The 115343-nt window shown below is 44.2% G+C and carries 110 protein-coding genes, 1 tRNA gene, 1 other RNA gene and 1 pseudogene (1 of these 113 running past the window's edge); 33 read left to right on the top strand and 80 right to left on the bottom strand.

Annotation, left to right across the window (positions count from 1 at the left end; translation table 11 throughout):
* Positions 1 to 172 precede the first annotated feature (172 nt).
* From QT979_RS05835 to QT979_RS05855, 5 genes are all read left to right on the top strand, one after another.
* Positions 173 to 766, top strand: coding sequence for a GIY-YIG nuclease family protein (locus QT979_RS05835; protein WP_333308615.1), 594 nt, complete (start codon positions 173 to 175; stop codon positions 764 to 766).
* Positions 767 to 1065: 299 nt separating this feature from the next.
* Entirely contained in the window at positions 1066 to 2760 is a 1695-nt protein-coding gene (locus tag QT979_RS05840; protein ID WP_333308617.1) for a hypothetical protein, read from the top strand.
* Between the two features lie 23 nt (positions 2761 to 2783).
* A complete protein-coding gene (locus tag QT979_RS05845; RefSeq protein WP_333308618.1) occupies positions 2784 to 4106 on the top strand; it encodes a hypothetical protein in 1323 nt (440 codons plus the stop codon).
* Positions 4099 to 9822: a DEAD/DEAH box helicase gene (locus QT979_RS05850; protein ID WP_333308620.1), complete on the top strand. Its 5724-nt coding sequence runs from the start codon at positions 4099 to 4101 to the stop codon at positions 9820 to 9822. Before QT979_RS05845 ends, QT979_RS05850 begins: the two co-directional genes overlap by 8 nt.
* A 72-nt stretch (positions 9823 to 9894) precedes the next feature.
* Positions 9895 to 10263: a hypothetical protein gene (locus QT979_RS05855; protein WP_333308622.1), complete on the top strand. Its 369-nt coding sequence runs from the start codon at positions 9895 to 9897 to the stop codon at positions 10261 to 10263.
* Here the strand turns inward: QT979_RS05855 and QT979_RS05860 are convergent.
* From QT979_RS05860 to QT979_RS06025, 34 genes are all read right to left on the bottom strand, one after another.
* On the bottom strand, positions 10260 to 13175 hold the full coding sequence (locus QT979_RS05860; protein WP_333308624.1) for a CHAT domain-containing tetratricopeptide repeat protein: 2916 nt from the start codon (positions 13173 to 13175) through the stop codon (positions 10260 to 10262). The two genes, QT979_RS05855 and QT979_RS05860, sit on opposite strands and share 4 nt — an antisense overlap.
* 285 nt (positions 13176 to 13460) lie before the next feature.
* A complete protein-coding gene (locus tag QT979_RS05865; RefSeq protein ID WP_333308625.1) occupies positions 13461 to 17366 on the bottom strand; it encodes a hypothetical protein in 3906 nt (1301 codons plus the stop codon).
* Positions 17367 to 17410: 44 nt separating this feature from the next.
* Positions 17411 to 18244, bottom strand: coding sequence for a hypothetical protein (locus QT979_RS05870; RefSeq protein ID WP_333308626.1), 834 nt, complete (start codon positions 18242 to 18244; stop codon positions 17411 to 17413).
* Entirely contained in the window at positions 18241 to 19593 is a 1353-nt protein-coding gene (locus QT979_RS05875; RefSeq protein ID WP_333308628.1) for a GNAT family N-acetyltransferase, read from the bottom strand. The genes QT979_RS05870 and QT979_RS05875 overlap by 4 nt, the downstream gene beginning before the upstream one ends.
* A 776-nt stretch (positions 19594 to 20369) precedes the next feature.
* Positions 20370 to 20606, bottom strand: a complete 237-nt coding sequence (locus tag QT979_RS05880; RefSeq protein WP_333308630.1) for a hypothetical protein — start codon at positions 20604 to 20606, stop codon at positions 20370 to 20372.
* 577 nt (positions 20607 to 21183) lie between these two features.
* Positions 21184 to 21552 carry a DUF7694 domain-containing protein gene (locus QT979_RS05885; RefSeq protein WP_333308632.1) on the bottom strand — a complete coding sequence of 123 codons (369 nt, stop codon included), beginning with the start codon at positions 21550 to 21552 and terminating at the stop codon, positions 21184 to 21186.
* 37 nt (positions 21553 to 21589) lie between these two features.
* Complete coding sequence (locus QT979_RS05890) at positions 21590 to 21838, bottom strand: hypothetical protein (protein WP_333308634.1); 249 nt, start codon at positions 21836 to 21838, stop codon at positions 21590 to 21592.
* A 44-nt stretch (positions 21839 to 21882) separates the two neighbouring features.
* On the bottom strand, positions 21883 to 22125 hold the full coding sequence (locus QT979_RS05895) for a hypothetical protein (RefSeq protein ID WP_333308636.1): 243 nt from the start codon (positions 22123 to 22125) through the stop codon (positions 21883 to 21885).
* 32 nt (positions 22126 to 22157) lie between these two features.
* Positions 22158 to 22547, bottom strand: coding sequence for a hypothetical protein (locus tag QT979_RS05900; RefSeq protein WP_333308637.1), 390 nt, complete (start codon positions 22545 to 22547; stop codon positions 22158 to 22160).
* A gap of 17 nt (positions 22548 to 22564) precedes the next feature.
* Positions 22565 to 22789, bottom strand: a complete 225-nt coding sequence (locus QT979_RS05905) for a hypothetical protein (RefSeq protein ID WP_333041309.1) — start codon at positions 22787 to 22789, stop codon at positions 22565 to 22567.
* Between the two features lie 48 nt (positions 22790 to 22837).
* Positions 22838 to 23047, bottom strand: a complete 210-nt coding sequence (locus QT979_RS05910; RefSeq protein ID WP_333308639.1) for a hypothetical protein — start codon at positions 23045 to 23047, stop codon at positions 22838 to 22840.
* 89 nt (positions 23048 to 23136) lie between these two features.
* Positions 23137 to 23322 carry an HNH endonuclease gene (locus tag QT979_RS28970; protein ID WP_445304754.1) on the bottom strand — a complete coding sequence of 62 codons (186 nt, stop codon included), beginning with the start codon at positions 23320 to 23322 and terminating at the stop codon, positions 23137 to 23139.
* Positions 23319 to 23666, bottom strand: coding sequence for a helix-turn-helix transcriptional regulator (locus QT979_RS05920; protein ID WP_333308643.1), 348 nt, complete (start codon positions 23664 to 23666; stop codon positions 23319 to 23321). The genes QT979_RS28970 and QT979_RS05920 overlap by 4 nt, the downstream gene beginning before the upstream one ends.
* Positions 23667 to 23705: 39 nt before the next feature.
* Positions 23706 to 24035 (bottom strand): hypothetical protein, encoded by a 330-nt coding sequence (locus QT979_RS05925; RefSeq protein WP_333102158.1) that lies wholly within the window; start codon positions 24033 to 24035, stop codon positions 23706 to 23708.
* 154 nt (positions 24036 to 24189) lie between these two features.
* Positions 24190 to 24567: a hypothetical protein gene (locus tag QT979_RS05930; protein WP_333308645.1), complete on the bottom strand. Its 378-nt coding sequence runs from the start codon at positions 24565 to 24567 to the stop codon at positions 24190 to 24192.
* 247 nt (positions 24568 to 24814) lie between these two features.
* Entirely contained in the window at positions 24815 to 25024 is a 210-nt protein-coding gene (locus QT979_RS05935) for a hypothetical protein (RefSeq protein ID WP_333308647.1), read from the bottom strand.
* Between the two features lie 47 nt (positions 25025 to 25071).
* Positions 25072 to 25842, bottom strand: coding sequence for a hypothetical protein (locus tag QT979_RS05940; RefSeq protein WP_333308649.1), 771 nt, complete (start codon positions 25840 to 25842; stop codon positions 25072 to 25074).
* Between the two features lie 115 nt (positions 25843 to 25957).
* Positions 25958 to 26299: a hypothetical protein gene (locus QT979_RS05945; RefSeq protein ID WP_333308651.1), complete on the bottom strand. Its 342-nt coding sequence runs from the start codon at positions 26297 to 26299 to the stop codon at positions 25958 to 25960.
* Positions 26300 to 26338: 39 nt separating this feature from the next.
* On the bottom strand, positions 26339 to 26719 hold the full coding sequence (locus tag QT979_RS05950; protein WP_333308653.1) for a hypothetical protein: 381 nt from the start codon (positions 26717 to 26719) through the stop codon (positions 26339 to 26341).
* 14 nt (positions 26720 to 26733) lie between these two features.
* Complete coding sequence (locus QT979_RS05955) at positions 26734 to 26934, bottom strand: hypothetical protein (protein WP_333308655.1); 201 nt, start codon at positions 26932 to 26934, stop codon at positions 26734 to 26736.
* A 57-nt stretch (positions 26935 to 26991) separates the two neighbouring features.
* Positions 26992 to 27555 (bottom strand): hypothetical protein, encoded by a 564-nt coding sequence (locus tag QT979_RS05960; RefSeq protein ID WP_333308657.1) that lies wholly within the window; start codon positions 27553 to 27555, stop codon positions 26992 to 26994.
* A 37-nt stretch (positions 27556 to 27592) separates the two neighbouring features.
* Positions 27593 to 27853: a hypothetical protein gene (locus QT979_RS05965; RefSeq protein ID WP_333308659.1), complete on the bottom strand. Its 261-nt coding sequence runs from the start codon at positions 27851 to 27853 to the stop codon at positions 27593 to 27595.
* Between the two features lie 351 nt (positions 27854 to 28204).
* Positions 28205 to 28543 carry a hypothetical protein gene (locus QT979_RS05970; RefSeq protein ID WP_333308661.1) on the bottom strand — a complete coding sequence of 113 codons (339 nt, stop codon included), beginning with the start codon at positions 28541 to 28543 and terminating at the stop codon, positions 28205 to 28207.
* Between the two features lie 105 nt (positions 28544 to 28648).
* Positions 28649 to 29323 carry an MT-A70 family methyltransferase gene (locus tag QT979_RS05975; protein WP_333308663.1) on the bottom strand — a complete coding sequence of 225 codons (675 nt, stop codon included), beginning with the start codon at positions 29321 to 29323 and terminating at the stop codon, positions 28649 to 28651.
* A gap of 1 nt (position 29324) precedes the next feature.
* Positions 29325 to 29717: a hypothetical protein gene (locus tag QT979_RS05980; RefSeq protein ID WP_333308665.1), complete on the bottom strand. Its 393-nt coding sequence runs from the start codon at positions 29715 to 29717 to the stop codon at positions 29325 to 29327.
* Positions 29718 to 29721: 4 nt separating this feature from the next.
* Positions 29722 to 29952, bottom strand: a complete 231-nt coding sequence (locus QT979_RS05985; RefSeq protein WP_333308667.1) for a hypothetical protein — start codon at positions 29950 to 29952, stop codon at positions 29722 to 29724.
* A gap of 115 nt (positions 29953 to 30067) precedes the next feature.
* Entirely contained in the window at positions 30068 to 30334 is a 267-nt protein-coding gene (locus QT979_RS05990) for a hypothetical protein (RefSeq protein WP_333308669.1), read from the bottom strand.
* Between the two features lie 10 nt (positions 30335 to 30344).
* Positions 30345 to 30692 carry a DUF1257 domain-containing protein gene (locus tag QT979_RS05995; RefSeq protein ID WP_333308671.1) on the bottom strand — a complete coding sequence of 116 codons (348 nt, stop codon included), beginning with the start codon at positions 30690 to 30692 and terminating at the stop codon, positions 30345 to 30347.
* Between the two features lie 55 nt (positions 30693 to 30747).
* On the bottom strand, positions 30748 to 30900 hold the full coding sequence (locus QT979_RS06000) for a hypothetical protein (RefSeq protein ID WP_333308673.1): 153 nt from the start codon (positions 30898 to 30900) through the stop codon (positions 30748 to 30750).
* 8 nt (positions 30901 to 30908) lie between these two features.
* Positions 30909 to 31250, bottom strand: coding sequence for a DUF6283 family protein (locus tag QT979_RS06005; protein WP_333308675.1), 342 nt, complete (start codon positions 31248 to 31250; stop codon positions 30909 to 30911).
* Between the two features lie 144 nt (positions 31251 to 31394).
* Positions 31395 to 31769, bottom strand: coding sequence for a hypothetical protein (locus QT979_RS06010; RefSeq protein ID WP_333308677.1), 375 nt, complete (start codon positions 31767 to 31769; stop codon positions 31395 to 31397).
* An 87-nt stretch (positions 31770 to 31856) separates the two neighbouring features.
* Entirely contained in the window at positions 31857 to 32270 is a 414-nt protein-coding gene (locus tag QT979_RS06015) for a DUF6876 family protein (protein WP_333308679.1), read from the bottom strand.
* Between the two features lie 52 nt (positions 32271 to 32322).
* Positions 32323 to 32622, bottom strand: coding sequence for a hypothetical protein (locus QT979_RS06020; RefSeq protein WP_333308681.1), 300 nt, complete (start codon positions 32620 to 32622; stop codon positions 32323 to 32325).
* Positions 32623 to 32625: 3 nt separating this feature from the next.
* Positions 32626 to 32934, bottom strand: coding sequence for a hypothetical protein (locus QT979_RS06025; RefSeq protein ID WP_333308682.1), 309 nt, complete (start codon positions 32932 to 32934; stop codon positions 32626 to 32628).
* Positions 32935 to 33011: 77 nt separating this feature from the next.
* Here QT979_RS06025 and QT979_RS06030 point away from each other — a divergent pair, with 77 nt between their 5' ends.
* Positions 33012 to 33251: a hypothetical protein gene (locus QT979_RS06030; protein WP_333308684.1), complete on the top strand. Its 240-nt coding sequence runs from the start codon at positions 33012 to 33014 to the stop codon at positions 33249 to 33251.
* 84 nt (positions 33252 to 33335) lie between these two features.
* Here QT979_RS06030 and QT979_RS06035 read toward each other — a convergent pair whose 3' ends face one another.
* The 4 genes from QT979_RS06035 to QT979_RS06050 all read right to left on the bottom strand — a co-directional run bounded on the left by QT979_RS06035 (position 33336) and on the right by QT979_RS06050 (position 37288).
* Complete coding sequence (locus QT979_RS06035; protein ID WP_333308686.1) at positions 33336 to 33659, bottom strand: hypothetical protein; 324 nt, start codon at positions 33657 to 33659, stop codon at positions 33336 to 33338.
* A gap of 48 nt (positions 33660 to 33707) precedes the next feature.
* A complete protein-coding gene (locus QT979_RS06040; protein WP_333308688.1) occupies positions 33708 to 35276 on the bottom strand; it encodes an AAA family ATPase in 1569 nt (522 codons plus the stop codon).
* 343 nt (positions 35277 to 35619) lie between these two features.
* Complete coding sequence (locus tag QT979_RS06045; protein ID WP_333308690.1) at positions 35620 to 36816, bottom strand: hypothetical protein; 1197 nt, start codon at positions 36814 to 36816, stop codon at positions 35620 to 35622.
* 187 nt (positions 36817 to 37003) lie between these two features.
* On the bottom strand, positions 37004 to 37288 hold the full coding sequence (locus QT979_RS06050) for a transcriptional regulator (protein WP_333308692.1): 285 nt from the start codon (positions 37286 to 37288) through the stop codon (positions 37004 to 37006).
* 257 nt (positions 37289 to 37545) lie between these two features.
* Here QT979_RS06050 and QT979_RS06055 point away from each other — a divergent pair, with 257 nt between their 5' ends.
* Genes QT979_RS06055 through QT979_RS06065 form a run of 3 tightly spaced genes read left to right on the top strand, consistent with a single transcriptional unit; the run spans position 37546 to position 41439 of the window.
* Complete coding sequence (locus QT979_RS06055; protein ID WP_333308694.1) at positions 37546 to 37848, top strand: hypothetical protein; 303 nt, start codon at positions 37546 to 37548, stop codon at positions 37846 to 37848.
* On the top strand, positions 37832 to 41263 hold the full coding sequence (locus QT979_RS06060; RefSeq protein WP_333308696.1) for a VapE domain-containing protein: 3432 nt from the start codon (positions 37832 to 37834) through the stop codon (positions 41261 to 41263). The genes QT979_RS06055 and QT979_RS06060 overlap by 17 nt, the downstream gene beginning before the upstream one ends.
* Positions 41260 to 41439, top strand: coding sequence for an NblA/ycf18 family protein (locus QT979_RS06065; RefSeq protein ID WP_333041339.1), 180 nt, complete (start codon positions 41260 to 41262; stop codon positions 41437 to 41439). Before QT979_RS06060 ends, QT979_RS06065 begins: the two co-directional genes overlap by 4 nt.
* Positions 41440 to 41636: 197 nt before the next feature.
* On the opposite strand, the gene QT979_RS06070 is transcribed toward QT979_RS06065, so the two are convergent.
* The 8 genes from QT979_RS06070 to QT979_RS06105 all read right to left on the bottom strand — a co-directional run bounded on the left by QT979_RS06070 (position 41637) and on the right by QT979_RS06105 (position 49831).
* A complete protein-coding gene (locus QT979_RS06070) occupies positions 41637 to 42788 on the bottom strand; it encodes a tyrosine-type recombinase/integrase (RefSeq protein WP_333308699.1) in 1152 nt (383 codons plus the stop codon).
* A gap of 123 nt (positions 42789 to 42911) precedes the next feature.
* A tRNA-Val gene (locus tag QT979_RS06075) sits at positions 42912 to 42985 on the bottom strand.
* 86 nt (positions 42986 to 43071) lie between these two features.
* On the bottom strand, positions 43072 to 45177 hold the full coding sequence (locus tag QT979_RS06080) for a serine/threonine-protein kinase (RefSeq protein WP_333308701.1): 2106 nt from the start codon (positions 45175 to 45177) through the stop codon (positions 43072 to 43074).
* 106 nt (positions 45178 to 45283) lie between these two features.
* Complete coding sequence (locus tag QT979_RS06085) at positions 45284 to 45730, bottom strand: SRPBCC family protein (protein ID WP_015175311.1); 447 nt, start codon at positions 45728 to 45730, stop codon at positions 45284 to 45286.
* Between the two features lie 197 nt (positions 45731 to 45927).
* On the bottom strand, positions 45928 to 47364 hold the full coding sequence (gene zds / locus QT979_RS06090; RefSeq protein WP_333230587.1) for a 9,9'-di-cis-zeta-carotene desaturase: 1437 nt from the start codon (positions 47362 to 47364) through the stop codon (positions 45928 to 45930).
* 62 nt (positions 47365 to 47426) lie between these two features.
* Positions 47427 to 47783 (bottom strand): type II toxin-antitoxin system PemK/MazF family toxin, encoded by a 357-nt coding sequence (locus QT979_RS06095; RefSeq protein WP_333212550.1) that lies wholly within the window; start codon positions 47781 to 47783, stop codon positions 47427 to 47429.
* 4 nt (positions 47784 to 47787) lie between these two features.
* Positions 47788 to 48042: a hypothetical protein gene (locus QT979_RS06100; RefSeq protein ID WP_333212548.1), complete on the bottom strand. Its 255-nt coding sequence runs from the start codon at positions 48040 to 48042 to the stop codon at positions 47788 to 47790.
* 136 nt (positions 48043 to 48178) lie between these two features.
* Complete coding sequence (locus QT979_RS06105) at positions 48179 to 49831, bottom strand: DUF6930 domain-containing protein (RefSeq protein ID WP_333212546.1); 1653 nt, start codon at positions 49829 to 49831, stop codon at positions 48179 to 48181.
* Between the two features lie 245 nt (positions 49832 to 50076).
* Here QT979_RS06105 and QT979_RS06110 point away from each other — a divergent pair, with 245 nt between their 5' ends.
* The 3 genes from QT979_RS06110 (at position 50077) to QT979_RS06120 (ending at position 51366) form a co-directional block, all read left to right on the top strand.
* Complete coding sequence (locus tag QT979_RS06110; RefSeq protein WP_006632680.1) at positions 50077 to 50430, top strand: HesB/IscA family protein; 354 nt, start codon at positions 50077 to 50079, stop codon at positions 50428 to 50430.
* A gap of 125 nt (positions 50431 to 50555) precedes the next feature.
* Complete coding sequence (locus QT979_RS06115) at positions 50556 to 50972, top strand: tetratricopeptide repeat protein (protein ID WP_333212545.1); 417 nt, start codon at positions 50556 to 50558, stop codon at positions 50970 to 50972.
* A 196-nt stretch (positions 50973 to 51168) separates the two neighbouring features.
* Positions 51169 to 51366, top strand: coding sequence for a hypothetical protein (locus tag QT979_RS06120; RefSeq protein WP_006632682.1), 198 nt, complete (start codon positions 51169 to 51171; stop codon positions 51364 to 51366).
* A 277-nt stretch (positions 51367 to 51643) separates the two neighbouring features.
* Here QT979_RS06120 and QT979_RS06125 read toward each other — a convergent pair whose 3' ends face one another.
* A complete protein-coding gene (locus tag QT979_RS06125; protein ID WP_333308705.1) occupies positions 51644 to 53275 on the bottom strand; it encodes a DUF3352 domain-containing protein in 1632 nt (543 codons plus the stop codon).
* Positions 53276 to 53423: 148 nt separating this feature from the next.
* On the opposite strand from QT979_RS06125, the gene thyD reads away from it, so the two are divergent.
* Complete coding sequence (gene thyD / locus QT979_RS06130) at positions 53424 to 54350, top strand: thylakoid membrane protein ThyD (RefSeq protein WP_333230583.1); 927 nt, start codon at positions 53424 to 53426, stop codon at positions 54348 to 54350.
* A 244-nt stretch (positions 54351 to 54594) separates the two neighbouring features.
* Positions 54595 to 55239, top strand: coding sequence for a Uma2 family endonuclease (locus QT979_RS06135; protein ID WP_333308707.1), 645 nt, complete (start codon positions 54595 to 54597; stop codon positions 55237 to 55239).
* 28 nt (positions 55240 to 55267) lie between these two features.
* On the opposite strand, the gene QT979_RS06140 is transcribed toward QT979_RS06135, so the two are convergent.
* Both QT979_RS06140 and QT979_RS06145 read right to left on the bottom strand, forming a co-directional pair.
* Positions 55268 to 56212, bottom strand: a complete 945-nt coding sequence (locus tag QT979_RS06140; RefSeq protein WP_333308792.1) for a glutathione S-transferase family protein — start codon at positions 56210 to 56212, stop codon at positions 55268 to 55270.
* Between the two features lie 207 nt (positions 56213 to 56419).
* Complete coding sequence (locus QT979_RS06145) at positions 56420 to 57322, bottom strand: hypothetical protein (RefSeq protein ID WP_333308709.1); 903 nt, start codon at positions 57320 to 57322, stop codon at positions 56420 to 56422.
* Between the two features lie 331 nt (positions 57323 to 57653).
* Between QT979_RS06145 and QT979_RS06150 the strand changes: the two genes are divergently transcribed.
* The 4 genes from QT979_RS06150 to QT979_RS06165 all read left to right on the top strand — a co-directional run bounded on the left by QT979_RS06150 (position 57654) and on the right by QT979_RS06165 (position 61057).
* The gene (locus QT979_RS06150; protein ID WP_333230580.1) at positions 57654 to 58589 is read left to right on the top strand and encodes a class I SAM-dependent methyltransferase; all 936 of its coding nucleotides are present in this window, start codon (positions 57654 to 57656) and stop codon (positions 58587 to 58589) included.
* A gap of 303 nt (positions 58590 to 58892) precedes the next feature.
* On the top strand, positions 58893 to 59216 hold the full coding sequence (locus QT979_RS06155; RefSeq protein WP_333230579.1) for a hypothetical protein: 324 nt from the start codon (positions 58893 to 58895) through the stop codon (positions 59214 to 59216).
* A 478-nt stretch (positions 59217 to 59694) separates the two neighbouring features.
* Positions 59695 to 60078 carry an Mth938-like domain-containing protein gene (locus QT979_RS06160; protein WP_333230578.1) on the top strand — a complete coding sequence of 128 codons (384 nt, stop codon included), beginning with the start codon at positions 59695 to 59697 and terminating at the stop codon, positions 60076 to 60078.
* A 76-nt stretch (positions 60079 to 60154) separates the two neighbouring features.
* A complete protein-coding gene (locus QT979_RS06165) occupies positions 60155 to 61057 on the top strand; it encodes an alpha/beta fold hydrolase (RefSeq protein WP_333308712.1) in 903 nt (300 codons plus the stop codon).
* Between the two features lie 85 nt (positions 61058 to 61142).
* Here the strand turns inward: QT979_RS06165 and QT979_RS06170 are convergent, their stop codons facing one another.
* The 3 genes from QT979_RS06170 to psb28 form a co-directional block, all read right to left on the bottom strand.
* Positions 61143 to 62003: a methylated-DNA--[protein]-cysteine S-methyltransferase gene (locus QT979_RS06170; protein WP_333308714.1), complete on the bottom strand. Its 861-nt coding sequence runs from the start codon at positions 62001 to 62003 to the stop codon at positions 61143 to 61145.
* 284 nt (positions 62004 to 62287) lie between these two features.
* Complete coding sequence (locus QT979_RS06175; protein ID WP_006632696.1) at positions 62288 to 62794, bottom strand: MogA/MoaB family molybdenum cofactor biosynthesis protein; 507 nt, start codon at positions 62792 to 62794, stop codon at positions 62288 to 62290.
* A 186-nt stretch (positions 62795 to 62980) separates the two neighbouring features.
* A complete protein-coding gene (gene psb28 / locus QT979_RS06180; protein ID WP_333057059.1) occupies positions 62981 to 63316 on the bottom strand; it encodes a photosystem II reaction center protein Psb28 in 336 nt (111 codons plus the stop codon).
* Positions 63317 to 63890: 574 nt separating this feature from the next.
* Between psb28 and QT979_RS06190 the strand changes: the two genes are divergently transcribed.
* The 3 genes and pseudogenes from QT979_RS06190 to QT979_RS06200 all read left to right on the top strand — a co-directional run.
* Positions 63891 to 64352, top strand: coding sequence for a MarR family transcriptional regulator (locus tag QT979_RS06190; protein ID WP_333308717.1), 462 nt, complete (start codon positions 63891 to 63893; stop codon positions 64350 to 64352).
* Positions 64353 to 64358: 6 nt separating this feature from the next.
* A complete protein-coding gene (locus tag QT979_RS06195) occupies positions 64359 to 65123 on the top strand; it encodes an NAD(P)-binding domain-containing protein (protein WP_333308719.1) in 765 nt (254 codons plus the stop codon).
* Between the two features lie 139 nt (positions 65124 to 65262).
* Positions 65263 to 65521, top strand: a pseudogene (locus QT979_RS06200) (transposase); the annotation flags it as partial.
* Positions 65522 to 65640: 119 nt separating this feature from the next.
* Here the strand turns inward: QT979_RS06200 and QT979_RS06205 are convergent.
* The 4 genes from QT979_RS06205 to QT979_RS06220 all read right to left on the bottom strand — a co-directional run bounded on the left by QT979_RS06205 (position 65641) and on the right by QT979_RS06220 (position 72385).
* A complete protein-coding gene (locus tag QT979_RS06205) occupies positions 65641 to 67104 on the bottom strand; it encodes a DUF1565 domain-containing protein (protein WP_333308721.1) in 1464 nt (487 codons plus the stop codon).
* A 326-nt stretch (positions 67105 to 67430) separates the two neighbouring features.
* Positions 67431 to 69158 carry a hypothetical protein gene (locus QT979_RS06210; RefSeq protein WP_333308723.1) on the bottom strand — a complete coding sequence of 576 codons (1728 nt, stop codon included), beginning with the start codon at positions 69156 to 69158 and terminating at the stop codon, positions 67431 to 67433.
* 124 nt (positions 69159 to 69282) lie between these two features.
* Positions 69283 to 70263 (bottom strand): SMP-30/gluconolactonase/LRE family protein, encoded by a 981-nt coding sequence (locus QT979_RS06215; protein WP_333308725.1) that lies wholly within the window; start codon positions 70261 to 70263, stop codon positions 69283 to 69285.
* Between the two features lie 397 nt (positions 70264 to 70660).
* Entirely contained in the window at positions 70661 to 72385 is a 1725-nt protein-coding gene (locus QT979_RS06220; RefSeq protein WP_333308727.1) for a zinc metalloprotease HtpX, read from the bottom strand.
* Positions 72386 to 72611: 226 nt separating this feature from the next.
* Here QT979_RS06220 and QT979_RS06225 point away from each other — a divergent pair, with 226 nt between their 5' ends.
* The gene (locus tag QT979_RS06225; protein ID WP_333209729.1) at positions 72612 to 73895 is read left to right on the top strand and encodes a glutamate-5-semialdehyde dehydrogenase; all 1284 of its coding nucleotides are present in this window, start codon (positions 72612 to 72614) and stop codon (positions 73893 to 73895) included.
* Positions 73896 to 74434: 539 nt separating this feature from the next.
* Here the strand turns inward: QT979_RS06225 and QT979_RS06230 are convergent.
* Positions 74435 to 75820 carry a response regulator gene (locus QT979_RS06230; RefSeq protein WP_333161535.1) on the bottom strand — a complete coding sequence of 462 codons (1386 nt, stop codon included), beginning with the start codon at positions 75818 to 75820 and terminating at the stop codon, positions 74435 to 74437.
* 352 nt (positions 75821 to 76172) lie between these two features.
* Here QT979_RS06230 and QT979_RS06235 point away from each other — a divergent pair, with 352 nt between their 5' ends.
* Positions 76173 to 79385, top strand: coding sequence for a PAS domain-containing protein (locus tag QT979_RS06235; RefSeq protein WP_333308729.1), 3213 nt, complete (start codon positions 76173 to 76175; stop codon positions 79383 to 79385).
* 22 nt (positions 79386 to 79407) lie between these two features.
* Here the strand turns inward: QT979_RS06235 and QT979_RS06240 are convergent, their stop codons facing one another.
* Both QT979_RS06240 and QT979_RS06245 read right to left on the bottom strand, forming a co-directional pair.
* Positions 79408 to 81225 carry an EAL domain-containing protein gene (locus QT979_RS06240; protein ID WP_333308731.1) on the bottom strand — a complete coding sequence of 606 codons (1818 nt, stop codon included), beginning with the start codon at positions 81223 to 81225 and terminating at the stop codon, positions 79408 to 79410.
* Positions 81222 to 84116, bottom strand: coding sequence for an ATP-binding protein (locus tag QT979_RS06245; RefSeq protein WP_333308733.1), 2895 nt, complete (start codon positions 84114 to 84116; stop codon positions 81222 to 81224). The genes QT979_RS06240 and QT979_RS06245 overlap by 4 nt, the downstream gene beginning before the upstream one ends.
* A 978-nt stretch (positions 84117 to 85094) precedes the next feature.
* Here QT979_RS06245 and QT979_RS06250 point away from each other — a divergent pair.
* Both QT979_RS06250 and folB read left to right on the top strand, forming a co-directional pair.
* On the top strand, positions 85095 to 86462 hold the full coding sequence (locus QT979_RS06250) for a serine/threonine-protein kinase (RefSeq protein ID WP_333308735.1): 1368 nt from the start codon (positions 85095 to 85097) through the stop codon (positions 86460 to 86462).
* A 153-nt stretch (positions 86463 to 86615) separates the two neighbouring features.
* A complete protein-coding gene (gene folB, locus QT979_RS06255) occupies positions 86616 to 86972 on the top strand; it encodes a dihydroneopterin aldolase (RefSeq protein WP_190662829.1) in 357 nt (118 codons plus the stop codon).
* Between the two features lie 91 nt (positions 86973 to 87063).
* Here folB and nuoK read toward each other — a convergent pair whose 3' ends face one another.
* The 13 genes from nuoK to QT979_RS06320 all read right to left on the bottom strand — a co-directional run bounded on the left by nuoK (position 87064) and on the right by QT979_RS06320 (position 98212).
* Positions 87064 to 87369, bottom strand: a complete 306-nt coding sequence (gene nuoK, locus QT979_RS06260; protein WP_228042566.1) for an NADH-quinone oxidoreductase subunit NuoK — start codon at positions 87367 to 87369, stop codon at positions 87064 to 87066.
* A 79-nt stretch (positions 87370 to 87448) separates the two neighbouring features.
* On the bottom strand, positions 87449 to 88072 hold the full coding sequence (locus QT979_RS06265; protein ID WP_333230560.1) for an NADH-quinone oxidoreductase subunit J: 624 nt from the start codon (positions 88070 to 88072) through the stop codon (positions 87449 to 87451).
* A 217-nt stretch (positions 88073 to 88289) separates the two neighbouring features.
* Positions 88290 to 88865, bottom strand: a complete 576-nt coding sequence (gene ndhI / locus QT979_RS06270; protein WP_333042046.1) for an NAD(P)H-quinone oxidoreductase subunit I — start codon at positions 88863 to 88865, stop codon at positions 88290 to 88292.
* A 103-nt stretch (positions 88866 to 88968) separates the two neighbouring features.
* Complete coding sequence (gene nuoH, locus QT979_RS06275; protein ID WP_333153446.1) at positions 88969 to 90087, bottom strand: NADH-quinone oxidoreductase subunit NuoH; 1119 nt, start codon at positions 90085 to 90087, stop codon at positions 88969 to 88971.
* A gap of 605 nt (positions 90088 to 90692) precedes the next feature.
* Positions 90693 to 91083: a transfer-messenger RNA gene (gene ssrA / locus QT979_RS06280) on the bottom strand.
* Positions 91084 to 91314: 231 nt separating this feature from the next.
* Positions 91315 to 93069, bottom strand: coding sequence for a serine/threonine-protein kinase (locus tag QT979_RS06285; protein WP_333308738.1), 1755 nt, complete (start codon positions 93067 to 93069; stop codon positions 91315 to 91317).
* Between the two features lie 117 nt (positions 93070 to 93186).
* Positions 93187 to 93450, bottom strand: coding sequence for a Txe/YoeB family addiction module toxin (locus QT979_RS06290; RefSeq protein WP_333308740.1), 264 nt, complete (start codon positions 93448 to 93450; stop codon positions 93187 to 93189).
* Positions 93447 to 93683, bottom strand: coding sequence for a type II toxin-antitoxin system Phd/YefM family antitoxin (locus tag QT979_RS06295; RefSeq protein ID WP_333203113.1), 237 nt, complete (start codon positions 93681 to 93683; stop codon positions 93447 to 93449). Before QT979_RS06295 ends, QT979_RS06290 begins: the two co-directional genes overlap by 4 nt.
* 103 nt (positions 93684 to 93786) lie before the next feature.
* Positions 93787 to 94398 carry a hypothetical protein gene (locus QT979_RS06300; protein WP_333308742.1) on the bottom strand — a complete coding sequence of 204 codons (612 nt, stop codon included), beginning with the start codon at positions 94396 to 94398 and terminating at the stop codon, positions 93787 to 93789.
* A gap of 33 nt (positions 94399 to 94431) precedes the next feature.
* The gene (locus QT979_RS06305) at positions 94432 to 94674 is read right to left on the bottom strand and encodes a hypothetical protein (RefSeq protein WP_333308744.1); all 243 of its coding nucleotides are present in this window, start codon (positions 94672 to 94674) and stop codon (positions 94432 to 94434) included.
* Positions 94675 to 94811: 137 nt separating this feature from the next.
* A complete protein-coding gene (locus QT979_RS06310; protein ID WP_333209704.1) occupies positions 94812 to 95339 on the bottom strand; it encodes a GNAT family N-acetyltransferase in 528 nt (175 codons plus the stop codon).
* Positions 95340 to 95385: 46 nt separating this feature from the next.
* Positions 95386 to 97365, bottom strand: coding sequence for a glycosyltransferase family 39 protein (locus tag QT979_RS06315; RefSeq protein WP_333308747.1), 1980 nt, complete (start codon positions 97363 to 97365; stop codon positions 95386 to 95388).
* A gap of 268 nt (positions 97366 to 97633) precedes the next feature.
* A complete protein-coding gene (locus QT979_RS06320) occupies positions 97634 to 98212 on the bottom strand; it encodes a hypothetical protein (protein WP_333308749.1) in 579 nt (192 codons plus the stop codon).
* Between the two features lie 347 nt (positions 98213 to 98559).
* Here QT979_RS06320 and QT979_RS06325 point away from each other — a divergent pair, with 347 nt between their 5' ends.
* Together QT979_RS06325 and QT979_RS06330 are read left to right on the top strand one after the other, a co-directional pair.
* Positions 98560 to 98892 (top strand): DUF565 domain-containing protein, encoded by a 333-nt coding sequence (locus QT979_RS06325; protein WP_333209698.1) that lies wholly within the window; start codon positions 98560 to 98562, stop codon positions 98890 to 98892.
* Positions 98893 to 98988: 96 nt separating this feature from the next.
* On the top strand, positions 98989 to 100128 hold the full coding sequence (locus QT979_RS06330) for a glycerate kinase (RefSeq protein WP_333308751.1): 1140 nt from the start codon (positions 98989 to 98991) through the stop codon (positions 100126 to 100128).
* A gap of 190 nt (positions 100129 to 100318) precedes the next feature.
* Here QT979_RS06330 and QT979_RS06335 read toward each other — a convergent pair whose 3' ends face one another.
* Positions 100319 to 100684, bottom strand: coding sequence for a hypothetical protein (locus QT979_RS06335; protein WP_333209694.1), 366 nt, complete (start codon positions 100682 to 100684; stop codon positions 100319 to 100321).
* A gap of 327 nt (positions 100685 to 101011) precedes the next feature.
* Between QT979_RS06335 and QT979_RS06340 the strand changes: the two genes are divergently transcribed.
* Positions 101012 to 101539, top strand: a complete 528-nt coding sequence (locus tag QT979_RS06340; protein ID WP_333209692.1) for an orange carotenoid protein N-terminal domain-containing protein — start codon at positions 101012 to 101014, stop codon at positions 101537 to 101539.
* Between the two features lie 249 nt (positions 101540 to 101788).
* On the opposite strand, the gene QT979_RS06345 is transcribed toward QT979_RS06340, so the two are convergent.
* Positions 101789 to 103657, bottom strand: a complete 1869-nt coding sequence (locus QT979_RS06345) for a PAS domain-containing sensor histidine kinase (RefSeq protein ID WP_333209690.1) — start codon at positions 103655 to 103657, stop codon at positions 101789 to 101791.
* Between the two features lie 397 nt (positions 103658 to 104054).
* Between QT979_RS06345 and QT979_RS06350 the strand changes: the two genes are divergently transcribed.
* Both QT979_RS06350 and QT979_RS06355 read left to right on the top strand, forming a co-directional pair.
* On the top strand, positions 104055 to 104774 hold the full coding sequence (locus QT979_RS06350) for a response regulator transcription factor (protein ID WP_333082892.1): 720 nt from the start codon (positions 104055 to 104057) through the stop codon (positions 104772 to 104774).
* A 483-nt stretch (positions 104775 to 105257) separates the two neighbouring features.
* Positions 105258 to 106910 carry an alpha-amylase family glycosyl hydrolase gene (locus QT979_RS06355; protein WP_333209688.1) on the top strand — a complete coding sequence of 551 codons (1653 nt, stop codon included), beginning with the start codon at positions 105258 to 105260 and terminating at the stop codon, positions 106908 to 106910.
* Positions 106911 to 107018: 108 nt separating this feature from the next.
* On the opposite strand, the gene QT979_RS06360 is transcribed toward QT979_RS06355, so the two are convergent.
* Together QT979_RS06360 and QT979_RS06365 are read right to left on the bottom strand one after the other, a co-directional pair.
* The gene (locus QT979_RS06360) at positions 107019 to 109652 is read right to left on the bottom strand and encodes an EAL domain-containing protein (RefSeq protein ID WP_333308754.1); all 2634 of its coding nucleotides are present in this window, start codon (positions 109650 to 109652) and stop codon (positions 107019 to 107021) included.
* 401 nt (positions 109653 to 110053) lie between these two features.
* Positions 110054 to 110857 carry a DUF2267 domain-containing protein gene (locus QT979_RS06365; protein WP_333209686.1) on the bottom strand — a complete coding sequence of 268 codons (804 nt, stop codon included), beginning with the start codon at positions 110855 to 110857 and terminating at the stop codon, positions 110054 to 110056.
* Positions 110858 to 111401: 544 nt separating this feature from the next.
* Here QT979_RS06365 and QT979_RS06370 point away from each other — a divergent pair.
* Positions 111402 to 111860 (top strand): response regulator, encoded by a 459-nt coding sequence (locus QT979_RS06370; RefSeq protein ID WP_333209685.1) that lies wholly within the window; start codon positions 111402 to 111404, stop codon positions 111858 to 111860.
* On the opposite strand, the gene QT979_RS06375 is transcribed toward QT979_RS06370, so the two are convergent.
* Both QT979_RS06375 and QT979_RS06380 read right to left on the bottom strand, forming a co-directional pair.
* Positions 111814 to 112245 carry a DUF2294 domain-containing protein gene (locus tag QT979_RS06375; protein WP_333209683.1) on the bottom strand — a complete coding sequence of 144 codons (432 nt, stop codon included), beginning with the start codon at positions 112243 to 112245 and terminating at the stop codon, positions 111814 to 111816. The two genes, QT979_RS06370 and QT979_RS06375, sit on opposite strands and share 47 nt — an antisense overlap.
* 104 nt (positions 112246 to 112349) lie before the next feature.
* The gene (locus tag QT979_RS06380; RefSeq protein ID WP_333042016.1) at positions 112350 to 112727 is read right to left on the bottom strand and encodes a BON domain-containing protein; all 378 of its coding nucleotides are present in this window, start codon (positions 112725 to 112727) and stop codon (positions 112350 to 112352) included.
* 24 nt (positions 112728 to 112751) lie between these two features.
* Between QT979_RS06380 and QT979_RS06385 the strand changes: the two genes are divergently transcribed.
* Positions 112752 to 112889, top strand: coding sequence for a hypothetical protein (locus tag QT979_RS06385; protein WP_333082900.1), 138 nt, complete (start codon positions 112752 to 112754; stop codon positions 112887 to 112889).
* Between the two features lie 124 nt (positions 112890 to 113013).
* Here QT979_RS06385 and QT979_RS06390 read toward each other — a convergent pair whose 3' ends face one another.
* Entirely contained in the window at positions 113014 to 113295 is a 282-nt protein-coding gene (locus tag QT979_RS06390) for an alpha amylase C-terminal domain-containing protein (protein WP_333308757.1), read from the bottom strand.
* Positions 113296 to 114395: 1100 nt separating this feature from the next.
* On the opposite strand from QT979_RS06390, the gene QT979_RS06395 reads away from it, so the two are divergent.
* Positions 114396 to 114644, top strand: a complete 249-nt coding sequence (locus tag QT979_RS06395; protein WP_333308758.1) for a hypothetical protein — start codon at positions 114396 to 114398, stop codon at positions 114642 to 114644.
* A gap of 161 nt (positions 114645 to 114805) precedes the next feature.
* Here the strand turns inward: QT979_RS06395 and QT979_RS06400 are convergent, their stop codons facing one another.
* Positions 114806 to 115343, bottom strand: partial view of a cyanophycinase gene (locus QT979_RS06400; RefSeq protein WP_333082903.1) — the 3' portion only. It continues 308 nt past the right edge of the window; only the last 538 of its 846 coding nucleotides appear in the window; the start codon falls outside the window, past its right edge — the gene reads right to left on this strand; its stop codon occupies positions 114806 to 114808.

Below are 115343 nucleotides of genomic sequence, written 5' to 3' on the forward strand. Positions count from 1 at the left end.
CGAATCCTGTCATGACTACTCACACATGAGCAAAAGGGTCACTCCCTAAGAATATCGGGAGCTGGATGCACGGAAACGGGCACGTCCAGTTCTAACTGAGAGGTGCTGGGGATAATACCCCACATCGACTCAACCAGAGTACGGGGCCCAAAAGCGATCGATTCCCAAAGACTTGGTAAACTTTCGGTGGGAACTCAAAGGATTGGTGGAGTCGTCGGGCGATCGCTCTTATCAATTCACTCACCTCGGCAAAATCCCCGTCGGCGCTCTTCCCCTGGCGCTGTTCAACAAAGTCCAAGAACCTTTGCTGCTGTCGGAGCTGGCTTCATTGGAAGGCTCTGTAGAGATTGCCGAAGCTGCGGGGTTATCCTGCTTAGAAGAACGGCGGGCTGATTTGCTGATTTATCGAGCACAGCTTCGTCGGATTTTGGTGAACGCGCTCTATTTTCTGGAAGTCAAAGCTGACGAAAGCTGCTTCTATAAAATTGGGGTGACAACTCGATCGATCTCCGAACGCATCGCCGAAGTGCAGCGGGATGTCAGAGCGCATTACTCGGATGTGATTGTCAATTTGCTGGGATTGTGGGAACACCGGGGGAATGTGGAGCTGTACTTCAAACACCGGTACAAAGCTTTTAATCATCGCATTGGGAAACTGACAGAGTATTTTCAATTTCCAAACGTCAAGGCTGTGCTGCAAGATTTGTATGAGATGAAACCCAAGGTGCTGAGTGATGTTGAGTTGAATGCGATCGGCAGCTACTGATATCAGATCTAGTTATAATTACGGAAAAATTGCCCGCATCAGCTACAAAAATCGATTAAAAGGACACATTTGAGTGGCACAAAGACAGGCTGGAGACGTTGCTGATTCACGGTATGAATCAACTTTTCGCTTGAAGTTACAAAACTCACCCTACTTAGCTTATACCCATTCCGAAATCTTGAATTTATACCTGTATTCAGCAACGCCAGGCTGAATCTCATTAACTACCAATAGTCACACAAACCTGGGATAATTTAAACAAACGGCTCAGATGGTAAGCCAAAGAAGCGAAAACAGCAATGGCAAGCTACAGAGAATGGAACCAAGCATTAGTGTCTTACTTTACCAGTGGCGTACCGCGTGGTACTAAACTTTACGTAAGCGTTGACGACGATGTACTGGAGCGTATTGGTCTAGAATTTGGAAAGGATACGGGCGTCAACAACGGTCGCGATGACTTTTTGATTGCCGTAAGGAAAAGAGTCATCATTGACCAACAAGTTAATTTGAGCAACTTGCGAGGGTGTGATTCTGACGGTTTACCCAAAAGTATTGCCTTTCTCAGTGCCACAGTTCTAGCCGCCTATCAGATGGCTGAGGAAGAAAAAATATCAGAACTAAACTACTTCCGGCGATTGCAGAATATTTTAGGTCTGTCCGGCGCTTGTCGTCCACCGGGCATGGAATTTGGTTACGGAGCTGAAGAACCGCTATGGAAAGAATGGAATCTTTGGCTAAGGCAACAGGGATTCTTACCTTCAGCAGTTCGAGGTCGCGGTGGTCCAACTACGTATATAAATTATCCAATTTCGCAATCTCTTCTGCGCCACGCTGATAAAAACCGACTTCTAGATCTATTTAACGAAAAGCAATGGACAGCCCAATGGGATGCCCAAACTTTATTTACTCATGTCCGCCGCGAGACATCAAGACTTTGCCAACACTTAAAAGAGTTACTGACGAGCAACAGGCAGCGGTATGAAGCCGTTGCCGAAGCAATTCACGAAGTTTACGAACAATGGCAAAATGAGGGGAAACCAGTAACACTAAAACAAGGAGTACGCACCTGGAGCCGCTACCTTTTTGCAGGTTTATATCGCACTGAAGATCCATTCTTGGGCCAGATTGATTACTATCTCTACCCGAAACAGCTAAAAGGGCGACCAGTAGAATCGGTACAAGTTCAGTACAGAGATAACGTTCACCCGCTTCGGGACGAACGCGCTGGATGGTATTTCCCTCTAAAAGATCCAATAAATATGAATGAATTGGATCGCGGTGCAAGATACCCAATTAGTTGTTCTACAGACCTGGATTCCCTGATTTTGCCCGAGCGTAACTTTTGGATATTAATTCCAGATCCCGATAACCCAGATTCAGGAGCCTATGCTTCTTGGGGAACGCCATCCCTCGGTACGCCATTTATCCTACTCTACAAAAAAGAACTGCTCTCAGATATTCAACGGTTGCAAGATGAGCAGTTATTGAAATGGCAGGGTGGAGCACAACCAGTATTTAAAAATTCAACCTGGTTTGAAATTCACACGTGCATGGTTGTTTCCCAAGCTTGGGATGCAGTCTTTATCAAAAGTCAAGAACTTAAAGATGCTTTGCAACCCAGTGTCCGTTTATCTATCAGCTTTTCAGGTGGTTTGCGTGTACCCCAATTGGGTGCATGGCTAGAGGGACATAGCCCTCAAGTAACTATCTTTGGTTTCCATCCCACAGTTGAGTTACAAGTAACTCGATTATCGGATGATTCCCAAATTTGGGAAAAGTTACAGCAAAGTACAAATATTCCCATTGTAGTTAACTTTCCTAGTGTAGGTGACTATCTCATAAAAGCTACTTGTGGAGGTGAATCTAGCGAGCGCTTTGTCAGAATTGTTGATTGGAGTAGCCTGTCAATAGAAGAACCATCAAGTTGCGAAGTGATGCCGATCGGTTCAAGTCATAATATTTGTGGCAGCGTCCTTCAGTCATTGGCTCAATAAAGTTAAATAAATTCAGAAGTAAAATGACCAAAATTCAACGTTGGTACAGAGGATTTTCATACAAAGGGAACCCAAAACAACTTATCCAGGAAGTTTCCAAACACATACAACACCAAAATATCAGTCAATATGTGCCACTTCTGCGACTGGAAAAAGGAGCCACTTCTAGAAAAAGCTTTTATTTTTTTCTGGCAATTGAAAGTAGTACCCTAGGAGAAATACCTCTAGAAATTGTAAACTCTAATTTGCTCAAATTTCCCTGTTTTAAAACTTCGGCAGTTCCCGGCAATAAGAGCTTCACCTATGAACAAATAAAATCTATGGTTGGGGCAGCCCATGAAGTTTACGATTACACGAACCCTATTCCTTATCAGCCTGTAGAGAAAGTTACCTATGATAACCCATTTGAGGCGAGCGCCTCATCGCCTATCAATCAATCGTCACCAGATATTGAGGCACTTTCCCAGCGTTACGAACACCTTCTCTACTGGCTATCTACCCTTGGTAGCGGAACGTGGGAATCCTTCAAAAAAGCCTGCGATGCTCTGAGACTTGAGGAACCAAAACGCATTTTACGGAGGCTTAGGTTGCTTGGGCATATTGAGTCTTCTTCAGACGGTACACGATGGTCTATGGCTCCTACAGCCCTCGTTAAGATTAAATCAGACTCTCCAGAATTTCTTCTTTGCGGTCAACGCAGCATCAAGTTGCTGAAGGAGTTGGAAAAATATACAGATATAATTTCCAGTCACCAATCAAGAAGAGACGCACCGCCTTGCCTTCGTCTCAATTTGAGTGACTTTAATATAATTACAAGCCAGTTTTCTATCCTTTACGCTGGGGAAGTATCGAGCCGACTTGCTGAAATTATACCAAATCTTGACATTTGGATGCAGAATCTCAGAAGCTTGCAAGGAATTGTGCCGAGTATATACGAGTGGAAGCGCTTTGATGGTAATGATTTTGTTAGCTGTATCTCTCCCAATCAAACAGGTATGTACCAGATGTGGAGGATAGAGGAGAGCGATCGTCCAGGCTATACACTCTTTTATGACCAAGAAAGCGCTAGTTGGCGACAGGGCGACTGGTATGGTCTACGATTTTTAGCGTTGCAGCACAGTGGCTTTGAATGTATTGCACGTTACGATCGCGCGATCGGGCGTTTAGCAATACCTGTCTCCCAGCGTTGGCCCGAAATTTACGAACGTGCGCTAGTGCTAGCATCTGGACAACTCCCGACTTATCAAAACTCCTGGCTCCTGTACGAGAACGTGCCGATGGAAGTAATCTCTCTGCTAACTGATAAACTTAATGTAAAGTGCTCAGAGGTACCTGCCAGTGCATGACTTAGTTGGGGCGTATCAAAGACTAGATCGCATCTATCAGCTATATATCAAAAGTGCTTTTCCCCTGCGTTACCGCGCTTTGGCTGATGAACGCGATCGCCTCCTCCAGCAACCAGGCATCTTGAGTCAGCCTCCTTTAGTTGAGCCTGTCCCGATTTATCCATCATCGGGGATGAATTTGTCAGCCGCCGCCAATCAATTGCCCTCCGAACACCACAACTTGGCACAACTTGGGCAAATGATTTTCGATCCGGGAGTCCAGCTTTATCAACACCAATGGGAAAGCCTGCGGGAAGTGCTGGTTAACCAACGAGATTTAGTCGTGACTACTGGTACGGGTTCCGGTAAAACCGAATGTTTCCTCTTACCGCTTTTCGCACAGTTAGCAAAGGAATCTCAAACTTGGCAGGCTAATCATCAACCGCCATCAAATCATCGTTGGTGGGATAAAGATGTAAATTCTAATGGATATCGCGTATCTCAATTGGCGCATACACCCCGACCAAAAGCCCTCCGTGCCTTGATTCTCTATCCTCTTAACGCGCTAGTTGAAGACCAATTGCGCCGACTGAGAAAAGCACTGGAAGCACCTTCAGTACATCAATGGTTAGATCAAAACAGAGGCAGAAACCGAATTACTTTTGGTCGTTATACCGGACAAACGCCTGTTTCAGGAATACAAAAAGAGGAGAGCATCAAACGACTAAGAAACGAATTAAGAGAAATTGAACAGCAGCGGCAACAGCTAGAGATAGCAATTCAAAATAATCCTTCTCTGCTTCAGGATATGCCCGATTTGCATTACTACTTTCCACGACTTGATGGTGGAGAAATGTGGTCACGGTGGGATATGCAAGAAAGTCCGCCGGATATTCTGATTACTAATTACTCGATGCTCAATATTATGATGATGCGGAGTATCGAGAACAATATCTTTGATGAAACTCGTAACTGGCTGGCAAGAGACTCGGACAACCAATTTTTCCTAATTATTGATGAACTTCATGCTTATCGCGGTACGCCGGGGACAGAGGTTGCTTATATTCTGCGATTGTTGTATTCGCGTTTGGGATTGACACCAGACTCGCCACAACTACGGATTTTGACAACAACGGCAAGTCTCGATCAAAATCAGCAAGGCAGAGACTTTTTGCGTGAGTTTTTTGGACGCGATAATTTTGCCTTCATCACAGGGCAACAAACCCCACCCACTTCTGGAGCGCGATTCAATCTTTCTTCGTATCAAAGTGCGTTTGCTCAGTTTGCCAGACTCGGAAAGCCTATCCCACCAGATCCATTTCAGCCAATGGAGCCACCCGACCCAACTTCCACCGAAGTTACGATTGCCATGTCCAACTTGGTTGAAGGCTTGGGGGAGTCTATGGGAGGACTACCTGCCGAGCGGAAACTTGGTGAAGCTCTAGCTACCATAGGTGCTGCTGATGCTCTGCGGGATGCTTGTGTGGCTATTAATGGCAGTGTTCGGGCGACGAACGTGCAAATCTTAAGCGATCACCTTTTCCCTGGTGCTAGAGGCACAGATTTTGTATCTGATGCAATGCGGGGATTGCTTCTGGGGTTGGGAATGTCTCAACGAGTGAGTACGGGGCGATCGCCCCAACCCGTGCGCGGTCATTTATTCTTCCACAATTTACAAAACTTATGGGCTTGCTGTAACCCTAACTGTACCGATTCAGTAGTCGATCGAAATATCAGGAATAATGATTCAAATCCTCCGACTGTTGGGGCAATTCATGCCACTCATCGCCTTAGCTGCTCCTGTGGTTCTCGTGTTTTGGATTTAATTATTTGTGAAGTGTGTGGAGAGGTTTTTCTTGGTGGCTACAGACGACCGATAAACAACACAAGGATAGAAATTCTCACACCCGAGCAACCGGATTTAGAGGGAATTCCTGACCGTATTACTCTCAATCAACGCTACGGAAATTATAGAGTTTTTTGGCCTTTGCCTGAAGAGACACCTGTTTGGGATACGCAGCCACAAGACCCAGAATGGACGCTTGGTAAAATAAAACGCCGATGGGTTCGTGCCAAGTTAAATCGGACTACAGGCGCACTTACGCAGAATAGCACTCAACCACAAGTAGATGAAGAAATACCAGGGTGGCTCTATCAAGTGGCAGGCAATCATCCAGAAGAACGAGCATTGCCAAGTAAATGTCCTCGCTGTGATGCTGACTACGGAAGACGAGACAAATTTCCTACTCCCCTGCGTTTCCACCGCACCGGCTTTCAAAAAGCTTGTCAGGTACTTGCCAGTGGTTTGCTTAGAGAAATGCCAGCACCACCCAGCTTATCTCAACAGCAGAGTAGCTCCTCTCGCAAGCTAGTTATCTTCTCCGATAGCCGCCAGGATGCTGCAAAGTTGGCGGCCGGAATGGAGCGAGATCATTATCGTGATATGGTTCGGATGTTGCTGATTCAGTCTTTCCAAGATTACTGGAATGACCTTGTAGCTTTTCTCCGCATCACTTGTGCGAATAACCAAGTAGGATTGACTAGATTGCAGGATTTAAATCCCTATCTTCACGCGGCGGTAACATCCTTCAGTCGCCCAGATGACATGGAAAGGCGTGACCGATTTGGTAATACCTATTCTATCATGGCAATGGAAGGTGGTTCCTGGTTGACGGGTTCACGCCCATTCAATCCGCAAGCTCGCGACCAATGGGTTGATTTACTCCAGCGCTACCCACACCGAATTCTTCTTTTAGATTTGCGGCGAACAGTTAGAGATAAGCTACTAAAATACGGGATTTGTCCGGGGGGGACGGATTTTAGGGCTTTAAAATATTCACTAGGACAAGGAAGCGGTCAAAATTGGCAACCTTGGTTTGATTGTTATCACTGGGGAAGCAATTCAGTCACACCAATTGTCTCACCCACACCGCAACAGAGCCATCACATTAATCGGTTAGAGGATTTGCTAACGGCTGAATTGATGTATGCTATTTTCCCACACATAGCTCGGACAATTGAAGGACTAGGACAGGGTTGGGTTAGCTATCAACCTCAAGGGAACCCAACGCCTACTCTTATTCAAGCAACTGAGGCAGTTATCCGACAATTAGGAACTCGGAAATTGCACCGATATTTTCCTTATTTTATCCCTGGAAACAACTCTGATTTATCAAATTTTGATCGACGTTATATTGCGAGAACGGGTTTAGCACCAGCCGACATCCAGCACCAATTAATCCAGTCGCAAGTTGGCATACCCAGTAATGGAGGACTTGCACTCGATCCCGATCGGCTCTATCTTGTTTTACCACCCCCGGCTAATCCTAATGGTTCGCGTCCGGGATTCCGTTGTCTGCAATGCAATACTTTCTTTCTTCAACCTGCTGCTGGAGTTTGCCCAGAATGTAACAGCGATCGCCGTTTTGACAAACCAAATATTCCCACAATTCATCTAACACCCGGACAAACAACCACTGACTTTGATTACTATACCTATCTCTCAGAACAATCAGGTCAGCCCTTCCGCATGAATGCAGAGGAATTAACAGGTCAAACTGACAAAAAAGAGCGAACTAAACGCCAGCGTTGGTTCCAAGACACCTTTATCGATAATGAAATTGGGCGGGTTCAGGGAATTAATTTACTGAGCGTCACAACGACAATGGAAGCGGGAGTTGATATCGGTGCATTGCTAGCAGTAATGATGGCAAATATGCCACCACGTCGCTTTAATTATCAACAGCGGGTAGGTCGTGCTGGCAGACGTTCTGCGGGAGTTTCATTAGCTGTTACCTTCTGTCGAGGCAGAAGTCACGATGATTTTTACTTCCAGCGCCCTGAAAGCATCACAGGCGATCCACCGCCACCGCCCTACGTTGAGATGAAGAGTCAAGAAATTTTCCAGCGCGTCCTCATCAAAGAAGTGTTAAGGCAAGCTTTCACAGACACAGGAATCACTGCGTCTTTAGGTGGGACTGACAACGTACACGGTGAGTTTGGTGATGTTGCAAATTGGGCTAATTATGAAGGAGCGATTGCCAATTGGTTAAACCATCTAGCAAATGAACCGAAGATTTTGTCAGTTTTGGATATTTTGCGGGTGCAAACAACATTATCGAATGCTAGTAATTCTCAAATGTTGGATTATCTCCGCCAAACGCTGATAGATGCCATTCAAAATGTTGTAAATGACCCTACATACACTCAGAATGCGCTGAGCGAACGTTTGGCAAATGCGGGGTTATTACCAATGTTTGGTTTTCCAACGCGGGTACGTTTGCTTTACACGCGCTGGCCCTCACGGGGCGCTCAATGGCCACCAGAGACGGGAATAGTCGATCGCAACCTTGATGTGGCTATCAGCCAATTTGCACCAGGCTCTGAGACTGTCAAAGATAAGGCGGTTCACACTGCTTGTGGTGTGGTTGAATTGTATCCTCAAGGCAACACAATTGCGACCGCGCCCGGCTTAGTCCCACCACTCACTCAGGGCAACCAATCTCTCGGACTTTGTAGTAACTGTCAAGCGGTAATCTACCCGTACATAACCTTAAATGAACCACTCCCTGGCGGTAAGCCATCGCCAACAACTCCATGTCCAGTTTGCGGTGTAAATGATAAGATGCGTTACATTGATGCCAGGGAACCCAAGGCATTTTTTACAGACTTGCAACCAGAAGACTTTGATGGGCAATTTGAGTGGCAACCGCGATCGACACGACCTTCTTTGAGTATCGGTGCAAATGTTGGCACATCTGCATCTGTCCTTAATGCTTCTGTATCTGCATTCAACGACAACATCATTTCTGTCAATGATAATGGTGGCGAGGGGGGATTCGACTTTCAGCAGGCCACTGTCTTTGGACGGCAGCAACCTGGAGCTTATGCTGTGTCTCCTGACTCGAATAGCCCGATCGGTAAGTCTGGACTTGCCTACCGAGTAGCGTTATTGTCTCGGCGAAAAACCGACATTCTGCTAGTTAATCTTGTGCAATGGCCTAATGGCATATTTGCCAATCCAACTACAGTTGAAGGTCGTGCTGCTTGGTATTCTTTCGCGTTTTGGCTGCGGGTAGCGGCTGCTTCTCTTCTCGATGTGGATGCACTGGAGTTGCAGGCGGGTTTTCGTTCATTAGAGCAAAATGGAGCGATTATAGGTCAAGCTTTTCTTTGCGATCAATTGGAGAATGGGGCGGGTTATTGTCGGTTTCTAGCCCAACCGCATGAGTTTCAACAACTGATGGATCGGGCAGATCCAACAATTTCAAACAGCATTGCCTGGAAATGGACGAATCCTCACGAGCACGGAAGTGATTGTGATACTTCCTGCAATTTGTGTTTGCGGGACTATCAAAACCTTGCTTATCACGGGTTATTGGATTGGCGACTGGCTTTAGATATGGCACGATTGGTGTCTAATCCTGCGTCGGCGATCGATCTCAACTCTTCTTGGGGCCATTTCCAGAATCCTTGGCTTAACCTAGTTCAAGGCCCAATTCCGGCGACACTCCAACGTTTGGGCTATGGTGCGTCGGTGCCGTTTGGAACTCTCACTGGCTACGTGCACCAGAATGCTCGACGCCGGACAATCAAAATCATTCGACATCCTTTATGGAATGATGACCATCCAGAGTGGATTGCAGCGGTGGCAGATGCACAGACACAGCACCCAGGTTATCAAGTTGAGCCAGCCAACCCATTTATGATTCTCCGGCGACCGGGGGACTGCACCTAATTTTGGTTGACTGCGCTGACGAAATGTCGTAGCTTACGAACAGGCGATAATGTTAGTTAAATCAATTACTCCATGACTACAGTTACACAAGCAGAAATTGATGAGTTTCGCGCCAAATTGGGAGATATCCCAGAGTTGCAGGAGACTGTGGCTACCCTTGAGGAATGCGATTGGATTTTAGAAGATGCGACTATGCTGATTGCCAGTCGTGCAGGGGAACCCGTTGAAATGGGAGATTCTTTGCTAGAGAATTTGGTTGAGAGGTCGAGGAAACATCTTTGTAAACCAGAAGTAAAAGCTGGATGGAGCGATCTGAAAGATGTGTTAGATATTCTGAAAGAATTTCTACCAACACCTGCGCCACTAGCAGTAACTTGTTTATTCAAATTGTCTGAAATCGGCTTGAGAAATTTGTGTGACTCCGCTGAATCGGAATCCTAACGTCCTGTAGCTATGAAACCAGCCCAATAGTAGGGACTGGCAAAAGGTCGTGGTTGGCGATCGCGCACTTGCTTCAATGAGTTCTGAGCGATTAGGCGCTTGCCTTTTGAAAGTTTGGCAAGAATTTCCTCAATTTGGGGCATGAATTCATCTAGGCATTGCTCAAAATCTTTATGAGTCAAATCTCGCAGCCAGATTTGAGCTTGGTTGAGTGCGATCGCCACATCTCCCAATTCCCGTTTTGAACGTTTTCTGAGGTTTTCATAGAATTTAATCATCAAGAAAGCCGTTGCCAGTTCATCAACTTTCCAAAGACTGTTCACAACACTAGGACTACCTGCAAACAGGAAGCCACTGGGTAAACCAATGTATTCATCACTAATGCTGGTATGGTCAGTTAAGCCCGTTTCACAAGCGGAGAGGGTGACGAGACGGCATTGATTGATGTCGAGGCTAAAGATTTCTCCCAAACTCAGGAGTTCATTATTAGCCAGCTTCAGATAGGATTCCAGAGGGGATTTTTCGTTGAAATCTCCGTGGCAAGCGAAGTGAAGGCAGTGGGCGGAATGTAACAGCTTTGCGTAATTATTATCGTTAATCAGTGCCGCTTTGGTCGCTGCTGTTTCTACTAGAACTTGTGCCGAGTCAAAGTGCTGGCGAATAGTTTGCACCTGAAGACTGGCATAATTTAAGTCTTGAGTGGGATTCTGAATGCCAAAGAGGTGGGTCAGGTAGGGGCGTTCCTGTTGTTGACTCAGTTGCAATAGCTGACAGCTAGGAGCATAGCGAATTCCTTTGGGGAATTTGTCTAAAAGGCATTTGTCCTGCTGGTTAGGCAAGGACATAGCGTGAAGAGGAAGGAGGTGCAGTAAGCGATGGGGAACCAGTATTACCTGTTGGCAATTGTCTGGCACTCGCTTGAGGATGTCTTCTAGATGCAGAATTTCCGTAAGCTTATGGAGACGAGACTCTAAGTTTTCTCGCCAATGTGTTTTTAACGGCTGGTCATAATCTTGCAAATACTCGTCGAGCCAGTGATTTAAGGCTTGTAAATCGCCTGGTTCGGACTGCCAGAGGTCAGGTACTGAGGATTGGGTGATGATGAAGGTAAGAAATCTGTCACCCAGGATGTACCACTGAATAAGGGCGGTTTGGTTGTCTGGTAGTAATTTCTGGATGTCCTCGAAGGGGATGGGTTTAACTTTTTGGGTGAATGTAAAGCTAGAGTCTAGTTGGTTGATTTCCCGTAGCAGTTCATCCCGATGCTGTTGCAAGTGATTCAACTCATGCCGCCGTTGCTCTATCTCTTCGCGATATCTCTCCTCAGACTCCCGACTTCTGATTAATAGTTCTAACTGTCGCTGTTTAGTTGGGATTTCCCTTCGCAGTTGGTCGAGTTGGTCGCAATGAATCTGGTAAGTTTCTAGGTTGGGGTAAAAGTCAAGTTTTGGGTAGAGGTCTTTGTTAGCTAGTAGTTCGACTAGGTTGCGACCTTTGCTGCGTTCAACGTATTCTATCGCTTCAGTCATTTTGCCTAACGTCAAGCAAACTTCTACCATGCCTACGTAAAGTTCGTTCCATTCTTCTGCTAATTTCTGTTTGGCTTCATCCCCAGATTTGATTATCTCACCACGTAGGAATTCTACGGTATCAATTGCTGACTCAAAGCTATGGTAAGCTAACTGCCACTGGTTATCTTTTTGATAGGCAAACCCTAAGTAAAATTTATTTGCAGCATAACTTTGAGGAAAAGCATTGCGGGTGCGTACCTGTAATGCTTCTGTAAAACATCTGATAGCTGATGAACGAAGAGAACCTCCATCACAATCATTATGGATGCCACTCAAATAGCTGTAGGCGATACCTAGATTGTGTTGGGTCATTGCCCATGGATGTGGAAAAGCCTCGCGAGTGTATACCAGTAATGCTTGGTGGTAGTAGTTGATCGCTTGTTCTATATTGTCCAGCTTTTCACCAATGATACGGTTTTTGTAAGAAATGCCAAGATTATTTTGCACCTCTGCCCATTTTTGAGGAAAAGCCTCGCGGGTCAATACCAGCAAAGCCTGCTGATAGCACTTGATCGCTTGTTCTAAATTATCTGCGCTCTCTCCAAGTATGCGCTCACTGTAAGCATCGCCAAGACTAAGTTGGGTTTTTGCCCATTTTTCTGGAAAAGCCTCGCGGGTAAGTACTAGCAACGTCTGGCGATGACAGTTGATCGCTTGTTCTAAATTATCTGCCTTTTCCCTAAGAATGCGGTATCTGTAGGCACGACCGAGATTATTTTGGAGCATTGCCCACTGTTCAGGAAAGTCTTCACAAGTGCATATGAGTAAAGCCTGCTGATAGCAGTTGATTGCTTGTTCTAAATTATCTGCCCTCTCCCCAAGGACACGACCGCTATAGACTTCGCCAAGATTATTTTGGGTCATTGCCCACTGTACCGGAAAAGCCTGACGGGTACGTACCAGCAAAGCCTGTTGATAGCAGTTGATCGCTTGTTCTGAATTATCTGCGCTCTCCCCAAGGATGCGGTGAGCGTAAGCACCACCAAGATTATTTTGAAGCTTCGCCCATTTTTTGGGAAATGACTCACGAGTAAAAACAGTGGCAGCAATTTCATAGCCAGTAATTGCAATCTCAAAGTTCCTTGCTATATTCCCTTGCGGAAATTGCTGAATCCGGTTGCTGAATAGAAAAATAACTTCCGCGAAATTTTCTGCCTTAGCTGGCTCATCCAAATTAGGGAGGATAGTAGTTGCCCAGTTTCGTAACAACTGAGTAAAGTTATCATTCAGTTTATCTATGTTGGCTGCCATCAGTGGGTACACGACTCGTGGGCTAGGGTTATCTGCGATCACCGCGAGTACCTGCAAGAAAAAGTCAAGTTGGGTATTTGGATTTGTCATTGGAGAACAAGTAAGGTTGCTTATGAGGATTCCTTTAAATTGAAAACTACTAAATGAAAACTACTTAAGTTCAGCTACCCGTGGCGTGAGCGCTCTGACATTGGGACTGTCCAAAGTGGCAACTAGCTGGGCAGTCGCTTCAAAAATTTGCCGCTTCTTCAGGTGCAAAAAAGCCAGATACAGTCGCTACATCTGCGCTATGACTGCTCTAACTTTTAGGTACTTAAATAGCTCCTAGTGTCACATTGATTAATTTGCTAGCTAAGATGATGCCACTCTCTCACCTCAATCTCGTCGGCGGAGTGTAATCTCCAGATGCCCCTTCTTATACAAAGCCTTCAATAGTTCCCACAAGCCCTCATTGTCAGGCGTGCGCTGCCGGAGTTGGCTAATTGTAATCGGGCTTTCTCCAGGACGAACAGTATCTAAAAGCCGTCTTTCTTGATCTTTGAGATTTTCATCCTTGTGAAACTGAAGTTTTCTCCATTCCCCGCGAAGAACCTGTCCCCTGTCAGAAAGGGATTTAAGTTCATTTATCCGCGCCTCAAGGCTTTCCAAATCCTCTATAGCCGTTGGCAACTGGTTTCTTTGGGATACTAGCTCGGTTTTTAAACTGCTGAGTTGATTCAACAGCTCAGTCACGTCTTGTTCACTTTCTTGCCCTAAGAAAGCTAACTCTTTTTCTAATTCCTCCGATTCAGTAATTTTGCTTCCACAGCAGTTTTGCAGCTTTTCCAGGAAAACTTGTCGTAATGCAAGGTAGGAACCATCACAGTCTTCGTCATCAAATCGGCAACGCTCTCTCAAATAACGTTCTCCTGAACCAATCCGCTCCAGTAATTTCTCATATCGGCTTAGTAGCTGGTCAAAAGCCTCTCGACGCGATCGCTGTTCACCATTAATTTCCTCTTCAAGTTCAACCAAAGGTTGTTGCAGTAAATCGTACTGTCTAAAACTCTCAAGCTGATTGTTGCTAAAATGCGTAACAACCCGGTCAACAAAGTCATCATCATAACGCATCAAGCGAACTGGGTCTTTATTCAAATTCTCTCGTAACATCTGTGCTCGATTTAGAATAATCCGCCACTTCTCTAAACCATCTACCAACTCCTCAAGCCTTAATTTAGTGGTTTCGCAAGTTAGCAAAAATTGCTGACAATGCTTTAGCTGATGATGCAATGCCCGTATATCAATTTCATTTAGTTTAAGCGAACTAGCTAGGCTTTGGCAATTTTTATCTAGCTGATTTACTTGCCTTTCCAAAATTATCCGATGGGCATTGAGACAAGCTTCTAGGCTACTATCACTCTCAATCATTTGACTAATTTTAGAAGCATTCAAGTCTAGGGTGAATTTTTCTAGCCTGAGTTTAATTCCACGCAGTTCTTTTTGCAGGGTTGAGCGCCTCTCAATGCAAAAATTTTCTAGAAGCTCCCGTTCGGCTTGAATATTTCTATGAACTTGGTCGAGAGCTACCTCAGACTCATGGTTAGCATCAAGAATTTTTTCCTCCTCATTTATCTTTTCATTGATTTCATGTAAAATCGTCTCATCAAAACTTTCAAGTAACGAAGTAACCCGAACGCGGAGTTCTTTTAATTGACCATTTAACTCCTCTGGCTCTAATTCCAAACTGGCTTCGCGGATAATATCCGTTGAACGCGCCCACTCTATGTAGCGTCGCCGCTGCAACCATTCAAGAGCTTCTTGGAACTCGTCTTCAAGATAGCCAAGAAGTTTAACTGCTTTCCATAACTTTGAATACTCTAATGCTTTAACATCTTGCTGTCCCCACGCCGTCTCAACTGTTTGTGTTCTGCCTTGTGATTGCAGTTTCTCTTTAATAAACGATTCCAAAGGATGTTCTGTAAATTTAATTTGGGAATTTCCTTCTTTCCGCTTGGCAATTTTTTCCCCACTCATCAAGCCATGTTGTTTGAAAACCGCTAAAACACTGGGTAGGCTAGAACTCCCCATTTCAAACAGATTTTCAAATTCTTCTTTGGAAACTTGATATAACTGACGACCTGTGCGAACAGATAAAGGTGTTTTTTCCAAGAGAAACTTATATTTACGTAACGTCGGGTTCAGACTATTATAGAAAGACTTATAATCGGTAAATAAGGCTTTACATTTTTGATAGAACACTGATTCGATAAGTTTACTGTCTGAGCCATTTACCCCCTTGAGGCCCCCAATTTCCCAAGTTTGAGGCGAAATCGCCGGAAACAGCAATCGCATGGCATACTGGTGACACTCTTGGCGATGGTGTTCTAATCTAGAGCGATCGGCTTTACTGACTTCAGGATTGTTTGAGAGCCAGTCTTGAATATAATGAGACAGACTCAGCAGCGTACAAACAGAACATTGTTCGGAAGGCATGACTTTGCGGAGTAAGCCGAAGGATGTGGGATATTCGCCTTCAAAACTTCGACCTAACTGAAGATGGAAGTCTACTTGATTAGTTCCGGCGATCGCAGTTAAAACTTGTGGAACGACGGTTGCTTTTCGCTCATAGCTAAAGTAAAAGCGCCAATCTAAGTGAGTTTCTTCTGGGGATTGAAACCTCATTAAACCAGATTCTTTACTCCCGACACTGATAACAAGAGAACGCTTAGGAAAATCCGCATTATATCTTTCTGGAGCCCCATCTAATAAATTAAAAACTCCAAACCTATCCTGCTTCCACTCCCCTTTATAACGCCATGACCAATTGGCTTTCTGACCTGTTCTAGAAACTGGGAAGAGTAAAGAAATAATTTCCGACTTAAAAATCGTTGTAGCCATCTCTTCTTTTTGAGTATCATTCCACTCTCCAAACCATTGTTGACGAAATCGATTTAGAATTTTATCTACAACTGTGGGAATGCTTGTCTGAAGAAGGGCAACTAAAGCAAAAGTGCGCTCAGTCGGCTGTATAATGTGCAGTCCGTAAAAATTGTCATCTTCTGCTAGTTTTTTCAACTCCTTTAAGAGTTGAAATTGTTTAGCTACATTTTCAGAAAGACCTGAAGGGAAACCCGCGAGTAGCTTGATTACCTCTCGTCCTTTGGGGTGTTTTGGAAAGGAGATCAATGGCTCCAAGGTTTTGATAGTATTGCTAATTTTGTGTTGTTCCGTACCATATAACTGTACTTGTCCTTCTAGATAATCCTGAATCAAATCTAAAGGAGTATAGGGATGCTGATTATTTTGGGCAAAATGGACGATGCGTTTAAATACTTCAATAACGGTGCGAGGGCCATTGCTGAAGTTTTGTCGATCGCATAATTGCCCTAAACTTTCAATTGTTGCTGGATGTGCCAAGTGATTTTGCTGCGCCTTGTCTTCCAGAAAATTAGTACACAAATAATTCCACAGTTTTGCTGGGAACTCAGAGCTGTACGCACCAGCTAATCTAAGAGATACTTTCTGTTCCTTCATACGGTGAATAATATCACCAGCTTGTTCTTCAATAGCTGATTCAGTCGGAGTAGTCGGCATACTTAGAATTAATGCAACAGGCGTAGAACCCAAAGCTCGCATTCCTTTAACTAAATCGCTCAAAATCTGGATGCGAACGCTAGCACCTTCTTCTGTCCGCAAAAATTCTTGGCTTTCATCCGCAAATATTGCTAAACCTGCAAAACCTGCTTGTCGAAGGATAGAAACTGTTTCCTGCCAAAAATTCAAAACATTATCAGTATTTGTGGTGTCAGTATTTAATTGTTGAATAATTTTTAAAGCTTTGTCTTCAGATAACTTGTACTTAAGCGCTATTTCTGCTGCTATATTTTGCTGAGACTTCAAACCATATTTGCGATACAGTCCCTCAATCTGAGGAATAAATTCTGGTTTGAGGCACGTTTTTATCCAGCCATAAGTGGCAACCATCAAATCTCCCAGTTCTTTAAACTTGAAAGGTGGCACCGCGATTATCTTATGATCCTGACACTGCTGCCATAAATAAATTAGTGTTGCTGTCTTACCATACCCATAGTCGGCACTGAGGTAGCCCGTAACAGGTTTACCCTTACCAATTTCCTCAATCAAATGGTCTTTTAGAGTTTTTACGGGTTCAATTGGGTTATAGGTGCTTACATATAGATTATAAACTCTGGCTACTTCTTGAGGCTCATTTTCTATCTGGGAGGGATTGACTGTATCGACAATTGCTTGGATAGAGTCTAGTTGTTCTAATAATCTTTTCATGGATTGTAAATATAAAGTTTGTCTCGGAGAATGCTAATACTTAGCTAAAGCAATTGAGTCCACTCAGGGGATTGAGTCAGCATTACCCATTGTCCGTATCCCCCTTCATAGCCACAGTCAAAGAAGCCACCTCGATCATAATCATAGGTGCATTTAGCATTATCTATGCTACCATCTAATCCGCTCGGATCTAGCAACAACATTTGACAAATAGCCTCTTGAACTTCTTCTCGCAAGAAAATCTTGACTCCATAGGTTCGTTGTTGCTGTTTGTAGATTGTGTCTACTGCCTGAAGTAAAATAGGAGCGGCGCTGAAGTAGCGACGGCTGAAGTGTTCGTATTTGCCTTCTGGTTCTATAACACTGGGTGATAACGATCGCAGCCAATTGAGGACACCAGCCACACTCGTATCACTAAATGCTATTTCACTGGTAGGTAGTTCAAACTTCACAGCAGCCTTTTCAATTACTTCTCCAACTAGGGACTTTTTTTCGGGCGGTGATAAAACAACTTCTTTTCGCAACCAGAGTTGTTGTACAACTGTAGCATAAGTCCAAGAAAACCTTTTTTCAGCTTCTTCTTGGTGTAGATTATAAATTACTAAATGTAAAAAATCTCCTAGCAATTCGGGGTTAGACTCTTGAATTTTAGCTGCAACTTGACCAAGAGGTGTCAGTGAGGGGGGATTTTTTTTTGAAATAATTGAAAGATTTCGCAAGAATGGAAATACCACTTTTTGGAGAACGGAAAGCCCTAAATTACAACTAGCTCCAAGTTGTTCAAAATTTGTTTCTTTATTTCTCAAAAAATCAAGAATTATAGCTACTCTTTCTAGCGTAGTATTTTGCTGAATATGTAAAGTTAATTTATTGCTCATAAAGCGCGTTCTAAAGTATCTAACCAAGCAGTCAAATTGTGCATAATCCGATATTCTCGGCTGGTTCTCAATTTATCAATACTTTGACAAAAGAAACATGAATGTTGCGTAGATTTTTTGAGTTCCTCTAGACCAGTTTTAGTAGTTTCAAAACCGCGTCTAACGGTAATTTGAATTTGAGAAGTACCCGGAAAAAAGATGCTGCCGAAGGCTCCGGCTTTTGACCAGGTTGAGCTATCTAAGCTATGGGGTACAAGGGAGTTGTTGCGGAGGCGATAAAAGCTGTTTGGACCGCCAATGCCAAAGCAGTGAACTTTCATGTTTTTTTCGCGGGCGATACTGCCAACAATCTTAAACAATGCCAAACTAGATTCAGAAATCATATTAACGCTGCCGTTGGGTCCTGACGTTCCCCAAGAGCCAAAGCCGATACGGGTAATACCCATTTTTGCATAGGTTTCAATGCAGCGATTGATTTGGTTGATAGTGCGTCCGTGTACGGGGGCGATCGCGCGTTCTTGTACATAAACAGGCATTTTACCGAAAAATTTTTCGCAATGGTAAAGCGTTTCGCGAACTTTGTACTCCACTATTTCATCTGAATCAGTTGAGATGGGTACAATATCGGGCAATACATACCCATCTGCCCAGGTATTATTGCGATAAAAATTATCTAAAAATTCCAGCAGTTGATCGTAAGTAAATTTCCCCTGTTGCACCTGATATGCACCGCAATCTAGCCAGACTTCCGAAATGTTTCCCACATCTTTTTGTTTACGAAAGTATTCTGTAGTAGAAGCTGGACACGTTATCGGTGAGTAAAGAACGTTTTCAAAGGGATTACGCCGATCACCGCTAGAATTCCACAACTGCCGACTGCGTTCAATCTCAGGGCCACCAGCACTTACGGCAGCCACAAACTTGGGAATTGTCAGGAGAATATTAGAGCATAATATCTTTTCCCAAACAACCAAAGAGCGGCGTTTACCAGGTTCAATTTGTACCCGATCAAATCCCATCTTGTTGTAAAACCCGTTAGCTTCTATGTCCAGGGGGCATTTTAGGCGCAGTTTTGTAATACCACACTTCCTACTGTGTTTTTCCCATGCACAAATAAGCTGACGACCCATGCCTAGCCTGCGGTGGTCGGGGGAAACGCAAAGATGGTAAAGAGTAGAGATTTTGTCTCGACGGTGATGAAAATGGAGAAAGCCGAAGGGGTGGTAAAGAATTTCACCGCTTGCGATCGCTTCTGCCAGAACTGCCCGATTCACAAAGCCTATCTCTTGCCGATGCACATCCGCAAGCACCTTAATCTGAAATAGCTCCTCGCTCGAAGCAAATACCACCTGTGACTCTAAACACCTAGTCTGCACACATACCTCACTTCTTCCAACCAACGAACGTAGACAAGTGTAGCCGATGTCCGCACCTGTTAATTTTACACTTGTTGCTTGCTGTAAAATTTATACAATTAATTGTATTGTACTTTTACGACTTTATTAAACTTTTGCATTAATAAATTCTTTGATTAAAACATTACATCTTGATTAGTTAATAGTTTTATAGAATAACTTACTTAACCAGAATCTATGCCAGTCTCCCAATTAATAAGGTGGACCCGATAAGAAACCCATGATAATCTGATAATCTATCCATAATCAAAGTCTGACACACCTTGCAAGCTGATTCGCGTATGCTACTTGCATAGTCCTATCAGTAGGATGTCATGGCTACATCCTATGACCAGCAAGGGTTGTGCTGGCTATTACTGTCACACCCGGTACTTGCACGAAAATTAAGCATTTTAGAAGGATAAAGACTTCAGAATATAGCACAAGTGCTAACAGATCACAACACCAGCAGCACTTAACTGGATTTTTAAGAAAGCCCCAACACAAAACTGGATGGATAATTTATGGAAGAGAGCGCGAGCTACTAGAATGGCGAACTTATCCTGCAACACTTAGAACTTTTAGGCGCTTACCCGCTGTTTACTAATTGATGTCCCCAATGCGGAATAACTTATTCCAAGTACGAAACCCCCTCTGCACTGGGCTATTCCAAGTGTTGCGAGCTAGAGATTCGATGTAAAGCGATAGTTCGGAACGGTACCCTTAATTTCTTAGCAACTGGAAAACACTCGCTCGACACCCCACTTGGAAGTGCAGCCGACTAATCCCCCAACAAACACCCAAAACGCGCCTTGAGGCCAGACACTTAACACCACAAACTCATGCGGCCACGATTGCCACAAGCGAAACATGATTGCAGCGATCATGATTAGTAAGAATATTTTGCCAACAGTTGCTTCACCGATCGTCCAACCCCGGTACATTCCCCGGCAACAGGCGATCGGCATCAATTACAAAAACTGCATTTCTATTGGGCATTTGAAAGCTCCTATTGCTAGGGTAAAGTTCAACTGGTCAATGTTATCTAGGCGGTGTCGAGGTCAGCCACACTGCCTAAACCCAAATCGGACGTTTAATAACTGACAGCAGAGCCGAGAACTGTTGAAGCATTCTCGGGTGCTGTGACCTAGATAACTTAGCTCTCAGGGAGCTTAGACGGGTCAACTATGGACTTGATTTCTCAAGCCATCACTAGAATCTAAGATTTAGTGATGGGTCGTTGACGTTGCTGACTCCTTATTATTTAAGGCCCAGTTTACTGCTTCGTTGAAAGCTTCGTCAGTCGGCTCATCTAAGAAACCGATCGAACAGAGCCATTTTAGTTGTATGTCTCGGCCACCCCGACAGATTTTGGTGTTATTCGTGCTATGACAAATGTGTTGCCCATTCCCCATCAAGTTTTCGTAGTATATTGCCAAATCTGATGGACAGAGGGGTAATGGTTTTTCACCACTAAACGGACAAGTTTTGCATGGTTTTTGTTGAACCGGGTAGGTTCTCATGTCATTTGGATCGAGTGTCATTTTAGATGGTTCCTAGTTTGCGAAAATCGGGAATTGGTCGTTGGTCAAGGCATTGATAAAGGTGGAGGCAGAACTCATGAAGATTTACCCATTCCGATCGAGCAGGCAGAATCTGAAGTGCCAAAGCGTCCGCACCCAAGAAAATCTCTTTGACTTTGACCAAATCTATCCAAGTTGGAAGTGATTTTTTCCGAGACAGTGAGAGATGAACCCACGAATTGCCGTCTTTTTCTATGCAACAAGAAATTATTACAACCAAACCGTCGCGACTTCTATAAGCTCCGCCATCAGGTCCGATCGCCTGAACTGACCAATTACACGGCAATTCTTCAGCAGTGGGGGGATTCCATTCAACAGTTGTAGATTTCATGAGACTGCCGGGAGCGACCCGGCTATGCGCTGATTAATTAGTGAGAAATTCCGCTCGGGGGTAGTTGTGAACTAACGACAGCACTGACTAAATCGCATTCAGATTCAGTAATTGCCTGATAAACTTCACTCAGTGCCTGAATAGCATCCGCCAAACCTAATTCATTTGGTGTGACAAAATTCTCGCTCTGTTCGAGCGCCTGATACTCTGGCTGCTTCTGCAAAAGTCGCAGATTTTCTTCAGTGCCAGCAAGGATTGATTTGATTTGTTCGACTGTAATTGTCATGACTGAGCCTCCTTAAAGTTAAAATCTCAGAGCGAAGCATTAACTTAATCACGGTACAATTCAACTTCAACAATGGAACTATGAGGATTTTCAGAAGCACGATTCTCCTCAGCTAAGCGTAATTCAGCATCCGATCGAGTATCGAAGAATTCGGCTGCTTCAAACTCTTCAGACCATTTTCCTTTCATTTCGAGTAACCAGTAAACGCTGCCATATTCAGTAGCATGGCCAACCCAATAACTCGCCTTAAGAATCGCAAACTTGATTTCAGACTTAGGCTTAGACATAATTTAAGACCGGGAGCGACCCGGCAATCACGCTATTCACTACACAATTGATAGGCAAATACCAAGCACAGGATGAAATTGCTTTCCAATCCGTAGCCTTCCCAACGACTATTTCTTACTCCAACAATGTGACGGCATCGCTTAAGCCATTCAACACCGCCTCGTTTGGTAATCTCTTCAAACAGTCGCGGATGCTGTTGTAATTTGCACACAATGATTTCCGTCATAATCTCGATCGATTCCTGCAGATCACGACTTTTGTACTTTTGATATGCAGATTCAGCATCACGGAAATTCACGCCTCTGAATGTTACCGGGTAGCGATTTTTGATGTTGCCCTTTCGGAACGCTAGCTCTGTGGGATTGGTCAAAGCTGCACCAATTCCAATATCAGAGCCAGACCAAATATTAATGCCTTCCATCTACTTATCAGCTCCAACTAGATAGACTGAGCGATTTGATAGGCTTGTTGATAGAGTGGATCATTACTCTTTGGCTGCTGACCTTCTTTTTGATCGCTGACGGCTAAAACTACCTTGATTTTCTGAGTTTCAATCTCTGAAGGTAGTGTTTGATTGTGGTAGTAATAGTTGGCAGAAGTCTGGAAAAAGGTAGGGAGATCGGCTTCATATTTCAGAAATCGAACTAATTGTTCTAAGTTCATAGCATTGAAAGAAACAACACTACCTTACAGCGAAGCATTACTGAAGAATTACTGTGACTTTTGGCGGTTGCCTTCTAGTTCTTCAATTTGAATGCCGATCGGATATGACTCTTCATCATATTCCCCAAGATATGGATCGACTTGGCTAGCTTCAGTTACTTTGCCTGAAGTAAATAGAGGACTGGTTGCTGCTAGTGCGACGGTCAAAGCTGTTGTAACGGCAAGAATCGTGTGTTGTGTTTTCAGGGAAATACCCAAAATGGTTTACTGGAACTGGAATAACTTATTTGAGCAAGCTGTTGATTTAAAGCCACAAATCGCCTTCTTGAATCAGAGGAAGCTCGACTTCAAGTTTCTGTCTCAGAGAACGGACATTCAGGGCGTCTGTGAACAGAAGCGCTGGAACAAACTACCAGATTTTCTGGCGAGTTGTTAGATTTGTCCTCGTCCAGGTGATGAACAACTTCACGCCCGTCTGAGCTTGCGATCGAGAGTTTGTTCTGCCACCATCCGATGCAGATACACTGTTTTATAGGTCATAGGTTTTGCGATTGAAGTAAATGGGAAATACTGCTACGGCGTTTTCTAAGTCCAGAGGTTCAACTTCTGTTTGTTGACGAATTACTTCAAGCCATGCAGCATTGAGAGTGAAGATTGCAGCAATTCTGATGGTGAGCCAGTCATACTCACTGGTTCGGATGTCGATTCTATTATTTTCGATTTTCGATAATAGGTATCGATCGATCGTAAGAAACTCTTCATCTTCTGATGGAATTACCAGCAATTTACACAAATCTTTCTGGCTAAAACCAAGTTCTTGCCGAGCATTTTTTAGGATTCTACCCAGCGTTAATTTACTGTGTTCGTAGTTTGTCATGATAAGTAAGAATTCTGGGAGCGACCCAGATAAACGCTATTAGAATGCTAAATAACCAAATTGTTGATTTGCTAACTCAAGAACTTTGCGAATAAGTTCCTCTCTCTGTGCTTCAAATTCAGCATGAGGCATTTTGACATAGCGATAAACTTCAGAACTTGACCATCGGCTTTCAGAGTCATATCCTTCATCACCGCTAAGTACCACAATTTCAATTGATGTATTTTTGGGCCATTTGGTGATTTGTAGATGATATTCATTCCAATCTTCCCAGGTAGTAAGCTGATGAGTTTCTTTTGTGTATTTTATTACTTTGCCATCTTTGGCTTGCCAGGTACAATTTTCAACATCAAAGTCTGGTTGTGACATTATTTAATCCTCAATCTCACACCCTTACAGCGAAGCAAAATCTTACTTTGACTATTTTTATTGCCAGTAACATTCCCAAAAACATTACCAAAAACATTTTTAGAAACGTTACTAGAAACAAAACAAGAAACAAGAAATAAGAAACAAGAAACTGTTATATCAACCACCAATTTAAAGACTGAATCAATTTAGTAGCTTTGTCGATGACCTGAGTAACGATCGGTTGGGTAATAATCTGAATATTGGACAAACCTAATTCAGAAACAGCGTCAAGACAAGCACTTTCCCAAACACTCTCTTTGGTTTGAAAGAGCTTGATGGGAGTTAAGCCAATCGTCACATACTTTTGTTGAGAGAAACAAACTAATTTCGCTGCGTTGCCGGGTAAAAATTGAGGGGCAACGACTTCATGACTAACTTCACAAGGTAAGAGCTGACCTTCTTCGTTGAGCCATGAAGCTTCTTCAATTACAGAACATATTCTCAGTAGGTTTTCGACTTCTTGAGGTATTGAAAAATCTGGGCTGTGCATAGTACGATCAAAATCCGCTAAGGAATCACTACTTTACAGTGAAGCTTAGACTTTGCAATAAGCTATCAACAGTCAGGGGTGGCAAATCTGCGACCCCTGCGCTGACTCTATACCTCGCTTATACCTTGGCTATACCTCATCTTGACTCCTGATGAGGTAATTACCAATTCATCATTTGGCAAACTGATGCCCAACCCCGATTGATTTCTTCAGCAGTAAGGTGCGCGATGCGCTACGCGCCCGCAAGCTACGAACCCGCCAAGGAAGCTGTAGTGCCAAGAAAAACGCCATCTCTGTCGAATCGGAATTTATCTTCAAGTTCACATTCAGCTTCACCGATTGCTCCAGCAAAATCATCATGTTCTGCCAGGGGGCAATTGACCACCCAAACCGCTTGAGCTGGATTAGGTTTGGGTTTGCCTGCCAGAGACATCATCAAAGCTTTTAAAGTTGCCATTATTTCTCTCCTTAAATCACTCACAATCTCAAAGCGAAGCTAGCTAATTATTCAATCACCAAATCTTCAAATGAGGAAGAAATTAGTCTTGATAAATCCTCTTCAAACCAAGGAAGCAAGCTGTGATAAATGCCTTGGTTTAACAATCTCGGTTCAATATTGTCAGGAAACTTATTTCTAGGTACTTCCTTCTGATAGGCTACGCCAATATCATAATATGTTTGGCAGTAGTAAACAAAATTCAAAATTATTACTCTTCTTAGCTTTTCGGCTGAAAGAATTTGTACTAAGTGGTTGATTGAATCACTCAAATTTTTTCTGTTGCCTTTAGCCCATTCCCGATCTTGAACTTGAGAAAAGGTGATATAGCTATAGCCTCCCGTAAAATACCATTTCTTTTTGCCATACAATGTGTGTATGTAGGCAAGAAGTTTTTGACAAGCTAATCGCAAAGTATCTATTTTACTGTCATTGTATAGCACTCTATATCCAATAAGATACCATCCTAAATCATCAGTCACTAAAGTATCATTTAACATTGAAGAAACGCAAATTTTTCCAGCACTTTTTACTGTTGGTTCGTTGGCGCAGCCCTCGGAGAGGATCGATTTATCTTTCAAAAACTGAACCATCAAATCAAAACCAGGCTCACCATATTTGCAAGCTTCAGACATGGCACCAATTTGCGATGCTAGATGAGGTGATGCTAAACGCCTCCTGACACCGGGTAGACCTCCGAGCACCGCAGCGCCTTCGGGAACCAAGACTTGACCGCCGAGTACCGCATCATATTCTCTAGGGTTTTGTTGGTCTAACATTATTTGCTACTTCGTGTTTTATTGATGTTGAAGCGAGTCATGCCCAGTGTTTCAACTAGGGCATGACGATGCGCTACGCGCCCGCAAGCTACGGGTGAATTTGTTGCTAGCGTGGCTATAACGGATAGATTTTGCTTTCTTGTTTGACAATTTCTAGCTGTCTCTGAGTCAACAAGCAGAAATCTTCAATTTGCGTATCCATTGCCACAATCAAAAGCTGTCCCTGAAGAGTAATGCCATCAGGAGTAAGTAAGGTCGGTTGACAGCCTTTCATTAAGAATTCATCATCACACAAAATAGCGATCAATGGGTCAGAATAGCACCGATAAACCCCTTCAAAGAAAGCTTCTTCACCGGGAATTCCTACAAGTTTTTGAATTTCTGCAACCGTTGGCATTTCAGTTGCCTTTACCTCTTGAATTCCTGTTGAGTTGATTAAAGCGTAAAATCGTGACATTTTGGCTCCAGTAAATGACGTAGAGAATCAATCAATATCTCATAGCGAAGCACTAAAATTGTGTTCTGGCTTGACTGGTTTTGGGTACAATTTCAGTTCCTCTTTGACAATTTTGGCTTGACGCACGTTAAGTAAGCACAAATCGTCTGGGGATTCATTAGTTGCGAGAATTAGTACCTGACCACAAACAACATCGCCATTTTGCGTAAGACAAGTTGGCTGAAGTTCTTTCGATACGAGATCAGCGTCACAAAGCATGACGATCGAAGTATCGGAAAAACTCAACTCTTCTACTATTTGACAATTAGCTGGCGCTCCTTCAATACCAATCACTTCTTGAATTTCTTTGGTGGTCAACATTTCAGGAGTAGTATAAACTTCTACCTCTTGCTCAAGTGTGACTAAAATGTAGTAAGGCATTTGTTATTACGCTATTATTGAACTGGAATTCCAAGCAAAACTTTTGCAGCTTCAGTATCTTCCGGCAAAACGTAAAGAGTAAATCTGCCTTGATAAACGTAAAACTCTAGCTGATGAGTCATTTGTTTGATAGCAGAAACTACTTGATGATGCTCGTTGAACCAAAAATCAGCTACTTTGTGCAGCCCAGCAATATTTATCTCAGGTGAAACCATTTTTAGAATTGGGAGCGACCCAGTAATTACGCTATATCAACATCTGAAAGCGAAGGGTTAACGACGTTTGAAAATGTAGACTTTTTCATCCAACATCCGCCGATAAATTCCCTCTGTCGAATAGAACCAATCTCGGATAATTGCCTCGAAATTGAGATGATTCCAGCTAAGATTATTGCGTTTTAACTGTGAATCAAAGGCTTCTTGGATAAGAATTTCTTTGACAAAATCTTCAGTGCGATCGAAACAACCTTTGTAATCTTCTTGAAAGTTTTTCAAGATTTCTGGTTCTTGGCGATGCTCGTAGAAGGAGAAATAAACAGAAAATGGTTTACCATATTTGACAATTCCTTTACCTACTTGTGCGATCAACGGTATTGGCATTTCTGGTGTCATCAAAAATTCTGTGCTGTTGAAGTTCTGAAATGAAGTAATTTTAACAGAACTATTAAGTGAAGTCCGAATATAGTCAATGTTTTGCTGCATTTGAGAAGCGTTAATAGCCTCAATCCACGTACCATGAAAAGAACCCTCCTGTTGAATATAAATTCGTGGTACATCGGATTGGTCATTAGTTGGGAAAGGCAAATTGGTTAAAAGTTCAGAAGAACTGAATTGCATGGTATTGTTAACTGGGAGCGACCCAGTTATTACGCTATTATTTATTGAATTTGTTGGCAAATTCGATCGAAATACAGAAAGTTCTAGCTGCTTCAAGATGTTCGGGAGCAACATAAACTCTAAAAGCGCCTAATCTCCAAAGCTGCTTTGAATCAGGATGAAAGGCTATCAGATATTGAAACTCACTATTTTTCAGTGCAGTTTCAATTAACTCATGCTGATGTGCAAAAAAGTCACTGACAATAATAAACCCGTTTTCAGCAATATCGGGCAATTCGTTGGACTCTGATTCTGTCATTGTGCAGTCGTTATGAACGGTTGTCATCATGGTAAATAAGAGAGAACAAATCAATACCTTTCTGCGAAGCACTAACGCAGAGACTTAAGTTAACTCCCGTTTGTACTTTCCTGAGAGTGTATAGTAAGCAGTTGTTGTTTCATCTTCATCAGCAGTCAAAGTTAACCGAAACACATAGTTATTCCATTTGTAGATTTCGGGAGGTTTGATTGCTATTAACTCAGTTTTGAAGGCTGTAGACCAGCACTGACGGCAAGCGTCATAAAACCGCAAACTGATAATTATCTTTCGATCGTAATTCTTTATCAGATAGCGTTTAATACCATTGGCTAGCCGAATGTTTGAAAGTTTTTATAGCTCTTTCTTGGCAACAGAAAGACCTGTATTGCCAAAGTAAGTAAGTCGTTTCTCATCATAAAATTCATCATCAAACGGGATAAACTTTGGCAAACCTCGGAAATCAGGATTTGAATTACTTAAACCTTGAGTTGCGGATAGATAACCTATTAACTTGGTTCCTTCAGATGTGGTGAACGGTGTAACCTCTATTTCGCAGGGGAATTTCAAGACTTCGATGTAAGTTCTTGAGACAATTTGTTTAAAGTTTTCATCAGCCCAATATCCATAGTCCTGGGCTCGAACTATGTAGGTGCTATCGTCAATCGTCAAACCTCTCATGCCTATGTTCATTTTGGTGACTAAAACTCAATTACAGGACAAATCAATATCCTTAAGCGAAGCAATAATCGAATGACTTAACCCTAGTAATTCCGATGAAAAACTAGGGAAAGGTCATCAAACTAAAGCATTAGGCAAGTTAGCCTCAGCACCCCAGGCATCCCAATTTGGGCGTTGTTCCCGAGCAAATAGTTCAATCCTCGACGGGTGCGATAACTTGCCCAACTTGTCGCAATTCTCCAGTTTGTCAGCGAGTCGATCGGCGATTCCCCAAAACTGTTTCGGCTTCTGTGAATGCTCTCTACGGGGAGCTTTGATGAGGTTGTTGATAGTGGTCAAACCATGACTGGTGAAACAACCCGGTTTACCTTTAGTAGCCACCAGAAAATGCTCGGTGCAATTCCGGCCGTAGTGACCTAAGCCAGCATGGGGGTTGCCGTCCTTAGTGACTTTCTCCCAGGTGAAAGTCGATCGATGAGTAAATCCCCAGCGATCGAGACACCGGAACCCCAGCGCTTGATGGTTGTTTGTTACCCACAGCAGCAGATAAGAGTCTGAGCTTGCGATCGCACTCATCGGCATATTGAGGATTTCGTCATCGGTCATGGATGGGTAACTGCAACGGCCTCGGTGAGTCTTGTCTGTTTCCCTAAGCGAGTAAGCCCACGGAGGATCGGCTACAATCAGCCGATATTCGTTATGCGGGATTGGTGGCAGATTCGGTATCAGATGCAGTGCGATCGATAGTTTCAGTTGTCCTACGCAGTCATCAGCTTTGTAAGTAATCTTCATGCTAATTTCTCCTTTTTTTCGAGGTTGATTTTGACGATTGCTGTTGTTTATCTTTTGCTAATTTTTTCTCAGCTTGTTCTTTGTTAATAACTAATCCCTGAAAAAACATCTCCTGTGCTTGCTTAATCTTCAGAGTGTCCTGTTGCTGAACTTTGAAGATTAAAAACTTGAGGATTTCGATCGAACTTTTCCCATCTAAGTTGGTCACATTTTGAAGGAGTTGAGCAGCAATTGCAAAATATCCAAGGTCATAATCTGTCGTTCCAGCTAACACTTTGACCGCGAATTGTTCCAAAGTCCAGTTATTCGATCGAGCTGCTTCAAAAATTTTATCAACCTCTTTTTGAATTCGTGCAGCTTCGTCTACTATTGCTTCTTCTGTGTGATGCCCCATAATTTCACTCCAATTTTTCTACTACTTCTGAAACTTTGATGCTTCGTAAAGCACAACCGTATATCTCGATATAGATATAGGTAATGATTCGACCTTCCGTAATCGAATCTTGAGCTGTTTTACGATTAAACAAGAAGAACATTTGCCACCAAGTCAAAAGCATTGGCGGTTCTTCCAAGACTTCTGTTGTTACTTTCTTTCCATCAATGATTTCTAAGACGACAATGTGTTTCATTTTGTTAGTAATTTGACCGGAAAACAATCAAGATTAACTGTTTCCCTAACACCTTAAAAGCGAAGCATTAACTTAAGTTAAGTTAGCTTTTGATACTTAACTAAGCCGTCAGCGATCAATCTTTGTCTGACAAATCAATCGAATCATAACCCAACTGTTGCACCAATCTCAGTGCTAAGCTACCAGGTTCTGTCTCGTATTTACTTTGAGTTGTTCGTGTAGTAATCAACAAGGCATCGGCTGCACGATCGAGACATTTTATAATCTCAATAAAATCGTCTATGTCAAGGACTACATTGCTTCCTTCTTGGTTGCTTGTAAAATTCCAAATCATGGTTTCTGTTCCTGCTAAAGTTTCTAAATTCCCTATGCGAAGCACCATGGTTTAAGACCTAACACCATTTACCAGCAACTATTACGATTTCGCCATTTTCTTCACTTTGAGACTCAATATTAAACCCCTGACTCCTTAATGCTGCTAGAGTATTTTCCCGTGCGTACCAGGGTAAAAGTTGTTCCATAAATTTCTTAGCAGCATAAATGGAACCATCACGAGTTAAAAACTCATATTCATCTGTCCCTTCTATCAATTTAAAGCCAAAGTCGTAACCACCCTGATAGCTTTGTTTGCGCCGAATAACAAACTCTGCTAGCTTACTGTTACCGAATGGGTCACGGATATGACTGTTTGTTTCGAGGTAAGCTCCAGCAAGAATTCCATCAAGTCCTGATTCAATCATTTTTTGAAGAATCTCTTGTAGGACGATCGGATTCTTTATCTGGGTTCGGATTACACTAAGATGTGACATCTTCTAAATCTCCTAAAAGTTCTGAAAGTGGACGAGAAACGTACCGGGCAGCAGCAAGAATTTCTGAAGTGCATTTACCGCATTCGTAAGTTCTGCCATTTACTAAAGGATTGGGACAACCAGGGATTTTACAATTCATGCGTTGGCTTAATCTTTCAAAGTTTCCGCAAAAGTTGCTCGTTGTGCGCCATCCATCCCAAGCCGTGATATCTGGTTCGATCGCATCAATACCAATCGCAGAGCCAGATTATTGTTTCGCAATTGGTTGTAAATCCAGCCCACACATTCAAGCAGTTTCTCATCAGTGGAATAGTGACAACCCATTGCGACATTAGGACTTGCTAATTGCTCATACAGGTCTAGAGTTGGGTCAACGATTGTTCCTTTCAAAGCTTCATGATTTTCCCGGTTATAGTCAGGAATTTGTTTCAAATCTCTGTCTACTTTCCAGGGACAGTTAGCGCATTGTTTGGTTTGTACGAGTTGCATTGTTAGTATTTCACTGAAATTACTCGACCTAATTCATCTCTGATAATCTTGGGATTTTTGTTAATATTAATCCCACAATTTCGGCAAGTGTAATGTCTCAAGTAGCCTAACTGACCAAGAAAGATTAACTGACCGCTACAGACTTTACACGTCAAATTTGACACTTTCGTTCTCCTCTTTCAGGGTATTGTTGATAATTAAACCTTGATTTATTAAATCGACTGCGCGGTGTGCGATCGACTCATTTTTTTCAAGAGTTCCGTTAGCTAAATATCGCATAAATTTCAGCAATTCCTCGCTCTGAAAATGGGTACTGTAGCCAATCATGCGACAAGCTATTGCTACATAAGCATCTTTTTTTAAGATTGCATTTAGCCAAACTTCAATTGAAAAATCAAGCGTGTTGAGTTTTCTCCTTATTGCTTCAGCAAAAACTGTATCAACTTTTGCCTGCAATTCTTCCAGTTGTTTTTGCTTTTCTTCGAGTGTAACTTGGGGAATTTGTTTGTTGGTAGTCATTTGATTTGCTCCTAAATTAATTGAATGATGTAGTGCGAAAGTGTGCCCTGTTCCCCAGAGGTGAAGAACAAGACAGACTTTTAGAGCTTAATTTTCGCTAGGTAACAGAAGGACTTTCTCTTGTAAGAAAAGTTTGATTTCTTTCAAGGGGAAATCGGTAAACGGAATCTGCTGAATGATGACAGGTTGAGTTTCTTTGGTAGGTGTATCTTCCCAACAAGTTAAGACAGCATCATTATCTCCTTTGGGTTTGATAAACTCATGTGCATTTCCGACATGAAGGAACCAAAGTTGAAACTCTGTTAATCGGTGAATTCTGTTAGCTCTGGGCTGATGAGAGCCGATCGCATCAATCAACCAATAACATTCAGCATTTTCAGCTAAATATTTGACTCCATCGGTATAGTGAATTCCAAGCCAATGTTTGTAATATTGCTCAGTTCCATGAAAATGTTGCAAATCCTTTTCCAGTGTTTCAGCATCCATCATTGCCTTTGCCATAATCTGATTCCAAATTCAAAAAATCATTCTCTTACAGCGAAGCATTACATCACTATTTCCTGACAATTTCTTGAAGTATTTCCAACTTGCTAAGACTTACTATTTGACCCTCTACAGATACAAATGGTGCAGGGTCATTAAGCAGTGCAGTTGCATAATCCCAAAGTTCTGTGCCTTCTTCTGGAGGGGTAAGCCAAGAACCATCCAAACATTTTCTAGTTCCCATGAGTCTTTCTGCATCAGCAATGGTAGCAGCAACTAATTTGGCATCGGCTCTCCAAACACAGACACATTTACCTTTGTAATTAGCGAATGCTGGAAATTCTTTTGGTTGACTTATTAAATCAGGCATAATTTAATTTCCTTTGGGTTCAAATGTTTCATCTAATTTGTTTTCGATCGCAAAGGCAAGAATGGCGATCGCATCTCTCATCGCTGCTTCATCTCCCTGTTTGGAACGCAAAATCAGGGAAGGAATATTGCTTTTATCAGGAAATACCTCATTAACCATAATCAAAGCATTTTTGTTACCAGCGAGGACGGTTGACCAAATAACTGAAGCGAATGCCCAATTATTTATCACTTCTTTTTGACCTTGATCAGTATCAATGACTTCGATCGATGATAGAGGATGAACATATTCCTGAATTTCTGGGTTGTACATATTTTGGGTTTGGTTTGGTTTGGTAAGAGTGCTTCGCAATAAGATAGTGAACTGTCGCTTACTATCTTATAAATCTCATGCAGAAAAGAATCACGTTTTTTGGAAAAGGAGCGCTTGTGCAAAAATCTGAGCGACTCGAAATTTATTTCCATAACGCTGGAATTGTGGAACTGGAAGAATCTTTTTACTGGTATTGTGGAGATCCAATACCTTTTGCCTTTGATGGAACAGTCTCCCCGTACACCGAAGGTTATAAACCAACTTTAGATGAGGCAATGCGTAGTTTAGTTGGAGCTGCCATGTCTCCCATCGAATAACTTTAAATAAGTCCTCGCAGTTGAAAATCTGCGGGGATTTTACCTCAAATTATTTGACGAATTCCTTAACTTTAAACTCTTGCATTAAACTGTCCAAGTAGGACGTTGATCATTTTGGTCCCATTCTTCAAGAATTTTCCGAACCCGTTGTAAGGCTATTTCTTCAGATTTTAATTCCAAACAAAAATCAGGTGAGTAATAGCCTGCATAATTTTGCAGCCATAAAAGACCGTAATCGGTTCCGTATCTGCCATAACTCCACCAACCAATAGGACGTTTATCTCTCCAAATCAGTTTTCTGAGAAGGTATCCGTCGTTTCTAACATTGGGATTAGCAAATACTTCGCCTAGTTTAATTCCATCCATCTCATTTTCGAGCTCATTTTTTCTAGTAATGATTTGTTTCATAAATCAGAACCAAAAAGCGAAGCATTTATACTTCGCTTTTTGAAACAATTAATTTTCGTCAACCTCAAGAGGTGAGAGATTAGAGTAGGGAGTTACAGGTGTTTCATTTCGATCGGCAATACTGGCGGATTTAGCGCCCGATCGAATTGCCCAAGTTTTCAGTTCGTCAATCTGACCTTGAGCAATCCGCGCTAACGGAACGCAACCAGTAATCGCTATGGTTAAATCTCGCTCTGTGAATTCGCGTCCGGCACTGAACGCAGTTTGCATCGCATCAAAAATGACTTGCTCAATCTCTGCACCGGAGAGAGACGGTGACTGACTTGCCAACATTCCGCAATCAAAGTCTCCCGACTTCACTCGCTCTGGACGGACACGGGTGAGGTGAACTAGAAAAATTGCCTCCCGCTCTGTGAGGTTCGGCAAATCAACCCAGAAAATTTCATCAATGCGACCTTTGCGAATCAGTTCGGCGGGAAGGACTTCGGCGCGGTTCGCAGTCATCACCACAAACACTGGCGCGGTCTTTTCTTGCATCCAGGTCAGGAGCGCGCCGAATACCCGCTGGCTTGTCCCTGAATCTCCATCCATGCCAGACGTGATGTTGGCGAACGCTTTGTCTACTTCGTCTAGGAATAAAATCACCGGTGCGATCGCCTCTGCCAACTTAATGACCTGTCGGATGCGGTTCTCGCTCTCGCCGACCATACTGCCAAAGACCCGACCGACATCGAGGCGCAGCAGCGGGAGTTTCCATTCAGCAGCGATCGTCTTGGCTAGCAGGGATTTACCCGTTCCCTGAATGCCGGCCAGCAGTACCCCCTTGGGATTGGGGAGTCCATACTCACGGGCTTCATCGCTAAAAGAGCGCGATCGAACTGTTACCCATTGCTTGAGATTTTCGAGTCCGCCGATCGACTCCAAACTAGATTGAACCGGAATAAATTCGAGGATGCCTGTCTCCCGGATGGTTTGGCGCTTTTCCTCGATGACCGCAGCGAGGGCCCGAATATCAACTTTTCCCAGAACTAAGCACTTGGCAAGGACGCGGGCAATTCGGCACCGAGTCAGCCCTTGGCAAGCCTTTGTTAGCTGTTGCCGTTGTTCTGCGTTGAGTTTGATATTCTTGCCAACCAATCGATCGATCAACTTCGATATCTCCTCGATGCCTGGTAAGGAGACATCTACCACCGTAATTTCTTCGCGCAGTTCTTGAGGAATTCGGAGTTGGTCGGAGAGAATGACGAGACAGCGACGGTCACGGGCGATGGTCACTGCCAAATTTTTCAGTTCCCGGACGATCGCTAGTTGGTTACTTGCTATCTGCCCATTCGCACCCGGTGCAATCAAAGTCGCAATGTCTTTGATGACGAACAAAGTGACTTGTTCCATTGCCGGCGCTTTGCTGATCCGCTCCAAGGCTTGCATCGGATTTCCCTTGGATGTACCCGAATCTGTCCAACCTCTGGCAAAATCCCAAAAATAGATTTGCCCTTCCTTAGCTTTTGCTATATCACACAAAATTTCTTCGGCGGTTTCCTCTTCTGGGCTTACTACCCACAACAAAGGAAATCGTGCCATCAACATTAGCTGAATTTCTTTTTTTAGGTCTATCATGTTTCTATCCCCTGATTAAGTAAGTCGGCGCTTTAAAACGCAATTATGTAAACGATGTAAAGTGTCCAAATGCTTTCTACTGGCTAACTTAAGCCTATTTACATACGGTTACATTATTCGGTTTAATCCCGCCTATCTACTTACTACCGATTACCAAGTACCGATTGCCAATTACCCTATTACTGCTTGACGATTACTGGTTGATACGAGAGTGATTATGAGTATTGAGTTTAAGTCCTCACTTAATACTTAAAACTCCAACCCCGAAACCCAAACTTTCTCTCTTTTTTCTCAGTAACAGTTGTTCAAAGCTGTTACTGAGTTTTTGCTTCTGTTTCTGGTTCTAGTGAACAAGAGCAAGTTTTTGTTTCTTGCTTTTACTGGGAGTTTTTTCAGAAACGTTATCAGAAACGTTATCAGAAACATTCTCAGAAACATTCTCAGAAACGTTATCAGAAGTGTTGTCAGGAGTGATAACAGGTGATAAATGAGCTATCATGCTTTTCAATTCTTCAATTTCTTTGAGAGCATCAGACAAGTCACCATGCAAAGTCTCGTTTTCGACCATAAGCTGTGCGTCTGTAACGATACCATCATCACTATCATCAAATTCTCGATCGACTTCTAAAGCCCCACTAACTTTTTGTTGACTTTGCAGGTTAGTGATTGTTGTTGAAGCTTCTCTTAGCTGAGTTCTCACTTGTTCTAGTTGAGCTTCTAGGACTTGTTTCTCGCCTACTTGTGCTTGTAGAGCTTGGATTTGAGAATGCAGACTCGACACTTCTCGTTCTCGTGCTTCGATTTGACCGTTAAGTTTGGATATCTCACTGAGTCGATCGCGAGAAGCATTTTCAAATTCTGCAACTTCGAGCAACCGTTTTTCAGCAAGTGTCAATTTGGCTTTCAATTCATTGTTTTCGGCTTGAAGCAAATCTAACTGCTGACGAAATTCTTCAGAATCGGTCAACTTTTGCTTATTCAGATTCATGTACGCTTCCCGAAGTTCGTTTCGTTGGCGTTCATACTCTGCTAGATAAAATTTCAACTCCATTTGATTTTGAGGAAAATCTTTGAGTTGTTGACGCATCAGCTCATTTTCCTGAGCTAACTGTTTCATCCGATCGCCACTCACGCTGGTATCAGCTTTTTGATAAGCCAGTCTGTAGAACGCGATCGCCATTTGATGAGAAACCTTGAGAATATCTTCAGGTATTTCGGAGTCCTCCAGCAAACCATCGTCCGCTGCTTCCAACAGTGCTGTTGCTAAATCCTTCTCTGATTTTCCTTGCTTCATCAGCGACAGATTATCTGTACGCCATTCTTTCAGCAATTTGCAGATAATATCGGTGCTCCCTCCGATTCCGTAAATTTCCTTGAGCGCTGCACCCACACTCCGAACCACAATGCCTATACGATTTTTATTGAGCACAGCACACGTAAAATCAATCATTTCTCGACTGATTCCTGTGTATTGTTGACTGCGATCGAACTCAAATCCTGTCAAGTCAAGCGTTTGAAACGTTGTCGGTAATTTTGCCATTATTTTCACCATTATTCCTTATTTTTTCGCCGTTATTTCACCTTAATATCTCCATTTTTGACAATAAGGTTCTGCACTTCCTAACTCTATATTTCCGAGTTGAGAAGTTCTTCGGCTCTAGAATCAAGATAACACAAAAACACTAAAAAACGCACAGACGTGTTTCTATGTTTTTGTTACTTATTTTTCAACAGGCTTTTTTTTCGAGCTGGACAACTCTTTTTTTGCCAGTGGCTTGAGCCAGGTCGTAGAGATTGCACTGCAAGAGCAGACACATTTCCAGGGTTTCACGGGGTGTAAGGCGAGGCTCAAACGCCCCGTTATTCCACTCTCTCAGGCTTTTTGGAGTAACTTTGCGCCCACTCCCTATTTCAGCAAACCGCCGAGTCAGAATCTCGGCAAATTGTTTTTGGCTATAGCCCAAACGTTTGTACAGGTACATAAGACTTTGGTCATCTAATTTTTTTGCCATGTGCATTAACGCACACTCATGTTCTATACTATATCATAGCGTACATGAGTGTTCGCTCCTAATAAAGTTCAGTAACAGGATGGAATTGCAGCCCCAATCCTGTTGCATCACTATTCTGGCAGTGAAAACAACCAAATCGCACTCCTGAACGAAAAACCACGCTTGAAAACCCCAGAATCTTTTCAGAGCAATGGACTCCTTTGCTTCAAAAGCTTGATTATGCAAGCGGATGAAAATAAAACTCAGGAAAAGCTTAAATGACTCAAAACGGATGGTGCCGATCGAATTATCACAAAAACGGGAAAAGACGTTTCGGTTTATTGACTAACGGTTTGTGTGCTGAGTGCTATTGGTCAGATCCAGCTCAAGGTACTTTCGCGACCAACGAAGTTAAGGCAATTGAAACCCAAAAAATTACACGACTCACAGAAAAAATTAATGATTTGGAGGAACAACGATCATTGGTCAATCAGGAAATCTATCGTTTGCGTAATCAATTGCAAGCTTTAGTTACAAAAAATTCAAATTCTGGAGTTACAAAAAATGAAAATCGATCGTGAACTGGCACAGAAACACCTAACTTTGTTGGGTTATCAACCAGGGCAAGCTTTGTTAAGGTTTTTCTATCACCATTCTGACGAACGCAAGAAAAAAGATAAAGGTCGGAAACTCTCTGGCCTCAACTGGCAACAAATTGAACAATATCAAGCCGATAACCGCGGTGTTTATGTTGTAGTCAATGGCGCAGGTGCAGAGACAGGTTCAGGGAAAGATGGACACAGCGATGCTGACATTACACAATGTTGTGCCATTTTTTGTGAATGGGACGACATCCCGCTAGCTAAACAATTTGAAAAGTGGAGGGATATAGGTTTCGTTGAACCGACCTTCACCATATTTAGCGGTGATAAGTCCATGCAGCCCTACTGGTTGTTCGAGGAGCCGATCGCACCGGAACAATGGCGGGAACTGCAAGTGCTTCTGATTCAAGTCATGGAAGCAGACGAGAGCAATAAAAATCCCAGTCGTGTTTTTCGGCTCGCGGGTGCGTGGCACGTTAAGCCCGATCGCGAACCCGTTAAAACCGATTTTGTTGAAGAGTCCGGCACTCGCTACAGCTACAGTGATTTGCGCGCTCGACTTCTCATTCTCTATCAAGAGTTACTCGCTCGGAAACAACGAGAACTTGAGGAACAGCACCAAGCTTTACTGCAATTTTCTACCACTGCTACTGCCACTGCCACCCACAGCGCTACTGTCTTAGACAGTGCCAATGCCACGACGGGGCGCACTGCCACCGCAACTCTAACTGCGACACCGGAGGAAATATCTCAACGGTATAAAGACATCACTGTTCCGGTGCCGGTGCCAATTTCTCTACAGTGCGGTCTGGGAAAGCCCAACAAGGAATTTTTGAATGGAGTAGCGACTCTCAGAAATACCTCAATGGCAACACTGGCACGGGATTTAATTGGAGTTCAATCTGAGTTCAGCCGACTGGGACAAGTAACCAATGAGGATGCCTACACTCTATTTCTTGATGCTTGTCGGCGTTGTTCTCCCGGCGGTGGCTGGGATCAAGAAGAGTGGGATCAAATCTGGAATTACGCAGTTAAGTCGAATCCGATCGCCAGCATCTCTAAATATGTTAGTGATGGGATTGAAAGCTGCATTAAAGGTGAATACTGGCGATTCATTAAGTCTTTGCAACCCGATCATTTAGTTTCGCTACTGGAGGCAGAGGCTGAATCTGATTTGGGTAACTCTCCTAATTCTGCTGCTAGCTCTGATTCATCACCTGAATTTAATATTTTAAATTCAGATAACAGAATGATTCAGGATTACCGAAAAATCATTAGAAAATTTGGCAAACGGCTTCGCTTGAATAAACTCAGCAAGCGAATCGAAATTGACGGTACACCAGTATCACTCGATCGAGTGCGAATTCAACTCGCAATCAAACACGGAATTCTCGTCAAATCCAGTCGAGAAGATGTTCAAGATATCCTGACAGAAATAGCAGTAGAAAATCAGTATTCACCAATTGAAGAGTATCTAAATTCTTTGCCACCAGCACCAGATACTTCGTTTTTAGATAGTCTCGCTGAAAAATATTTTGGTGTCAACGATCCAATTTATGAAATGTTTGTCCGAAAAACATTAATTGGTGCTGTGAAACGAACGTTTGAACCAGGATGCAAAATAGACACAGTTCTGATTCTGCAAGGGAAACAGGGCTATAGAAAGTCAACTTTTTTTAAGGTGCTGGCGGGAGGCAAATATTTTGACGATTCCCTGGGAACTGTTTCTGACAAAGATGAACGGCTGAAATTGCACCAAGCCTGGTTTGTAGAATGGGCAGAGCTAGAGAGTGTTTTCAGACGGCGCGATGTCAGTGCAACCAAAGCTTTTTTATCCACCGGAACAGACAAAATTCGACCGCCATATTGCCGAGATATTGAAGACTTCAACCGACCCAGCATCATTGTCGCAACCACCAACAAGCAAGAATTTCTCGCTGATGAAACAGGCAACCGGCGATTTTGGGTAATTCCGGTCAAGCACCGGATTGATACTAAATTGCTTAAGAAAGAACGAGATGCGATTTGGGCTGCTGCGATGCTGGCTTACAAATCTGGCGAAGAACCTTGTCTTGACTATGAAGATGAAGAAACTGCCGAACACATTGCTCAAGAGTTTCAGTCATCAGATCCCTGGGAAGATGTCATCGAAAATTTTATTGAACACCGCGAATATATCCGACTCAGCGACCTTCTCACTCATCTCCAAGTTGACCTGAGCCGACAAGAGCGATCGCATCAGATGCGCTGTTCCGCCATCCTCAAAAAATTTGGGTGGGAGCGAGAGTTTCGATCGATATCCAGCAAACGAGTTCGAGTTTGGTGCAAAACTGAACCCGAACCCGAACCTGTCTCCCTCCCTCTTGAGCTTGCTGAATCCGACCCCGAATTTGACGCCGAATTTGAGGCTGATTCAATCCCTGTTGAGGCTGCTGATCAACCTCAAGTTTTGAAAAGCCCCTTAAAAAGGGAGGTTGATCACGAGGTTGATCACCCTGCTACACAAGGATTTGATCAACCTGATCAACCTGATCATCCTATTTCTGAAAAAATACTAAATTCAGATCCGACCTCGAATCCAACTTCTGATCCGACCTCGAATCCGACCTCGAATCCGACCTCGAAAGGAACAGTAAACTGGATGGCTGCTTCCGCTTTTAGTAATTCCACGGCAGCGAAAGATTTTCCTAGTTTTGGTAACAAGGTTGATCAGGTTGATCAGGTTGATCAATCCTTTGCACAGCAAGGTGATCAACCTAGCGATCGACCTCAAAATTTGGAGCCATTTTCAAAAAATGAGGTTGATCAGCAGACTCAACAGAACAACGAAACAGGGGATCTGGTCGAATATATCCGGCTAGCGATCGAAGTCGGCGATCGAGAAACAGCTCTTGATATTCAGACCATGCTCAAGGAAGTTTGCAGCAAAGGCGCAGCCGATCGCCAGAAAGTCTGGAACTCCCTTACCGCTGATGAAAAAACCGCTTTTAATGGATTGATTTCCCCAGACCCGACACCAACTCCGACACTAGCTCCAACGACATCGGAATCGACAATGCCAATAGTAGAACCGACAACGGAGACAACGGAGAGAACGGAAGAACCAACACCCGAACCAACACCCGAACCAACAACCGAACCAGCAGCTATCTCCGGAGGAATAGATGAGAAGGATGCTGAAAAACTAAGAGAGATAGCTACTATTTGGTGGCCCGAATACTACCCAGAACACTTGCAAAATCTACTGACTCAGATGTATGGATGGAAAGCGCCAGGGACTAAATACCAGAGAGAGGTAATAGTGAATTGGCTGACTGGAGAAACTGCTGAAGTTCGCGATCGAATCAACCTATTGATTGCCGAAAAAGATCGAACTGAGAAAATAGAATCATGACAACTATTGACCTCACACTTGAGCAACAACTTCGATTAAGAATCTACGCTTCTCAAGCTCAATCACTTTCAGTAGAAGAAGCACGAGTCCTCTTAGTTGAACTAATGCGACAAAACATGATCAAAGACAACGTAATCAAAAGTTTACTCAATTCAAATCAAAATCCAAATGAATAATTTCTGTGATGCAAAGACTGCCTGCCAAATTCTCAACTGCTGCGATCGAACCTTAATGCGATACCGACAACAAAAAAAACTTATAGAAGGGATTCACTGGGGACGCAACCCAAGCGGGAAAATTCTCTATAATCCTATTTTGTTGAATCAATTAATAAGTTGTAATGGGGATATTAATCATCCTGAACATCTGAGTTTTATTCAGAGATATCAGATGGAATTACCACAAAATCAGCATCTGAAACCGGGTTCAAAACCGGGAAAAAATCAGGCAATTGTGGTGAGTTGACCAATCCGGCATAGTTTTCGTACAGAGTGCGAACATTGTGGCCAGTGAGGGATGCGATCGCCACGGGATTCATGCCAGCTTCCAAGCCGTGAGAAATTAGCGTGTGCCTGGTGTTGTAAGGTTTTCGGTAATCAATTCCAAGGGATGCAAGCGCAGGTTTCCAGTAGCGGTTGCAGAAATTTTTGGAGTCGATCGCTCTACCTTCGCTACTGGTGAAAATTAAATTGTCGGGCAGCGTCTCAATTGGTCGCCGATCAAGTAATAGCTGTTGCAGCCTTGGTGTTAGCGGCACCGTGCGCGCCTTGTTAGTTTTGGTTGATTTGCGAGAGCCACCATTACTCAAACTTTCTCCGATCCAGATGCGATCGCATTCAGGTGAGCAATGTCGCCATTGCAGCGCAGCAGCTTCCCCGGTGCGAAGACCGACGCCAAATTTAAACTCCACATAATCCGCGTAGTTACTGAAGTTTGAGTCAGAACGAAATTTATGAACGATGGCGCTCATTTCTGTAAGGGTGAACGGTTCGGGGCGCTGTTTTGGCGGGACTGAAACCTTAACATCAGCCCAAGGATTTTCGAGAACCAGCTTCTTTTTGTGTGCCCATTCCCAGCAAGCGTTCATCATGATAATCCGTTCGCGTACCGTCACAGGTTCAAGGGAGCGATCGGACAATAACCAATCTCTAAAATTTTCAGCAACACTTTCAGAAACAGAAATTGTTGTTTTGCTTTTGAAAAACACAGAAACGTGTTTCTGAAAGGCAGTATATTTAGCAAAAGTATCAGCCTCAATTTTACGGCGTTTATATTCGACAAATTGGTCAAAAAGCTCAGAAACAGAAATAGATTCTTGTTTCTGGGGCTTGTACTTGGCGAGGGAGGGGTCAAAATTACCACTAGCAATGTCTAGCTCGATTTGGCTGGCTTTCATAGAAGCGACTTTACGATTGACGATCGTATCAGGCAAACCAATGTAGAGCCAAAAGCGTTTACCTTCCCACGACCACGCTAACCGTAGCCGATCCTTGAAAATTTCTACATTTACAGAACCTTTGGGCATATCGCAGATTTATCGCATTTAATGTCTGGGATTGTCACTTATTGTCACCCCTGATTGAGAATACTATAGCAGCCCATTAGGTTATAGAAAACTCAAAACCCGCCTAGAAAGCGGGTTTTGGGATGGACACAACTGGACTCGAACCAGTGACCCCTACGATGTCAACGTAGTGCTCTAACCAACTGAGCTATGCGTCCTCACGAATTCCTAATGTAGCAGAACATTCGATCGCCTGTCAAGCATAAATATAAGATTTTTTAGACGGACACTCTTGACATCGCCCCTAATGCCCAATCCCCCGCCAAATCCTCACAGTTCGATCGCCCGCACCGCTAGCCAAACTCCCCCCATCAGAACTAAACGCCACCGACAAAACCTCGCCCCCGTGGCCGGTCAGAATTTCCAGCAAACCCCCCGTACCCGCATCCCACAAATAAATCGTGCCATTCCGACTCCCCGTCGCCAAAACCCGACCATCGGGACTCAACGCCACACACAAAACATCCCCAGAATTGTCCCTCATACTCCGCAACAGCGTCCCTCGCCCCTGTCCATCCACCCGCCACAGCTTCGCCGTACCATCCCGACTCCCCGTCCCCAAAATCAATCCTTCTCCTACTCCCCCCCTTACCAAGGGGGGGCTGGGGGGGGCCTGACCGGCAGGGGACACAGAGGAAGTCAATCCTTCTCCTACTCCCCCCCTTACCAAGGGGGGGCTGGGGGGGGTCGGGCCGGCAAGGGAGTTGGGGGAGTTCGCAGCAAAAACGATCGCCCGCACCCAATCCCCGTGCTCCGCCAGAGTACAAATCGATCGATTATTTTGCCAATCCCACAACTGCACAGTCTTGTCCCGACTGCCACTAGCCAAAAACTCCCCGCCAGGACTAAAAGCCACCGCCTCCACCCCGCCAGCGTGACCAGTCAAAGCCGACATCCGCCTTCCCTTATTCAAATTCCACAACTGCACAGTTTTGTCCCGACTGCCGCTAGCCAAAACCTGACCATCCCGACTAAACGCGACAGCAGAAACCCTGTCAGAATGACCAGCCAAAGCGTACCACCACTTACCCTTATTCAAATCCCAAATATGAATCATTTTGTCCCTGCCACCACTAGCCAAACTCGCGCCATCAGGACTAAACGCCACACAAGTCACCCAGTCAGAATGACCCGTAAGAGTGTACCAGCGCTTACCCGCATCCAACTTCCACATCTCAATCGTCTTGTCCTCACTGCCACTAGCTAAAGTCGCACCATCAGGACTGAAAGCTACCGACGTAACAGCATTAGAATGCCCTACCAGAGTATGAACACACCTCCAAGTGGGCGCGCGTGTGGGAACAACCCGCTGCATCGGCGGCACAGGTAAAATTGTGCCTGCAACCGTTGGCGGCACTGCATTCTGCACCACCGGTGTCCTCTGCGGCACGGAAATTTTAGGCGCTGGTAGGGGCGATGCCCCCGTGCCCGCCCCCGCCGACTGCTGCGGCTGCAAATCTTTCAATACCTCAGCTACAGATTTGTAGCGCCGACTGAGACTCGATTCGATCATTTTGTCGAGAATGCGACTTAATTTCGGATCAATTGGAACCTTCAAAAAGTCTCGCCAAACCCAAGCATCTTGATTGATATCGAACAAATCAAAAGGAGATATTTGAGTCAGCAAATAAATGCAAGTTACTCCCAAACTATACAAATCACTGGCATAAACCGCTTGACCTCTAATTTGTTCCGGCGCCACGAATTCGGGAGAACCGATGACTGTACCGGTTTCTCTCAAACCCTCCACAACTTTTGCAGCGCCAAAATCAACTAAAACTAATTCCCCGGTTAATGTGGGGTAAGTATAAATGATGGGAGTTTGAGAAAGGCGGCGGCGGATAATATTGGGGGGTTTAATATCTCGGTGAATTACACTGCGATCGTGCACGAACTGCAATACTGGCAATAAATCCTTCAGCAGACTGAGAATCTTACTTTCGCTGAAAGGCCCAGTCCGCGCCAACTCTTCCTGTAAATTCTGACCTTCTATAAATTCCTGTACCAAATACTGATAGCGTTCCTGCTGAAAGTGCGCCAACAATTCGGGAATTTGCGGGTGTTTCCCCAACTCGTCCAGCCGCACCGCTTCTCGGTTGAATAATTCTGCTGCTTTTTCGCTGCTGCTGGTACCTTGAGATAGCGGGAAAAACTGTTTAATTGCACAGCGGGGTTTTGAGGGTTTGTCTTGGTCTATTGCTAAAAAAGTGCGACCAAAACCGCCGCGCCCCAGGGGTTTGATGGCGCGGTAACGCTCTCTGAGCAACAGTTTGGAGCCGCAATTCAGGCAGAATTGGGTACGATCGGCATTTTGCGGGTTTTGACAGGCGGGGTTTAGGCAATAACTCATAACTAAACCGAGAAGGAATCAGCAGCACATCTCTATGATACTGACGCCAAAGGGCGATCGACTCTCGCGTTACAATTAAAAACCACAGGACTTTAGTCCTCAGAATTTAAGATGTGGCTTTTACTTTCAGAGCATACTCTTTAAACCTTTCCAAGTCAGCCTGAATAGTCGATTCAACCACGCGGCCCAGAAATAGGTTATCCATCAATTTTCCCAGCCAGCCGGGAATTCCGTAAGCTACTGTCAGCTTGACGATACTGCTGTCTTTGCGATCATAAAATCTTACGGCACCTCGATTTGGCAAACCGTCTACCGATTCCCACTGAATTATCTGATTCGGCACTAATTTTAGAATCCTAGAAAGCCAGCTAAATTCTAACCCGCCTGTTGCGAGTTTCCAGCGAGACAATTCTGGATCTTCTTCGAGAACATGAACAGATTCTATCCACTTCATCCAGCGCGGCATTTGCTCTAAATCTGACCAGAGTTGCCACGCTAATTCGATGGGAATTGCTACTTCTACTTGGACGCTGTGTTCTAACCAATCAGTCATGGGATTTTAGATTTTAGATTTTAGATTTTAGATTGTGGATTTTCTCGTTTATTGTCGAATCTAGATCCCCCTAAATCCCCCTTAAGAAGGGGGACTTTGAGAACACTGTTCCTCCCCCACTTATTAAGAGAGACTTTGAGAACACTCTTGTCCCCCCCTTATTAAGGGGGGTTAGGGGGGATCGAGACGACTAATGACTAATGACTGTAAGCTTCGAGAATTGCCTTAGCCGCTTGATGGCCTGAAAGTGTCGCTCCTTCCATACTATCAATGTAGTCTTGCTGAGTGTAACTTCCTGCTAGAAAGAAATTGGCGATCGGAGTTTTTTGAGCTGGGCGGAAAACATCCATTCCCGGTGCTTCGCGATACAAAGATTGAGCGAGCTTCACTACACTGTACCAAGTCATGTTTAATTCCCGCGCTGACGGGAATAAATCCTGAACTTGCTTAAGTACGTGTTGGGCGATCGCCTCATTGCTTTGTTTAATAAACGGATCTCCCGGAGTCAACACCAACTGCAACAGAGAACCTTGTCCTTCCTTATAATAATCCTTGGGACTTGTCAGCGCCAAATCAGCAAAACAGGAAAAATCTGCATCTGCTGAATATAGCAAATTATCGATTCCTACAGCGTGGCTCAACTGCTTGCGCTTGGCTTCGTCTTCTAGTTCCGTTACCCAACCGTCGAACCGCAATTGTACTGTAGCAACTGGCACAGCATCTAATTTATAAATGTTGTCAAATTCTGACCATTTGCGCCAAGCTGGGGGCAATATTTTCTGAATTCCAGGCACATCTAATGCAAAAACATAAGCGTCTGCGGTAATATTTTCTTCTGTTTCGCCGTTAGCTACTACCAAGCCTGTGACGCGGGTTTCTTTGCCTTCTTCAAACTGAATTTCTCGGACTCTGCGCCGCGTGTAAATTTTTGCTCTTTTGCTTTCCAAATATTCCACAATGGGTTTGTGCAAATATTCGTTGGGAGAACCAGCCAGCATCCGCATGACAGAGGCTTCGGTTTTGGAAGCAAAGAATTGAAAGATTGTCAACATACACCGGGCTGAAATATTTTCAGTGTCGATAAAACCCAGTGCGTAGGCGATCGGATTCCACATTCTTTTGAGCGAGTTTTGGTTGCCCCCTTGACTGCGGAACCAGTCAGCGAAGCTAACTTTATCCAAATCGCGGATAGTTTTCATTGCCCCGTCAAAGTCTATCAAACCTCGGACGATCGGGCTAGTTCCCAGGGCGATCGCATTTTGAATTTTGTCTTGTACGGATAGCTGGGATGTAGTAAAAAATGCCTTCAATCCGTGCAAAGGAGCACCCACCGGAAAGCGAAAATCTAAAGAACCGGTTTCGCCGCCTCGATTGATAAAAGTGTGGACGTGTTCTTTGAGGAGCAAATCGTCAAATGCTCCCACTTTTTTCATCAGAGCAAATAAGTTATAATAGCAGCCGAAGAAGACGTGCAAACCCATTTCCACGTGATTGCCGTCGGGATCTACCCAACTGCCGACTTTGCCGCCAACAAAGGGGCGGGATTCAAAAATTTCTACTTCGTGGCCGGCCTCCACTAAATCGACTGCTGTGGTCATTCCAGCCAGTCCCGCACCTGCGATCGCAACCCGCATTTTACCTATCCTTTACAGTATTTTTACAAATTGTAACAAAATTTAGAATATTAGAAATATTATTAAAGTTCGTAAATGCCGATCGACATTTGTATAGCCCTCTGAACTCTTGCTAGGACATCGGCACTAAGTTGACCGTAAGGGCCTTGTTCCAGATAAGTCTTTTGGACAGTTATAATTTGCTCGCAGACAGCCAGCGAGTCAGATTCTAACCCTCCTTCACCAGGCGGAATCAAAACCCGAGTCGGAGTTTCGCCCCCTCTCAAATCGCTAGTAAAAGGGACAATCAGTACAGTACGGCTCAATTCATTCCGGCTATCTATGGAAACGACAGCAACAGGACGCTTTTTGGTATCTCCGATCGTTCGCAAAGCTCTAACAAGATAAACTTCGCCTTGTCGCGGATAAGCTTCTGTCATTGTATCAAAGACCTTCCTCTATTAAAATTTCTTCCATTTGTTCCTGAGCAAATGTTGCCCATTCTTCCTCAAACTCAATATCTTCTTGGCTGCGGTTTTGATAAAACTTCCGCAACTTATCTTCTATTTGCTTAGCGTACCAGAGACGGAGAGCTTGTTCGATAGCCTCCGTCCAATCATCAGTAAGCTGGTCTATTTTCTCCGCGAATTCAGCATCAAGGGCGACTAACACTTCTCGCTTTTGAGTAGAATTTGACATAATCATTTTCCTTTATAATTTAAAACCTAGGGTGCGCTGGGGCGCACCTTACAAATTACTTTTACATATTCTTTCTTCCTTCTTCCTTATTCCTTATTCTTTCTTCCTTCTTCCTTCTTCCTTATTCCTTCTTCCTTCAAAACATCGGCATTAACTGAAGTGGCCCAATTCCCAACTCTTTAGCAGACACCCAGCGCACCTCAAGCAAAGCGATCATATCCTTAAACTGAGGCTGACCGCGAGAAGCACCCATCAACCCTTTAGCAATAATCAAACCGCACCAACCGTTGGTTAATTTACAGCGACGGTCCCACTTCTTGCGAGCTTCCTGATGCACCGGATCGTCTTCATTGAACTCCCCAAACAAATACAACTCTCCATTTTTAGTTTGCAAAATACCCAAGTCGAATTGCTCATCCTGAAAAGGATTTTCGCCCGGATTAAAACCAATTCCCTTCACACCTCCAGCTTCTTTCAAATCCTGAATCATAGTTTTTGCCTTTGGATGAGAAGTTTGAATCATCACCACCGGCAAACCATCTCCGGCGGTATTAATATCAACTTCTGCACCTTGGTGAAACTGGACACTTTGGCGCAGGAAATCTACCGTTTCCCAAGGTACGGCGCCGAGACTCAAAAATGAATTTTGCGGCACCAAATCGTCCCGCAGCAGTGGCTTGTCAAATTCCTCATCATCGTCATCATCGTCATCATCGTCATCACCGAGCATCTGTAATAATTCGTCTGAAACATCCGGCATCGTGGAAACTTTAACGGATACCTGTTGAATTTCTCCGTCAGGCTGCGCCACTGGGATGCGGTAGCGGCTGCTAAGAGTGGGAAAAGTGTCTGAACCCAATTTCCGGCGGCCGTTGCGGAAAAAGCGATGAAAGGCTTCGAGAGCAACTAACATCGTGAGGGCTTCTTCTTCGTAAAGAATCGATCGCAATCCTTCTAAAGGATGTAGGTTGCCGAAATTTGGTTCAATTTCCGATGGAGGCAAATCGGCTAAATCAATTTCGTCGTCCTCGTCGTCCTCATCAATATCTGCGGCACTTTCAAAGGTAACAAACAAACAGTCTTGCCCTAAAAAAGCCTGTTCTAAATCTTCAAAAGATTCATCGTTGACGACTCGTTCTCGAAACCGTTTCAAGGATTCTAGAGAACGGTACAGTAAAACTCCGTAATCCATTCTGCCTTGCCCCAATACAGACACGTAGAGGCTGGCGACATCCCACTGATTGATTTCAATAGATATAATTTGATGTTCCCTCAAAGTCCGCCACGGAGCATCTTGCCAAATTTGAGCAGCTTTTTCCATTAAAACTTCAGCATACTGAGGGGGCAACTCAGGAGGTCTGTTGATTGCGACCTCTTCCATGCCGCGAAATATTTCGTCAATTAGGGGCAATTCCGGTACGTAGTCAATGGAAATGCCTAAATCTTGAAGTACGCCCCGCAGATAAAATTGAATTTCTCGGTTTTTGACTACTATTTTTTGGGGGCGGACTGCGGGAGCCGGACTTTGGGGATGTTCCATTGCCCGTAGCAGGGCCCGGACGATCGCCTCTGGGCCGGCATCTGGGCCTACCATGTCCATAGCCCTCACGACTCCTTCGGAGCCATCGACCCAGAGAATGCACTCGCCACCTGCTTCTAGAACGTCGTCGTCATCTAGCATCATGTGCGAGTCAGCATTAGACAAGGGTCGGCGATCGCCCTCCCACACGCTGGGAATTTGAGGTAAGTTTTGTAGCCGACGAAGAGTAGTGCGATTCAGCGCTGCCATAGAGTAAGCCCGTTGGGTGAAGCATTGTTGCGGTGCCGGTAGCCGGTCAACCGCTGCTTATCAATCATAAACCCTATAGGGGGAGAGGACATCGAGCTTGGGAACGAGGCCCCACGCTAATTAAAAATTAGAAGCTAAAAATTCGGTCTTCAGCATCTAACCGAATGCCTTCCGGCGAATGCCTGTACAATGGAGCAATAAGATTAAACTCTTTGCATTAGACAGTCTCAGGAGTTCGGCAAATTATGACTCAAGCCATTTCTGAAAAGCGCGGCATTCAAATGACGGACTCTGCTGTCCGTCAAGTTTTAGCCCTGAGAGAAAAACAAGGTAAAGACCTCTGCTTGCGGGTAGGGGTGCGGCAGGGCGGATGCTCTGGAATGTCCTACGTGATGGATTTCGCAGATCCAAGCACTGTGAAATCCGACGATGAAGTGTTCGACTACGACGGTTTTCAGGTAGTTTGCGATCGCAAAAGCATTCTTTATCTCTACGGTTTGGTTCTCGACTTCAGCGATGCTATGATCGGGGGCGGTTTTCAGTTTACTAACCCCAACGCAACTCAAACTTGCGGTTGTGGCAGTTCTTTTTCTACATAAATTGGAAAATAGGGCATTGGGGATTGGTAATTGCTAATTGCTGAGAATGCCTCGGACTGCCTTGCTGCGTCCTGCACCCAATGCTCTTTCCAATCTACAATCTAAAATCCCAAATCTAAAATCGAATGACCCCTGAAGAATTGTTTAAAGACGGTTTCGATCGCTACCAAGCTGGCGAAGCCCCGGCTAATCTGATCCCCGTGTTTAAAGAAGTGTGCGAAAAAGCTCCCAAAAATGGCAATGCCTGGGCTAGCCTCGCGTGGCTCTACCTGTTGGAAAATAAACCTGCACCGGCTCAAAAGGCAGCGAAAACAGCCGTTAAATTGAACCCTCATGACCCCCAAGCTCGCATCAACCTAGCAGTAGCGATCCTCGATCTCAAAGAAAAAGGAGTGCGCCCCCACGTCGAAGTGGCTCAGCAATTAGTGATGGCTTCGGAAGAGTTGCTCGACGAAGTTAAAAAAAATTTTGAAGAAGGATTAAAGAGAAAACCCGACTGGAAGAGTCTCGCCCGCGTTAAACAGTGGCTTCTGGAGCCGTAACCACGCAAACAAGTCGATTTTTGGGCGGGGATCGAAGAAATCGGCTGTGCGGTTTATTACGACATCGTAATAAATCAATAAATAACTTTATGGAAAACTCAGGAAGTCAGTGCTAGTATTTGAAAACTTAGACGATTGCCAAATCCGCTCAGCGGTTTTCAGATTTTATTAGGATAATACTAGGAGTTGTAAAAACATGAGCACTGACAGCCACGTTAACATCAAACCAGCAACCCGGAACCACAAAGGTTTCTTTATTCAGCCCGCTTCTTACAAGTTGATGAGCATAGATAAATCTGGCTGGGCATTAATTTGCATGGACAAAGCAGTTTGTCACTATGTAGATCCTGATGATTTGCAATTGCCCAATAAATCGGGAATGTCTGAAGGTTAATTCTGAAGTTTTGAGAGACTTTAAGATGCTTTATTTGAGTAGCTGCCCTCCATTGAGGGCAGCATCTTTTTTTTGTCAGAAAAAACTCCGGCCATGAAGTCGTGTAAGGGATTTATATCAATTCCGGTTGCACTCCTCCGGAATAGTTGACTGTTGACTGTTGACTGTTGACGGGCCGGTCGAAAAACTGAATGGTTGAGTGTTAACTGTTGACTCGATTTGATTATTCCGATGCAACCGGAAAGGATATTAAGGGATAGAAGGATAGAAGGAAAAATTACCGGTTAGATTTGAAGGCAAAAAGCATCTCCAACTCAGCAGTTGTCGGTTGTGTAGAAGCTGTGGCTACGCTAACTCCTCGGAGAGAATTGAGCAATTCAGCAGCAGGCGGTGAAATTAAATTTGGCTGTACAGCAAGCAAATATTGGTTAGCCCAAGACATGGTTTTTTCCATATCTATGTAAAAGTAACCTTGGTTTGCCCGCGGTAAAGAAGTAGCGATCGCCTGAAAACTTGGACTGCTGCTTAACGGCTGGGGTGGCGTCGAAGTAATCACATCAACTAAAGGCCCGCCGAAAGCTACAAACACAGAATTTTCATTCAGCCAACCGTGCCCGAATAAAGTGCCTTGCTGGGGTATTTGCCACTCCGTAACCTCTTTGCCTTGAACTTGTCTGGGGGCGACACTGACTGTAGGATTGCTTTTGGCGATCGCATCGAGTTTTTTCAGGGTTGCTTCGGCTGCAGGGCGATCGCTAGTTTCAAAAATCATCGCCGCCCCCATGCCCAACTGAGATAAAATGCCTTGATTAGAACCGATCGCCCCAATCGCAAATTCCCCATTCATCCAACCAAAAACCTCTCGATCCGCATCCAAATCCAACCGCTTAAAACTATTCCTCACCTGCTGAACTCCCCTGTCAACTTCCGGGCTATCTTGTGCCTCAGCGGTTGCTTGCGACCAAATTTGATCGATTCCCTTGCCACCGACTAACGCAATGGTTTCGACGGGAAATCTGGGCAACAATTTCGATGCAAATTGTGGATTTTGCTGCACGAATTTAGGGTCTAACTGAGCAATAGTTTTTACCCTCAATCCCTCACTATCCGCCCCAATTCCCGCAACCAAAGACTTCACTTGTTTGAACTGCGAAAACACTGTCCAAGGCAACTGGATATCGGCGGAAAAATTAGCTTTCAATTGCTCAATTGCCGCCGGATAGTCAGCAATATAAACAGTTGCGATCGGATTCTTGACACCAGCACTCTCAGAAAAAAACTTAGTTGTACTCTGCTGCGTAGCCAGGGAGGGTTCTCCTTTAAAAGTATCGATCGCCAATTCCACAGGCTTTTTCAAAGGAGCCATCACTAATTGGTCGTTCAGCAAAGCCAAACTGTAGCGCTTGCCAGTTGGCTCTGCAATTTCAAAAATTTTAACTCCTTTATACTCGGTTTCTTGAGTAGTTGCACCGGGCTGAGATTTTAATTTATTAGCAAAATTCCAAGCGCTAATTTTATTTTTGACGCTCACTACTACCAGCAGTTTTGGAGGCTCTGTATTCGTCACAGCATCAGGGGGCAGCAAAGCGACCATGACCCCCCCTAACCAAGGTTTTAAGTCCCTGTCAAAGTCGATTTGAGTGCCTGCCAAGCTTTGTTCTTGAAAGGTCTTCAAACCCTGACCGACCAACTTTTGAGCCCCTGGCGTGCCAAATCGCTGCAATTGTGACAGCGCTTGGGGATTGGGGGAGATAAACGCGGCCATCATTGCTTCGTCGGGTACAACTTTGGCGCTGTCTTGAGGGTTGGATACTTGTTGGCTCAAACCCTGGAAGTAAAAGTAGACCGCAGCGCTACCTGCTGCGGCGATGGAGGCAGCAATTAGAAGCTTTGATTTTTTTGCAGGCATGGTTTGTGTTCCTCGCGTCCTTTATCAGTTTAATGAAAATACACTTGGCTTGTGGGGAGGCGATCGGGCCTGCTCTCTAGTTTTGTATAATCAAAGACAAGTTTGGACGATCGTCTAAACTGCTAGAACTGTGCATTATTGGTAAAAGATGAAAGTAGCGATCGCGGGAGCAACGGGATTTGTAGGTAGCCGGCTGGTGGAGAAGCTGCAAGCTGCGGGACATCAAGTGGTGGTTTTGAGCAGGGATGCGGCGAAGGCTAGCCGAGTTTTTCCGGCTTCAGCTTATCAGAATTTAGAAGTTGTCGCCTACACTCCTGCGGAGTCTGGTGATTGGCAAAAGTCGATCGCTGGCTGCGATGGTGTTGTCAATTTAGCAGGGGTTCCGATTGCGGAGGAAAGGTGGACGGAGGCGCGCCAGCAGGAAATTCTGGACAGTCGCAAACTGACGACGGCAAAATTGGTCGAGGCGATCGTCAATGCTAATCCTAGACCATCGGTGTTTGTTAGCGCATCGGCGATCGGCTATTACGGAACCAGCGAAACCGCTGAGTTTGACGAAACGAGCCTCGCGGGAAACGATTTTTTAGCAGCAGTTTGCAAAGACTGGGAAGCAGCAGCCCAACCTGCAAAAAATGCGGGAACGCGGCTAGCAATTTTGCGGCTGGGGATAGTTTTGGGAATGGGAGGCGCCTTGGCAAAAATGCTGCCACCTTTTAAACTATTTGCAGGCGGCCCGATTGGGACAGGAAAACAGTGGTTTTCTTGGATTCATCGCGAGGATGTGGTTGATTTAATTTTGTACGCTTTGCAAAATTCGCAAGTTGAAGGCGTTTTGAATGCGACAGCACCAAATCCGGTGCGGATGAATGAATTGTGTCAAACTTTAGGAGAAGTTTTAAAGCGACCTTCTTGGTTGCCGGTGCCAGGTTTTGCTTTAGAAATGCTTTTGGGAGACGGGGCAAAACTTGTTTTGGAAGGCCAGAAAGTGTTGCCAAAACAAACTTTAGCTAGCGGTTTTCAATATCAATATCCGACGCTGAGATTAGCACTCGAAGAGATTTTGTCCGGAAGCTAGGAAGTAGCCGAATCATCGTTGTCCAAGAAACCGGATTTCTTCGATAATTGTGGCATCCTCACGCCGGATTTTGTTAATAAACCCGGTTTCTGAGGGTCCTGCGGGCCTAATCCAAGAAACCGGGTTTCTGCGAGAATGTTGGCATCTTCACGCCCGATTGTGGTAAGAAAGCCTGTCTCTGAGTCCCATGCGATCATGCGATCGCTGTTATCATAAAATCACTTGAGAACAGAAGGGAACGACAATGCAAACCCAAGAAAAACCAGCAACCGAAAAGCAACCACAAACAGAAAAACGCTACTACACGCCAGAGGAATATCTCGCATTAGAAGAAAGTGCGATCGACAAAAGTGAATACCATGATGGGGAAATCGTACCAATGACAGGCGGAACAACCAACCACAACAAACTTGCACTGAATTTTTCTCGCAAATTCCCCTTGACTGTGAATGGTCAAGATTACGAGACATTTATCAATGATGTGCGCCTGTGGATACCCCAAACTCGCCGCTACGTCTATCCCGATATCATCGTCATTCAAGGAGAACCAGTCTATCAAGGAAGTAACAAAACAATTGTCACAAATCCTCTGCTAATCGTTGAGATTTTATCCAATTCAACCAAAGACTACGATCGAGGTGGTAAATTTCTCGTCTATCGATCAATCCCGGAATTTCGAGAATACATTTTAATTGACCAATACAGCTATCACATTGAACAATTTGCTAAAAGTTCTAATGGCAAATGGGTATTAACAGAATATGATTCAGACGAATCGGTATTGACCCTAGAATCCGTAGAATTTCAAATGTCGCTGAGAGAGATTTACGAACGAATTAATTTTGAAATTGAAGACGAAGAAGTAAACCAGACAAAAAGTGAAATTTAAGAATAAGAGCGAGTCCGCGCCAACTCGTTCAAAAACTGGCTTTCTTTGCGACTTTTTCTCGATCGTGAGCTTTGAGCAAACTCGCCGGATCGGGCCCAGCGGGGATAATGCAGCCGGGATTCAGCGGGAACAAATTGCCGTAATAATCGCGTTTGACAGCCTCCAAATCGCAAGTGCCAGCAACTCCCGGTAACTGGTACAAATCGCGCAGATAAGCTCCCAAATGCTCGTAATCTTGAATGCGGCGCACATTGCATTTGAACAAGCTGTAGTAAACGGCATCAAAACGGAATAGAGTAGTAAAAAGCCGCACGTCTGCTAATGTCACCCGATCGCCACAAAGATAACGACTCCTCAAGAGCGATCGATCGATCTCGTCTAAAACAGCAAACAATTCACTGCAAGCCGAATCATAAGCAGCTTGAGATTGCGCGAAACCGCAGCGATAAACGCCGTTATTCACCGATTGGTAAATCTTCTCATTCCACTCGTCAATTTGTTCTCGCAAATCCAGAGGATAAAGATCCATTTGAGGATTGCTCGCAAACTCGTTAAACTCCGAGTTTAGCATCACAATAATTTCCGAACTCTCGTTATTGACGATCGCGTTTGTCGAGTCATCCCACAGCACCGGCACCGTACACCGCCCCTGATAGCCCGGTAAAGCCAACTGGTAAAGTTCCGGCATCGTATTGCAGCCAAAAGTCTCCGACTCCATCACCCACATTCCCCCTTCCGAGGGATACACAATAGACACCGATATCGCATCTTCCAGCCCTTTGAGCGCCCTCGTCACCAGAGTGCGGTGCGCCCAAGGGCATCCCGTACCCACGAAGAGGCGATACCGTCCCGCAGCGGGTTGGTGAGGGTTGTCTGGTGCAGTGCTGACAAAGTTGCGGAAACTGCTGCTGGGGCGAATGTATGCTCCCGTGCGATCGGGCGGCGCTAGTTTTGACATCATTAATTGCCACATTGATGTCCAGACAAATTTGCCGAGCTTGACTGTTACGGATGAAGGAAGCGATTTGTTTTTCACAATGCGATTAAAAGAGGTTTGCTAACATAATTTGCTTATTTTAACTCACATTGCGAGGTTTATTCCCTCGTTCCCAGGCTCTGCCTGGGAACGCAGATGCTTTGGCTCTGCCTCCCTCTGTTCCCTCACCTGAGAACGAATTTTCTAGGATCTGCCAGAGGCTATTTCAGCATAAGCTCGATCGATCAATCGGCGAGCAACCGTCTGAATTCCCGTATGTTCGTAATAATTGGTAGTCATGTCTAAAAACGCCGCCACATAATCCAATTTGTCATCAGTAACATCAACGTATTGCTTGAGATGGCCCAAAACTCTGGCGGGAGTTAAGCCGCGAGACTGTACTAAATTGTTCATCCAACCTTGCGCTGAAGCGAAAGTAGTTGTCACAAATCCGAACTTTTGTGAATTATTTGCGCCGGGAATTAGGTTGCTGATATTTTGGAATGTTGAGTTTTGCTGCAAGGTTGAAGGATTCAATCCGCCTATGGTATTTTGTGCTACTCGAATGAAGTCCGGGCCAAGGGGAATTAAACCGTCAACACACACTAAAGCAGCCATCCGCATCAGAGATTCGCCTTTGTAATGAGATAAATAATTACCAAAGCTTCCCACATTGTTAAGGGAAATATTGTTAAGTTGGCAGTAGGCTATTAGCTCGATCGCCACTTTGACACACAAGTCGATCGTTTGAGTTGTGTCAGCTTTGGGAGTGAGGCGGTTGAGAAAGGAAAGAAAGCCGATGTTTTCGCCAATTTTACTGGCCATAGCCGTTGCACCTAACGCACTGTCGGCGCTGTCTGCTAACTGGTAAAGCCTGACTACGCCTTGATATGGCTCATTGGGGTTAGCGTAAAGCTCGATCGCGCGATCGCGAATTTTTTCAACTAATTTGCGCTTGGTTTCCCCAGTCACCGCTTGAATAGTATTCTCAAAACCCGTTAGATTATTCCACTCCCCCGGAACCACAAAATCGAGGGATTTGAGCATCATCACAGTGACGCCACCAGACGGCAAATTGTCAACCAATTCCACAATAGATTTGCTCATCAAAAACTCCTGAATAGCCCGATTTAAAGTGTTCTTCCAAATACTCCAACTTCGGCCAATCCGATTCCAGATTCCAGATGAATTCCCCAGAAGGAAGTAGGTAAGCACAAATAAATATTATACCACCCGATCCACTTTTGCCCTACTCTGATCTTTCCTCTCTTCTCTAACTCTGCGTTCTCAGCGCCCTCTGCGGTTCATTAAAAAAAGTCTTTTTCACCAAACATTTGCATTTCACTCGCCAGCATAAAGTTAACTTTCATTATATTAACCGACTCAAAATCGCCTAAGCGTGTTAAAATAAGTGGCGCAAAATAGAAAAACATAAAACATGACGGTTGCAGTTAACAAAACTCCGGGATTAGCCTCGCGCTTAGTAAATGGCGTCCTTTCCATCAAGCCTTTGGCTAATCTAGCCAAGCACCAAGCACGGGAAATGATGATAAAAAGAGGAGAAAAAATCGGAGTGCATTGGCGACAAGAATCCCAAGCACTTTTGTCCCGGAATTGGGATGCAGAATTGCTCAGCGTTCAAAATCCCGATCTTGTTTACCCGAAATATTATCTAACATCATTCCACGCTTATGAAAAAGGTAATATGAGTTGGGAAGCTGCTACAGAAGTTGAAGTTGCCGCCCGTACAGTTCACGCCACTATTTGGCCGGAAGCAGGTGCAGAAGGCGATGCAAAACTCCGCGCCAGCTATCACGAAGTCATCAAATTTCAGATTGCTTCTTCGCCGCGAGATATTGTTGATTTAGGATGTAGTGTGGGAATGAGTACCTTTGCCCTTGGGGAGGTTTACCCGGAAGCGAAGATGACAGGGGTGGAGTTGTCTCCTTATTTTTTAGCAGTGGCTAAATACCGTTCCCAACAGCGAGAATCTGAATCTTTAAATCAAAAATCTCCGACTTGGGTGCACGCCGCTGCTGAATCTACTGGTTTGCCTGCGGCTGCTTTTGATTTAGTTTCTATGTGTTTAGTTTGTCACGAATTGCCACAGAAAGCTACGAGAGAAATTTTTCGGGAAGCGAGGCGTTTGCTACGTGTTGGCGGACATTTGACAATTATGGATATGAATCCTCAGTCGGAAGTGTATGCCAAAATGCCTCCTTATATTTTGACTTTGCTCAAGAGTACGGAGCCTTATTTGGATCAGTATTTTGGGTTGGATATTGAGCAAGCTTTGGTAGATTCCGGTTTTGCCCAGCCGACAATCACTTGTAATACAGTCCGACACCGCACTATTGTTGCTGAGGCAATATAGCGGTTTTCAGTATAGTGAAGTACAGATATCGGGTAGGACACGGCAGTGCCGTGTCTAAAGCTGTATTTATTTAATTCGATTGAAAACTGCTATAAATGGTAAAGTTGCAGAGATATTATTCAATCCTTGGGGCGGTGGGTGAGTGTAAATAATCTAATCTGTGGATTGTCAAATTTCTGCCCTCGCACCCCCTACCGATAAATAATGGCGATGCTACCGGATTTGATATTAGACAGCCGTAGAAGCTATTCACAGCGCCATTTGTTAGACATTTTGATAGAACCCTAAAAGAAGGACATGAGCATGAACCCGACCGACCCATCTCCAAACGTCATCGATTGTTTGCAGGTTATCTTGGATGCGACAGCATCGAAAAATTACGAGCTTTTTACTACAGTCGGTGATGCAGGCTACAAAGCGAACATTACACAAAAAATGTTTGACGATGTTAGCGAGCAGCTTGCTTCCCGCCTGCAAAAGGGATACTCAATTAATTATTTTGGTGAAATAAAACAAGGTAATTTTCCGATTTATTTGTGGAAGCTGAGTTTTGAAGATGGTGGAGATGAATTTGTGGCACACATGACTATGAATGGAGACAAAGTTGCTGGGATTTTCATCGAATAACCTATCTTGGTGATAGTGATTCCGGTTGCACGAATGAGATGATTGTTGAATGTTGAGTAAAATTAGGATTTCCTGAAAACTGACTGTTGGGATATTTGAACAATACTGATGCAACCGGAAACAATATGATTAGAAAGCTAACGAAACACACTATTTTTAGTGTAGATTGACCTTGACCATGAAATTTATTTTCGGTCTATCGACATAGGGTAGAAACCGGGTTTCTGAGCGTAAGTCACACCAGAACTATGAATGGACAAAACATCTGTTGGTATAAATGTTTGCACCCATATCTCGAAAGTGGCGAGAGGAATGCTTAACTCAAGGACTTGATGTTTGTAAACGAGCCTTGATTTACTGAATAGGGATACTTTCAGTTAAACTAAAGTTAATGGGGCATCTCAATTTAGCGGTTGGGTGCTCCTATCTACATTAGTTAAATGTCTTTTGTTTATCTTTTTTATAAATACACAATATTATGAGCAATTGTCATCAAAGCCTGATTACTCATATCTCTTGGGGACGTATTAAAGTAACCACTGACGGCCAAACTTGTCAATTCAAAGATTGTAAAGTATGGCCTGGAGGTTCTAAGGAATGGGATTGGAGACTCACAGGTACTCGTCACCAACCAGGTATTCAACCTGCTGATATCAAAGAAATTTTAGAGCAAGGTATAGAATTTATGGTTTTGACACGTGGTATGGAACTCATGCTACATACCTGTCCCGAAACTGAAGAACTGCTGCATCAAAGAGGTATTGAGTATTATATTGGGTCTACCAAATTGGCTGTAGACATTTTCAACAATTTAATGCAACAAGGTAAGAATGTCGGGGGAATATTTCACTCAACCTGCTAACGCGGTACCGATGCAGCCAGGAAATTATATCGAACATTCGCTGAAAATAATCTTCAAGAACTAGGTAACAAAATAGATGAAAGCCAAAAAGCATCTTTTTATCAAGTTAGCTTCTGGTATCTCAGCATTTCTAGTGGTTGGCTATTTCGGCATCTCCGCTTATGCAGGACATACTCTTTCAAAGCCAAACAGATGCTTTGATCCTCTTAAAGCATCTGTTTTTGCTGTTCCTCCTGAAAATGTAAGATTTCGTGCACCTGATGGCGTGGAGATTGCTGGTTGGTTTATTCCAGAAAAAGCGACAGATAAGGTATTAATTTTAGTGCATGGATTGAATTCCAGTCGGACTTGTGAGCTTGCTGGAAAGTTTGCCGAGTTTGGTTCAGCTATGAATCAAAAAGGCTTTTCGATACTTATGATCGATCTGCGAGGACATGGGCAAAGTGCTGATTCTCGTTTCACCTTTGGAATTACAGAAAGGCGAGATGTTATTGCAGCAGTGGATTGGCTTAAAATCAGGGGCTTTAAGCCAAAAAAGATTGGGGTTTTAGGTTTTTCAATGGGTTCTGCTACTGTACTTGGAGCAGCAGCAGATGACTCTGACATCGGAGCAGTGGTCACTGACAGTGGTTACGCAGAGGTTTATCCAATTATTCAGAAGCATTGGCAGTCAGCTTCAGGATTACCTGGGATATTTCTTCTTTCTACCATGATGTTTGGACATTTGTTGACTGGATATGATCTAACTTCTTCTAAGCCAGTGCAGGAGATAGGTCGTATTTCCCCTAGACCAGTTTTGATTATTCACAGTGCGATCGATCCTTATACTCCTATAGAAAACTCCCGTCAACTCAGAGAAGCATATCCTGGGGCCGAATATTGGGAAACCAATGCCAAGAAACATCCAGAAAGCTACAATACGAACCCAAAGATGTACGTTGACAAAGTTGCTGGTTTCTACAATCGGAGTCTCAAGTAGGGCTGCATAATCGGGTCAAGAAGGCTATTTAGGCTTTCCCTACCGGGCGGTTCATAATTGCCACACAAACAAACCAAAAGGATAATCAATCGCAAATTGTATGACTAGCTTCCCAACCTAACATGACTGTTTTACGTTCTACTCCCCAGCCATAGCCACCGAGTTCTCCAGATTCTCGAATGACTCGGTGACACGGAATTAGATAGCCGATCGCATTTTTACCGATCGCATTTCCTACAGCTCTAGCAGCAGTTGGGCGTGCTACCATTTGAGCTATAGTTTGATAAGTTGCGATCGCCCCAAATGGCAATTGCAAAAGTGCTCGCCAAACTTGAATCTGAAAGTTAGTGCCTTTTACCAAAAGCGTTAGTGATTTTTGCTCGCTGAGAGTTTCTGAAGTGAAAATCAGGTCACGCAATGATTGAGTGGCTGGCTCATCACGAATGATTTCAGCTTTTTTCCAGGTCAATTGCAGTCTTTGTTCGGCGGTTTGTTCGTCTGTTGTCTCCAAGAAATAAAGATTACAAATACCACGGGCAGTTGTCGCGATTAGAGATGTGCCAAAGGGGGTATCATGAATACCATAGCGAATTTGTAAACCTGCTCCGCCTGCTTTGAACTCCCCTGGTGACATTGCTTCTAAGTTCACAAATAAATCGTGTAATCGTCCGGGACTTGATAGCCTCACGTCCAATGTTAAGTCGAGAAGGCTTTTAGTCTGAGTGATTTTTGACTTGGCATATTCAACTGTCAGATATTGCAAAAACCGCTTGGGGCTAATGCCGGCCCATTGAGTAAATAGCCGTTGAAAATGATATTCACTCAGTCCTATGTGTTGGGCCACAGTTGCCAGATTGGGCTGGTTTAGGTGGTGTTGTCGCATAAAGGCGATCGCCCGAGCAATCCGGTGATAATCTTCGCTAGCATAGACACTGGCATTCTGCATCGAAATCATCTAGTCTAAGTCAAGGGAATAGTGATGTTTCCTCACTTTAGCCATAGAGTAGGCTCAAAGCCACCCGTTTCTTGCGGTGAATGCAGCCACTCGATTTTAGATTTTAGATTTTAGATTTTAGATTGAAGAGATTGAAGAGATTGAAGAGATTGAAGAAAGCGACCTCATATCGTTTCCGGTTGGATGGGAATGATCAAGTCAAGGTCGCGCAATTCCACATTCCCCCACGGATCACTCCCCACTCCCCATCATAAGGAGTGTTACCGGAATTGATATCACCCTCCGCGCAACTGCGTCACCAAGTGAACTAATTCCGGTAAAATTAGCTTTTCCACAGCTAGTTTCACGCCATTGCTAGAGCCCGGAAGAGAAAAGACTAACTTGCCTTGATAGACGCCTGCAACTGCGCGAGAGGCGATCGCCCTCGAACCAATTTCTTGATAGCTCAAAAACCGAAATATTTCCCCAAATCCTGGTAAAATCCTGTCAAGCAAACTCTCCATCACATCATAGGTCGTATCTCGGGGAGCGATGCCCGTGCCGCCGTTAAAAATGATTGCATCTACATCTTCACGCTGGGAAAAAGCCTGCATTTGCAATACAATTTTGGCTGCATCATCTTTAACAACAGTGTAAGCTACCACAGAGTGACCCGCATCTTTTAGCAGCTTCTTAGTTAACAAGCCGCTATTGTCTGTTTCCGCCGAGCGGGTGTCGCTAACAGTAATGATAGCGCAGTTTACGGTTATTTTAGATAAGTCGGGGTGAGGAATTTGCGTCATATAACAGATGTTGAAGGAAGAAGGAAGAAGCAAGCAGGAAGAGGGAAGAGGGAAGAGGGAAAAGCGAAGAAGTCATTAGTTAGTTGTTATTTCTTCGTTGTTAGTTATTCATTATCAAATAACTAACAACCAATAACTAATGCCCCATACCCCATGCCCCATACCCCATGCCCTATTCCCCATCAATTATGCCTTGCTAAATCCTAAGCCGTTTGATTCCGAGTAGCGTTCCATAAAACGCATAAATCGATCCCATTCTTCGGGACTTCTCATTAGATAAAGAGCTTCCAAACCAGCAGGCTGACCGTTGATAAACTTAGCCTTAACCTCGCGAGTGAGGAGTTCGCCTTCTTCGTCGATCATGTACATTCCAGTAATGTCTTCGGTACTGGTGCTGCTGAGAGCTTTGGGATTTTCAAAGATAAACGTGGCCGTGCCTTGAGCTCCCGTTTTAGAACGGGTTAGGCGCACTTCGGGCACAGCATCTTCGTCTATACCCCGAGAAAATTGAATTTTAGCCATAATTTGACAGTCGAACCTTAAGGATTGCTTACTTAATTTCTTAATGTTTAATCATAAAACGATTCGGGTACTCGCAAATCAAGACTTGGCAGAGTGGGAGTGGGTGAGAGTGAGTGAGAGTGAGTGAGAGTGAGGGGATATGGGTTGGTTCTTCTGAGATATTGCACCATTCTCAATAATCCTTTCAGGGCGGGCTCTCCGGCCCACCCCACAAGATATTCTAACCAGAGTTCGGGTTAAGCAGAAGGGAGAAAAAAGGCATCGATATTGAGAGAAGGCTTCTTAGGATGAAGGCACTAGAGCGCACTTTCGCCTGGCTGGGTCGCAACCGGCGTCTGAGCAAAGATTATGAGGCGCTGCCACCTAGCGGAGAAGCCTTCGTATACGTGTCCACGATCCGCCTCATGCTCAAGCGGCTCGGCTCACCAAGCTAAAGCCGGCGAAACGCCAATTTCACGCCCTATGAAACACGCGCTTATAGGGGGTCACCGTAGAAAACCCAGAAAAAAAGTGAATTATAGGTATTGAACTATTATGTAGTGCGCTATATAATAGTTGTTGACTGGATTTTTAAATGGATAACAACTCGAACATCAACGAACGGCGGCAGGTGGGGAGGCAGCTTTCGTTTGCCCTCTATAGTGCGTCGAACCGCGTCATTCGGCTTCATCGGCCCTTTCTTGAGCCTTTGGGCCTGACCTATCCTCAGTTTCTGGTCATGCTGGCTCTCTACGAGAGCACCCCGCGCACTGTTGGGGAAGTAGGGCAAGAACTCGGTATGGATAACGGAACCTTGACGCCCCTCTTAAAGCGCCTTGAGAGCGCGGGGCTGGTGACGCGCACCCGTGACCTGCTGGACGAACGCCGCGTTCTTATCGATCTGACAGAAGCGGGCGAGGCACTTCGCGAGGCAGCGTGCTCGATCCCTAAAAAGATCGAGACAGCCTGCCGTCTCTCCGATGAAGACCTTGCCGAACTTCGCGACACCTTGAACGGGCTGGCAATACCCCCGTCAAACAACACAGTAAAAGGATGATTTATCATGGATAACACGAAGAAAATGAACATCGGGATATTGGGCACTGGCCATATCGGGAAGACTTTGGCACGCAAACTGGCTGAGGCCGGACACGACGTGAAGGTGGCCAACTCTCGTGGCCCAGAGACCATCGAGGCAGATGTGCTGGCTTTCGGCGCACGCGCGGTATCGACGGCCCAAGCGGTTGAGGACGTTGACGTGGTGATCCTCTCGATCCCTCTTAACCGCATTCCCACAATCGCGCCGCTAATCGCCAACCTACCAGCCGAGACAGTCGTCATCGACACGTCCAATTACTATCCCCACCGCGACGACAAGATCGATGCTATCGAGGCCGGGCAGGTTGAGAGCCTTTGGGTTGCCCAACAGCTAGGCCGGCCGATCGCCAAGGCGTGGAACGCGATCGGGTCTGGCTCCTTCGCCACCAAGGGCAAGCCTGCTGGAAGTCCTGACCGTATCGCCCTCCCTGTGGCTGCTGACCGCGAGAAGGATCGCTCCGTGGCGATGGCGCTCGTCGAAGACACTGGGCTTGATGCTTTTGACGCTGGCACGCTCGCCGATTCGTGGCGTCAGCAACCAGGCACGCCCTGCTATTGCACCGATCTCACGCGCGAACAGATGGCGGCAGCCCTGGCATCTGCCGACGCATCACGATCGCCAAAGCGGCGGGACTTGGCAGTTGCAGTGATGCAAGAGCGGCTTGGTGACGCCACGACAAATCCGGATGCCGATTTCGGGGTTCGTCTGAGCCGTGCGATTTATATGTAACGTGAGTTCGGGATAAGAAAGAGACAAGCAAGTAAGCTAAAAGTCATCACACCAAAGCTTTACAGGCTCGTCCCATGATTAGCTTAGAAGAACTATTTTGCGCTGTCGATGATTTCTGCCAAGTTTTTGAACCCAGATTGGGATTCAACTGATTACACAGCCAAAGTGCAATATGAAAAATAAGCTGATGCCACTGATGGATAAGCTACTAACGCGCAAACGCTCCATCATTGAGAGGATTATCGACCAACTAAAAAACTTCTCTCAGATTGAGCATTCTCACCCGTCGCAGTCCGGTCAATTTCTTAGTCAACTTGGTCTGTGGATTGATTGCCTATTGCCTTCATCCTAAAAAGCCTTCTCTCAATATCGATGCCTTTTTTCTCTCTTCTGCTTAACCCGAACTCAGGTTAATCTACTCTTTGTGGAACAGGCCGGAAAGCCTGTTCAGCGAGAATGGTGCAAGATGTGAGTTCTTTGTACCCGAAGTTATCCTCTCCCTTGTCTCCCAATTCCCTTAGACGATGTAGGGAGAGTTAATTGGCTCGGCCCGCTTTGTGGCTACCAGAGTTTGGTAGATGAGGGCGGATATCTCGCCACGGGTGATGTCGTGGGCGGGGGAAAGCTTTTCGCGCGCGGGATAGTTGACCACGATTTTACGCTCTGTGGCGGTTGCTATCTCGTCGGTGGCAAAACTGGGAATCTGAGCTCGATCGACATAAACGCTCAAAGAATTGGGGTTGCCGCCGCCCAACTGCAAGCCGTTTACCAAAGATACGATCGCCTGAACTCTAGTCAAATTCTGCTCCGGGCGAAAAGTGCTGTCTGGATATCCAGCCAAAAAGCCAGCTCGATTAGCTTGGTCGATCGCTCCCTTGGCCCAAAAATCCGCCGCCACATCCTTAAAAACCGTCGCATCACGGCGCGGCACCAATTCAAACGCCTTCGCCAACATAGCCGCATACTGAGCTCTAGTTACAATCTCGTAAGGTTGAAAAGTGCCATTGGGAAACCCGCTAACAATATTCATCTTTGCCAAGCGATCGATAAAATCCTTAGCCCAATGCGTGCTGATGTCGCTAAACTGTAGCTTGCCAGGAGTCGGAGTTGGCGTCACATTGCCCAAATCAAATAAACCTTTCACCCGCGAAGAATTGAGCTGATTTCCCACCGCAGAAATCTTAACCCCAGTTGCATTTTGCAAGTCAAATTCGCCGTTATTCTGAAAGATATTGCCGCCTAAATCTTGAGCATTACCCATATCTGGCAGCGACTTCCCCACCGCAGTCAAACCGTCTTCCGTATTTTTTTCGATGCGATTATTGCGTAAAATCGGCTGAGATTCCCCCGCTAAAACTATACCGGAGCGATTTTCCAAAATTTGGTTATCAGCAATCAAAGGAGCCGACTTAGCTTCCAGAGAAATGCCAAAATCCATCTTTTGAAAAATATTGCGCCGTATTACTCCCTTAGCAGTTCCCGCCATCATCACCCCAGCCGCAGAGTTTGCCACAAATACATTGTCGAGAATCGCAGGATTAGCGATTCCCGTGGCAAAAATGCCTTCGCGCTTGCATTGAGTGAAAGTGCAGTTAGCTACGGTCGGAGAAGTTGACTCAATCCAGACTCCCGTGCCACGACTATCGAGATTGGTGACAGTTACTCCGCGCAATTCCGAATTAGTGGCTAGCAGTATCGTGATATTTTGGTTTGCAGCGGTGGGACTGACAAATTTGCCACTGCCTTGAATCAGAATGCCTCTACCTTTGTTAGCTTCATTGCCAATAAGTTTTACTCCCGATGGAATTTCCAAGGGAAATTTTTCGCCACTAGCAGCGCTGTAAATTCCCGGCGCTAGCTGAATTACACTTCCCGATGCAGCGCGGGCGATGATTGCACGGGCTATAGTTTTGAATGGAGCCGATTGGGTGCCGGCTGCGGAATCACTGCCTATTTGCGGGTTGACGTAAAGTGTTGCCATGTTTTTGTTAAAGAGATAATTGGCGATCGAGCTTTTGTGCAATTTTCATTGTCTGTGAACTTGACCCCGGATCTATATTCACCTGTGATTGCGGAGATTATTTAATTGCACGATATCTGCAACATTACCCATCAGGAGTGGCAACCGCAAGGGAATTGCCCCTACAAATCGCTAAACTATTAATTCTTGGGTCAGAAACCGGGTTTCTTGCCTCCGGTTCAACCTAAAAACCAAGAGTTTTAGTCAATAAAGTCGATTTTTTTCTCGTTCTCAGTCCGGGGATGGTATGGCATTTGTTTCGGGGTGTGAGCCGTCCTAACTCCAGTTTATTTCACAATACAAGACGCATCCAAAACCACGACAATTCCATTCTGAAAAACAGCACAGGTTGTGATTGCTGAAGCTAAGGCGGGAATTTTCCCTTGTTCAAGAGAAAACGTCGCCTCCGGTGTAGAATCAAATTGATTTAGCCAGCCATTATCCTTTATATACTCAAGAGTGAAAGCATTGCGATCGAGCATCCAAAAATCAACTCCATATTGATTAATAAAACTTTGCAATACTACTTTATCGGGAGTGTATTGAGCGCGAATTAAATCGTTAAGTCGCTGCCGATATTTGCTGTAGTAGCCTTTCTGATACGGCACTGCATATTCTTTTGCCACCAGAACCGAACGCTGACTGAATGTTGGCAAATGATCCGTGTCGGTTGCGATCGAAGCAATCAGGATATCTTTAGGTTGTTGCTCAAAAAATTTGTACAAAGCCGGCATTTTACCTTCTACATACCCGACTGTGGGAAATTTTTCGACCAAGCAGGGATAAAGGACAACGGCGACAGCGATAATCGCTGTCGTAATTAGTGCAACTAAGTTTTTCACATCAAAGGTTGTTGCGGTTTTTGATGCCCAATGACCGACTCCATCAATAATTAAAGTTAGGGCGATCGCAGTTATTAAAAAAACAATAAATCGCAAGCTATAGGCTGTATAGCGACCGGGTTGATATAGCTTGAAAATGGTAGCGTGAGCCGCCAAAAACATCGCCGAGGATGCTAGAAATAGCTGAAGCAAAAGCCAGATCTTGCTTTGAATCTGATTTGCTAAGGGAAAAGCCGATCGCAAAAATAGCAGCAGCGGAAATAACAGCGAGACACAGTGAGTTACAGGCGTAAACAGCGACTTGGGAAACATCCCGCTACCCCGCCCTGTCAACCAATAATCTTTGGGATTTGGGCGAAAAAAAGCATTTCTGCCACCTGGTGCAAATTCTGCCATTTGCTTCGCTTCTGCTGCGGTATAAGTTGGGCCAAATTCAGAGTTATCTAAAGCATAGGGCAGCATTACTAAAAATATTAATCCCAAACCTGTAGTGCAAAATAGGTAATTAGTTCGATCGCCCGACAAGCACAAACCGCCGTTTTTCCAGCATAGCAGGCGCAAAACTAAAATTCCGGCAGCAACCAAGGCGTAAGGAGGATAGAATAGTCCGATTAGCGCGATCGCCCCCAAACAAGGCAGCAACGAACTGCGCGACAAATAATATAAAAAAGCCAGAAATATCGGATATATAAAAGCTCTTGGCGTTGTGGAAGCCAAATCATCAGTCATCCACATATGCTGATTTAACAGCAAAGATGCAATAAACCCAGTCATCGGCACTGGCAGCATTTCTAGGCAAAGCCCAAAACAGTAATAAGTCGAGATTAAGCCGAGAAATAGCGGCAATATTTTGTGAAGAAATAGCGGGTGAATACCAACTGTTGCGGCTAATTTGTAGAGGGTGCTGTATCCTGCGGGGGCGACAGATTGAAAGTAATTAACAATGAAATCGTTGGGGAATAATTCAGGATCGACAAATCGCATCATCCAGAAAACGTGCTGCCTCGCATCGTCTTGCACGATATACTCACCGCTAAAGGCTTGCTTCAAGCCTAAAATAGCATAGAGGGCGGCAAATGTCAGGCTCAGAGTTAACCAAAATATTGTGTGCGATCGGGATTTGCGATCGACTGTAGCAGTTAGAAGTTTGTGCAACTGAGCTATTAATACCATGTGAGATTGGAGATTTGAGATTAAAGAATCGGGAAGGACTGATTCTCAAACCTAAGATTATATCATGCCCGGTCAATTACCCCTAATAAAAACCGCTTTACTTTCAACTCCGTCCGATTTTAGATTATTTTCCAGGCTGCACGCCCGCAATTTTAAGCCGAATCCGATACAGACTTGTACTTCCCGTAATATAAAGCGTTTTGCGATCGCTTTCTCCCCAAGCCAAATTAGTCGCCGTCTCAGGCACAGAAATCTTCCCCAAAAGCTTGCCATCCGGCGAAAAAATCCACACTCCCCCCGGCCCGGTGCTGTAAACATTCCCCTCTACATCAACTTTCAAACCGTCGGGAACTCCGCCTTGACTAGCATCTTTTAACTCCGCAAAAAGCTGCTGGTTGGTAACAGTTCCGTCCGGTTTGACATCGAAAACAGCAATGTATCCCGCTTCCGAATTGTTGACATAAAGTTTTTGCTCATCTGGTGAAAAGGCGATGCCATTGGGTAGCACCAAATCCTTAACCAGCAGAGTTAATTTTCCGTCTGGTGCCAGCCTGTAAACACCGTAAAAGCCCAATTCTTCCTGATCTTTACTAACACCGTAGGATGGATCGGTAAAATAAATGCTGCCATCAGATTTAACCACCAAATCGTTCGGGCTGTTGAGCCGCTTGCCCTCGTATCTATCCGCCAAGGTGATAACTTGGCCGTCTTTTTCTGTGCGGGATACGCGGCGATTTTCGTGTTCGCCAGTAAGTAGGCGGTTTTCTTTGTCTAAAGTATTCCCGTTGGCTTTTCCCGAAGGGCGGCGAAATACCTCAACTTGCTGATTTGAGGCGAATTTATAGATAATATTGGCGGGAATATCGCTGAACAGCAAAAAGCCGTCTGGATGCCAAATCGGGCCTTCTATAAATTGGAAATCGCCAGCTAGTTTTTCTAATTTTGCACTGTCATAGAGAATACGTTGCATGGTATTTTTTTTTTCCTGGTTTTTCGTCGGGGCGGTCATTTTTGTTAAGTTTCCGCTAACTTTTTCGCTAGGACTGCTGACTGTTAAAGTTAACACCATCAACAACAAACTAATTGTAGCAATTTTGATTGTCATGTTTGCTCATAAATGAATTATTTCCTTCCAGCCATAAGATCACCTATCTCCTTCTTTACTTCTTCCTTTCTTCTTTCTTTTCTCCCAGAGCGCTATCGCGATCCTTAGCTAACAAATCTAAAGCGGTTCGTAAACTCACTCTTTTGGCCAGCAAAAAAGATGATTGAGAGCGATATTAAATTTAATAGTACCGTATCAATAGTCCGGACAGTTTTCAATCACTAACGGCAGAATGAGGGTTTCAGCCTTCTCAGTGAGGTCAAATGCTAACGGTAGAATGTGGGTTTCAGCCTCGATCTCAAAAACTGTCCGGAGTATTGCCGTATGGAACAAAAAAAATAAGCTCTAAAATGCGAGCTTAATTATATTTAACTTAAAAGGTTTTACCTGTCAACTGTTAAGCTGGAAATGAAACAAATAGCGCCGCAATACCAAGAACGATCGCACCGATACCCATCACAAAAGACCAAAAGCGGTGATAACTCTTAACCGTCGTACCGCTATCGCTTTCAAGCTGAATCAAATCCATCCAAGGTGCAACACCCCGGCGGAACCAACCCAAAGTCCTAACATCCATCCCAATCAAACTTTCAACTCGTTTCATGCCAAACATAAAATTACCAATTGGCCCAAAACGAGAAGCATAGCGCAGATAAATCATTCCCGTTCTGTCTTGCAATTTCAAATCTGAACCGAAGGCATAACCCGCATCGCCGCGACCAATTAATTCGCCTTGTAGTTGCGTCGGCTTACCCCGTAAAGGGCTTGCGTAAGGGTCAGACATTAAGGTTAAAACATCCAAATGTTCTGCTTGTTGGTAATTCGGGAACATCACCAGAGTCTTGAGCAAAATTCCCGTACCCAAACCGATTAAAGGACAAGCAACCATCATCATCGGGTTTACAGCATACAGGGAAATGCCGATCGCAAAACCCACCGCTAAGCCCATAGTTTCTGCACTGTACAGCAGCAAATCGAACACAAAATTGCCGTACAATCTCCGCTTGCTCAAATCGTTGCCTTCGCCGACAATTCGGCCCATGTCAAACTCAACATCCAAGCCTAATTGTTCGGCATAAGTGCTCAAAGCGCGAACTCGTTTACCAGTAAGCGGGTGAGTAGAGTTTAACTCCATCCACCAACCCCACGGATTAAACATATCCCACAAAAACACTCGCCCAATCTTTGCTGGTTCCGAAGAAATCCTGTAAGCAGTGCCAGTAGATGTGGCAGCTTTGGCATCGTAAATGCCTAAAGCGCGAGTTCCTTCTAACAAAATGCTGGGTTCTTTTGCCCTTTGTCCTTCTTCCAAAATACCGTAAGCAATTTTTACCAAAGCGCGAGACAAAGCATTGGGATTTCCGGTTGTTTCGGCGGCAAAATGGTCGGCAAAATATTCTCGCGTCCGCGACAAATACAGCAATAAATAAGTGCCGGCGATGTAAAATAAATAAGCAACAGCAGCTACAGTACCGGCCGCATCTTTAGCTTTTTCACCACCACTTCGACCCATTCTTTGAGTTGTAGTGTAAATTAAATAAGTAATCTGCACCAAAGTCGAAGCTAAAGTCATTACTGCAAAGTCCCAGTGGACGATGTGACCGAGTTCGTGGGCGTAAACAGTGGCAATTTCTTCGTCGTCTAAATAGGTAAAAAGACCTTGACTGACGACTAAGCGAGCGCTGTTGGGAAATGAACCGTAAGTAAAAGCAGTAGGGTTTTGGTCGTCGATAATTCCTAAACGCGGAGAAGAGAGTTTTTTCTGCTTGCAAACCTTCTGAATAACTTTCGCTGTTTCGGGACTTAGGCTTTCAATTTCTGCTAGGGAAACCCAGCGAGTATGGTATAGCCAATTTTGGCTTAAGTCCATCAAGTAAGGCGATAGGAAAAAAGCAGCGATGTTAAAAATCAGGGTAATCGGAAGTGCGATCGCCAATCCGGTAACTGGATCGGGACTGCTGAGAATCAAAACTGAGGCTAAAGATAGCGCTAACACCATACCAAACAGCAGGCTGAGGGTGATGCCGGAAGCTAAAACGAGATTTCCGCCAGTTTTCTGTATCAGTTTAACGCCTGCTTTGGCGGCTCGCCCTGCCTTGCGTAAAGGGGCATGAGATGACATAATAATCTCCAAAGGTTATTGACAAATGGAAATGACCGTGGGATTTTATCTATACTTCACTGTTTTAACCTGTTAATGTGGATTGCTGTCAGGGGTCTCAACAAAAATATAGAATTTCCTCTAAAATTGTTAAGACTGAAAACCGCCCCGAAATTTATTTGTGCGGATTCAATTCCACACTCAAAATTCAAAACCCAACAATCAAAACTATTTAAAAGTTACTGCCATGTCTATTATTGAAATTGCCCAAAAAACGCGCGTATCTGCTAGAAAGTTGGCAGTTTTGTCCGCTGATGCCAAAAATCAAGCTATTGAGGCTATTGCGAAAGCTTTAGAAGCTGCTGCGCCGGATATTGTGGCGGCGAACGCGGCTGACGGCAAGGCGGCTGAGGCGGATGGAATTGCGAAACCGCTGTACGATCGCCTAAAGTTGGATGAGAGCAAGTTGAAAAGTGCGATCGCAGGCGTGCGCGACGTTGCGAAACTCCCAGATCCTATCGGTGTCGTGCAAATTCACCGTGAATTGGATAGAGGATTAATTCTGAAGCGCATCACCTGTCCTTTGGGCGTTTTAGGCATTATTTTTGAAGCGCGCCCAGAGGCGTTAATTCAGATAGTATCCTTGGCAATCAAATCAGGAAACGGCGTCATTCTCAAAGGCGGCAAAGAAGCAGTCCGTTCCTGCGAAATATTGACAAAAGTGATACATCAAGCATTAGCAGAAACTGCGGTTAATCCAGAAGTCGTGCAATTGCTTACCACGCGGGAAGAAACAATCGAACTGCTGAAAATGGATGAATATGTAGATTTAATTATTCCCAGAGGTTCTAATTCCTTCGTGCGGTTCGTGCAGGCAAACACGCGGATTCCCGTGTTAGGACACGCCGACGGAATTTGTCATTTGTACGCAGACACAGCGGCGGATATTCAGAAAGCAGTAGAGATTTCTGTCGATGCAAAAACTCAGTATCCAGCCGCCTGCAATGCCATTGAAACCTTGTTAGTTCACAGTGCGATCGCCCCCAAATTCCTGCCCACTGTTGCCGAAGCTTTGCAGCAGAAAAAAGTCGAACTGCGGGGAGACGAAAAAACTCGCGCTATCCTTAAAAATATTGCCGAAGCAGCAGAAACAGATTGGTCTACAGAATACAGCGATTTAATTTTGTCAATCAAAATAGTAGATTCTGTGGAAGAGGCAATTAACCATATCAATACATACGGTTCCAGACACACCGATGTCATTGTTACCGAAGACAGCGAAACCGCCGAAACATTTTTAAATGGAGTAGATGCGGCCGGAGTTTATCACAATTGTTCAACTCGATTTGCCGACGGTTTCCGCTACGGCTTCGGTGCAGAAGTGGGGATTAGTACGCAGCAAATGCCACCTCGCGGGCCTGTTGGTTTAGAAGGGTTGATTACCTATAAGTATCGAGTTGTTGGAGATGGCCATATTGCCGCGAGTTATGTAGGGAAGGATGCGAAGGAGTTTACTCATCGGGATTTGTAAAATCGAGGTTAAGTCAACTGGCTGTGTATATTCTGCACAATTGTCTCCCAGTAGGTGATTCAGCTTTTGGGGAGATGTCTAATGTTTCTGCTCCCAATGACAACTTGAGTAATTTTACTTAATTCTGTCGGCTCTGGAAATAGCGATCGCCTCTAGGGGCAGTTATACAAAATATAAACATTTTGTCAATGTGTAAGTCCTAGCGGCTTCTCTTAATTTTTATTGATTGGCTGGGGGAACTGCGGGGATGAAAATCATCATTTCTCCAAGGGCGTTGATAAATCCTGCTTTGAACCGCTAGATAGCGCGTCTAAATGAATGGTCTCATTGACCAAGAATTTCTTGATGGTACCCGCCACGTGATTTATCCGTGGAGTCAATCCAAAATCTAAAATCTAAAATCCTCAAGCCCCCGAATTTATCCGTGGGGTCAATCCACAATCTAAAATCTAAAATCTAAAATCGAATGACCGAGTAGAGACGTTCCCTGCTCTGTCAGTTTAGTCTCCAATAAATTCGTTAATTCCTAGGCTTTCCCTTTAGGCTAAAGGAATTTCAATAATGAACTCTGTCCCAACACCCTGTTCTGAAAAGCAACTCAGTTGACCACAATGTTTTTCTACAACAATCTGATGGCTAATCGATAAACCCAGTCCCGTACCTTTTTCTGCTGGCTTGGTTGTAAATAGATAATCAAATATTTTAGTGCATACCTCTTCCGGCATTCCCAAACCGTTATCTTTAATGTGAATAATGGCGAGATTTCGGTGGGGGTCAACTTCAGTGCAAATCGTAATTTGTCTTGGATTTACTTTAATTTCTGCCAAGCTTTGCTTCTGAAGAGAATCTTCTAAAGCATCAATGGCATTAGCAATAATGTTAATAAATACCTGATTTATCTGTCCGGGGTAGCACGGTACTAGAGGTAAATTTCCATATCGTTTAACGACTTCTATTTTCGGACGTGTATCATTTGCTTTTAATCGATGTTGTAGAATTAGTAATGCACTGTCAATCCCTTCATGCAGGTTAGCTTCTACTTTTGATGTACTATCAGCGCGGGAAAAAGTTCTTAAAGATACACTAATTTGACGAATCCGTTCTACGCCCACTTTCATGGATGAAATAAGCTCGGGTAAGTCTTGTATGAGATACTCTAAATCCACTTCTTCGGCACGAGTTGCAATCGCTGCACCTGGAGAGGGAAACTGTTGCTGATAAAGATGAACAATTTCTAATAAATCTTGAATATAAGTTTCAGCATGAGTCAGGTTTCCCTTGATAAAGCCTACTGGATTATTAATTTCATGAGCCACTCCAGCCACTAATTGACCGAGGGTAGACATTTTTTCGCTTTGGATTAATTGGAGTTGAGCTTGTTGTATAGTCTGTAGAGCTTGTTTTAGTTCAGAGGTTCGGTCTTCAACTCGTTTTTCTAATTCTTGATTCAATTGTTGTAAAGTTTTTTCTAAAGTAGTTTTTTCTTCAATTTTTTCTTGGAGCAATTGATTTTTGCTTGCCAGATCTTTGGTCAAATTTCGCAACTCTAAATGAACTTGAATTCGAGCTAATACTTCTTCTTTTTGAAAGGGTTTAGTGATATAATCTACAGCCCCAAGACTCAAACCTTTGACTTTTTGATCGGTGTTGCCAAGAGCCGTCATAAAAATGATCGGGATTCCTGAAGTTGACGGGTTACTTTTCAGTCGAGAACACGTTTCAAATCCGTCAATTCCCGGCATCATTATATCTAATAAAATTAAATCTGGAGTGACATATTCTATTTTTTGCAGCGCACTTTCTCCATCTTGAGCTACTAAAACTTCTAATCCTGCTTCATCTAAAACGTTAAATATAACACCTAAGTTTGTAGGATTATCATCTACAATTAAGAGGGTGTTTTTTGAGAAAGATAAATTATTCATAAAGGTTTAGCCTTCTCCTTGGTGTTTAATTATAGGCCGCGTGGCGTCCTGACTATCTAATCTGCCAGTTTGCAGAGCCAATCGGCAGCATGATTTTTCAATTATAAGCTGCATGACGTTATGACTATCTAGGGGTCGGGAAAAAATTAACCTTCTCCCATTGGTGTATCATCATATTATAGTTCAACGAGGATGCTAACCAATGTAATCTTTTTTATTTTAACGTAAAGTTTTTGTAACGCACTATAGTCTTATTGCTTTCCTATCCCTTTATCTACAGAAGAGTCCTACGTCTAGTGAATATTCTATGGCTCTATAGTATAGACAAATACATTATTCCTACTAAAAAGTTATGTGTACAAATGTTGCTAAATTCCGAAAAATGCCGCTACGCCATGTCTTAATTGTTCCTTTTATTTTACAAATCTTTACAGCCGTAGGGTTAACCGGATATTTTTCGTTACAAAATGGACAGAAAGCTGTGAATGATGTAGCGGCACAGTTGCGCCGTGAAATTGCCACGAGAATTGAGCAGAATTTGCAGACCTATCTTGCTGCTCCCCATTTAGTTAATCAAATTAATGCTGATGCTGTTAGTTTGGGCCAATTGAGCATGGAAGATATGAGAGCGTGGGAGCGTCATATTTGGCGACAAAAAAATAGATTTAATAGCGTAAATGGTCTGACAATTATCAATGAAAAAGGGAAAGGTGTATCTATTATTAGTAATGATGAAAAAAAGCTCGTCCTTCAAGCAACAAGTCCAACCACGCCGAACCAAGTATTTATGTATTTGGCTGGTAGTCAAGGAGAAAGAATAAAATTAATCAAAGTGGTTAAAAATTTCGATCCCCGAAGAATTACAGCTTACAAAGAAAGCATGGAAGCTGGCAAACCTACCTGGACTAAAATACATTTTGGTGAACTTATTATCACCCCTATAATGACAGCAGGGCAACCAGTTTTTGATAAAAATGGAAAAGCGACTGGTGTCTTGTTAACTACTCTACGTTTATCCCTAATTGGGAATTTTTTGCAAACTCTAAAAGTTGGAAAAACAGGACAAACTTTTATTATCGAGCGAAGCGGCATGCTAGTGGCAACTTCCACATCAGAAAAACCATACCAGAATAGGCAAAGATTTGCAGCCAATGACAGCAAAGATATTTTAACCAAAGCTACTGCAAAATATTTAACAGAGCGATTTAACAATCTCAATGAAATTAAAACTTCTCAGCAGTTAGAATTTTTAGTAGAAGGACAAAAACAATTCGTACAAGTTGTTCCTTTTCAAGATGGTAAAGGTATAGATTGGTTAATTGTAATTGCGGTTCCAGAAAATGATTTTATGGAACAAATTAACAGGAGTAGACATACGACGATTTTATTATGTCTTTTGGCACTATTTTGGGCAACTGTTTTGGGAATTGTGACTTCTGAATGGATAGCCCGACCGATTCGGCGTTTGGGTAAAGCCACAAGCGCGATCGCTGGCGGTGACTTCGAGCAAAAAGTAACGGCCTCCTCCGTTAAAGAAATCAGCGCTTTAGCGACTTCTTTCAATTTAATGAGCCAGCAACTCAAGCAGTCCTACGCACAATTAGAAGATTATTCGCACTCCTTAGAACAAAAAGTCGCAGAAAGAACTCAAGCATTAGAGCAAGAAATGGGCGATCGCCAACAGATACAAGAGACGCTCCGGCAAAGCGAAGAAAGGTATCAATTAACCCTAGAAAGCGTTAATGAAGGCATCTGGGACTGGCAAGTCCAAACAAACGCCATCTATTTTTCACCCCAATGGAAAGCCATGCTAGGCTATCAAGACAGCGAAATTTCTAACGAGTTTAGTTCTTGGGAAGAACTGATTCACTCCGATGATTTACACCCGATATTAGACTCTTTAGGACAGTATTTAAAAAGAGGAAGTAACGAACCTTATAGTTGGGAATTTCGGATGCGGCACAAAAACGGTAGCTACAGGTGGATACTATCGCGAGGTCGAGTTGTCGAGCGGGATGCCGAAGGCAAACCCCTACGTTTAGTCGGCTCTCACACCGATCTTACCGATCGCAAACAAGCAGAAATAGAATTGCAAATAGCCAAGGAAGCTGCCGACGCTGCGAACAAAGCCAAAAGCGAATTTTTGGCAAACATGAGCCACGAACTTCGCACACCCCTCAACGGGATTTTAGGCTATGCTCAAATCCTCATGCGTTCAAAAAACTTAGACAATCAAGAGGTAAATAGTCTAAAAATTATTTATCAATGTGGCTCTCATTTGCTCACTTTAATTAACGACATCCTCGACTTTTCTAAAATCGAAGCTAGGAGAATAGAACTTTACCCGACGCAATTTCATTTTTGGGCATTTTTAGAAGATGTCAGCCAAATCTTTCGCCTCAGATCGGAACAAAAAGCCATCAGTTTTATTTGTCAATTTGACTCTTCCTTACCCACCAACGTGCAAGGGGATGAAAAACGCTTAAGGCAGATTTTAATTAATCTCTTAGGTAATGCTGTAAAATTTACCGATCGAGGGGGCGTTACCTTCAAAGTTCAACTTGTAAAATCAGTACCCTTAGAAACTAACGCTAATGAATTAAATGCCATCAACTCTATCCGCTTTCAAATTGAAGATACTGGAGTGGGGATTGGCGAAGAGAAAATGCAGAAAATTTTTCAACCTTTTGAACAGGTAGGCAATACCGATAAGATGTCAGAAGGAACGGGTTTGGGATTAGCAATTACTTTAAAAATCATCGAAATGATGGGTGGCAGTATTCAAGTTAACAGTCAGTTAAATGCTGGCAGCCAATTTTGGTTTGATTTAGATTTACCTTCTGCTAGTAAATGGGAATCGGCAATTCAGCTACAAGCTGCGATCGCTGGCTATCAAGGAACTAAACTGAAAATTCTCGCAGTTGACGATCAGTGGGAAAATCGATCTGTGCTCGTTAATTTGTTAGCACCTATTGGCTTTGAAGTGCTAGAAGCTACGAATGCCAAAGAAGCTTTAAAACAAGTCGATTGTGGCCATTTTAATGCTATTATTACTGATTTAGTAATGCCAGGAATGGATGGTTTCGAGTTAGTAAGCCGTCTCCGCTCTCAACCTAAGTTTAAAGATTTAGTCATTATCGTTTCTTCTGCTAGCGTGTTTGAAGCTGACCAGCATAAGAGTTTAGATATGGGCGCAAATGCTTTTTTACCCAAACCCGTACAGGCGGCTGAGTTATTTGTATTGCTACAAAAGCATTTAGGGATATCTTGGGTATATCAAGAGTCATCTCACCTCAATCAAAATGTCAATCAATTCGTGCGATCGGATTCAGCTTCTTTGTTAGTCCCTCCACCAGATGAAGAACTGGTCATTTTATACGATTTGGTTATGAGAGGTAATTTAAAAGCAGTGACTCAACAGGTTGAACAGTTAAAAAAATTGGATGCAAAATATATTCCCTTTGCCGAACGGGTAGGTGAATTGGCTGCAAGCTTTCAGGAAAAACAATTACGGTTATTAATTAACGATTACAAAGCAGATAACAAAAATCAAATTGATGATTGAAAATAACACAAGATTATTTCAATTATAAGCCTATAAACCGCGTGGCGTTATGACTATCTAAGGGGCGAGAAAAAAAGTAACCTTGTCCAAAAATACATCCTAGTTCTCGAAGAATTTGTATTTGTTCTTGAGTTTCCAATCCTTCAGCAACAATTTCCATATTTAAATTCCTACCTAATAATATAATTGTTTGAATTAAACTTGTATCGTTGGGATTTCGAGCCAAGTTTTGCAAAAAGGAACGATCAATTTTTAAAGTATCAATTGGCAACTCTTTGAGTAAACTTAATGAAGAGTAGCCAGTACAAAAATCATCGATACATATACCAACACCCATAGCTTTTAAAAATTCAAAATTAAAATTTGTTGTTTTTAATAGACAACTTTCAGTAATTTCTATATTTAAAGTGTTTTTATTTATCCCAGTTTGTTGTAAAATTTCTGCAATTTGTTCTAAGCAATTAACTTGCTGGAATTGAATAGGAGAAAAGTTAACGTTCAGTTTCAAAGGCAGGTCAGGCAATTCCTCTTGCCAACGTCTTAACTGGTTGCAAGCTTCCCGTAAAATCCACCAACCTAAAGGATTAATTAATCCTGTTTCTTCAGCAACAGGGATAAATTGATCGGGTGAAATCATGCCTTTGGGCTGATTCCAGCGGATTAAAGCTTCAAAACCTTTAATTTCTTCAGTAATGAGGGAAACAATAGGTTGATAGTACAAGCAAAATTCTTGTTGAGAGATCGCTTTTCGCAAGTCTTGCTCCAGCTCGAGGCGTGCGATCGCATCCGCTTGCATCTGCGGATCGAAAACCTGATAGTTACCACTTCCCTGCTTTTTGGCTCGATACATCGCAATATCCACATCTCTAAGGATATCCATCGGTTGTTGATAATTCATTGCACTAGAAGTTATACCAATACTCGCTTCTACGCTGGCTTCGTAGTCATTAAACTTAAATGGTAACTTGAACTGTTCTAATAGTTCTTGAGCAACTGTAATCCCTGTTTCTATTTCTACTAAAATCACAAATTCATCCCCACCCATGCGCGTTGCAGTTTGGGAAGATTTTAAACATCCTTGCATCCGATTTGCTACACACTTTAGTAGCTCATCTCCTGCTAAATGCCCCAGGCTATCATTAATAATTTTAAAGCGATCTAAGTCAATAAACAAAACTGAATAACTTGAATTTGCTGCAATTAGCTCCTGCAATCGCTTAATCAACCAGTCTCTATTTGGCAAACCTGTTAAGGAGTCATAAAAGGCATTATGCTCTAATTGAGCTTGACTTCTGTATAAGTCTTCCAGCGTTTGAGACAGTTCTGCTGTTCGTTCTTTGACTCGTATTTCCAGTTCTTGATTTAGCTGTTTTAAGTCTGCACGAGCCTTGGCGTGTTCCGCAATTTCTTGCAATAAATGCTGATTTTTAACTTCAATAGTTTTAGTTAAATGCCGCAAATCTAAATGTGTTTTAATTCTCGCTAAAACCTCTTCTTTTTGAAAAGGTTTAATAATATAATCTACGGCTCCTAAAGATAAACCTCTGACAACATTATCTGTTTCAGAAAGAGCCGTAATAAAAATTACAGGAATTTGACTCCATAATGGGTTTTCTTTCAAGCGTGTATAAGTTTCAAATCCGTCTATTCCGGGCATCATTATATCTAATAAAATTAGGTCGGGAATCACATAATTTATTTTTTGAATAGCACTTTCTCCATCTTGAGCGACCAAAACCTCAAAACTAGCTTCAGTGAGGAAATCCGCTAAGATTCCTAAATTAGCAGGGACATCATCCACTACCAAAATTGTATTTGAGTAAGAATTTAAATTGTTCATAAATTTATTTCCTTGTATTGAGTGAGCATTTCCAAGATTTTTTTCTCTTGAAACTCTTTAGCTAACTGCCGCAATTTTGACGCAAATGACATATATTTTGGATCAGTTTCTTCAAGAGTTTTTGTCTGTTTTATAATCTCTTTCAAATTACCTCGCAAAGCCAAATTAAACAGTTTATCTAATGCTTCTGGAGGAGGAGGAACAATTTTATCGTAATGGGATTTCTTTCCTGAAGGCATCAATGATGCAGCTTCATAAATCCACTCTAGTTGTAAATGAAGTTCTAACTTTTCTAAAAGTTCTTCAGCTTGAACTGGCTTGGCTAAAAAATCAACGGCTCCAGCTTGTAAGCTTTGATTTTGGTCTGTTTCAAAAACACTTGCCGAAGAAACAATTATTTTAATATCTTTTAATTCTAAGCTTGTTTTCCAGTATTCCATCAATTGAAATCCATCCATTTCTGGCATAACTAAATCTGTAATTACTAAATCTGGTTTAGCCTGAGTTGCTATGTTCAATCCTTGTTTACCGTTAGTCGCTTCTATTACTTCAAATCCTAGAGGAGTCAGTAAATTAACAATGACCGAGCGATTTTCCCAACGATCGTCAATTACGAGAAGTTTTTGGGGATTTCCTTTAAATCCAATAATTTTACCTTTGTCAGTTTGAGAACTTGTATTAACCCACTCTGTGGCTTCTAATAAATCTAAATCAAACCCAAAAATACTGCCCATTTGTAATTGACTGGTGACTTGAATGGTACTACCCATTAATTGAATAATTTTTTGAGTGATTGCCAGTCCTAATCCCGTTCCTTCTGCTTGATTTTTGCGAGATCCAACTTGTTCAAAAGGTAAAAATATTTTGGCGATTTCTTCGGGTTTAATTCCTACTCCTGTATCTTTGACACTGAAGCGAATTTTACAGCTAGTTTGATGGGAAAAATTAATATTTTTTTCAATTAAACTGACACTAAAACTTATGTCTCCTATTTTGGTAAATTTGATGGCGTTACCAATAAGGTTAATTAATGCTTGTCGCAAGCGTTTTTCGTCGGCGTGAATGGCAATGGGTAAATCGGGATCGGGTTGGTAGCTAAATTTGAGACTTTTTTGTTCGGCGCGAATGCGACAAATTTCGGCAACGGCCTGCAGAAAAGCGGGAAAATGAAATTCTGTAGGGTAGAGTTCCATTTTCTGAGCTTCTATTTTAGACAAATCGAGAATATCGTTAATTAAAGTTAGCAGGTGAGAACCGCACTGGTAGATAATTTCAATGCTATTTTGTTCGTGTTCTCCTAGTTTTACAGAACGCTTGAGGATTTGGGCGTAGCCTAAGATACCGTTGAGTGGGGTTCGCAGTTCGTGACTCATGTTAGCCAGAAACTCGCTTTTGGCGCGGTTGGCATTTTCTGCAGCTTCTTTGGCGGCATAAATTTCTTGTTCGGCACGTTTGTATTCGGTAATGTCTTCTACTGTACCTTCGTAGTAGAGAATATTGCCATTTTCATCACACATAGCGCGAGCATTTTCTGAAATCCAAATAATACTACCGTCGCGGCGATAAACTTGAGATTCAAAGTCGGAAACACTGCCGCGATCGCTTATAATTTTTATGAATTCTTCTCGGTGGTTGGAATCTACATAAAGTTGTTGTTTAATATTGGTTAATTTTCCAATTAATTGGTCAGAAGAATTGTAACCATAAATTTCAGCCAAGGCTGGATTAGCGCTAAGATATTCCCCTGCTGGGGTAACTTGGAAAATCCCATTAATTGAATTGTTAAAAATGCTGCGATATTTGGCTTCAGCAGCTTGTAATTCTTTTTCAAATTGCAGGCGCTTTTTGCGGTTGCTGACAAAAGCTATAAAAATGTAAGTCACTACCGCTAATACTAGCAGTGCAAACCCGATGATTTGATATTTTCTACCAACTAACTGATTCAGTCGCTGTTCCAATAAACGATCTAAAAGTGGAAAAGCTGTATTGTAAAGTTTTAATTGGGACTCTAGGGCAGTTGTGGCTGTAGCTGTATATACGAATGGCTGTAAGGTGATGGTATTGGCATTGATGATATCTTTGTCGAGTAAGTCAATAAATCTTTTGATGTCCTTGAAATTTTCGCGCACGCTAGTGGATAGCTGCCGCTGAATTTGCGGATTAGCATTAGCAGAAATTTGCAAGCCTCTTTGCACTGCTTGGATAGGCGGTGCAATTAAACTCCGAATAATCAAAAGTTTGGCTCGATCGCTGTCTGCAATTTTTTGTTTAGCTTGTTGAGTTGCTATCTTTGCACCGATATCTTTAGCTTGAGCCGTATTCTCTATCGTTAATGGTAGCTGCGTGACAACGGTATCCATTAAATAATAACTGTCTAAAGATGGATCGAGAATGAGATTAGAAACATCTCCGATGTGTGCAATTAAATCCAGGATATCGTTAACAACAGTTGTATGTGCTTGCCAGCTTTGGGTAGGAGATAAGTTTAATTTTTGCTTTTTTAATCGCTGCCAGTTGCCATTAATGGAAGTTTTGAGCGCTAGCCATTGCGGGCTAGTTTTAAATTGGGGCGATAGCTGTTTTTCCACGGCATTGAGGTTTTGGATTGCCGTCTCGATCTTTTCTGTTGCCGTGGCGATCGCTGTTGCTAAAGACTTGTCCCCATTTAAATATTGATTAACTTGCGTGCGGTGTTCAATAACAGCGACAAGCAAATTTTTCAAAGGATAGTTATAAGCCAAGCCGAGTTTTTCTTCTTGAGCGAATTCAATTTTAATATCAATTTCAGCAATTAATTGATAAACTACCAGAGCAAAAGGAAATATAAAAATCAACAACAATGCCATTAAATTTATGGGTTCTGTGAGGCGCTGGTTTAGGTATTTTTTCATAATCAAATAAGTAATGGATAATGATTAATTTTTAAAGGGCTATGAGGATAATTGTTAATCTGTATTCTAGCCTCATGGCGGAGTTTGACAATTTATTGGGTAGCTATTTGTCCATTCAGTAGACAGACATACCCCGTTATTCCTATAGCCACAAAAATATTTAGGATAAAAGCTCGAACCAAGAGCAGACCTAACGGAACTTTCGGAGTTGCAGTCATCCACTAACTGGCTGAGGCTTTTTTAGAATTTGTCCAGGTACTTGGTTAATATCAATATTACGCTCTCTTTTGCCCAACAATATGTATTATAGTTGAAGGAAGATGCTAATATATGTCATTGTTATTATATTACATTAAAATTCCTCCAAAAGACTCTAGTCCTATAACTCTTCTATCCTCTTATCTACGGAAGACTCCTACCTTTGAAAAATATTTAAATATTTAAAACCATATAATAATACATTTTTTGACAAGTTTATGTATAGAATTGTTGCTAATCCTCAGAAAAGACCGCTCCCCAGTATCTTACTTCTAGGACTTAGGCATTGACAAATGTTTATATTATGTGTAACTGCCTCTAGAGGCGATCGCTATTTCCAGAGCAGACAGAATTCACTCAAATTACTCAAGTTGTCATTGGATCCAGAAACATTAGACATCTCCCCAAAAGCTGAATCACCTAATGGGACACAATTGTGTAGAATATGCACAGCCAGTTGACTTCACCTCGATTTGACGACAACATCAGGATGAGAAGCAATTCTAGTTAAAAGCTAGTCCAGAAATAGCGCTTAGTTTAGTCGTTTTTTTGATAATGATGAGGGAGAGTCTACATCATCAAACGATCGCTAAAGCTATTGAGTAGAGGATTGATATTGCTGGGGCGATCGCCCTTCCTTCTATCCCATTCAAACAAACTTAGCTACAATAAGCTATACTGTGCTCGGCGACTCCCCAAATCAACAATTTGCCGTGGTTTATGTCTAACTCATCTCTCCTCACCCCAGGTTCGACTCTCGAAAAACGCTACCGCATCCTCCGCGAATTGGGCCGAGGCGGTTTCGGCCGCACTTATCTCGCCGAAGATATCAACCGCTACAACGAACATTGCGTGCTCAAAGAGTTTTCTCCGGTGGTTCACAGCCCGAAAGCGGCCGAATTGTTCGATCGCGAAGCGAGTATGCTTTACCACCTCCAACACCCGCAAATTCCAAGGTTTCGAGAACTCCTGCGAACGGATTTGGGCGGGAATCCATCTTTATTTTTAGTGCAAGATTATATCAAGGGTCAAACTTACGAAGAACTATTGATATCGTGCCAGCAGCAAGGTAAAAATTTTAGCGAAGCCGAAGTTACTCAACTGCTATTTCAGCTTTTACCAGTTTTAGAATACATCCACTCGAAAAATTTAATTCACCGCGATATTTCCCCGGATAATATCATTCAGCATGATGCTGACAAACTACCATTTTTAATTGATTTCGGTTCGGTTAAGCAAATCGCAGCAAATGCCGTACTTCAGTTTAACGGACAATCGGATACGACGATCGGCAAACAGGGTTATTCGCCAGCCGAACAAATGCGACTGGGGAAAGTGTCTGCTGCTAGCGATTTGTACGCTTTAGCCGTCACGGCTTTGGTACTGCTAAGCGGCAAAAAGCCTCAAAAATTGTACGATATCAATAATAAAACTTGGGATTGGCGATCGCACGTCACAGTCAGTCAAAATCTCGCTACGGTGTTGGATAAGATGCTAGCAGAACAACCGGGCGATCGCTACCAATCTGCAAAAGCAGTCCGCGAAGCACTGAAAGATCCAAAACTATCTCACATTGGCAGTATAATTTCCCAAATGGTGACAATGAACTTTGTCGGCCGCCCTTTCAAAAACACCACTCAAACTGCTACCAGCAATCATACCCCTGTTCACCAAAATCCTCAAATTGTTAATAACAACCCCACATTCAAGTTAATTCCTTGGAAAACCCTAGGGAGTTTAAGTGTGATTTTGGTCCCCGGAATTTTAGCTTTTAGTGTAGTTAAATCTGGTTTCACATTGCCAAAGTTGCCGGATTTACCTAAATTTTCTTCGCGCCAGCAACCTTCCGATACATCCTTAGAGGAAGCCGAAATAATTCGTCAAGAAAAGATTGGTAAACGACGCAAAAATCTCAACATTAATCAAGATATATTCTATCAAAAAGTGGATGAATTATATTACAATAAATATCCAGAATTACAAGGGCGCAGCTTGACAGAAAAGCCAGAAGATGCTGAAATTAGGAGGAAATGGTATGAAGTTGCTGAGGATTTACTGGACAAGTTGGAGAAAGGAGAAGAGTTATAAAATCTAAGATAGAATAAGAGTGATTGAACCGCAGAGGGCGCAAAGAGCGCAGAGGGAGAAAGAAAAGGGCAAAAAAAGAGACGGAAGATAAAAAGAACTTTATCTGGTTTAATACAAAGTGGTATAGACAACGCACTTTTAGTTTATTGCAAAATGGATTCTATTCAACTTACAGGAATTCGCTGTTACGGATATACGGGCTATCTGCCGGAAGAGCAAGTTTTGGGGCAGTGGTTTGAAGTGGATGTTACTCTATGGCTGGATTTATCGCAAGCTGGAAAAAGTGATGATATTCAACATACTCTTGATTACCGCAGCGCAATTACTCTGATTCAAAAGCTAGTCCAAGAGTCGAAATTTTTATTAATCGAACGCCTAGCAGATACTATTGCTCAAGCGCTTTTAGAACTACCGTTAGTCGAAAAAGTTAAACTACAACTCTCGAAACCTGCTGCACCCATCCCTGATTTTGGTGGCAGAATTACTCTAGAAATTACTAGAAGTCATTAGTTATTAGTCCTTAGTCTTTAGTCATCAGTCTTTAATCTGCATTAGTTTGTCGCTAATGACTGATGACTAATGACTGATGACTATTGATTAGTTACCACTTCAGCAAGTTAAATTCTTCCATGTCTACGGTATTGCGGTTGCGATAAATCGCCAAAACAATTGCCAAACCTACGGCAGCCTCAGCCGCCGCTACCGTAACTACAAACACGGTAAATACTTGGCCCTTAATTTGTACAGGGTCGAGATAATTGGAGAAACCCATCAAATTGAGATTGACAGCATTCAGCATCAACTCGATCGACATCAACACGCGCACTGCATTTCTGCTGGTAATCAAACCGTAAATACCAATACAGAAAAGAGCGGCGGCTAATAACAGGAAATACTGGAGTTGCAGTTGCATAAATTTTGCGATTTTGTCTCAATCTAAAGTTACTACAAAACTAACACTATGGTGCGCTTAGCGCACCATAATATTACTTAGATTCTGGCGAAGACACATCTCCGGCAGAAACTAATTCGCGAGGTCTTTCCGGCAAACTCAAAGCAGGTGTTTCGGATAGCTTCTTTGACAGTTCATCCGGGAAAAAATCACGGCGCGCCAACACAATTGCCCCTACCATTGCCATCAACAAAAACACTGATGCTAACTCGAAAGGCAGCAAAAAGTCGGTGAAGAAATGTTTAGCGATTGTGACGATCGAACTTTCTGCCGGTGCTCCTGTCGTCGCGACAATAGCCCAAGGAGTAGACACCACCATCGTACCCAAAAGCGCAAATAAACCAGCACAAACCAGCGCAGTTGCTACTTGACGCACCCAAGCGTTGGGAATTGTGCGGAAGTCTTCTCGCTTGTTTACTAGCATGATGGCAAACAAAATCAAGACGTTAACAGCACCAACATAAATCAATACCTGCGCTGCTGCTACAAAGTCGGCATTCAGCAACAGGTACAAACCGGCAATGCTGGTAAATACGCCGCACAACAAAAATGCTGAGTAAACGATATTGGAGAACAGCACTACTCCTAGTGCTCCTGCAATCATCATTACCGACAGTATGCCAAATGAAACAATTTGAACCCCTTCAGCTAGATTCACAATTTTTTATCCTCAATTATTAGTTTTCTATTGTTCGTTTTTACTCATTAGTTAGTAGTCATTAATAATTGGTTGTTTCACTAATGACTGATGACTATAGCAATCCTTGCAGGAGTTGTAAATTTTTGACCCCACCCCAGCCCTCCCCTTATCAAGGGGAGGGAGTAAGAAATTCACAAATGATTTAGGATGGCTATACTAACTAATGACTACTTCCTTACTTTTCGATAATTTCCTCTGGACGCAGACCGGCGCGGCGATCGGTGTAGGAAACTTCATGGGGGTCGATCGCACCTTTCGGCAAATAAGCGAATTCCCGCATCGGTGTCACCATCGGATCGTCTGTAACCTTGTAGGGTAAACGTCCGAGGGCCACGTTGTCAAAATTCAATTCGTGACGTTCGTAGGTGGCCAACTCATACTCTTCTGTCATCGACAAACAATTAGTCGGACAATATTCTACGCAGTTGCCGCAGAAGATACACACTCCGAAATCGATACTGTAGTGCTTGAGTTGCTTCTTCTTAGTTTCTTTGTTAAATTCCCAATCCACTACAGGCAAATTGATCGGACACACCCGAACGCAGACTTCGCAGGAGATGCACTTGTCAAATTCAAAGTGAATTCGACCCCGGAAACGTTCCGAAGGAATTAGTTTCTCGTAAGGATACTGCACCGTAATCGGCCGGCGTCTCATGTGGTCAAAAGTAACAGATAGCCCTTGACCGATATACTTAGCAGCTTGAAGAGTCTCTTTGGCGTATTCGCCTACTTGATTGAGGAATTTTAGCATGGTGTTCTCTCTCTGTACTTGAGTTTTTGGTAATTGATAATTAATAATAGGTAATTGGTTAACAGCTATTTTTGTTTAGCTATTGCCTTTTACCTATTATTAATTAACCGCCAAAAGCAAAGGGAAAGGCAAGTTTCAAAGCTGCGGTCAATAGCAAATTAACTAGAGCAACGGGAAGTAAAAACTTCCATCCCAAATCTAGCAATTGGTCGATCCGAACTCGCGGCAGAGTCCAGCGGAGCAGAACTGCCAGAAATAGGAAAAAGTAGGCTTTCAACATGGTCATTGTAATGCCCAGCAAGCCAGTAATTACCTGTAACCAAGGAGTCGTCTCGCTCAATCCCAGGGCATTTGTCAGCACTCCGACAGGAATCGGGCATTCCCAGCCGCCGAGGTACAAAACTGCTACTAGCAGGCAAGAAAGGACGAGGTTAACGTAGGAAGCGATATAGTACAAGGCAAATTTCATGCCTGTATACTCAGTCTGATATCCTGCTACCAATTCTTCTTCTGCTTCCGGGAGGTCAAAGGGCAACCGTTCGCATTCTGCTAGTGCTGCGATCCAGAAAATCAGGAAACCTGCTGGTTGCCGCCAGATATTCCAACCAAGAATGCCGTAGCCGGCTTGCTGCTGTACGATGTCGATCGTACTCAGGCTATTGGACATCATCACGACTGCCAATACTGCCAAAGCTAGGGGAATTTCGTAGCTGAGGGATTGAGCCGCGGCTCTGAGTCCTCCGAGGAGGGCGTATTTGTTGTTGGAAGCATAGCCGGACATCAGCAAGCCGATCGGCTGAATACTAGACAGGGCAATCCACAGAAATATCGCTGTCCCCATATCGGCGATCAGCATATGCTCTCCGAACGGCACGATTAAGTAGGAGAGAAAAACTGGAATCACCACAATTACCGGGCCTAGGGTAAATAGCAGCGCGTCAGCTTTGGCCGGTACGATGTCTTCTTTGAATACCAACTTCAGACCGTCAGCAACGGGTGCTAAAACTCCCAGAGGGCCGATGAATTCCGGGCCTACCCGCTGTTGAGCGGCGGCGGAAATTTTCCGTTCTAGCCAGACGCTAGTGAGTACCCCGAAAACGGCAGCGACAATCATCAGCAACATTGGCAGCGGTAGCCAAAGCACTTGGGCGATGTCCGCCGGTAAGCCCAAATTCATGAGGGCTTCTACGAAACTTCCTTGTAAGTCAATTCCTGGGTTCATTTGTCCAGCTTTTGAGCGATCAGCATATAATTTTTCACCCGTCCTTTGTAGGAGTAGGCTTAGAAATCGGGGTCTTTGTAAAGATTTTTAATGCTTTACCGCCTAATAGTATATCGCCCGACAGGCTCCAAGAACGCACAGACAAGGTGAAGTTATAATTATATGAGCCCGCAGCGTAGCTAATGGGTGGGTAACTTATGGTTGATGGTTGACTGTTGAGTGCCCGATCGATTTTGAGTAAGAAATCAATCTGGATTTATGCACTCTCGTGTCTCAAACCTCGATCCCCCCGACTCCCTTTAATTAATTATGGGGATGCGAGGCAGGGCTGTTTCATTCTCGCTCCGGGGTAAACCCCCATCGTTGCCCCGATGCCTGAAACGCCCCTTCGATGATCGTCGGTAGCGGGGTAGGCACGGGGGGACTACCCCTACAAAACCATGATTTTCCTGAGAATGAAACAGCCCTGGGATGCGAGGGGGATCTAGACTCAGCTATAAGCCAGATTTAGGCCAAACAAAAGGGCCCAGAGTTAACTCTGGGCCCTTTTAATACTTTAAAGTAACTTTCAAATGGCTTAAACCATTGATTTTACGCTACTTCTTTTATGGAACTGGGCAGAATCGAACTGCCGTCCAAAGCGGGTATTTACCTTCCGATCGTTCACAGGTTTATCCCCTCTAATCCTCGGGGCGGGAACCATTTTTATCCCAAATGGGGGGATTTTCTAGTGATTGCTTTCCTAGCTAGCCGACTAGAAACGTTTAGCCAGGGCATCCGTTGGGGGTTGTTATGCTACCTTTAACGGAGTGAGGTGGCATACACTCTAAACCAAGCTCAAGAAGTTTTTAGGCTACAGCTACGGCTTTGCGAGCGAAAGGAACGATGTTGTTCGCATTTACTATTTTTTTTGAGCCGATATTAACGAGAGTAGACTCCCTCTCGACCTGCATCACGGAGCAGCTTTCGCCACCCTGTCGAAACCATTACAGCCCCTCGTGTGTTCTTTTATGATAGACAATATTTCGTGTTGCGTCAAGTCAACCGATTTTAGATTTTGGATTTTCGATTTTGGCACAAAGCTGAGTCGGGAATATTTACATCGTGCACCATTTTCTTGAACAGGCTTTCGGGCTTGTTCCACAAGAGTTGATTTTTCCTGTGGGGTGGGCCGAAGAGCCCGCCCAGGTTTATTGACAAGGGTGCAAAATGTCAGCCCTGCCAAGTTTAATGCAAATTTTCGTCCCAGACGCCGATGTAAATCCGATCGCGCTCGTTGCGTTCGATCATCCCTTCCAGCGAACCCTTCTTAAACGTAAACCGATTACTCCGGCGCTGCTGCACGTCGCCCAAGCCTTGCAAAATCTCCCGGCTGGCGCCGCCCACCATCCCGTTTAAGGCGGTTCGTACTACCAAATCGTCCACAGACTGGGCAAAAGAACCCTCTGTTTGTACTAGCTCGCCCGAATCGCGATCGTATATGTAGCCGAGAGTAATCCGATTTGGCAATATTTCGTAAAGTGCGGTGCGAGTATTTGGCCAATAGCCCCGCGCTTGAGAGTCAGTCGGTTCTCCCAATTCGGATAAAATCTGACTTTCCGGCGTACCAACCGCATACCCTGGGATTGTGGGAGTCTTCTGATAATTGGTTCCCGGTTGTTCGCTAGGTGCGGGCGATCGATCTGGCGGCAACTCTTTGTCAACCAGTTTTTCCGTTGGTGTGGGTTCGACAGCCTCCGGAGAAGGCGCTGGTGTTGGCGCTGGGGCTGGTGTTGGAGTTTCAGCAGCAGGCGCTGGAGTTTCAGCAGCAGGCGCTGGAGTTTCAGCAGCAGGCGGCGGAGTTTCTCTGGGAGTGGGTGCTGGCGTTGGTGTCAGCGCGGGAATTGGTGCGGTGCTCGATCGCGCGTCTGGATCAGCAGGTACCGAAGTGCGATCGTCCTGGGCCACAGGTGCGGGTTCCGAAGACGGCCGGTTGAGGAAAACCCTAGCAATCCCGACCAAACCTGCAACAATAAGTGCGATCGCCACGAACCCCAAAATCCACCAAACCTTGCGGCTGCCTTGCCCAGAAGACACCACAGCAGGAGCTGTTCTGGAACCCGCAGGCGACTGAGGCCCGTGTCCCGGAATCACCGCCACCGTCGGCCCAGTGCTCGGCGACGCTGCACCCCCCTGCCCATGCAGCAGCGACAGCCACTCATCGACGCTAGCAGGGCGATTTTGAGCTTCTACCGTCATCCCCCGCATCACCGCTTGGCTGACTGTCGTACTTAGCTGAGGCTGCAAGTCGCGGGGCGAAGGCATCGGCTGGCTGGTACGCAAAATTGCAGCCACGGGCACCTGTGCTGTCAGCAGAGTATAAAGCGTCGCCGCCATACCGTAAACATCTGTGGCGGGCGTATATTTTCCTTGGGCAAAATACTGTTCTGGCGGCGCGTAGCCGTCGGACACCATATTAGTGTGACTTTGAGTTGCACCGGGAGTAAACTCGCGGGCAATACCAAAATCAATCAGCACGACTTCCTGAGTACCTTGGCGCAAAAGAATGTTTTGTGGCTTGACATCTCGGTGCAGCAAACCCTTTTGATGAACAACTTTTAAAGCAGCGCCAATTTGAGTGATGTAGAGAATTGCAAGATTTTCTTGCAGCGGATTATTTGAACCGACTACATCGCCCAAATTCTGACCGGCTATGTAGTCCATCACCATGTAAGGCTGTCCGTCTTCCACAAAGAAATCGCTGACGCGGACAATATTCGGATGAACGCAGGAAGCCAACCGCCTCGCTTCGTCTTGAAACTTGCGATCGAACTCAGCAAAATTGGGTTGCTGTCGCAGAGATTCGTTGAGGGTTTTAATGACTACAGGCTGTCCTAAATAGCGGTGATTTGCCCTGAAAGTAATTCCAAAGCCGCCGCGGCCCAATTCTTGTTCGAGGGTGTACTTTCCACCCTGTAAAGTTTTGCCGATTAGCGCATCCATAGGTTCAGGCGATCGCGTACCAGAGAATATGGCTGATTATTGCACGTATGGTCGGCTCTCCTCACCAGTCCAAAGAGCGATCAATCTACCTTTGTATTAGTTAACCTGTTAGAAACACTACTCATAATGCGTCCACATCCGCAAAATTTTTACCGTATTCTCGGACTCAATCACCTCGTACACCAGACGATGCTGAATGTTGATTCGCCGTGAATATGCACCTTCCAAATCTCCCACCAATTTCTCATAGGGTGGCGGATTCTGAAACGGATTGGTTTGAATGATGTCGAGTAACTCTTGCGCTTTGTCTCGTAAATTGCTAGAAGCGAGCTTTTTGGCATCTTTCTGTGCCTGTTTGGTATAGACTAGATTCCAGCTCACCACTCCAACTCCCTAGCGCAATCCTCGATCGGCGTTGCCATTCCTTCCCGAATCGATTCCCGCATCCCTGGCACTGAGAGAAGATACAGCGTCTCCTGCACAGATGCCCAGTCCGATTCAGATAATAACACTGCATTGCTAGTCTGTCCTGCAATCACAATAGGTTGGTGCGACTGACTCACCGAATCGATCAACTGCTGCAACTGCTTTTGGGCTTCATTGATTGGAATCATAATCTTCCACTTTTCTAAATACGCTTTTCTCGATGATGTTGGGTGGCTGTAGACACTCCCTTAATTATGAGCGATCCTTCCCTTTCTGACTTCTATCTCCATTTTATTTTAACGTTAGGTCAAGACTTTCTATTTGTCTCTGTGTGTCGGGGTGCACCTGAATATTCAATTGCTCAATTTGTTCTCGCAGATAACCCTCAGAAATGATTACATCGTCCCATTCTTGCGAATAGTAAATCAAGCTCTCACCCCAAAAATCCTGAACTATATGATCTAAAACTTCCAAAGCAAATTTTAAGGTTTCTGTGGAAGCTTCGCAATCAGGAGCTGCTGAAAAATGGACAATAATGTTTCGCAGCTCGCCAAATTTTTGATATTTATCTAATTCCTTGATTCTATAACCAGTTGCCGCCCAAAGAACTTCAGGTAACTCTGAATACATTAAAGTTCGACCGTACTTAAAGAGTTCCTTGATACTCAATACATCCTTAGTAGTATTTGATTTAGGGTAGGACTTGAAGATTAAAAGCGGATGCTCTTCAGCAATGCGTGCCTTGATAAGTATTTCTGCTCCATGTGCTGCATGAACTACCGACAACATATGAGCAAAAGGCCTCGTTATCTCGCTAAACGTTGCATCATAAATAGCTCTCCCAAGAATATGAAGCCCAAATTCTTTCATGTGCTGTGATACTTGTTTTGTCTCAGGATTCATCTAATCTACTCCGTAACGCTAGTTAACTCACGCTCACTGATTGACATCTTGAGCCACCATCATTGCATTGATGTGGGTAAAGATACGATCTAGTTCCCCAATGGCGTCGAGTTCCGCTACCTCTTCTGCCATTAGTTGATATGCCTTTTTCTTATCTAACAAATTTTCCATACGCTGTTGCAGCGGTTCACTAAATTTGAACAACTTCCACCCCTCGACTTTTTCAATGCAAATCTCATGGATTAATGAGTAGGGTTTGTTGAGAATTGAAACCATTGTAGGCTCCCAGCTTCGGGTTTTAGGTAGTGACTAGATTATAGATTTTATGCAATCTGGCAGATTTAATGCTCCAACCGAGAGCCTTCAAATTACCGCCAAAACCAGTGGCTTAAACAGCCAAACGGCTTTACAGTTCAAGTCGGATGATATTCATCCCTGCTTATTTGCCATCGCCATATCTTGCCTTCTTCAGGATCGTCCACCTCTGCAATGAACTTCATTCCCACTTTTTGCAACACGCTATTGGAGGCATTTTTTTCAGCTAAAGTGTGAGCGATGACGGCTTTCACCTCCTCGTGAGCGAAAGCATAATCAATCATTCCCTGTGCCACCTCAGTTGCAAATCCGCGATTCCAATATTCGGAAGCAATTTCATAACCTATCTCTATAGTCCCCGACTCATCAGGTGAGCCTGTGAAACCTCCGTTGCCAACCAGCACTTGATTTTTTGGATGGATAAAGAAGTAGCTGTGCCAGTCAGTTGGAGGCGGATTAAATTCGCAAGCTTCGTCAGCCGGGAGGGAAAATGCTTCTGGGAAAAGAGGCCAGCTATTAGGCACTATGACATTTAAAATTGCTGCAAGCTCGCTTTTACTTCGTAAGAAAGCTTCTACGTGAATCCTTTGGACGGCAAGTAGTTGAAGATTCTTAGTTGTAATCATTTTTCTAGCTTGTTTAACCAACAAGTATTAAATAACACTATAGACACTAGCGAAATGCTGTTCTCGGAACCCTGGCGAGTTGGTAAGCACCCCGACTGTCCAACACTTGATATTGATTTGGTTGCAATCCTAATTCCACAAATTTCTCTGGATATCCCAGCAACAAAATAGAGGGAGAAGTTGGGGTTTTAGATTCCTTAATGTAGTCGATCGCCCTTCTGACAGCTCGGTAGTAAGTCACCGGCTCTTGGCTATAAAAAACCAGACTTGGTTTCCAGAAACCAACCATAATAAACTCTTCCCCAGGCAGTTTTTGTTGAACAGCAACCTGTGCTAACTGTCTCAGAGGTAACTGGCGGTTGATATCGACCACTTTGTAGGCGGGAGTAAGACCAAAGATGATAAATGCTACTAACCCGATGAAGTTAGCAACCAAAATCCAGCGTTGTTGCCGCTGCCAAAGTAAAAGTGCGATCGCCACCGCTGTAGTTGTCCAAATCGCACCGCCTACAATCAGCAATCCCGACTGCTGAATTGCTTGGGGAAAATTGGGCATGGCCGGGTCATCTCCCAGCCAGTTGTAGCTGTAGAAAGTTGCTCCGGCTACAATTAATAAAAATATCACATTAAAAATGTATGTAACTAACAGCCCTCGCGGTAAAGAATTCGGTTTTTTTTCTAACTTTCCCCGCCTGTTTTCTGGTTCATTGCCCGCAATAATATCGCTCCACAGCAGCGTTACCAAAATCGCAGCGGCGGGGATTAAAGGCAATACATAACTGGGCAATTTGGTCACGGCGATCGTAAAAAAGCCAAAAATGCAGCCAAACCAAAATAGGGCAAATAAACTCAACTGAGCCGATCGCGGTTGACGGCGCCAGTAACTGCGCTGCCAAAAACGGGTGCGGGCGATCGCCACCGGCAAATAAATCGACCAAGGTGCAAAACCAACTAGCACTACAAAAAAGTAAAAATACCAAGGCGCCGAGTGTTTGTTGACTACTCCAGTAAAACGCTGGAAATTGTGATAGCCGAAAAAACTGTCAATATAAGTTTGACCGTTGTCTAAAATAACCAAAATGTACCAAGGCAGGGCGATCGCCAGAATAATTAAGATTCCCGACACCGGACGCATTTCGCGCCAAAGTTGGCGAAAATTTCCCAAATAAAGCCCGAAGCTGCCAACAATCAGCGCTGGAACGACAATTCCTACAGGCCCCTTAGCCAGAATTGCTAAAGCAATTAGTACGTAAAAAGTCAGATACCATTTATTGGGAAATCGGGAAGCGGAAACAGTGAGAAATTCTGCTTTTTCTCTCTGTTCTTCTAGAGTGTAACCGAGAAAAAATGCCAGTAGTGCCGAACACATACAACCGACTAATAGCATATCTGAAACGCCAGTCCGTCCCCAGGCAATAGTTTGGGGATTTAAAGCTATTAGGGCAGCACCAATCCAAGGAGTAGAAAAAAAGAGCGGAAGACGGGGAGTTTTGAGTTTTGAGTTGTTGTTCTCTGTTTCTTCTTCCGGCTTCCATCGGACTTCTTCCTTCTTCCTGACATCCGTTAAATCCCGTACAGTGCTCGTTGCCGAACTTCCTTCTTCCTTCTTCCTTATTTCTTTTTCCTCCTTCCTTCTTCCTTCTTCCTCCTTCCTTCTTCCTTCTTCCTTCGATAGGGTATAAAATCCGAGGCAAGTCAGACCGATCGCGCACAAGGCCGAGGGAAGACGCACGGCCCATTCGTTAACGCCCAGAGTGCGGTAAGCCACCGCCATCAGCCAGTAAATCAACGGCGGCTTGTCAAACCTCGTTTCGCCGTTGAAATAAGGAGTGATCCAATCTCCTGTCACCGTCATTTGACGGGCGGCTTCGGCAAACAACGGTTCGGTTTCGTCAACTAAACCGATGTTGCCGAGATTCCACAAGAAACCTACCCAGGCGATCGCGCACAGCCATAAAATCGATAGCAGCAAAGGTGCGATCGGGCGATTTCTAAACTCTGACAAACTTTTAATAACTTCCTTCACCCAAACTTCCTGCGATTTTAGATTTAAAATTTTAGCTCGCTTAGAGAGTCTACCGAAAGATTCGCATTCTCGAAACTCCCAACTCGATCAAATCTGGTTAAACTCAGATGTTGCACCATTCTCAACAAGCCTTTCATGAACAGGCCGAAAAGCCTTTTCTTTATAATGATGCGACTATGTGAGGTTAACTCACATAGCCACACCCTTCTCAACAAGAGCGGATCAATCGGCTTTCTCGACCAAAATCTCCGCACCAGCAGCTAAGCCTTCACGGCTGCAAAATTAACTGCCATTCTCCGGCTGTGCTGTTCCAAGCCGGCGAGGGTGTCTCTCCGGCGACGAAAGGCCCCCAGTAGCGGCGAGAACCATCCTGAGCAAAAACCACCAGAATGTCTCCCCGTTTGACTTGTAACTTGCCCTCCGGCAGCGATAGCATCAGTCCCTTGCCACCGCCTTCCCCCGGCGCAAAATCCCAGTGCGCTGGTTTTCCATAGGATTCCTTGGCTTGCCGTTTCGACAGCAGGGCCACTCGCACTGGGTGTTCGCTGCGGTTGCTGACGCGCAAAAGGCCGGAGGCTTTAGCATTTACAGGGACTGAGGCAAGCAATTCCTCCTCTGCATCTGGGGGGGTTGGTGTTGAGTCGGGCTTGGGCTCGCTGGTCGTGTCGGCAGAAGCTGTGGCGACTGGGGAAACGGGGAGTGTGGGGGGATATGCGGTGGCTTGTGAGGGCCAATCGCTGGAAGGATTTGAACCGTTGGAGATAGTGATTTCAAAACGTCCTAGAAACATTCCTGTAATTAGGACGATCGACACTCCAATTACGATCTGGTAAATTTTAAGATTCATAAATTTTAGGCTTACAGGATAGACTGCACCGGTAATGAGTCTTAACTATTTTTAATGTAAAACCAGGGGCTGCTGTGCCACAAGATACAGTTACACTTAATTAATTGACCGTTCTCGGCTATAAGTCCGCGATCGCTCAATACCATCTTAGATGTTAAATTTGAGATTTTAGATGGCGACATACTGACTCCGGTAAGGATTTGGAGTTGGTCGGGAGGGTCATTTGTTTACTTATCGGTATAGCTTTTAATACCAGTTGAAAAAAAGAGTACCACTATAGGCCCGTACTCCAAACCCCAATAGTTATCAGTAATTCCGCATCTCAAATCTCAAATGGTATAACTTTTATGCAGAATACCCGAATTAACAGATTAATTGATGTTCTGGGCGATCGCTTCCGAGGCTGGCTCAACAATCCTTGGCGACGGATTTCGCTCCTGTTAATTAGCCTGCTGTTCGGCACTTTTTTGGGAACAGCTATTTCGACGATCGCGGGACAATCTGCTGAGTGGGATATTATCGCGGCCGGGCTGTTGGTGTTGTTGACGGAGTTCGCCAACTGGCTGATTTATGCCCGCCTGCGGCCTGTAGCAGGTTCTTTTTCGGTGGATATGCTCAATGCTCTGAAAATTGGTATCACTTACAATTTATTTGTGGAGGCTTTCAAACTAGGTTCTTAAAAACTTTTTGAATCGGCGCGGGTTTAGGATGAAATATTTTTCAATTGCAGATAGTATTTGTACAAAACCCCCCCCCGCATAGAGAGTTTTTAGGATATGGATCGATCGACTGTAACCCCTGTTGAACTTTTACATCGGTGGCAAGCTGGCGATCGCCCGATCGCTCCCGACTTCGATCGACTGGCTTTGTGGGAACTTGCGGATGATGTGCGAGCGCGCGCTTTTGGCATTACTCCCGACAATGTAGCCGATGTTGTCCGCTGCAAAACCGATTTATTTTTTTCTCTTCTTGACGAACTGCATACTTTCCCCCTAAAGTCAACTGTTTTCCTCGAAACTTTGTGGAATCTTTGGCTGCCGCTGGCAATGCAATTATCGGCTGCAAAACAAAGTTTAAACCGTCCTTTAATTCAAGGAATTTTAGGAGTGCAAGGAACGGGAAAAACTACTTTATGCCAAGTTTTGAGGCTGATTCTGGGAAAATTGGGATATTCTACTGTCAGCCTTTCTTTAGACGATCTTTACAAGACTTATGCCGATCGCCAACAACTCCAAAAAGCCGACCCGCGTTTAATTTGGCGCGGCCCTCCCGGCACTCACGATATTGACTTGGCAATCGCAGTTTTAGACAAGTTGCGCGCTTCTCAAACTCACAATTTAGCAGCAGTTGACAATCCCAAATTAGATGCCCTCCAACCCGATTTAATTAATAAAAATATAGAAATTCCCAGGTTTGACAAATCTGCCTATGGAGGTGCAGGAGATAGAAGTCAACCCGAAATTATTTCTGGGGCGGATATTGTACTTTTTGAAGGTTGGTTTGTCGGCGTGAATCCGGTGGTTGATGCCAAATTAAACGAGTTCTTGGCGGCTGCACCGTTTCCGATTTCCACAGAAAGCGACTGTCAGTTTGCGCGCGATATGAATGCAAAGCTGCACAACTATTTGCCGCTGTGGAACCGATTAGATCGGTTGATGGTTTTGTATCCCCAAGATTATCGCCTTTCTCAAGTGTGGCGCAATCAGGCGGAACGGGAAATGATGGCGACGGGGAAGTCGGGAATGTCAGAAGCTGAAATTAATCGGTTTGTCGAATATTTCTGGAAAGCGCTGCATCCAGAGTTATTTATTAAGTCGATGCTGGAGGGCGATCGCGTTGATTTAGTAATTGAAATTTTGGGCGATCGCACTGTGGGCAAAATTCGTCGGGCGATCGACTTAAAATTAAGCGATTAGGGACACTAAAAATTAAAAATTTAAGGACACAACATTGTTGTGTCCCTACTGTATTGCATCTTATCGTGCACTCACTTGACCATTCAGGACTTATGCAAAACGTGATTTGACGCGGTAATTATAGGGGTGAAGCGGGGCATCAGCACCCTACAATACAGAGGTTTTGCATCGAGGATCGAGAATTTCTAAATTAACTGCCAGGAGTCCCAAGATCGATCGCTTTCTGCATCAAATCGTCTGTAACTTCGCCCGGTGTACCTGCAGGCGTAATGTCCTGAGCCATCGAACGAAAATCAGCGGGATTGCCACTTGTATCTGCAGGCTTAGCGATATCTTTAGCAGCGGGAATAGGAAATTTAGGTGCAGTTGCAGCGGCGGCAGCTTGAGCGCCGGCACCAGTGCGATCAATGTCACTAACGCTGAATTCTTTTGAAGCTTCGTAGTCTGCTGATACATCAACGGTCGGCAACTTTTGTTCTCCAGCTTCCGCGCTTTCAGTGATCTGCTGAGCGTCAAAGCTCTCAATGTTATTTGGTTCTGTATTGATTTCAGACATAGCCGACTCCTTGCTAGTTTTATTTAACAATTCACTGTATCAATTATTACTTGAATTCCCTGCTTTTTTATCTACCCGCAGATGTATCGTTCGCTTCTATCTTAAGGATGATATATTCTAGGGTGGTGCCTTAACATTACGCCACTTTCCGAAAAAAATGCAGCTTTAGACAAGATCCAAACCCATACATACTAAGCCATTCCCCATTGTTTAATCTAAAATCTAAAATTTAAAATCTAAAATCGTATTACCTCTCGGGGATGGTGACGGACACTTACAAATGTTGATATTTATATATTCTGGAAGCATTTTTAAGGAATTTTGTTTATGAACTCACCCGCCGCCACCAATCCTCACTCTCTCTCCAACGACACTAAAAACATCGTTCAGACAATCAACGGGTTGGGTACAGATGAAAAACTGGCGCTGCTCTACTTTGTTTATGAAAAAATGGGAGATTCAATTACACCAGCCGCTCCCGCCGCCGCCGACCCACAATTAGCTCCCATGCTGCTGGATGATTTTTACAAGCTTTCCCATGACCAACAACTGAATATAATGCGCGGTATTGTTAACCGCGACGACACGCCCTATTCCCACGCTTACGGAGCTTTGACTGCTAACAATCAGTTGGTGGTTTGGTATGCTTGGGCTATTGGTATGGGGGAAACAATTGTCGATATCCCCGAAGGATATGAGGCAACTGAGGCTGTCAATGGTGTGTTGGGTCAAATTGAAGGTCTTGAGTTTGAACAGCAAATTACAGTGCTGCGCGACGTAGCTAATAATATGGGCTACACCGATGTTAAACCAATTGCTACTCAGGCAGAAGTAGGGAAAACTTCTAGTCTGTAGGTAAGAGTCTGCTGTTGCAACCTATCCTACACAAACTCTCCTCCTAGCAGAGAGGGACTCAAGAATAAAGGAATTACCCAAAACCTCTATATGTAGGGTGCGCCGAGGTGCACCCTACCGCTATAATTAGTAGGTAAAACCTTTTTTGGCTCTTACTCATATTTATTCTTTCGTGTCTTAGAGAGGGACGAAAGTTTTTGTATGAGCGGTTAAAATCGGCTCTTCTGAGAAATATAAAAAGGTTTTCAGTCAGCAAGTGAGTTGTTTAGGGTAAATTTTTCGCGGGAATTCCATCCGAAATATCGAACCTTTTTTGAGTGGACTTTCGGCAGTAATTGTACCGTCGATCATCTTGACTAAAGAAGCACAAATAGCTAGTCCTAAACCGGTGCCTGGATATTGGCGAGTTGTGGTTTGGTCGCCTTGGCGGAACTTGTCGAAAATGTGGGGAAGATTCTTTTCACAGATGCCGATTCCTGTATCCCGAACGGTGATAATTAGCCGATCGCCCTTTAATTGCCGCACCTCAATGTAGATGCTGCCCTCATGGGTGAATTTAACCGCGTTAGAAACGAGATTCACCAAAATTTGCCGCAGGCGCAACTTGTCATTAACTATCAACTGATCCTGCAAGCAGACACTGACGGACAATGCCACGTTCTTATCGGTGGCTTGATTTCCGAATTCCAGCGCGACATCCATTACTAAATGCGCTAAATTAAATTTTTCAATTTTTAATTCTGTGTGGCCACTCTCGATTTTGGAGAGGTCGAGGATATCGTTAATTAGCAGTAGCAGGTTTTTGCCGTTATGTAAAATGCGCCCCACCATTTCTGTTTGCTGGGCGCTCAGCAGTTGTTTGTGCTGGCGCAGCAGCAATTGGGAAAAGCCGATAATCGAATTCATGGGAGTTCGCAATTCGTGGGACATGATGCCCAAAAATTGCGATTTTAACTTGGCTGCTTCTAGCAGTTGCAATTTTTGCTGTTGAATGCGTCGCCCCTGATTTTCGAGTTCTTCCTGCTGGCGAATTAGCAGCTCGTTTTGCAAGTCTAAAAGCTGTTCCTGCTTTTTTAATTTTTCGATCGCCAGTGCGTTGTTAATTGCCATCGCCGCTTGTTTTCCCATCACCGCCAGCAGTTGCTGAGTATGCCCGTCAATCGCCGCGCTGTCCTTCCCGTTGCCGATGGCCAGCACACCCAAACGCCCGCTCGGCCCGGACTCGATCGCCGCTGCACAAGCCGCCGCCGGCAGCAAGCCTTTGCGGCACTCCGACCGCCACAGTACAGACTCTCCCGTCGCAAATGCTTTCCACAGCAGCTTGTTTTGCACGTGCGGGGTTTTGCCCCCACCAAAGTTTTCCGTACCCCCGACAGCGCTGAGTTTGAGACCGCTGCAATCGGACTCCAGGAGAGCAACTAGGCAAAATTCCGCTCCTGCGATCGCCTCTACAGTCGCATCCGCAATGCCTTGCAACAACTGGCATAAGCTACCCGCCCGCTGGCTCAATATATTTGTAAACCGCTCTATCACCTGCAAATCTCGCCCAGCCTCTATTACCGTCCGGGCTTCGCACAATTTTTCAGCTTTGAAGTTAGCTTCCGATCGCGCTTGATGCGGCCAAAACTCTTGTTCTGCTTGGGGTTCGGCTTTAGTTTGTTTGATCGGTTCCATATCTGTGTAGGTTCCCACCCACTCCAAAACTTCCTGACTGTCTAGATTAGCGGGCCCTCCTCTCGCGACGTTCCAGCGGTATGTGCCCTCTCGCGTCTGCAGACGAAATATAATTTCGTAGCTTGGCGACGGGCACTTAGAAGTGTGCGATCTCGCCAATAGACGAGGGCGGTCTTCTGGGTGGACGCGCGCCAGATAGCCGAAACCCAAAGCTGCTGCTGCTGGTACCCCGGTGTACTCCTCCCAGCGCTGACAGAAATAAGTCGCCCAGCCGTCGGCATTTGTTTTCCAAACTATGTGAGGAATTGCCGACCACAGGCGATCGTCCTGAGTTTCGCAGTCGCCAACTTGCGGTTGGGGGGATGTTATTTCAGATACTTTGTGTAAGATTTCCGAGTCGGAAAACTCCGACTGAAAAGACTTATTGCCGTGATACTGAGTCATAACAGGTTATATAAATAAGCATTGGACTATAGCCCTAACACCGGCTAAAGACTCGTGCTGCTAGCTTTATTGATTTTGACGAGCCAAGTGCATCAAAATTTTTTATACTTTAAATCTATCTGGGTAGTGGAATCCTTACCTCTATCAACGGGCGGACAATGAGATAATTTAGTTAAACTGTTGAAACATTGAGAGCTTACCTGTCCCGATCGGGCTCGTGCAGGCATCGCCGCAAAATAACTTAAAAATTAACTTGCATTCTTGGCGGCTGCATGAGTATGCTTAAAAATGATGTGCAGCCTGTAAAACCCTAAATCAGGACACATTCTCAAATTTACTCAGTTTAGCTGAGTCAGTTGATGATATTTTAAAAGTTTAGCGGACTATTGGAAGAAAGATGAGTAAAATTCGCGTTGCTTTGGTAGAAGACCATGACCTGACAAGAGTGGGCATCCGCACAGCTTTACAACAGCGTGACACGATAGAAGTTGTCGGCGATGCAGCTAACGCTACAGAGGGATTGAAACTGCTTCAGTCTTCAAAACCTGACGTTGCAATTGTAGATATTGGCTTGCCGGATTTTGATGGCATTGAACTTACACAAAAGTTCAAGAAATCGGTAGCGGAGTCCGATCCCGATACAAAAATTTTGATTCTGACTTTTCAGGACAATGAAGAAGAAGTTCTGGCAGCTTTTGCCGCCGGAGCTGACTCTTACTGCATGAAAGATATTAGCTTCGATCAGTTATTAGATGTTGTAAAAGTAACTCACGAAGGTAACTCTTGGATCGATCCGGCGATCGCCCGCATTGTCCTGAAACAAGCTCGCACTCAGGAAGCCGCGCCGGAAGAACCAAAGGCTGAGGGCAAAAGAGTCACAATTAAGGCTGCTGAACCTGAGTTCAGTCACATCATTGAGACTTACCCTTTAACCGAACGGGAATTAGAAGTTTTGGAACTGATCGTGCAGGGTTACAGCAATGCTGCAATCGCCGAAAAGCTGTACATTACTGTCGGTACAGTCAAGACTCACGTCCGCAATATTTTGAACAAGTTGTGCGCTGATGACCGCACTCAGGCAGCCGTTCTCGCCCTGCGTTCTGGCTTGGTTGGATGAAGCCCGATCATCAGGCAAAATCAAGTTAAAAGTAGGGTGCGCTGGGCGCACCTTACGGCCACGGATTAAGGGTGTGCAGTGCACACCGACTCACTAATTGTTACCAAAAAATTAGGGTAGGCAGTGTGCACCCGCCGAGCAATTGTTTGTTGTTAAAAAAGAGGTAAACTTTAAAGTTGCATCTACCCCAGTACAGATTTTTTTTATCTTTCAATCAGTAAATCTACCTTAAGATAGATGCTAAAAAAATAGCGTATTACTAATACTTGTTGTTGAGCGATCCCCAGTTAGATAAATTTCGCTGGCACTGCCAATATTGCGCGATATCAATTCATAAAAGGCGGAGACAGAGGCCTGATTACGATACTTTTAGGAAGAGTTAAGCCTTAAAAAAATTATATCCGTAGAGTGATGCCTGAGTTCGCTTAAATTTGCGAAATTAAAAGTATCAACTGCTACTGAAATATTTTAGAAAGAGGTATTATGGCCGCCCCAATTGAATTCAAGTTATTTGCTCCCTACAACAAAGGAGCTGCCTTGATTGGCTCTTTTTCTAATTGGGAAGATATTCCGATGGAAAAGGACGAAGAAGGTTATTTTCGCACGCGAGTTGAGTTGGAGGATGGCGTTTATCAATACAAATTTCGCGTTCAGTCGAAAAGCTGGTTTCTGGAAGCAGATCAGTGGGTAGATGTGGTCGATCCCTACGCGACTGACATCGACGATCCTACTCAAAACGGCATTGTTCGGATCAAAGATGGCGATCGCATTATCGATACCTATGTTTGGAAACACGACGATAAACCGCTACCGGCCGATCGGGAATTAGTGATTTATGAAATGCACGTTGCCGACTTTTCCGGTGGCGAAGCAGACCCGCTGGCCCGCGGCAAGTACAAGCACGTCGTCGAAAAACTCGATTACCTAGTCGAACTCGGCGTCAACGCGATCGAACTCATGCCCCTCAAAGAATACCCAGGCGACTACAGTTGGGGCTACAACCCCCGCTACTTCTTCGCGGCCGAGTCCAGCTACGGAACCACAGAAGAACTCAAAAACCTGATAGACGAGTGTCACGGGCGCGGGATTCGCGTGATCATGGACGGGATTTACAACCACTCGGAAGCATCGAGCCCCCTCACTCAAATTGATCACGATTATTGGTATCACCACGAGCCCCGCGATCCAGACAACAATTGGGGCCCGGAATTTAACTACGAATTCTACGACGAAAACTTAGGAACTTTCCCCGCACGCAGATTTGCTGGCGATACAGTCCGCTTCTGGGTTCAAGAATATCATCTCGACGGCATTCGTTTCGATGCGGCGCGACAAATTGCTAACTACGATTTTATGCACTGGGTAGTTCAAGAAGCCAAAAATGTCGCCGGCCCCAAACCGTTTTACACTGTTGCCGAATACATTCCCGACGAGCCCAGCATCACCAATCTAGACGGGCCGATGGACGGCTGCTGGCACGACAGTTTCTATCACTCCATAATTCCACAACTGTGCGGGGACAATTTTGATTTAGAACGGCTCAAAGAGGTAATCGACTGCAAGCGGCAAGGTTACTTGGGTGCTACGAATGTAGTCAATTATTTGAGTAATCACGACCACGATCGCATTTTTGCCGAATTGGGCGATCGCGGAATTTTGGATGAAGCCGCCTTCAAGCGGGCAAAGTTGGGAACCGTGCTGTTAATGACAGCAGTTGGCGTGCCGCTGATTTGGATGGGCGAAGAATTTGGCGAATACAAAGGCAAAACAATTGAGCAATCTAAAATTGACTGGACGCTGCTAGGAAATGACCTGAATAAAGGTTTGTGGGAATACTACAAAGGCTTGATTCACCTGCGTAAAAATAACCAAGCACTTTACACAGAAAACATCGAGTTTTTCCACGAAGACCCCGACTCGAAAGTTTTTGCTTACACTCGCTGGAACGATGAAGGTTCCAGAGTTGTAGTTGTGGCGAATATGTCGGAAAATTATCTGGCAGGTTACAGCGTTCCCCACTTCCCTGCCAACGGAACTTGGCACGAATGGACTGGGAATTATGATGTTGAATCTGGCGATGACAATATTATGATTGACTTGCCGGAATACGAAGCCAAAGTGTTTGTTTGGCAGTAATATCATTTCCGGTTACACCGGAATGATGTTGACTGTTGACTGTTGACTGTTGACTGTTCACTGTGAGTCAACAGTCCGCAATCACGGACGGTGCAAGCGGAATCAATATTATTTCCCAGATTGATTTTCTAAGCACAATTGCGTTGCCGCCGCCGCCGGTATTGGTTTGCTAAAGAAGTAACCCTGACCCATATCGCATTGATGCGATCGCAAAAACGCTAACTGTTCTGCTGTTTCCACTCCCTCAGCAATCACCTGTAAATTCAGCCCCTGTCCCAAGGCGATCGCCAGTTTCACAATAGTAGCACCGCTGCTGCCGGTCACCAAATCGGCCACGAAAGATTTGTCTATTTTTAAATTATTGAGGGGAAAGTTTTTCAGAGACCACAGCGAAGAATAACCAGTGCCAAAATCGTCCAGAGAAATGTGAATTCCCATGTCCTGCAACTGCTGCAATACCGACACAGTAAAGCTCACATCTGTCATGGCAATGCTCTCGGTAATTTCTATTTCTAAATATTCGGGATTTAACTTGGTTTCTGATAAAATTTCAGCGATGCTTTGTACAGTGTGAGGTTGCAGAAACTGGCGGGCTGATAAATTCACTGCTATCCGAATCGGCGGCAATCCCAGTAATTGCCACGCTCGATTTTGCAAGCAAGCAGTCCGCATCACCCATTCGTCAATTTGGCAGATTAATCCTGTTTCCTCAGCTAAGGGAATAAATCGATCGGGAGGAATCAAACCGCGTTCGGGATGCTCCCAGCGAATCAGAGCTTCCATGCCCGCTATTTTGCCAGTATTTAAATTTATTTGCGGTTGATAGTGCAGGACAAACTCAGATTTGTTTAGAGCTTTGTAAAGATCATTTTCTAAGTTAAGATCCTCGGAGACTTTACTGCCGATCGCCTGCGTGTAAAACTGATAATTATTGCGACCTTTTTGTTTAGCTTTGTACATCGCAGCATCAGCATTTTTTAGCAAAGTTTCTGCATCTTCTCCGTCGTAAGGAGCCAAAGCAATTCCCAAGCTAGCCTTAATATAAAGTTCCAGACCCTCAAAATCAAAAGGACTGCTTAAACTCTGGATAATGAGCTGGCAAATTTTAGTTGCTTCCTCTGGGGTGTTGATATTGTACAGCAGCACAGTAAATTCATCTCCGCCCCAACGAGCCATCGAATCCCCCAGGCGCAAACAGTTAGTCAAACGCCGAGATACACTTTGCAGCAACAAATCGCCCACTGGGTGACCGAGAGTATCGTTAACATTTTTAAATCTGTCCAAATCTAGAAAGATTACCGCCAGCATTTCTCCATTTTGGTGAGCGCTAGCTAAAGCTAAAGACAGCCTTTCATTAAACAGTAATCTATTAGGTAAACCAGTTAATGGGTCGTGAGAAGCTTGATGTCGGATCATCGCCTCGACGCGCCTCTGCATTGCAGCCATGTACAGGTGAGTTCCTAAAGATTGTGCTAGCTTCTGTTCCTCGCTAGTCCACTTTTGAGCTTCGCCGGTTTTGATTTCTTTCCAAGCTGCAAAGGACTGTCGGGGACGATCGTGCCGGGCGTCCGAACTGCAACGGCCCGCCCACAAAATTTCGGTTTGTATAGGGCTGCGAAAAACGGTGAGACAGCCGATGCACTGTTGGCGATATTGCAGCGGTACTGCCAAAAAAGATCGAATGGAAGCTGCGACTAAATTGGCAGATACAGATTTAAGTTGAGGTTCTTTAGAAATATCGGAAATTGCGTACAAGTGCGGTACGAGAAAACTGGAAATATTGCTGTCAATTGAGCTGTAATGCTGGGAATATAGATTTTCAAAAATACCTAATTGGCTTGTATGATTAGCTGTTTGTGGTGGATCGTCTTGGTTTGCCCTCCCCATAATCTGCTGCCAAAATGGGCTGAGTTCAAGGTCGATGTCCGCTGGCTGCTGGCCACAGGTATAAAGCAAAGCGGGCCGATCGCCAAACTCGGCTGCAATGTAGAGACGCCCTCCTGAACCATGCAAATGCTTGACAGTTTGTTCGAGAACTGCTTTCCGAATTTCGTGGAGTTCCAGAGGAGAATGCAGCAAACTGGTAATTTGGTTGATAACAGCTTCGTCGCGCGCTTGCTGTCTAGCTTGACTCAGCAGGAAAGATTGGGCGATCGCAATTGAAAGTTGATCCACAAGCAACTGCACCATTTTCAATTCTCGATCGCTAAACCGTTTCGGTTGACTATGGTGAGACACCAACAGCCCCCAAAGGTGATTTTGATGCAAAATCGGCACCGTCAGAGAAGAACGTGCTCCCATAGCCTTCAGATATTCAGCGTGACAAGGGTCTACAGGACGATAGGTAATATCTTCAACTGCTAAAGTTTTACCGGTTTCGGGACAATCTAACCGATTAATTGTTTGATGCTTCAATTCCACATCTACAATCACTCGCTGCCGCGCTTTGAGAAACATTTCCCGAGCACTATGGGGAATGTCGCCTGGTGGAAAGCGCAAACCCAGCATAGATGGCAAATTGTCACCGTTGATGGACTCAGCAATGACCTCACCGCTACCGTCGGCCTCAAAGCGATAAACTTTTACTCGATCGCTCTGTAAAAAGCTGCGGATTTCTAGGGCAGTTGTCGTCAAAATCTCTTGCAGTTCTAAAGAGTTGCGGATGCGATTGGTAATTCGATTGAGTAAAATCTCTTGTTCTAAAGTCGATCGTGACATTTGTGTAACTTTGGTGCGGGTCATGCCTTTTGATCTCCCGGGCTGTTGACAGCATTTTTGCGAGCCACAGTCTTAACTTGCCTTGTATTATACATTACAATACTTTCGCTCTGTCTAGGGGCTTGACCCAACCCAATGATACGAAACTCGGTTTATGGAGATATTTCTGGTTTTCCGACAAATTTCGGTGAGAAACCGGGTTTTTCACAGCAATTACAAGGCAAGGAAAGAGCGATCTGACATTAGTGAGGACGAAAGTTCGATCGAGTTTGATCAGGACTCAAGTCCTCACTACAAAGCAATTGCAAAGCTACCAGGCAAAAAGTATAAAGAAACCGGGTTGAGCAACCAGTATTCTGCCCTCTGGAGGGAAAATACTGGTTGCTCAACCCGGCTAGTAAGTATTTATACCTTAAAACGTCTCGTTAAGCAGACGCCCAAATTTCCCGAATTCTGTCCGGCAAAAAGCCAGCTATTTCCTGAATTCGCTCCTCGGACAGCTCATCCTTCGTTGCCGAAAATACAGCCGCGATCGCAGTTTCCGGTTTTACTCCTGAAGGAAGTGCGCCTTCTAGTTCCACCCTCCGTGCAAACAAATTGCCATCGATCCCCAAAGGTGCAGGCGCGCCGGTCAAAGGTTGACGCACCCGGCTGAGCAATCCCACCAGCGGATTGGTATCTTTCCAGAGGTCTGCTATTTCTTGTTGCAGGGTTTTGTCATCCGTAGGCAAAACTTCTTTGTGCAATTCAGATTCCACGTGCTCGATGGCGTCTTTTGTCATCACATCGCGCATGACCCGGTACACTACTTCGGTAATGTCACGGGCATCAAAAATATCCTCCAAGTGACCGTTTACCATCACTTTTTCCAAAAACGGCATATCCTTTGAAGCGATAGGAACTGCCGACCCTTCTTGATGGAGCGACTTCGGAGGATTCGTCTCCATTTTGTGTAACAGTTTGCGGCCTTTTTCTGTTAAATCAGCTTCTTGAAATGCGACTAAAGGCGGCAATACCTCAGTTCCTCCGTAAGGTTCTCCACTAAAGTCAGCTTTAATAAATTCTCTTTGGTTGAGGTAGTCCAGATGACCGAGCAATTCCGCTTCTGCCACCTGGTGACCGACATATTCTTCGGCTGCGTTCCTAATTTCCGACTCTCCCCTGCCGTTTCCGCTGCCAATCTTTTTGAGCAAAATGTAAGTCAGGTCGTCTCTGATTGGAATTGTCATTAAAACCTCCTAGGTTAATATCCGGTAAAGCTCATGTAAAAACTTAATTTTTTTACTGGCTTAAATTGTGATGATTACTACTTAAAAACATTGAAGTATAAAGTAGAGTAATCAAGTATCTCTCAGCAGGTGTAAGTTATTAAATTCAAGTTGGGGCTAGAATATTCCTTTAGGTAGATCCATGTATGGGAGCCCACGTCTAATGTTGTTATTATCCTTAAAAGCTGTCGCCACTCTTCAATGCTATTAAGCGAGGATGCTTTATTGGTAAGATTCTCCGTATTTATTGCGTGTTTTTACCAGGGCTGACGCACCAAGAGCCCCTAAGTTGGTAATTGGCGCTGGGAGAGGTAGAATTAAGCAGGTGCTATGGGGTTAATCAACAGCGGTCATTTTGCCCGCAGTTTGTAGCGATATTGTATCGGATTAGACCAAAAACTGGTCATGGGAGAGCTACCAATACGAGCCAATCTGTTTCAAGTGCCGCAGTGCCACTTGAAGAATGCCTCGGTAACAAATTTTTTGATCGTTGCGCTCGGCATTTATGAACTACCTTCATTGGGACAATAAATTGGAATCCTCGTCTTTCATTAGCGGTCAACCCCAGGTTGACAAGCGTCCTTTAGTGTTGGCTGTAGACGACAATCCGGACAACCTAGAGCTGCTGACACAAATACTCGATTTATTCGGCTGCGAGTGCGTGGGAGCAGTGGACGGGTACGCAGCTCTTTCCGCAGCAGTCGATCGACAACCCGACCTAATCGTACTCGACATTTGCCTACCGGATATAGACGGTATGGAAGTAGTAAAGCGCGTCCAACAAAACCCCGATCTCAGACATATTCCGATTGTTGCTGTCACAGCACTAGCCAAACCAGAAGACCGCGCTCGAATTCTCGAAGCAGGCTGCGTGGAATACCTTTCCAAACCTTTTAACATCAAAGATTTAGAAACAGTTATCCGCCAGCACCTCGACTCTCCACTGGTTTTGGTTGAGTTTTAGATTTATAATTAGAATCACGGACTTGAGGTGCAGAGTCCAAAATTGCGATCGTTCCAGTGCGGCCTGTCTCCAAGGTCGCATCGCGGAGCAAATCAGTGACTCCCACGCCCAAAACCTTTTGAATTAATTCTTTCAGTGGCAATTCCATGACAGATTCTAATTCTGTCCGCACCTGCAAAGCCAAATCTTGCTGACCGTTCTGAGCGAGCAGTTTTTCTGGTTGAGTAAGCCCATTTTCGATAACAATTATTAATTTGTTATCCAAAAGATTGCAGAGCGCCTGACTCGTTTGGTGTCCGAGCTGAGAGCGGTACAAAGCTTGAATTCCCTGCGAAAGAGTGCGTTCTAATTTCCCGCGAGTAGGTTCTAATGTTTCGCCTGTCATATTTTTTATTGAGATAAAGATAAATCAAAAAAACAGTTAACTGTTAACTACTAACCGGTTAACAGTTAACTGCTAACTGTTAACTGTTAGAAATAACCGTCGCGTTATCCGACAGTAACTTCATTAGTTTCCACCCCAGTTGCACCCTTAACGCCTTTAGCAATTGTCACCAACTTGTTGACAATTTCCTGACTGGGAACTGTACCTTTGAGAACCACCGTAGTGCCAAGTTGAGCCACATAAACAGTCTCAATATCCGCAACATCTGGATTTGCATCGAAAGCCTGAGCAACCCGTTTAGCTAAACCGCTTTGATCGTATTCTCCGTTCAAGCCCATGCGTTCCGGCGGGATTGTCTGAGCGCTCGCAGCAGGTTGAGCTTGAGCTTGAGATTGAGCTACAGGTGCTTGGTAAGCAGGAGCATCAACAGTTTCTTGATTTTCAAGTTTTTCTAAACCAAACAATCTTTTTAGCCAGCCCATAGAGTTTGTCCTCCGACAAAGTTTGTGTTAATTGACTTGTTAATTGACAGTTGGCACGTCGCCGTGCAATTTTTATTCTCAATACCAGGAATTACGATCGCACTCTTGGATGCAGAAACCGAGTTTTTTTACAAAAAAGTATCGTTACAGCCATCCACCTAGGTAGAAAAACCCAGTTTGTTGAGTTTGGTGCGCCCATCCTAAATACAATTTACTGTTGTACAACTGGGCCGATCATCTGCCTAGAGACATAATTCTCCGGCTGTCAAACAAATAATTGCGCTGATCATTCCGGCAAATCAAACTTAAACTCTTCTTCCCCAACTTCTACTATTTTGTTATACATCCACTCGTGCCAACTTCCTGCCGCCAGAAACTTAGGAATGCTGTTACCAGATAGATAAGTATCCGAAAAATTAGCGACAACTACTGCTCGCATTTCCTCATCGCTCCAGCGGTAGTAAGCCAGCACTTTGGCTTCGGAATTTTCGTGATAAATATCAATATTTTGGGTATAAAGTGGCGGAACTTTTTCCCGCAGCCGAATCACGTGTTTGTAGTATTCCAAGAACTCATAATTTGGCTAATTTTTCAACAAAAACCATTGCAGTTTATTCGACTGGTTGGGAGTTGGCCGAGTGGATTGTCCAAACTCTTCGCCCATCCACAGCATCGGTATTCCTAATGCTGTGACTAACAAAACCGGGCGTTGCTGATTTACGGTATGAAAGGCTAAATATGCAAGTCATAGAAACCAGTATCTACAAAGCTTCGGGATTTTAAACTTATTTTTTTCATACCCTGATTAAGCAACGCCCTGAATTTTAGTGCGGAAATAACCTCTGTCATCTTTTTCTAATAATTTTTTTTCCCATTGGGAAAAAGAGCCGAGCAGTGTAGCTGCTTTGTTTTTGGGAGCGAAGAGTTTGAATTCAATTGCAGCGGCCACGAATATCTGGTTTGCAGAACTTATCAGTGTGATTAGTATTGATTTTTACAATTTGGTAAATCTGTCGCCATCGTTCTTAAGATTTACACCTGTAACTCTTATGTTGTTAGGTACTTATAGGCGCACCCGGAGGGTTTAGTAGTAGACACCCTAGCGATTGAGTAAGGTGCGCCACTAAGCAGCCGGAGGCCAGATTTAAATCAATCAAAAATGTAGTTAAAGTAACTAAAAAATATTAAGGGCTGTTTATGAAAAGTAATTTAACTTTTGATAACTAAATAAATCGTGGTCAGAGTTTAATATTTGTAACTAAAGGAACATTTTTTCGCTAACAGAGCTAATACTGTAGAAAGATGTCATTTTAGGCGGAAATAGCGAGGATGTGATTGTAATTATAAGGCAAGGAAAACCACAAGAATGAATGCTTTATTCAACTGGATTTTCGCGCCATCGACTTTAAGCCAAGTTTGAGCCGAGAAGAGCAATGATTATTTTTGCTTATGTCTTGGCAGCAGTTGTTTTATAGTTTTTGACTGGCAAACTTGGCAGAACCGAAATCAGCTTTAACGACTGCTGCTACCTCAGTAATTGGTAATTGGTGAAAATCTCATTCGTCCCTGTTACCCGTTAGATATTCCGAGCAGTGGCTCTAAAGCTCTAAAAGTTTAATTGGGGATGTTGGCGAATTACCGTTACTGTAATACTCTGGAGTGTTAAAAATGCTAAAACAAATGTGTTGGTTGCCCAGACTCGGAGGCAAGGGAGAAAAGATATTGCACTTACGCACCGATGCCCGTCAGGGGTGGCGGTCTTATACAGCTTTTCCGCAGTTCGCTGTACCCGACTACCGGGAACCGGGCGGTTCTAAGGGATGGGCAACATATCAAAAGCTGAGAACTCAAGGGTGGAATTTAATATCGACCGCAGAAGGGCAGCAGTCGATTTTTGGCGAACAGAAAAGTGCTTAAAAAACCCGAAACCGCAGCAATAAAAGAAGAGGTAAAATCCTCTTCTTTTTATTACTGATGGACAGATAAACTGGGTTTTTAAGCATCCTACTTGGTAGAATGGGTAAGGTGTGCAGTGCTCACCTTACATAATTTTAAGATGTTTGCCAGTTGCAAGTAAATTAGGCGATCGCCCTTTCTTTCTCTGCTGTAGTTGCTACGTTATGGAGCACCGGCTGGCGAGTTTTCAAGTTAAACCGGTATCCGTGGGGGAGTATGTGCAACTTAGCGCCGCAAATCGCCAAAGCCTCATCCTTCAAAAGTCCCTCTACATTGTCGTGGAGTTTTTCCGACTCGTCGATGACAGTTACAGCGCTTTCGCCAATGACTTCCAACTCGTCACCGTGGACTAAAATAGCTGTATTTTCGTCAATACCAAATCCCAACACGGCAGGTTGCAGCAAGAGTGCCGAAACTAAGCGTCCCAGACGGCCTCGCTGGGCGAAATGCTGGTCTATGACAACTCCTGGAAGGAAACCCATTCCCGGACCCATTGCTACCACATCAACGCGGGGATTTGTCTCTGAGTCTCCTTCAATAATCATCATGTCTGGCATCATTGCCGCGCCGGCGCTGGTGCCACCAACAATCGCCCCTTCCGAGTAGCGTTTGTGCATAGCTGCGTCGAGTTTGGTGTCTTTCAAGCAGCTAATAATCCGC

The organism is Microcoleus sp. w2-18bC1, from assembly GCF_036700365.1.
Taxonomy (GTDB): domain Bacteria; phylum Cyanobacteriota; class Cyanobacteriia; order Cyanobacteriales; family Microcoleaceae; genus Microcoleus.

What these genes read in the sequence shown, in the direction of transcription:
- QT979_RS05840 (WP_333308617.1), top strand. Translation starts at nt 1,066, where the DNA reads ATGGCAAGCTACAGAGAATGGAACCAAGCATTAGTGTCTTACTTTACC.
- QT979_RS05845 (WP_333308618.1), top strand. Translation starts at nt 2,784, where the DNA reads ATGACCAAAATTCAACGTTGGTACAGAGGATTTTCATACAAAGGGAAC.
- QT979_RS05855 (WP_333308622.1), top strand. Translation starts at nt 9,895, where the DNA reads ATGACTACAGTTACACAAGCAGAAATTGATGAGTTTCGCGCCAAATTG.
- QT979_RS05860 (WP_333308624.1), bottom strand. Translation starts at nt 13,175, where the DNA reads ATGACAAATCCAAATACCCAACTTGACTTTTTCTTGCAGGTACTCGCG.
- QT979_RS05865 (WP_333308625.1), bottom strand. Translation starts at nt 17,366, where the DNA reads ATGAAAAGATTATTAGAACAACTAGACTCTATCCAAGCAATTGTCGAT.
- QT979_RS05870 (WP_333308626.1), bottom strand. Translation starts at nt 18,244, where the DNA reads ATGAGCAATAAATTAACTTTACATATTCAGCAAAATACTACGCTAGAA.
- QT979_RS05880 (WP_333308630.1), bottom strand. Translation starts at nt 20,606, where the DNA reads ATGCCGATCGCCTGTTGCCGGGGAATGTACCGGGGTTGGACGATCGGT.
- QT979_RS05885 (WP_333308632.1), bottom strand. Translation starts at nt 21,552, where the DNA reads ATGAAATCTACAACTGTTGAATGGAATCCCCCCACTGCTGAAGAATTG.
- QT979_RS05890 (WP_333308634.1), bottom strand. Translation starts at nt 21,838, where the DNA reads ATGACAATTACAGTCGAACAAATCAAATCAATCCTTGCTGGCACTGAA.
- QT979_RS05895 (WP_333308636.1), bottom strand. Translation starts at nt 22,125, where the DNA reads ATGTCTAAGCCTAAGTCTGAAATCAAGTTTGCGATTCTTAAGGCGAGT.
- QT979_RS05900 (WP_333308637.1), bottom strand. Translation starts at nt 22,547, where the DNA reads ATGGAAGGCATTAATATTTGGTCTGGCTCTGATATTGGAATTGGTGCA.
- QT979_RS05905 (WP_333041309.1), bottom strand. Translation starts at nt 22,789, where the DNA reads ATGAACTTAGAACAATTAGTTCGATTTCTGAAATATGAAGCCGATCTC.
- QT979_RS05920 (WP_333308643.1), bottom strand. Translation starts at nt 23,666, where the DNA reads ATGACAAACTACGAACACAGTAAATTAACGCTGGGTAGAATCCTAAAA.
- QT979_RS05925 (WP_333102158.1), bottom strand. Translation starts at nt 24,035, where the DNA reads ATGTCACAACCAGACTTTGATGTTGAAAATTGTACCTGGCAAGCCAAA.
- QT979_RS05930 (WP_333308645.1), bottom strand. Translation starts at nt 24,567, where the DNA reads ATGCACAGCCCAGATTTTTCAATACCTCAAGAAGTCGAAAACCTACTG.
- QT979_RS05935 (WP_333308647.1), bottom strand. Translation starts at nt 25,024, where the DNA reads ATGGCAACTTTAAAAGCTTTGATGATGTCTCTGGCAGGCAAACCCAAA.
- QT979_RS05940 (WP_333308649.1), bottom strand. Translation starts at nt 25,842, where the DNA reads ATGTTAGACCAACAAAACCCTAGAGAATATGATGCGGTACTCGGCGGT.
- QT979_RS05945 (WP_333308651.1), bottom strand. Translation starts at nt 26,299, where the DNA reads ATGTCACGATTTTACGCTTTAATCAACTCAACAGGAATTCAAGAGGTA.
- QT979_RS05950 (WP_333308653.1), bottom strand. Translation starts at nt 26,719, where the DNA reads ATGCCTTACTACATTTTAGTCACACTTGAGCAAGAGGTAGAAGTTTAT.
- QT979_RS05955 (WP_333308655.1), bottom strand. Translation starts at nt 26,934, where the DNA reads ATGGTTTCACCTGAGATAAATATTGCTGGGCTGCACAAAGTAGCTGAT.
- QT979_RS05960 (WP_333308657.1), bottom strand. Translation starts at nt 27,555, where the DNA reads ATGCAATTCAGTTCTTCTGAACTTTTAACCAATTTGCCTTTCCCAACT.
- QT979_RS05965 (WP_333308659.1), bottom strand. Translation starts at nt 27,853, where the DNA reads ATGACAGAATCAGAGTCCAACGAATTGCCCGATATTGCTGAAAACGGG.
- QT979_RS05970 (WP_333308661.1), bottom strand. Translation starts at nt 28,543, where the DNA reads ATGAACATAGGCATGAGAGGTTTGACGATTGACGATAGCACCTACATA.
- QT979_RS05975 (WP_333308663.1), bottom strand. Translation starts at nt 29,323, where the DNA reads ATGAAGATTACTTACAAAGCTGATGACTGCGTAGGACAACTGAAACTA.
- QT979_RS05980 (WP_333308665.1), bottom strand. Translation starts at nt 29,717, where the DNA reads ATGGGGCATCACACAGAAGAAGCAATAGTAGACGAAGCTGCACGAATT.
- QT979_RS05985 (WP_333308667.1), bottom strand. Translation starts at nt 29,952, where the DNA reads ATGAAACACATTGTCGTCTTAGAAATCATTGATGGAAAGAAAGTAACA.
- QT979_RS05990 (WP_333308669.1), bottom strand. Translation starts at nt 30,334, where the DNA reads ATGGTGCTTCGCATAGGGAATTTAGAAACTTTAGCAGGAACAGAAACC.
- QT979_RS05995 (WP_333308671.1), bottom strand. Translation starts at nt 30,692, where the DNA reads ATGATTGAATCAGGACTTGATGGAATTCTTGCTGGAGCTTACCTCGAA.
- QT979_RS06000 (WP_333308673.1), bottom strand. Translation starts at nt 30,900, where the DNA reads ATGAATTGTAAAATCCCTGGTTGTCCCAATCCTTTAGTAAATGGCAGA.
- QT979_RS06005 (WP_333308675.1), bottom strand. Translation starts at nt 31,250, where the DNA reads ATGCAACTCGTACAAACCAAACAATGCGCTAACTGTCCCTGGAAAGTA.
- QT979_RS06010 (WP_333308677.1), bottom strand. Translation starts at nt 31,769, where the DNA reads ATGACTACCAACAAACAAATTCCCCAAGTTACACTCGAAGAAAAGCAA.
- QT979_RS06015 (WP_333308679.1), bottom strand. Translation starts at nt 32,270, where the DNA reads ATGGCAAAGGCAATGATGGATGCTGAAACACTGGAAAAGGATTTGCAA.
- QT979_RS06020 (WP_333308681.1), bottom strand. Translation starts at nt 32,622, where the DNA reads ATGCCTGATTTAATAAGTCAACCAAAAGAATTTCCAGCATTCGCTAAT.
- QT979_RS06025 (WP_333308682.1), bottom strand. Translation starts at nt 32,934, where the DNA reads ATGTACAACCCAGAAATTCAGGAATATGTTCATCCTCTATCATCGATC.
- QT979_RS06030 (WP_333308684.1), top strand. Translation starts at nt 33,012, where the DNA reads ATGCAGAAAAGAATCACGTTTTTTGGAAAAGGAGCGCTTGTGCAAAAA.
- QT979_RS06035 (WP_333308686.1), bottom strand. Translation starts at nt 33,659, where the DNA reads ATGAAACAAATCATTACTAGAAAAAATGAGCTCGAAAATGAGATGGAT.
- QT979_RS06040 (WP_333308688.1), bottom strand. Translation starts at nt 35,276, where the DNA reads ATGATAGACCTAAAAAAAGAAATTCAGCTAATGTTGATGGCACGATTT.
- QT979_RS06045 (WP_333308690.1), bottom strand. Translation starts at nt 36,816, where the DNA reads ATGGCAAAATTACCGACAACGTTTCAAACGCTTGACTTGACAGGATTT.
- QT979_RS06050 (WP_333308692.1), bottom strand. Translation starts at nt 37,288, where the DNA reads ATGGCAAAAAAATTAGATGACCAAAGTCTTATGTACCTGTACAAACGT.
- QT979_RS06055 (WP_333308694.1), top strand. Translation starts at nt 37,546, where the DNA reads ATGACTCAAAACGGATGGTGCCGATCGAATTATCACAAAAACGGGAAA.
- QT979_RS06060 (WP_333308696.1), top strand. Translation starts at nt 37,832, where the DNA reads ATGAAAATCGATCGTGAACTGGCACAGAAACACCTAACTTTGTTGGGT.
- QT979_RS06065 (WP_333041339.1), top strand. Translation starts at nt 41,260, where the DNA reads ATGACAACTATTGACCTCACACTTGAGCAACAACTTCGATTAAGAATC.
- QT979_RS06070 (WP_333308699.1), bottom strand. Translation starts at nt 42,788, where the DNA reads ATGCCCAAAGGTTCTGTAAATGTAGAAATTTTCAAGGATCGGCTACGG.
- QT979_RS06080 (WP_333308701.1), bottom strand. Translation starts at nt 45,177, where the DNA reads ATGAGTTATTGCCTAAACCCCGCCTGTCAAAACCCGCAAAATGCCGAT.
- QT979_RS06085 (WP_015175311.1), bottom strand. Translation starts at nt 45,730, where the DNA reads ATGACTGATTGGTTAGAACACAGCGTCCAAGTAGAAGTAGCAATTCCC.
- zds (WP_333230587.1), bottom strand. Translation starts at nt 47,364, where the DNA reads ATGCGGGTTGCGATCGCAGGTGCGGGACTGGCTGGAATGACCACAGCA.
- QT979_RS06095 (WP_333212550.1), bottom strand. Translation starts at nt 47,783, where the DNA reads ATGACAGAAGCTTATCCGCGACAAGGCGAAGTTTATCTTGTTAGAGCT.
- QT979_RS06100 (WP_333212548.1), bottom strand. Translation starts at nt 48,042, where the DNA reads ATGTCAAATTCTACTCAAAAGCGAGAAGTGTTAGTCGCCCTTGATGCT.
- QT979_RS06105 (WP_333212546.1), bottom strand. Translation starts at nt 49,831, where the DNA reads ATGGCAGCGCTGAATCGCACTACTCTTCGTCGGCTACAAAACTTACCT.
- QT979_RS06110 (WP_006632680.1), top strand. Translation starts at nt 50,077, where the DNA reads ATGACTCAAGCCATTTCTGAAAAGCGCGGCATTCAAATGACGGACTCT.
- QT979_RS06115 (WP_333212545.1), top strand. Translation starts at nt 50,556, where the DNA reads ATGACCCCTGAAGAATTGTTTAAAGACGGTTTCGATCGCTACCAAGCT.
- QT979_RS06120 (WP_006632682.1), top strand. Translation starts at nt 51,169, where the DNA reads ATGAGCACTGACAGCCACGTTAACATCAAACCAGCAACCCGGAACCAC.
- QT979_RS06125 (WP_333308705.1), bottom strand. Translation starts at nt 53,275, where the DNA reads ATGCCTGCAAAAAAATCAAAGCTTCTAATTGCTGCCTCCATCGCCGCA.
- thyD (WP_333230583.1), top strand. Translation starts at nt 53,424, where the DNA reads ATGAAAGTAGCGATCGCGGGAGCAACGGGATTTGTAGGTAGCCGGCTG.
- QT979_RS06135 (WP_333308707.1), top strand. Translation starts at nt 54,595, where the DNA reads ATGCAAACCCAAGAAAAACCAGCAACCGAAAAGCAACCACAAACAGAA.
- QT979_RS06140 (WP_333308792.1), bottom strand. Translation starts at nt 56,212, where the DNA reads ATGTGGCAATTAATGATGTCAAAACTAGCGCCGCCCGATCGCACGGGA.
- QT979_RS06145 (WP_333308709.1), bottom strand. Translation starts at nt 57,322, where the DNA reads ATGAGCAAATCTATTGTGGAATTGGTTGACAATTTGCCGTCTGGTGGC.
- QT979_RS06150 (WP_333230580.1), top strand. Translation starts at nt 57,654, where the DNA reads ATGACGGTTGCAGTTAACAAAACTCCGGGATTAGCCTCGCGCTTAGTA.
- QT979_RS06155 (WP_333230579.1), top strand. Translation starts at nt 58,893, where the DNA reads ATGAACCCGACCGACCCATCTCCAAACGTCATCGATTGTTTGCAGGTT.
- QT979_RS06160 (WP_333230578.1), top strand. Translation starts at nt 59,695, where the DNA reads ATGAGCAATTGTCATCAAAGCCTGATTACTCATATCTCTTGGGGACGT.
- QT979_RS06165 (WP_333308712.1), top strand. Translation starts at nt 60,155, where the DNA reads ATGAAAGCCAAAAAGCATCTTTTTATCAAGTTAGCTTCTGGTATCTCA.
- QT979_RS06170 (WP_333308714.1), bottom strand. Translation starts at nt 62,003, where the DNA reads ATGCAGAATGCCAGTGTCTATGCTAGCGAAGATTATCACCGGATTGCT.
- QT979_RS06175 (WP_006632696.1), bottom strand. Translation starts at nt 62,794, where the DNA reads ATGACGCAAATTCCTCACCCCGACTTATCTAAAATAACCGTAAACTGC.
- psb28 (WP_333057059.1), bottom strand. Translation starts at nt 63,316, where the DNA reads ATGGCTAAAATTCAATTTTCTCGGGGTATAGACGAAGATGCTGTGCCC.
- QT979_RS06190 (WP_333308717.1), top strand. Translation starts at nt 63,891, where the DNA reads ATGGATAACAACTCGAACATCAACGAACGGCGGCAGGTGGGGAGGCAG.
- QT979_RS06195 (WP_333308719.1), top strand. Translation starts at nt 64,359, where the DNA reads ATGGATAACACGAAGAAAATGAACATCGGGATATTGGGCACTGGCCAT.
- QT979_RS06205 (WP_333308721.1), bottom strand. Translation starts at nt 67,104, where the DNA reads ATGGCAACACTTTACGTCAACCCGCAAATAGGCAGTGATTCCGCAGCC.
- QT979_RS06210 (WP_333308723.1), bottom strand. Translation starts at nt 69,158, where the DNA reads ATGGTATTAATAGCTCAGTTGCACAAACTTCTAACTGCTACAGTCGAT.
- QT979_RS06215 (WP_333308725.1), bottom strand. Translation starts at nt 70,263, where the DNA reads ATGACAATCAAAATTGCTACAATTAGTTTGTTGTTGATGGTGTTAACT.
- QT979_RS06220 (WP_333308727.1), bottom strand. Translation starts at nt 72,385, where the DNA reads ATGTCATCTCATGCCCCTTTACGCAAGGCAGGGCGAGCCGCCAAAGCA.
- QT979_RS06225 (WP_333209729.1), top strand. Translation starts at nt 72,612, where the DNA reads ATGTCTATTATTGAAATTGCCCAAAAAACGCGCGTATCTGCTAGAAAG.
- QT979_RS06230 (WP_333161535.1), bottom strand. Translation starts at nt 75,820, where the DNA reads ATGAATAATTTATCTTTCTCAAAAAACACCCTCTTAATTGTAGATGAT.
- QT979_RS06235 (WP_333308729.1), top strand. Translation starts at nt 76,173, where the DNA reads ATGTGTACAAATGTTGCTAAATTCCGAAAAATGCCGCTACGCCATGTC.
- QT979_RS06240 (WP_333308731.1), bottom strand. Translation starts at nt 81,225, where the DNA reads ATGAACAATTTAAATTCTTACTCAAATACAATTTTGGTAGTGGATGAT.
- QT979_RS06245 (WP_333308733.1), bottom strand. Translation starts at nt 84,116, where the DNA reads ATGAAAAAATACCTAAACCAGCGCCTCACAGAACCCATAAATTTAATG.
- QT979_RS06250 (WP_333308735.1), top strand. Translation starts at nt 85,095, where the DNA reads ATGTCTAACTCATCTCTCCTCACCCCAGGTTCGACTCTCGAAAAACGC.
- folB (WP_190662829.1), top strand. Translation starts at nt 86,616, where the DNA reads ATGGATTCTATTCAACTTACAGGAATTCGCTGTTACGGATATACGGGC.
- ndhI (WP_333042046.1), bottom strand. Translation starts at nt 88,865, where the DNA reads ATGCTAAAATTCCTCAATCAAGTAGGCGAATACGCCAAAGAGACTCTT.
- nuoH (WP_333153446.1), bottom strand. Translation starts at nt 90,087, where the DNA reads ATGAACCCAGGAATTGACTTACAAGGAAGTTTCGTAGAAGCCCTCATG.
- QT979_RS06285 (WP_333308738.1), bottom strand. Translation starts at nt 93,069, where the DNA reads ATGGATGCGCTAATCGGCAAAACTTTACAGGGTGGAAAGTACACCCTC.
- QT979_RS06295 (WP_333203113.1), bottom strand. Translation starts at nt 93,683, where the DNA reads ATGATTCCAATCAATGAAGCCCAAAAGCAGTTGCAGCAGTTGATCGAT.
- QT979_RS06300 (WP_333308742.1), bottom strand. Translation starts at nt 94,398, where the DNA reads ATGAATCCTGAGACAAAACAAGTATCACAGCACATGAAAGAATTTGGG.
- QT979_RS06305 (WP_333308744.1), bottom strand. Translation starts at nt 94,674, where the DNA reads ATGGTTTCAATTCTCAACAAACCCTACTCATTAATCCATGAGATTTGC.
- QT979_RS06310 (WP_333209704.1), bottom strand. Translation starts at nt 95,339, where the DNA reads ATGATTACAACTAAGAATCTTCAACTACTTGCCGTCCAAAGGATTCAC.
- QT979_RS06320 (WP_333308749.1), bottom strand. Translation starts at nt 98,212, where the DNA reads ATGAATCTTAAAATTTACCAGATCGTAATTGGAGTGTCGATCGTCCTA.
- QT979_RS06325 (WP_333209698.1), top strand. Translation starts at nt 98,560, where the DNA reads ATGCAGAATACCCGAATTAACAGATTAATTGATGTTCTGGGCGATCGC.
- QT979_RS06330 (WP_333308751.1), top strand. Translation starts at nt 98,989, where the DNA reads ATGGATCGATCGACTGTAACCCCTGTTGAACTTTTACATCGGTGGCAA.
- QT979_RS06335 (WP_333209694.1), bottom strand. Translation starts at nt 100,684, where the DNA reads ATGTCTGAAATCAATACAGAACCAAATAACATTGAGAGCTTTGACGCT.
- QT979_RS06340 (WP_333209692.1), top strand. Translation starts at nt 101,012, where the DNA reads ATGAACTCACCCGCCGCCACCAATCCTCACTCTCTCTCCAACGACACT.
- QT979_RS06345 (WP_333209690.1), bottom strand. Translation starts at nt 103,657, where the DNA reads ATGACTCAGTATCACGGCAATAAGTCTTTTCAGTCGGAGTTTTCCGAC.
- QT979_RS06350 (WP_333082892.1), top strand. Translation starts at nt 104,055, where the DNA reads ATGAGTAAAATTCGCGTTGCTTTGGTAGAAGACCATGACCTGACAAGA.
- QT979_RS06355 (WP_333209688.1), top strand. Translation starts at nt 105,258, where the DNA reads ATGGCCGCCCCAATTGAATTCAAGTTATTTGCTCCCTACAACAAAGGA.
- QT979_RS06360 (WP_333308754.1), bottom strand. Translation starts at nt 109,652, where the DNA reads ATGACCCGCACCAAAGTTACACAAATGTCACGATCGACTTTAGAACAA.
- QT979_RS06365 (WP_333209686.1), bottom strand. Translation starts at nt 110,857, where the DNA reads ATGACAATTCCAATCAGAGACGACCTGACTTACATTTTGCTCAAAAAG.
- QT979_RS06370 (WP_333209685.1), top strand. Translation starts at nt 111,402, where the DNA reads ATGAACTACCTTCATTGGGACAATAAATTGGAATCCTCGTCTTTCATT.
- QT979_RS06375 (WP_333209683.1), bottom strand. Translation starts at nt 112,245, where the DNA reads ATGACAGGCGAAACATTAGAACCTACTCGCGGGAAATTAGAACGCACT.
- QT979_RS06380 (WP_333042016.1), bottom strand. Translation starts at nt 112,727, where the DNA reads ATGGGCTGGCTAAAAAGATTGTTTGGTTTAGAAAAACTTGAAAATCAA.
- QT979_RS06395 (WP_333308758.1), top strand. Translation starts at nt 114,396, where the DNA reads ATGCTAAAACAAATGTGTTGGTTGCCCAGACTCGGAGGCAAGGGAGAA.